The organism is Streptomyces sp. NPDC050610, from assembly GCF_040654875.1.
GTDB lineage: Bacteria > Actinomycetota > Actinomycetes > Streptomycetales > Streptomycetaceae > Streptomyces.
This window is the reverse complement of the sequence record NZ_JBFAIV010000016.1, coordinates 1-112,981: the sequence shown is the minus strand read 5'-3', so window position 1 is coordinate 112,981 and position 112,981 is coordinate 1. Positions and strand designations below refer to the sequence as shown.

The 112,981-nt window shown below is 71.2% G+C and carries 103 protein-coding genes and 4 pseudogenes (1 of these 107 cut by a window edge); 55 read left to right on the top strand and 52 right to left on the bottom strand.

All coding sequences use genetic code 11. From position 1 onward, the window contains the following. The 3 genes and pseudogenes from AB0I22_RS20945 to AB0I22_RS20935 form a co-directional block, all read right to left on the bottom strand. Positions 1–1,439, bottom strand: the 5' portion of a protein-coding gene (locus AB0I22_RS20945; protein WP_363132331.1) for an MFS transporter. The gene continues 10 nt to the left of window position 1, outside the view; only the first 1,439 of its 1,449 coding nucleotides appear in the window; the start codon lies at positions 1,437–1,439; its stop codon lies off the left edge, out of view. Continuing rightward, entirely contained in the window at positions 1,436–2,065 is a 630-nt protein-coding gene (locus AB0I22_RS20940; protein WP_363132330.1) for a helix-turn-helix domain-containing protein, read from the bottom strand. The genes AB0I22_RS20945 and AB0I22_RS20940 overlap by 4 nt, the downstream gene beginning before the upstream one ends. Before the next feature lie 90 nt (positions 2,066–2,155). Continuing rightward, positions 2,156–2,335: pseudogene (locus AB0I22_RS20935) on the bottom strand (helix-turn-helix domain-containing protein); the annotation flags it as partial. A 55-nt stretch (positions 2,336–2,390) separates the two neighbouring features. On the opposite strand from AB0I22_RS20935, the gene AB0I22_RS20930 reads away from it, so the two are divergent. From AB0I22_RS20930 to AB0I22_RS20920, 3 genes are all read left to right on the top strand, one after another. Beyond that, the gene (locus tag AB0I22_RS20930) at positions 2,391–2,591 is read left to right on the top strand and encodes a hypothetical protein (RefSeq protein ID WP_363132329.1); all 201 of its coding nucleotides are present in this window, start codon (positions 2,391–2,393) and stop codon (positions 2,589–2,591) included. A gap of 233 nt (positions 2,592–2,824) precedes the next feature. Further along, a complete protein-coding gene (locus tag AB0I22_RS20925; RefSeq protein WP_363132328.1) occupies positions 2,825–3,250 on the top strand; it encodes a hypothetical protein in 426 nt (141 codons plus the stop codon). Between the two features lie 223 nt (positions 3,251–3,473). Continuing rightward, positions 3,474–4,433, top strand: a complete 960-nt coding sequence (locus tag AB0I22_RS20920) for a chlorophyllase (RefSeq protein ID WP_363132327.1) — start codon at positions 3,474–3,476, stop codon at positions 4,431–4,433. Between the two features lie 39 nt (positions 4,434–4,472). Here AB0I22_RS20920 and AB0I22_RS20915 read toward each other — a convergent pair whose 3' ends face one another. After that, positions 4,473–5,924, bottom strand: coding sequence for an amidase (locus AB0I22_RS20915; RefSeq protein ID WP_363132326.1), 1,452 nt, complete (start codon positions 5,922–5,924; stop codon positions 4,473–4,475). Positions 5,925–6,081: 157 nt separating this feature from the next. On the opposite strand from AB0I22_RS20915, the gene AB0I22_RS20910 reads away from it, so the two are divergent. Further along, complete coding sequence (locus AB0I22_RS20910; RefSeq protein WP_363132325.1) at positions 6,082–6,708, top strand: helix-turn-helix domain-containing protein; 627 nt, start codon at positions 6,082–6,084, stop codon at positions 6,706–6,708. Positions 6,709–6,853: 145 nt separating this feature from the next. Here the strand turns inward: AB0I22_RS20910 and AB0I22_RS20905 are convergent, their stop codons facing one another. Next, the gene (locus tag AB0I22_RS20905) at positions 6,854–7,396 is read right to left on the bottom strand and encodes an HAD domain-containing protein (RefSeq protein ID WP_363132413.1); all 543 of its coding nucleotides are present in this window, start codon (positions 7,394–7,396) and stop codon (positions 6,854–6,856) included. A 128-nt stretch (positions 7,397–7,524) separates the two neighbouring features. Then, on the bottom strand, positions 7,525–8,589 hold the full coding sequence (locus AB0I22_RS20900; protein ID WP_363132324.1) for an aminoglycoside phosphotransferase family protein: 1,065 nt from the start codon (positions 8,587–8,589) through the stop codon (positions 7,525–7,527). 249 nt (positions 8,590–8,838) lie between these two features. Here AB0I22_RS20900 and AB0I22_RS20895 point away from each other — a divergent pair, with 249 nt between their 5' ends. Then, positions 8,839–9,642, top strand: a complete 804-nt coding sequence (locus tag AB0I22_RS20895; RefSeq protein WP_363132323.1) for an acyl carrier protein — start codon at positions 8,839–8,841, stop codon at positions 9,640–9,642. Positions 9,643–9,668: 26 nt separating this feature from the next. Here AB0I22_RS20895 and AB0I22_RS20890 read toward each other — a convergent pair whose 3' ends face one another. Further along, positions 9,669–11,840: a DUF2264 domain-containing protein gene (locus AB0I22_RS20890; RefSeq protein WP_363132322.1), complete on the bottom strand. Its 2,172-nt coding sequence runs from the start codon at positions 11,838–11,840 to the stop codon at positions 9,669–9,671. A gap of 170 nt (positions 11,841–12,010) precedes the next feature. On the opposite strand from AB0I22_RS20890, the gene AB0I22_RS20885 reads away from it, so the two are divergent. The 7 genes from AB0I22_RS20885 (at position 12,011) to AB0I22_RS20855 (ending at position 21,324) form a co-directional block, all read left to right on the top strand. Then, positions 12,011–12,862, top strand: coding sequence for an SDR family oxidoreductase (locus AB0I22_RS20885; protein ID WP_363132321.1), 852 nt, complete (start codon positions 12,011–12,013; stop codon positions 12,860–12,862). Between the two features lie 31 nt (positions 12,863–12,893). After that, positions 12,894–13,976 carry a non-canonical purine NTP pyrophosphatase gene (locus AB0I22_RS20880; RefSeq protein WP_363132320.1) on the top strand — a complete coding sequence of 361 codons (1,083 nt, stop codon included), beginning with the start codon at positions 12,894–12,896 and terminating at the stop codon, positions 13,974–13,976. Positions 13,977–13,986: 10 nt separating this feature from the next. Further along, positions 13,987–16,614, top strand: coding sequence for a hypothetical protein (locus tag AB0I22_RS20875; RefSeq protein WP_363132319.1), 2,628 nt, complete (start codon positions 13,987–13,989; stop codon positions 16,612–16,614). A gap of 8 nt (positions 16,615–16,622) precedes the next feature. Further along, positions 16,623–17,969 (top strand): deoxynucleoside kinase, encoded by a 1,347-nt coding sequence (locus AB0I22_RS20870; RefSeq protein WP_363132318.1) that lies wholly within the window; start codon positions 16,623–16,625, stop codon positions 17,967–17,969. Beyond that, entirely contained in the window at positions 17,941–18,975 is a 1,035-nt protein-coding gene (gene moaA, locus AB0I22_RS20865) for a GTP 3',8-cyclase MoaA (protein WP_363132317.1), read from the top strand. Before AB0I22_RS20870 ends, moaA begins: the two co-directional genes overlap by 29 nt. A 100-nt stretch (positions 18,976–19,075) precedes the next feature. Then, on the top strand, positions 19,076–20,113 hold the full coding sequence (locus AB0I22_RS20860) for a 5'/3'-nucleotidase SurE (protein ID WP_363132316.1): 1,038 nt from the start codon (positions 19,076–19,078) through the stop codon (positions 20,111–20,113). Further along, positions 20,110–21,324 carry a glycosyltransferase gene (locus tag AB0I22_RS20855; RefSeq protein ID WP_363132315.1) on the top strand — a complete coding sequence of 405 codons (1,215 nt, stop codon included), beginning with the start codon at positions 20,110–20,112 and terminating at the stop codon, positions 21,322–21,324. The genes AB0I22_RS20860 and AB0I22_RS20855 overlap by 4 nt, the downstream gene beginning before the upstream one ends. Here the strand turns inward: AB0I22_RS20855 and AB0I22_RS20850 are convergent. The 3 genes from AB0I22_RS20850 to def all read right to left on the bottom strand — a co-directional run bounded on the left by AB0I22_RS20850 (position 21,230) and on the right by def (position 24,459). Further along, a complete protein-coding gene (locus AB0I22_RS20850; RefSeq protein WP_363132314.1) occupies positions 21,230–21,907 on the bottom strand; it encodes a DNA methyltransferase in 678 nt (225 codons plus the stop codon). The genes AB0I22_RS20855 and AB0I22_RS20850 overlap by 95 nt on opposite strands. Positions 21,908–21,990: 83 nt before the next feature. After that, a complete protein-coding gene (locus AB0I22_RS20845) occupies positions 21,991–23,541 on the bottom strand; it encodes an asparagine synthase C-terminal domain-containing protein (RefSeq protein ID WP_363132313.1) in 1,551 nt (516 codons plus the stop codon). Positions 23,542–23,796: 255 nt separating this feature from the next. Next, positions 23,797–24,459 carry a peptide deformylase gene (def, locus tag AB0I22_RS20840; RefSeq protein ID WP_363132312.1) on the bottom strand — a complete coding sequence of 221 codons (663 nt, stop codon included), beginning with the start codon at positions 24,457–24,459 and terminating at the stop codon, positions 23,797–23,799. A 151-nt stretch (positions 24,460–24,610) separates the two neighbouring features. On the opposite strand from def, the gene AB0I22_RS20835 reads away from it, so the two are divergent. The 9 genes from AB0I22_RS20835 (at position 24,611) to AB0I22_RS20795 (ending at position 35,137) form a co-directional block, all read left to right on the top strand. Further along, entirely contained in the window at positions 24,611–25,210 is a 600-nt protein-coding gene (locus AB0I22_RS20835) for an ArsR family transcriptional regulator (protein WP_363132311.1), read from the top strand. Positions 25,211–25,649: 439 nt separating this feature from the next. Continuing rightward, entirely contained in the window at positions 25,650–26,069 is a 420-nt protein-coding gene (locus AB0I22_RS20830; protein WP_363132310.1) for a cysteine/serine endopeptidase inhibitor, read from the top strand. Positions 26,070–26,382: 313 nt separating this feature from the next. After that, a complete protein-coding gene (locus AB0I22_RS20825) occupies positions 26,383–27,393 on the top strand; it encodes a LacI family DNA-binding transcriptional regulator (protein ID WP_363132309.1) in 1,011 nt (336 codons plus the stop codon). Positions 27,394–27,528: 135 nt separating this feature from the next. Continuing rightward, on the top strand, positions 27,529–28,926 hold the full coding sequence (locus tag AB0I22_RS20820; protein WP_363132308.1) for an extracellular solute-binding protein: 1,398 nt from the start codon (positions 27,529–27,531) through the stop codon (positions 28,924–28,926). After that, on the top strand, positions 28,926–29,879 hold the full coding sequence (locus tag AB0I22_RS20815) for a sugar ABC transporter permease (RefSeq protein WP_363132307.1): 954 nt from the start codon (positions 28,926–28,928) through the stop codon (positions 29,877–29,879). The genes AB0I22_RS20820 and AB0I22_RS20815 overlap by 1 nt, the downstream gene beginning before the upstream one ends. Next, positions 29,879–30,760 (top strand): carbohydrate ABC transporter permease, encoded by an 882-nt coding sequence (locus AB0I22_RS20810; RefSeq protein ID WP_363132306.1) that lies wholly within the window; start codon positions 29,879–29,881, stop codon positions 30,758–30,760. Before AB0I22_RS20815 ends, AB0I22_RS20810 begins: the two co-directional genes overlap by 1 nt. 80 nt (positions 30,761–30,840) lie before the next feature. Further along, positions 30,841–32,412: a glycoside hydrolase family 13 protein gene (locus AB0I22_RS20805; protein ID WP_363132305.1), complete on the top strand. Its 1,572-nt coding sequence runs from the start codon at positions 30,841–30,843 to the stop codon at positions 32,410–32,412. 47 nt (positions 32,413–32,459) lie between these two features. Next, positions 32,460–34,967: a glycosyl hydrolase gene (locus AB0I22_RS20800; RefSeq protein WP_363132304.1), complete on the top strand. Its 2,508-nt coding sequence runs from the start codon at positions 32,460–32,462 to the stop codon at positions 34,965–34,967. Further along, on the top strand, positions 34,964–35,137 hold the full coding sequence (locus AB0I22_RS20795) for a hypothetical protein (protein ID WP_363132303.1): 174 nt from the start codon (positions 34,964–34,966) through the stop codon (positions 35,135–35,137). The genes AB0I22_RS20800 and AB0I22_RS20795 overlap by 4 nt, the downstream gene beginning before the upstream one ends. Before the next feature lie 60 nt (positions 35,138–35,197). Here the strand turns inward: AB0I22_RS20795 and ispG are convergent, their stop codons facing one another. Genes ispG through AB0I22_RS20775 form a run of 4 tightly spaced genes read right to left on the bottom strand, consistent with a single transcriptional unit; the run spans position 35,198 to position 40,330 of the window. Further along, positions 35,198–36,316 carry a flavodoxin-dependent (E)-4-hydroxy-3-methylbut-2-enyl-diphosphate synthase gene (gene ispG, locus AB0I22_RS20790; RefSeq protein ID WP_363132302.1) on the bottom strand — a complete coding sequence of 373 codons (1,119 nt, stop codon included), beginning with the start codon at positions 36,314–36,316 and terminating at the stop codon, positions 35,198–35,200. Positions 36,317–36,318: 2 nt separating this feature from the next. Beyond that, complete coding sequence (dxs, locus tag AB0I22_RS20785) at positions 36,319–38,256, bottom strand: 1-deoxy-D-xylulose-5-phosphate synthase (protein WP_363132301.1); 1,938 nt, start codon at positions 38,254–38,256, stop codon at positions 36,319–36,321. Next, positions 38,256–39,266 carry a 4-hydroxy-3-methylbut-2-enyl diphosphate reductase gene (gene ispH, locus AB0I22_RS20780; RefSeq protein ID WP_363132300.1) on the bottom strand — a complete coding sequence of 337 codons (1,011 nt, stop codon included), beginning with the start codon at positions 39,264–39,266 and terminating at the stop codon, positions 38,256–38,258. Before ispH ends, dxs begins: the two co-directional genes overlap by 1 nt. Before the next feature lie 14 nt (positions 39,267–39,280). After that, positions 39,281–40,330: a polyprenyl synthetase family protein gene (locus AB0I22_RS20775; protein WP_363132299.1), complete on the bottom strand. Its 1,050-nt coding sequence runs from the start codon at positions 40,328–40,330 to the stop codon at positions 39,281–39,283. 412 nt (positions 40,331–40,742) lie between these two features. On the opposite strand from AB0I22_RS20775, the gene AB0I22_RS20770 reads away from it, so the two are divergent. Then, positions 40,743–40,910: a hypothetical protein gene (locus AB0I22_RS20770; RefSeq protein ID WP_363132298.1), complete on the top strand. Its 168-nt coding sequence runs from the start codon at positions 40,743–40,745 to the stop codon at positions 40,908–40,910. Positions 40,911–41,026: 116 nt separating this feature from the next. Here the strand turns inward: AB0I22_RS20770 and AB0I22_RS20765 are convergent, their stop codons facing one another. Beyond that, a complete protein-coding gene (locus AB0I22_RS20765; protein WP_363132297.1) occupies positions 41,027–42,394 on the bottom strand; it encodes a hypothetical protein in 1,368 nt (455 codons plus the stop codon). Positions 42,395–42,704: 310 nt separating this feature from the next. Between AB0I22_RS20765 and AB0I22_RS20760 the strand changes: the two genes are divergently transcribed. Further along, positions 42,705–43,478, top strand: coding sequence for an SDR family oxidoreductase (locus AB0I22_RS20760; protein WP_363132296.1), 774 nt, complete (start codon positions 42,705–42,707; stop codon positions 43,476–43,478). Positions 43,479–43,805: 327 nt separating this feature from the next. Beyond that, a complete protein-coding gene (locus tag AB0I22_RS20755; RefSeq protein ID WP_363132295.1) occupies positions 43,806–44,993 on the top strand; it encodes a lactonase family protein in 1,188 nt (395 codons plus the stop codon). An 88-nt stretch (positions 44,994–45,081) separates the two neighbouring features. Here the strand turns inward: AB0I22_RS20755 and AB0I22_RS20750 are convergent, their stop codons facing one another. Both AB0I22_RS20750 and AB0I22_RS20745 read right to left on the bottom strand, forming a co-directional pair. Beyond that, a complete protein-coding gene (locus AB0I22_RS20750) occupies positions 45,082–45,978 on the bottom strand; it encodes an NAD(P)H-binding protein (protein WP_363132294.1) in 897 nt (298 codons plus the stop codon). Positions 45,979–46,146: 168 nt separating this feature from the next. Continuing rightward, positions 46,147–46,758: a TetR/AcrR family transcriptional regulator gene (locus AB0I22_RS20745; protein WP_363132293.1), complete on the bottom strand. Its 612-nt coding sequence runs from the start codon at positions 46,756–46,758 to the stop codon at positions 46,147–46,149. Between the two features lie 235 nt (positions 46,759–46,993). On the opposite strand from AB0I22_RS20745, the gene AB0I22_RS20740 reads away from it, so the two are divergent. The 3 genes from AB0I22_RS20740 to AB0I22_RS20730 are packed head-to-tail and all read left to right on the top strand — an operon-like array spanning position 46,994 to position 50,314. Next, entirely contained in the window at positions 46,994–48,409 is a 1,416-nt protein-coding gene (locus AB0I22_RS20740; protein ID WP_363132292.1) for an MFS transporter, read from the top strand. Next, positions 48,402–49,367 carry a D-2-hydroxyacid dehydrogenase family protein gene (locus AB0I22_RS20735; RefSeq protein ID WP_363132291.1) on the top strand — a complete coding sequence of 322 codons (966 nt, stop codon included), beginning with the start codon at positions 48,402–48,404 and terminating at the stop codon, positions 49,365–49,367. The genes AB0I22_RS20740 and AB0I22_RS20735 overlap by 8 nt, the downstream gene beginning before the upstream one ends. A 59-nt stretch (positions 49,368–49,426) precedes the next feature. Continuing rightward, a complete protein-coding gene (locus AB0I22_RS20730; protein WP_363132290.1) occupies positions 49,427–50,314 on the top strand; it encodes an MBL fold metallo-hydrolase in 888 nt (295 codons plus the stop codon). Between the two features lie 87 nt (positions 50,315–50,401). On the opposite strand, the gene AB0I22_RS20725 is transcribed toward AB0I22_RS20730, so the two are convergent. From AB0I22_RS20725 to AB0I22_RS20710, 4 genes are all read right to left on the bottom strand, one after another. Further along, the gene (locus AB0I22_RS20725; RefSeq protein WP_363132289.1) at positions 50,402–51,133 is read right to left on the bottom strand and encodes an alpha/beta hydrolase; all 732 of its coding nucleotides are present in this window, start codon (positions 51,131–51,133) and stop codon (positions 50,402–50,404) included. Positions 51,134–51,426: 293 nt separating this feature from the next. Next, positions 51,427–52,473, bottom strand: coding sequence for a bile acid:sodium symporter family protein (locus AB0I22_RS20720; protein ID WP_363132288.1), 1,047 nt, complete (start codon positions 52,471–52,473; stop codon positions 51,427–51,429). Then, complete coding sequence (locus AB0I22_RS20715; RefSeq protein WP_363132287.1) at positions 52,464–52,964, bottom strand: hypothetical protein; 501 nt, start codon at positions 52,962–52,964, stop codon at positions 52,464–52,466. Before AB0I22_RS20715 ends, AB0I22_RS20720 begins: the two co-directional genes overlap by 10 nt. Positions 52,965–53,101: 137 nt before the next feature. After that, on the bottom strand, positions 53,102–53,968 hold the full coding sequence (locus AB0I22_RS20710) for an isocitrate lyase/PEP mutase family protein (protein ID WP_363132286.1): 867 nt from the start codon (positions 53,966–53,968) through the stop codon (positions 53,102–53,104). 496 nt (positions 53,969–54,464) lie between these two features. Between AB0I22_RS20710 and AB0I22_RS20705 the strand changes: the two genes are divergently transcribed. Beyond that, on the top strand, positions 54,465–55,001 hold the full coding sequence (locus tag AB0I22_RS20705; RefSeq protein ID WP_363132285.1) for a GNAT family N-acetyltransferase: 537 nt from the start codon (positions 54,465–54,467) through the stop codon (positions 54,999–55,001). Between the two features lie 111 nt (positions 55,002–55,112). On the opposite strand, the gene AB0I22_RS20700 is transcribed toward AB0I22_RS20705, so the two are convergent. Both AB0I22_RS20700 and AB0I22_RS20695 read right to left on the bottom strand, forming a co-directional pair. Continuing rightward, a complete protein-coding gene (locus AB0I22_RS20700) occupies positions 55,113–56,753 on the bottom strand; it encodes a carboxylesterase family protein (protein ID WP_363132284.1) in 1,641 nt (546 codons plus the stop codon). A 221-nt stretch (positions 56,754–56,974) separates the two neighbouring features. Then, positions 56,975–57,700 carry a nucleotidyltransferase domain-containing protein gene (locus AB0I22_RS20695; protein ID WP_363132283.1) on the bottom strand — a complete coding sequence of 242 codons (726 nt, stop codon included), beginning with the start codon at positions 57,698–57,700 and terminating at the stop codon, positions 56,975–56,977. 408 nt (positions 57,701–58,108) lie between these two features. Between AB0I22_RS20695 and AB0I22_RS20690 the strand changes: the two genes are divergently transcribed. After that, a complete protein-coding gene (locus tag AB0I22_RS20690) occupies positions 58,109–59,365 on the top strand; it encodes an MFS transporter (protein ID WP_363132412.1) in 1,257 nt (418 codons plus the stop codon). A gap of 41 nt (positions 59,366–59,406) precedes the next feature. On the opposite strand, the gene AB0I22_RS20685 is transcribed toward AB0I22_RS20690, so the two are convergent. The 3 genes from AB0I22_RS20685 to AB0I22_RS20675 all read right to left on the bottom strand — a co-directional run bounded on the left by AB0I22_RS20685 (position 59,407) and on the right by AB0I22_RS20675 (position 62,266). Continuing rightward, complete coding sequence (locus AB0I22_RS20685) at positions 59,407–60,486, bottom strand: protein kinase family protein (protein WP_363132282.1); 1,080 nt, start codon at positions 60,484–60,486, stop codon at positions 59,407–59,409. Positions 60,487–60,605: 119 nt separating this feature from the next. Continuing rightward, positions 60,606–61,682: an ALF repeat-containing protein gene (locus tag AB0I22_RS20680; protein ID WP_363132281.1), complete on the bottom strand. Its 1,077-nt coding sequence runs from the start codon at positions 61,680–61,682 to the stop codon at positions 60,606–60,608. Between the two features lie 188 nt (positions 61,683–61,870). Continuing rightward, positions 61,871–62,266, bottom strand: coding sequence for a cupin domain-containing protein (locus AB0I22_RS20675; RefSeq protein WP_363132280.1), 396 nt, complete (start codon positions 62,264–62,266; stop codon positions 61,871–61,873). 52 nt (positions 62,267–62,318) lie between these two features. Between AB0I22_RS20675 and AB0I22_RS20670 the strand changes: the two genes are divergently transcribed. Then, positions 62,319–63,314: a helix-turn-helix domain-containing protein gene (locus AB0I22_RS20670; protein ID WP_363132279.1), complete on the top strand. Its 996-nt coding sequence runs from the start codon at positions 62,319–62,321 to the stop codon at positions 63,312–63,314. 105 nt (positions 63,315–63,419) lie between these two features. Here the strand turns inward: AB0I22_RS20670 and AB0I22_RS20665 are convergent, their stop codons facing one another. After that, entirely contained in the window at positions 63,420–64,838 is a 1,419-nt protein-coding gene (locus tag AB0I22_RS20665) for an endonuclease/exonuclease/phosphatase family protein (protein WP_363132278.1), read from the bottom strand. A 201-nt stretch (positions 64,839–65,039) separates the two neighbouring features. Between AB0I22_RS20665 and AB0I22_RS20660 the strand changes: the two genes are divergently transcribed. Continuing rightward, positions 65,040–65,273 carry a hypothetical protein gene (locus AB0I22_RS20660; protein ID WP_363132277.1) on the top strand — a complete coding sequence of 78 codons (234 nt, stop codon included), beginning with the start codon at positions 65,040–65,042 and terminating at the stop codon, positions 65,271–65,273. Between the two features lie 55 nt (positions 65,274–65,328). On the opposite strand, the gene AB0I22_RS20655 is transcribed toward AB0I22_RS20660, so the two are convergent. From AB0I22_RS20655 to AB0I22_RS20645, 3 genes and pseudogenes are all read right to left on the bottom strand, one after another. After that, positions 65,329–65,697, bottom strand: a complete 369-nt coding sequence (locus tag AB0I22_RS20655; protein ID WP_363132276.1) for a VOC family protein — start codon at positions 65,695–65,697, stop codon at positions 65,329–65,331. Between the two features lie 56 nt (positions 65,698–65,753). Continuing rightward, positions 65,754–66,158: pseudogene (locus AB0I22_RS20650) on the bottom strand (SDR family oxidoreductase); the annotation flags it as partial. A gap of 226 nt (positions 66,159–66,384) precedes the next feature. Further along, a complete protein-coding gene (locus AB0I22_RS20645) occupies positions 66,385–66,990 on the bottom strand; it encodes a TetR/AcrR family transcriptional regulator (protein WP_363132275.1) in 606 nt (201 codons plus the stop codon). A gap of 65 nt (positions 66,991–67,055) precedes the next feature. Between AB0I22_RS20645 and AB0I22_RS20640 the strand changes: the two genes are divergently transcribed. From AB0I22_RS20640 to AB0I22_RS20630, 3 genes are all read left to right on the top strand, one after another. Further along, positions 67,056–67,952: an oxidoreductase gene (locus AB0I22_RS20640; RefSeq protein WP_363132274.1), complete on the top strand. Its 897-nt coding sequence runs from the start codon at positions 67,056–67,058 to the stop codon at positions 67,950–67,952. 129 nt (positions 67,953–68,081) lie between these two features. After that, complete coding sequence (locus tag AB0I22_RS20635) at positions 68,082–68,897, top strand: alpha/beta hydrolase (RefSeq protein ID WP_363132273.1); 816 nt, start codon at positions 68,082–68,084, stop codon at positions 68,895–68,897. A 112-nt stretch (positions 68,898–69,009) separates the two neighbouring features. Next, positions 69,010–70,305, top strand: coding sequence for an alpha/beta hydrolase (locus AB0I22_RS20630; RefSeq protein ID WP_363132272.1), 1,296 nt, complete (start codon positions 69,010–69,012; stop codon positions 70,303–70,305). A gap of 107 nt (positions 70,306–70,412) precedes the next feature. On the opposite strand, the gene AB0I22_RS20625 is transcribed toward AB0I22_RS20630, so the two are convergent. Further along, the gene (locus AB0I22_RS20625; protein ID WP_363132271.1) at positions 70,413–72,416 is read right to left on the bottom strand and encodes a PE-PGRS family protein; all 2,004 of its coding nucleotides are present in this window, start codon (positions 72,414–72,416) and stop codon (positions 70,413–70,415) included. Positions 72,417–72,792: 376 nt separating this feature from the next. Here AB0I22_RS20625 and AB0I22_RS20620 point away from each other — a divergent pair, with 376 nt between their 5' ends. Further along, positions 72,793–73,959, top strand: a complete 1,167-nt coding sequence (locus AB0I22_RS20620) for a permease (protein WP_363132270.1) — start codon at positions 72,793–72,795, stop codon at positions 73,957–73,959. A gap of 221 nt (positions 73,960–74,180) precedes the next feature. On the opposite strand, the gene AB0I22_RS20615 is transcribed toward AB0I22_RS20620, so the two are convergent. The 3 genes from AB0I22_RS20615 to AB0I22_RS20605 form a co-directional block, all read right to left on the bottom strand. Continuing rightward, complete coding sequence (locus AB0I22_RS20615; protein ID WP_363132269.1) at positions 74,181–74,741, bottom strand: TetR family transcriptional regulator; 561 nt, start codon at positions 74,739–74,741, stop codon at positions 74,181–74,183. Further along, positions 74,738–76,255, bottom strand: coding sequence for an MFS transporter (locus tag AB0I22_RS20610; RefSeq protein WP_363132268.1), 1,518 nt, complete (start codon positions 76,253–76,255; stop codon positions 74,738–74,740). The genes AB0I22_RS20615 and AB0I22_RS20610 overlap by 4 nt, the downstream gene beginning before the upstream one ends. 271 nt (positions 76,256–76,526) lie before the next feature. Further along, on the bottom strand, positions 76,527–77,474 hold the full coding sequence (locus AB0I22_RS20605) for a DMT family transporter (RefSeq protein WP_363132267.1): 948 nt from the start codon (positions 77,472–77,474) through the stop codon (positions 76,527–76,529). Between the two features lie 105 nt (positions 77,475–77,579). Here AB0I22_RS20605 and AB0I22_RS20600 point away from each other — a divergent pair, with 105 nt between their 5' ends. Further along, on the top strand, positions 77,580–78,410 hold the full coding sequence (locus AB0I22_RS20600) for a LysR family transcriptional regulator (RefSeq protein WP_363132266.1): 831 nt from the start codon (positions 77,580–77,582) through the stop codon (positions 78,408–78,410). 41 nt (positions 78,411–78,451) lie between these two features. Here the strand turns inward: AB0I22_RS20600 and AB0I22_RS20595 are convergent, their stop codons facing one another. The 4 genes from AB0I22_RS20595 to AB0I22_RS20580 all read right to left on the bottom strand — a co-directional run bounded on the left by AB0I22_RS20595 (position 78,452) and on the right by AB0I22_RS20580 (position 81,954). Next, positions 78,452–79,249, bottom strand: coding sequence for an SDR family NAD(P)-dependent oxidoreductase (locus AB0I22_RS20595; protein WP_363132265.1), 798 nt, complete (start codon positions 79,247–79,249; stop codon positions 78,452–78,454). Positions 79,250–79,358: 109 nt separating this feature from the next. Then, a complete protein-coding gene (locus AB0I22_RS20590) occupies positions 79,359–80,822 on the bottom strand; it encodes an MFS transporter (protein WP_363132264.1) in 1,464 nt (487 codons plus the stop codon). A gap of 53 nt (positions 80,823–80,875) precedes the next feature. After that, positions 80,876–81,739: an FAD-dependent oxidoreductase gene (locus AB0I22_RS20585; protein WP_363132263.1), complete on the bottom strand. Its 864-nt coding sequence runs from the start codon at positions 81,737–81,739 to the stop codon at positions 80,876–80,878. Beyond that, entirely contained in the window at positions 81,736–81,954 is a 219-nt protein-coding gene (locus AB0I22_RS20580; protein ID WP_363132262.1) for a hypothetical protein, read from the bottom strand. The genes AB0I22_RS20585 and AB0I22_RS20580 overlap by 4 nt, the downstream gene beginning before the upstream one ends. A 185-nt stretch (positions 81,955–82,139) precedes the next feature. On the opposite strand from AB0I22_RS20580, the gene AB0I22_RS20575 reads away from it, so the two are divergent. Further along, the gene (locus AB0I22_RS20575) at positions 82,140–82,628 is read left to right on the top strand and encodes a MarR family transcriptional regulator (protein ID WP_363132261.1); all 489 of its coding nucleotides are present in this window, start codon (positions 82,140–82,142) and stop codon (positions 82,626–82,628) included. 86 nt (positions 82,629–82,714) lie between these two features. On the opposite strand, the gene AB0I22_RS20570 is transcribed toward AB0I22_RS20575, so the two are convergent. Then, positions 82,715–84,364 carry an alpha/beta fold hydrolase gene (locus AB0I22_RS20570; RefSeq protein ID WP_363132260.1) on the bottom strand — a complete coding sequence of 550 codons (1,650 nt, stop codon included), beginning with the start codon at positions 84,362–84,364 and terminating at the stop codon, positions 82,715–82,717. A 192-nt stretch (positions 84,365–84,556) separates the two neighbouring features. After that, a complete protein-coding gene (locus AB0I22_RS20565; protein ID WP_363132411.1) occupies positions 84,557–85,045 on the bottom strand; it encodes a nitroreductase/quinone reductase family protein in 489 nt (162 codons plus the stop codon). Between the two features lie 238 nt (positions 85,046–85,283). Here AB0I22_RS20565 and AB0I22_RS20560 point away from each other — a divergent pair, with 238 nt between their 5' ends. Beyond that, on the top strand, positions 85,284–85,868 hold the full coding sequence (locus AB0I22_RS20560; protein ID WP_363132259.1) for a TetR/AcrR family transcriptional regulator: 585 nt from the start codon (positions 85,284–85,286) through the stop codon (positions 85,866–85,868). Positions 85,869–86,319: 451 nt separating this feature from the next. Here the strand turns inward: AB0I22_RS20560 and AB0I22_RS20555 are convergent. From AB0I22_RS20555 to AB0I22_RS20545, 3 genes and pseudogenes are all read right to left on the bottom strand, one after another. Continuing rightward, positions 86,320–86,451: pseudogene (locus AB0I22_RS20555) on the bottom strand (CGNR zinc finger domain-containing protein); the annotation flags it as partial. Positions 86,452–86,461: 10 nt separating this feature from the next. Then, complete coding sequence (locus AB0I22_RS20550) at positions 86,462–87,085, bottom strand: DedA family protein (protein WP_363132258.1); 624 nt, start codon at positions 87,083–87,085, stop codon at positions 86,462–86,464. Between the two features lie 444 nt (positions 87,086–87,529). Further along, positions 87,530–88,627 (bottom strand): FAD-dependent monooxygenase, encoded by a 1,098-nt coding sequence (locus AB0I22_RS20545; RefSeq protein ID WP_363132257.1) that lies wholly within the window; start codon positions 88,625–88,627, stop codon positions 87,530–87,532. A gap of 104 nt (positions 88,628–88,731) precedes the next feature. Between AB0I22_RS20545 and AB0I22_RS20540 the strand changes: the two genes are divergently transcribed. Next, positions 88,732–89,673, top strand: a complete 942-nt coding sequence (locus AB0I22_RS20540) for a LysR family transcriptional regulator (protein WP_363132256.1) — start codon at positions 88,732–88,734, stop codon at positions 89,671–89,673. 386 nt (positions 89,674–90,059) lie between these two features. Continuing rightward, entirely contained in the window at positions 90,060–90,680 is a 621-nt protein-coding gene (locus AB0I22_RS20535; protein WP_363132255.1) for a GDSL-type esterase/lipase family protein, read from the top strand. A 289-nt stretch (positions 90,681–90,969) separates the two neighbouring features. Here the strand turns inward: AB0I22_RS20535 and AB0I22_RS20530 are convergent, their stop codons facing one another. After that, a complete protein-coding gene (locus AB0I22_RS20530) occupies positions 90,970–91,851 on the bottom strand; it encodes a helix-turn-helix transcriptional regulator (RefSeq protein ID WP_363132254.1) in 882 nt (293 codons plus the stop codon). A gap of 208 nt (positions 91,852–92,059) precedes the next feature. Here AB0I22_RS20530 and AB0I22_RS20525 point away from each other — a divergent pair, with 208 nt between their 5' ends. The 10 genes from AB0I22_RS20525 (at position 92,060) to AB0I22_RS20480 (ending at position 102,847) form a co-directional block, all read left to right on the top strand. Then, the gene (locus AB0I22_RS20525; protein ID WP_363132253.1) at positions 92,060–93,076 is read left to right on the top strand and encodes a zinc-dependent alcohol dehydrogenase family protein; all 1,017 of its coding nucleotides are present in this window, start codon (positions 92,060–92,062) and stop codon (positions 93,074–93,076) included. A 38-nt stretch (positions 93,077–93,114) separates the two neighbouring features. Continuing rightward, on the top strand, positions 93,115–93,525 hold the full coding sequence (locus tag AB0I22_RS20520; protein ID WP_363132252.1) for a cupin domain-containing protein: 411 nt from the start codon (positions 93,115–93,117) through the stop codon (positions 93,523–93,525). Positions 93,526–93,577: 52 nt separating this feature from the next. Next, positions 93,578–94,345, top strand: coding sequence for an SDR family oxidoreductase (locus AB0I22_RS20515; protein WP_363132251.1), 768 nt, complete (start codon positions 93,578–93,580; stop codon positions 94,343–94,345). A 406-nt stretch (positions 94,346–94,751) separates the two neighbouring features. Next, positions 94,752–95,729 carry an aldo/keto reductase gene (locus tag AB0I22_RS20510; protein WP_363132250.1) on the top strand — a complete coding sequence of 326 codons (978 nt, stop codon included), beginning with the start codon at positions 94,752–94,754 and terminating at the stop codon, positions 95,727–95,729. Between the two features lie 80 nt (positions 95,730–95,809). Beyond that, positions 95,810–96,661 (top strand): alcohol dehydrogenase catalytic domain-containing protein, encoded by an 852-nt coding sequence (locus tag AB0I22_RS20505; protein ID WP_363132410.1) that lies wholly within the window; start codon positions 95,810–95,812, stop codon positions 96,659–96,661. A 45-nt stretch (positions 96,662–96,706) separates the two neighbouring features. Continuing rightward, a complete protein-coding gene (locus AB0I22_RS20500) occupies positions 96,707–97,120 on the top strand; it encodes a hypothetical protein (protein WP_363132249.1) in 414 nt (137 codons plus the stop codon). 252 nt (positions 97,121–97,372) lie between these two features. Then, positions 97,373–97,621, top strand: coding sequence for a hypothetical protein (locus AB0I22_RS20495; RefSeq protein WP_363132247.1), 249 nt, complete (start codon positions 97,373–97,375; stop codon positions 97,619–97,621). A gap of 411 nt (positions 97,622–98,032) precedes the next feature. Continuing rightward, positions 98,033–98,920, top strand: a complete 888-nt coding sequence (locus AB0I22_RS20490) for a M20/M25/M40 family metallo-hydrolase (protein ID WP_363132245.1) — start codon at positions 98,033–98,035, stop codon at positions 98,918–98,920. 560 nt (positions 98,921–99,480) lie between these two features. After that, the gene (locus AB0I22_RS20485; RefSeq protein WP_363132244.1) at positions 99,481–100,593 is read left to right on the top strand and encodes a DUF6801 domain-containing protein; all 1,113 of its coding nucleotides are present in this window, start codon (positions 99,481–99,483) and stop codon (positions 100,591–100,593) included. A gap of 76 nt (positions 100,594–100,669) precedes the next feature. Continuing rightward, positions 100,670–102,847 (top strand): hypothetical protein, encoded by a 2,178-nt coding sequence (locus AB0I22_RS20480; RefSeq protein ID WP_363132243.1) that lies wholly within the window; start codon positions 100,670–100,672, stop codon positions 102,845–102,847. Between the two features lie 109 nt (positions 102,848–102,956). Here the strand turns inward: AB0I22_RS20480 and AB0I22_RS20475 are convergent, their stop codons facing one another. Next, positions 102,957–103,301, bottom strand: coding sequence for a hypothetical protein (locus AB0I22_RS20475; protein ID WP_363132242.1), 345 nt, complete (start codon positions 103,299–103,301; stop codon positions 102,957–102,959). A gap of 516 nt (positions 103,302–103,817) precedes the next feature. On the opposite strand from AB0I22_RS20475, the gene AB0I22_RS20470 reads away from it, so the two are divergent. After that, complete coding sequence (locus tag AB0I22_RS20470; protein WP_363132241.1) at positions 103,818–104,288, top strand: GNAT family N-acetyltransferase; 471 nt, start codon at positions 103,818–103,820, stop codon at positions 104,286–104,288. 82 nt (positions 104,289–104,370) lie between these two features. Here the strand turns inward: AB0I22_RS20470 and AB0I22_RS20465 are convergent, their stop codons facing one another. Continuing rightward, entirely contained in the window at positions 104,371–104,904 is a 534-nt protein-coding gene (locus AB0I22_RS20465) for a winged helix-turn-helix domain-containing protein (protein ID WP_363132240.1), read from the bottom strand. Between the two features lie 57 nt (positions 104,905–104,961). Between AB0I22_RS20465 and AB0I22_RS20460 the strand changes: the two genes are divergently transcribed. Continuing rightward, a complete protein-coding gene (locus AB0I22_RS20460) occupies positions 104,962–105,867 on the top strand; it encodes a S41 family peptidase (RefSeq protein ID WP_363132239.1) in 906 nt (301 codons plus the stop codon). A 183-nt stretch (positions 105,868–106,050) separates the two neighbouring features. On the opposite strand, the gene AB0I22_RS20455 is transcribed toward AB0I22_RS20460, so the two are convergent. The 3 genes from AB0I22_RS20455 to AB0I22_RS20445 all read right to left on the bottom strand — a co-directional run bounded on the left by AB0I22_RS20455 (position 106,051) and on the right by AB0I22_RS20445 (position 109,101). Next, positions 106,051–106,503 carry a hypothetical protein gene (locus AB0I22_RS20455; RefSeq protein WP_363132238.1) on the bottom strand — a complete coding sequence of 151 codons (453 nt, stop codon included), beginning with the start codon at positions 106,501–106,503 and terminating at the stop codon, positions 106,051–106,053. A gap of 387 nt (positions 106,504–106,890) precedes the next feature. After that, positions 106,891–107,418 carry a GNAT family protein gene (locus tag AB0I22_RS20450; protein ID WP_363132237.1) on the bottom strand — a complete coding sequence of 176 codons (528 nt, stop codon included), beginning with the start codon at positions 107,416–107,418 and terminating at the stop codon, positions 106,891–106,893. Between the two features lie 804 nt (positions 107,419–108,222). Next, complete coding sequence (locus AB0I22_RS20445) at positions 108,223–109,101, bottom strand: 2-dehydropantoate 2-reductase N-terminal domain-containing protein (RefSeq protein ID WP_363132236.1); 879 nt, start codon at positions 109,099–109,101, stop codon at positions 108,223–108,225. A gap of 61 nt (positions 109,102–109,162) precedes the next feature. On the opposite strand from AB0I22_RS20445, the gene AB0I22_RS20440 reads away from it, so the two are divergent. Next, the gene (locus tag AB0I22_RS20440) at positions 109,163–109,798 is read left to right on the top strand and encodes a TetR family transcriptional regulator (protein ID WP_363132235.1); all 636 of its coding nucleotides are present in this window, start codon (positions 109,163–109,165) and stop codon (positions 109,796–109,798) included. Between the two features lie 94 nt (positions 109,799–109,892). Beyond that, complete coding sequence (locus AB0I22_RS20435) at positions 109,893–110,165, top strand: hypothetical protein (protein ID WP_363132234.1); 273 nt, start codon at positions 109,893–109,895, stop codon at positions 110,163–110,165. A 200-nt stretch (positions 110,166–110,365) separates the two neighbouring features. On the opposite strand, the gene AB0I22_RS20430 is transcribed toward AB0I22_RS20435, so the two are convergent. The 3 genes from AB0I22_RS20430 to AB0I22_RS20420 form a co-directional block, all read right to left on the bottom strand. After that, on the bottom strand, positions 110,366–110,860 hold the full coding sequence (locus AB0I22_RS20430; protein WP_363132233.1) for a hypothetical protein: 495 nt from the start codon (positions 110,858–110,860) through the stop codon (positions 110,366–110,368). 143 nt (positions 110,861–111,003) lie between these two features. Next, entirely contained in the window at positions 111,004–111,939 is a 936-nt protein-coding gene (locus AB0I22_RS20425; RefSeq protein ID WP_363132232.1) for a hypothetical protein, read from the bottom strand. Further along, positions 111,936–112,388, bottom strand: coding sequence for a BlaI/MecI/CopY family transcriptional regulator (locus AB0I22_RS20420; protein ID WP_363132231.1), 453 nt, complete (start codon positions 112,386–112,388; stop codon positions 111,936–111,938). The genes AB0I22_RS20425 and AB0I22_RS20420 overlap by 4 nt, the downstream gene beginning before the upstream one ends. Before the next feature lie 226 nt (positions 112,389–112,614). On the opposite strand from AB0I22_RS20420, the pseudogene AB0I22_RS20415 reads away from it, so the two are divergent. Beyond that, a pseudogene (locus tag AB0I22_RS20415) lies at positions 112,615–112,981 on the top strand (hypothetical protein); the annotation flags it as partial.

Here is a 112,981-nt window from a genome sequence, read left to right as displayed (position 1 = left end):
GATGACGTCGGTTCGGGCACCGGGCCCTGCGAACCGTTCGATTCTGGCCGCGTCCGACGGCGGGACGTCGGCAGATCCCGGGACCGTCGGATCGGCGAGAAGAGCAGGATCAGCGCGGCCAGCGGGATGCCCGCCGTGGTGATCCACATCGCGGCGCGGAGGCCGAGCGCCGTGCCGAGCGCGCCGCCCAGCAGCGCTCCGAGAGGGATCGTTCCGTAGTTGAGGAACGAGGTGGTCGCCGTGAGCCGGCCCAGCAGCTCGGGCGGACAGTAGCGCTGCTGGAAGCTCGCCTTGACGACGTTGCCGGCCACGACGCCGGCCGAGACGCAGAACCCGCCCGCCACGAAGAACAGCACTCCGACGCCGTCCGTGGTCAGCGGGATGAGCAGGGCGAAGAGAGCGAGCCCCAGCTCGAACAGGAGCGTCGCGCGGGCCGTACCGACCCGCACGGCGACCCGGCGCGCGGCGAAGGCCCCCGCGACGCCCCCGGCGCCGGCCGCCGCGACGAGTGCGCCGACGGCTCCGGAGGACAGCCCGACGGTCTTGACCAGGAAGACGACATTGATCGACTGGTACCCCATGAGGGCGAGGTTGGAAGCCGAGCCGAAGAGCGTCAGCGTACGGAGCCAGGGGTCGCCCGCGACCAGCCGCAGCCCCTCCGCGAGCTCACCGACCAGGGCACCGCGGGACCGCTCCGACGCGGTGGCGGCCCCCGTCGGCTCGGTACCGGATACCGGCTCGGTACCGGATACCGGCTCGGTACCGGATATCGGCTCGGTACCGGGCGTCGACCCGGCGCCGCGTGCCGGCTCGATGCCGCGTAGCGGTCTGGCGGCGGTGCGCGGCTCCGCGTGCCGGATGCCGGACAGGCAGAGGAGGGACACGAGGAACGTCGCGGCGTTGGCGAACATCCCGTTGACCGCTCCCGCGAACTGCGCGATGACACCGCCGGAACTGAGCCCGGCGATCTGCGCGGCGGAAGCGCTGCCGTGCAGCTTGGCGTTGCCTTCGGGCTGGTCAACCGGTTCCAGAAGGGTGGCGAGATAGGCGGTGTAGGCGGTCTGGAAGAACACCGCCGCCGTACCGGTCAGCAGCGCCACGGCCAGCAGCAGACCGAAGCTCAGCAGGCCCGCGCCCACCGCGACCGGGACGGCGGCGAACAGGACGAAGGAGACCGCGGCGGCGGCCAGCATGATCGGCCGGCGCCGCATCCGGTCCACCCACACGCCGACCGGCAGGCCGATGACCAGCCACGGAGCCCAGCCGGCGGCGGTCAGCAGCCCGATCTCGAACGTGCTGGCGTGCAGAACGGACACGGCGATCAGCGGCATCGCCACCTTGGTGACGGACGCCCCGAACTTGCCGGCCGTCTCGCCGCACCACAGCAGCCGGAAGTCGCGGTGCCGCCGCAGAAGGCCGCCGCGTACGGCCGCGTTCACGCGGAGCCGCGCTCATGGCGGGGGAAGGACTGGAGCTGTACGACCACGGGCAGCGCGCCCGGCTCGGGTACGGCGTCCGGGGCGGGGGTGTGGCGGGCGACGACGGCCATCAGCTCCGCGTTGAGCGCCGCCAGTCGGCCGGGCGTCATGCGCAGGTCCGGCCAGTCGGCAATGGTGCCGGCGTTCCGCCAGGCGTCGTCCCACTCCTCGCTGATGTAGTTCGTGACGCGGCTGAAGTACTGCTGCACGAGTTCGTGGAGGTAGACCGACAACGCGCCCCGGGAGTCCGGCTCGTCGCGGAAGTCGGCCGTGTTCAGCTCGTTCGTGGCGTCGGCCCGCCGCCACCAGCGCTCGCGCTTCGTGCCGCGCCCGGTCTCCTCCTCGATGAACCCGTGCTCGGCGAGGTGGCGCAGGTGCCAGCTCACCGTCCCGGTGTTCTGCCCGACGCGTGCGGAGAGCCCGGTGGCGGTGGCGGGGCCGTCCAGGCTCAGCAGTTCGAAGATCTGCATCCGCAGGGGGTGAGCGAGTCCGCGCAGACTGTGGGCGTCGAGGCGCCGGGTGGGCTTGAGGGGGTGCGGCGTGACGTCGTCTCTGGGCTCTTCGGATGCGGGGGTTTCGGAAGGCATGGCGGGACAGTACGTATTGCAGAGACTCCTCTGCAAAGGATTATCTGCAGAGGAGCCTCTGCGAATTCCGTAGGGGAGCGGAGCCCGGGGTCAGTGGCCGCCCGCGCCCGGATGTGCTCCCTGCGGAGCCCCCTGGTCAGCGCCTTGGAAGGCTGTGCGGTAGGCGTGCGGGCTGGTGCCGACGACGCGCTTGAAGCGTTCCCGGAAGGCGGTGGGGGAGCCGAACCCGACCTGGCCCGCGATGCGGTCGACCGGATGGGCGGTCGTCTCCCTGGCCCTCCTGTTGCTCAACCTGGTGACGGTGCACTGGCCGACGGTGTCCTCCGTGACGGGGCCCGTGCACGGCTGCTCCTACCTGTTCGTCATCCTCGCCACCGCCAGGCATGCCCAGGGCACAGGACGGCTGACGGCGCTCGCGCTGATCCCCGGCGTCGGCGGCCTGTTGGTCCTGCGGCGACTCGCCCGCGTCCGGCCTTCCACGGCGGAGAGACCGCTCCGGTCGGTACCGCAAGGACCGGAGCGGTGACTGGTGAATTGTTCTGTCGACTGGCGAAGTCGGCTTTGAGGTAGGAGTGTTCGGCGTTGTCGGATATCTGGATTTCTCCGGCTGTGAGTGCTGAATTGCGGTACGGACGGAATCGGTGAGTACGCCGCCGATCGTTTTCCGCCAGACATTGTGGAGTCATTTATTCCGTCACTGACGGCTGCCTAGGGTCAAGATCTTCAAGTAGCTCGCACGGTTAACCAGAGGAGTGCAACGTGCGTACACGTGGACGCGTCACCGTTATGGCAGCCCTGTTCTCCGCTCTCTCCCTGACGGCCTTCGCGCAATCGGCGGTGGCCGCATCGCCCGCGCCCCAGCCGGCGGACAAGACGTCTCCCTGGCAGGTATCCCAGGGCAGCGCTTCGGCCAGTGGCACCCATACGAACAAGCCCCTCGTCTTCTTTCAGCGGATTACCGTCGAGGGCGAGTTCAAGAACACCGGATCGGGCTGTTCCACGCTGTGGTTCCAGTGGGGTGACGAGAGCGGCGCCAGCTTTGAGAAGTCCGCCAGTTCGTGCGGTCCCGGCACCGTTCCCGTCAAGGCTCAGGCTGATGTTCCGGTGTCGGGGAACAGTTTTGTCTATATCTGCAAGGGCACCGAGGACGTCAAGGACTGCGGCTCGCGCGTCCTGATCAGCTGACGTCGGTGCTCCTCGACCGCCAGTAGGCGGGCGGGGCGGTTGCCGGGGGGCGCCTGTGCGTAGGCGCCCCCTCGTGACCGTTGACGAATCGGAGCGGTGTTCCGTATAGTAATCGGAACGACGATCCGGTTTTGGTGCACCCGAAGCCGGCCACTCTGGCTGCCTCACCCGCCGCCGGCCGAACGAGACCGGCGGCAGAGGCCATTGAATGGACAGGCGAATCATGAGTGAACCGACCCGCCGCACCGACGCCCTCAGCTCGCCCGCACCCGTCCTCTCGGTCAGCCCTGTGGTTCTGCCGGCTCCCGACCGGGCCGTGGATCTGGAGATGCGGGTCTCCGCGCCCGTGACCGGGGACGACCTGCCGGTCGTCCTCCTCTCGCACGGTCAGGGGTATTCGAACCACCTCTCCTCGTTGAACGGCTACGCACCACTCGCCAACTACTGGGCGGCGCACGGCTTCGTGGTGATCCAGCCCACCCACCTCAGTTCCAGGTCGCTGAGCCTGGACCCCGCAACCCCCGGAGCGCCTCTGCACTGGCGGTCGCGGGCCGAGGACATGAAGCGCATCCTCGACCAGCTCGACGCGGTCGAGGCCGCGGTCCCGCAGCTCCGCGGGCGGCTGGACCGGGGGAGGGTCGCCGTGGCCGGGCACTCGATGGGCGGGCACACCGCGAGCCTGCTGCTGGGCGCCCGGCTCACCGATCCGGACGACGGAGCCGAGGTGAACCTGTCCGAGCCCCGCATCAAGGCCGGCGTCCTGCTCGCCGCGCCCGGCAGGGGCGGCGACGCCCTCGACGAGTCCGTGGCCGAGAGCCTCCCCTTCTTGCTGACCACGGACTTCTCCGAGATGGCGACACCCGCCCTCGTGGTCGCCGGGGACAAGGACGACTCGGCCCACCTCACGGGCAACGGCCCGAACTGGCACGCCGACCCGTACTCCCTCGCCCCCGGGCCCAAGACGCTCCTCACCCTGTTCGGCGGGGAGCACGGGCTCGGCGGCGTCGCCGGCTACGACGTCGCCGAGACGACGGACGAGAGCCCCGGGCGAGTCGCCGCGGTCCAGCGGCTCACCTGGGCGTACCTCCGCACCGAGCTCTACCCTGGGGACTCCGCCTGGAAGTCGGCGTGCGACGCGCTGACGTCCGGCCCCGACCCGTTCGGCCGGGTCGAATCCAAGTAGAGCCGGGCCGAACCCGGGCGAGCGGACGGCCGCGGTACCTCAGTCGTCCGTGTGGTTCCCCGCCCACACGGCGGGGATGCGCCCCGACCACGGGCTTGCCTGTTCCAGTTGTCCGGCGAGGCGGAAGAGACGGTCCTCGCGCCCGTAACCGGCAGCGAACTGCATGCCGATCGGGAGCCCCGTAGCGGCGTCCGCCGTCAGCGGCACGGACATGGCGGGCGTGCCGGCCAGATTGAACGCCATGGTGAACGGCGAGCGGTCGTTGAGGCGCTCGATCCAGCCGAGGCCGTCCAGCGCACCGGTGTCCTCGGCGTACGCGCCCAGGCGCATGGGAAGCTCCGGCACGGTCGGGGTGAGCAGTATGTCGTGCACGTCGAAGTGGTGCGCCAGGCTTCGGGCGACCCGGTTCCGGACCGCGAGAGCGGCGACGATGTCGGCGCCGCCGACCCGCTGCCCGTAGCTATAGCCGGCCAGGGTCTCCGCCTCAAGGGTCGAGGAGTCGATCGGCCGGCCGAACGCGGCGGCCAGCTCGTCGACCGAGGCCGTGAGATTCGCCGTCATCAGACGGGCGTTGGCCAGGACGAACTCCTCCCAGCCAACCCCGAGGTCCACCTCAACCTCCTCGACCCGGTGGCCGAGGGATTCGAGCAGTCGCACGGTACGGGCGAGGGCCTCGGCCACCGGCGCGGTGGTGCGGCGCCCGCCCCACGCCTGAGGGAGGACACCGATCCGCAGCGAGCCCGGGGAGCGGGTGACCTCCTGCGCGTAAGGCCGGTGCGGCTCCTGGGCGAAGTAGGGGTCGCCCGCCTCCGGGCCGCGGATCTGGTCGAGCAGCGCGGCGCTGTCGCGAACCGTGCGGCTGACGCCGCCCTGCACGGCCAAACCGCTGAACACCTCGTCGGCGTCAGGGCCCATGGAGATCCGGCCGCGGGTGGGCTTCAGTCCGAAGAGACCGTTGTAGGCGGCGGGGATGCGGATCGAGCCCGCGGCGTCGGTGCCATGGGCGAGCGGTACCACCCCGGCGGCGACCGCCGCCCCCGCGCCCCCGCTGGACCCGCCCGCGCTCCGCTCCAGGTCCCACGGGTTGCGGGTCGGCCCGTACAGCACGGGTTCCGTCGTGATGCTGTAGGCCATCTCCGGCGTCGTGGTGCGCCCGAACGTCACGAGGCCGGCGCGGCGGAAGCGCCGCATCAGGAAGGAGTCTCCGCCGGAGACGTGGCCGGCGGCCAACCGGCTGCCCATCTCCATCCGCCTCCCGGCCATGGCGACCGCGAGATCCTTGATCAGGAAGGGGACCCCGGCCAGCGGCGCGCTGCCGGGGGCGGGCTCGTCGTCGGTCGGCCAGGTCTCCACGATGGCGTTGATCCGCGGATTGACCGCCTGCGCGGCCTCGCGTGCGGCTGCCTCCAGTTCGGCGGGGGTCACCTCGCCGGTCGCCACCAGCTCCGCGAGCCCGATCGCGTCGAAGCGTACGTACTCGGCAACTTTCACTGTCACTCCTCAGGGGAACGGATGATACCGATTGGTCCTCAACGATACCGAACGGTATCGGCTGGGACGGACTGGTACCGTAGCAGCAGCTGAGGGAACCCACAGCCGACCCACCGACCTACTGACCAACCGCCCTACCGGACGTCACGGAGCAGTCATGGCATCGACCGAGAGAAGGCCGAGCAGGGTGGCGAAACTGCCGCCTCGTGAGCGCATCCTCGACGCGGCGGAAGAGCTCTTCCAGAGCGAGGGCATCCGGCGGGTGGGCGTCCAGGCGATCGCCGAGAAGGCCGAGACCACCAAAATGGCGATCTACCGGCACTTCGACACCAAGGACACGCTGGTCGCGGAGTGGCTGCGGATCGTCGCCGCCGACTACCAGGCGGCCTTCGACCGGGTCGAGGCCGAATACTCCGGCCGCCCCGAGGAGCAGATCCTGGGCCTGGCCCGCTTCATCGCCGAGGGCCTGCCGGCGATCTCGCACCGGGGCTGCCCGTTCATCAACTCCCTGGCCGAACTGCCCGACCGCTCCCACCCCGCACGCCAGGTGATCGAGCAGCACAAGGCCCACCAGGCCCGCAGACTGCTCGCCATGTGCACCGAGGCCGGCCTGTCCGACCCCGAGCAGGCCACGGCCGAGATCACCTTCCTACTCGAAGGCGCGCAGGTCAGCACGCAGAACGGGAGCATCGACCAGGCGGGGGACCGGCTGATGAGAATCGTGGAGGCGATCGTCGACCGGCACCGCTCCGCGACGGGCGCGCCTGGTGCGACGGCCGGGTGAACGCTCCGTACGCGTCCGTACGCATCCGTACCCGAGTTCACCGGAGCGTTTCGCGCGACCTCAACGGGCCGTCATGCGAAGGGCGGTGAAGACGCCGCCCGCGCGAACGGAATCGCGAACGGAATACGGTGACCGGGCCCACGGTTCACGGACCAGGCCGGTCGACGGCCGCGGCCGCTCGTAGCCACTTTTCGAGGGCTGAGAAGTCGCCGTCCGCCATGCCTCGGCGAGGGTCCACGGGGTGCAGGAGGGCTTGCCCCGGGCAGCGCTCCTCGACCCAGGCGAGGTCACGATCGGTGATTTCGTCGTCGACCCAGGCGAACGGGCGCCCGGCCGCCCAGTTGAGAAGGGTGCGGGTCTTCCAGTGGAGCCCGTCACGCCCGTCCTCCGCGGAGGGGTCCGGCCATGCCACCACGGGCAACTCCGGCAGGCCGAGCCACGGGGCGAGGCACGTATTGGCGTCGTCCATCCACGTCGTGGCCCATACCAGCTCGCACGGCAACGCCGTCAGCCGTGGCCCATGAGCCGGATCGACCCTGGTGATCAGCGGATTCGCGTCGACTCCGCGCGGCACGTGCCGCCCTGCCTCGTAGGTCGGGTACCCGTTCGGCAACTGTTGCCGCGTCGCCCCGAAGGGAATGAGGGGGCCGTCGACGTCGAGAAAGAGGAGGGGCAGCGCGGAATCGATCACGACAGAACGCTAGTCGCCGTCAGGCTCACACATCGAGGACCGGCGGCCGAGGGGGCAGTCGTCGCGCCCTCGGCGCACCGGGGAGCCGACCGTGATTCCGTCGCGGCCGCGAGGGCGACCGGCCGCTACGGGCGTTCCGCCGGGACCGGTCGGAGGGCGGGCCAGCGGGTGAGCATGCGGTGGCGCATTTCGGCGGTGAGGGTGCTCACGCGGGTGAGAGAGGCGTGGGCGGCGGTCATGTGGCTGACGACGCCGAGTCGGTGGGCCAGCCGTTGCCGGGCTGTCGCGGTGCCCCACTCCCAGTCCTGGTGCGGGAGCCGGGCCAGGTGGTCGGCGCCTTCGCGGTGGGCGCGCTCGACGAGGGCGTCGCCGCGGAGCAGCCAGCCGGTGCACGCGTCGGCGAGGTCGCCCTCGGGCGCGGAGCCCGTCGCGGTGCGCCAGGCCGCGCGGTACGCGCGCTCCGCGCGTTCCAGCAGCGGCACGGACGCCGAAGTGACGCACCAGCAGGTCGGGAAGCCGATGCGCGGATAGGCCAGTTCCATCAGGCCGTTGCCCAGCGACGCCTGCTCGAAGTCGATGAATTTGACGCCCGTAGCGGTGTGCAGGTCGTTTCCGGGACACGGGTCCCCGTGGAGCAGGGCATGGCCGGGCGCCTGGGCGAGACGGGACACGAGGTCCTGGAGTTCATCCGAAACGCCAAGGGGGACAGGGGCCTTGAGGGTTTTCGCCAGTTCAAGGAAGGAGTTGATGTCCGCCTGGCCGGGGCCTCGCCACCGGGGGAGTGCCGCCGCGTCGTCCGGGCGGGCGGTGGCGTGCAGCCGCGCCAACGCGGTCGCGTAGCCGACGAGCCAGTCCGCGGACGGGGTCCGGTGCTCCAGATGTTCCAGTACGAGCATCCGCTCCTCGGGGTCCGTGGCCAGCAGCGTGGGCGCCACGGGGATCTCGGCGCGGGCGGCGATGCGGTGAGCGGCGACCTCACGGGCGTACCGCTCGTCGGCGCCGGGGCCCTCGACGAGCTGCTTGACCACCACCGAAACAGCCGAAGTGTCCGATGCTCCCAATGTGCCGGGCGTTCGCGGGAGTTCGACGTGCCACACGCGTGAACGGGGGCTGCTTTCCAATCCGCGAGAGCGCTTGGGCGTACCCAGCATGGCCCGCAACCCGTCCCCGAACACCAGTCGTGATCCCATGAGGGGGCATCCTTCCACGCGTCCGTCGCCGACGAGGATTGCCGCGCACCTCAATTGGCGCGAGCGGAGGCAGCGCCCTCGGCGGATTGCTCCGTTCACATGACGTCGCGCAACCCGCAGAAGACCAGCAGACAACCAGTCGTTGAACAGCCCATGCACTCCCTGTGGCCCCTACAACCGCAGGCGGCACTCCGCATGTCGAAGCACGTGCCGGAACCACCGGCGACCGACAACACCAGCGGAGCCCATGTGAATACGCGTATACCGCTCGCCCGGCTGGCCACCGCCGCCGTGCTCGCCATGGCCACCACCGCCATCGGCATGCCGGCCGCCCACGCGGCCCGCGCCGCCGAGCCGGAGGACGCCTTCAAGGTCACCCTCTCCAGCAGCGCCGCGACGACCGACTTCACGCACCGCACCGTCGACCTCACCGGAACGGTGACCCGTGCCGACGGCGCCCCCGTCGCCGACGTACCGGTCCAACTGAGCCAGAACGTCACGTTCGAGACCTGGAACCCGTGGGGCGACCCCATCGACCCGACCGAGCGGGAGTCCCGCGGCCTGGGCACCCTCCGCACCGACGCCAAGGGGCGGTTCGCGCTCTCCGGCGTGCCCGCGGACCGCTGGGAGAAGAAGGACAGCAAGTTTCCGATCGCCAGTCACGAAGTGGAATTCCGGGCGGCGTACGACCCCGGTGACCCCGACGACGGGCACTTCTTCTTCGCCGACACCTCGGTGACCGTCCAGCCGGTCGCCAGCACCCTCAGCTACAAGGTCGACAAGACCAAGGTGCACCCCGGCGACACCCTCACCGTCACCGGCAAGGTCGCCTGGCCCGCCGGGCACGGGCCGGTCAAGGGCGCCCGCGTGCTGCTGCGGACGTACTACGAGACCGAGTCCAACGCGCAGACCACCGCCGACGCGAACGGCAATTTCACCGTCCGCGCCAAGATCCGGAAAGACGACCACGACTTCGTCCTCTTCTCCGCGCCCAAGGACTACTACATCGCGGGAGCGACCAAGGAACTCCCGGTCAAGAACGTCCCCCGCTGACGCGCCCTTCGCCTTCCGTTCCTTGCCTATTGCCCGCCGTGTTCCGGCCGCGATCCGTCGCCGTACGCGGTGGCGCAGTCGGTGACTACGGGGTTCGAGGCGCCCGGCCTGACCAGCAACCGCCTCTGCCCGGGCTGTGATTGGAGACGCACCGTGCGCCCGTCCACAGTTACGGAAATCCCTCGCGGGAATACCGCGTCGAGGGCGCCGCCGTCACGGTCGGTATATTCGCCGAGCAGAATGGCCGATACGTAAACGGCTTCGCCCGTAGGCCCCGTGGGGCCGGATACGTACGGCACCGCCGAACAGCGACCGAAGGCATTCGTGCCGGCACTGTGCCGCACTCCCCCCGCCGTCCAGCTATGCAGTCCGACGACGGCGCTCACCAGGCCGTCGGCCCGCCGCACCGCGGCACGCACCCCGGCTGAACGGGCGGCGGACGCTGTACGGCCGGGCGTCCCACGGGCCGGTGTCGTACGGGCAGCCGGCCGTGTCCGGTCCGCGAGGGCATAGCCGCCCTCGCGGACCGTCCACCCCACCGGCGCGACCACCCGATGCACCCGGATTTCCCACCGGCCGCACACGACGGACACGCTGTCGATACGGCAGTCGTCAAAGAACCCACGACAAGCGTCGTCGCCGTCGGACAGCGCGGCCTCGTCGAACCGCGGCCGATGCCAGGACGCGGCATAGCCGTCGGCCACGGCCACGCGGTGAATGCGCTCGCGCCGCGAGATGTCCCCGGTGGGCGAGACCAGGGCGATGTGGTTGTCGAGCCGTTCGTGCGCGGCTTCGCCGACCTCCGGCCCCGTACAGGAGGAGTAGGCGAACTTGGCGTAGTGCGGATCGTCGCGGTGCGTGGCGGGCGGGGCCGTCAGGTAGTGGCTGCCGTGGTTGAGCAGCCGCACCACACCGTCCTTCCGAGTGCCGTGGATGAGGAAGCCGGGCGTCGGAAGCGGCCTGACGCAGTCCCCGTCCTCGATGGGCAGTCGGCTTTCGACCGCGGTCCACACGGGGTGCTCCGGCGGGAGCAGCAGCCCCAGGAAGCCTTTGCTCGCGGCGTACGGCGCCCCCGGCCCGCTGTACGCCTGCGTGCCGGGCGAGAACTCCGCATACCACCCCAGCGGCAGCAGTCCCCGCGGGTCCGGCGCGCCGCGCCGCACGAAGTGGCGCAGTGTCGCGCTCGCCAGCCGCCGGGTGAGCCCGGGCGACAGTGGCGGCTCCGCGTCTTCGACGGGGGCGGCCCACGCACCGAGCCAGACGGGGGCGAGGGCGGCGAACCGGTAGGGGAGCGACCGGCCGTGGTGTACGGGGGCGCCGTCCGCGCCGAAGAGGTGCACGTACTGCGTCAGGAATGAACGCAGCCGCTCGCGGTAGACGGCGGCGCGCTTCTCCCCGCCGGCGCCCGCGATATGCGCCCACAGCAGGGTGTAGAGGTGGAAACCCCACGCGTTGTAGTAGTCGAAGCGTTCCCCGGCGTCGTAACCCGCCCCGGACTGTGAACGGATCTTCCCGTCGGCGGGGTCGCGGTAGTCGGTGCGTCGCCGCGGCCCGTCCTGGTACCAGCCGTCGCCGCGGTACCACTCGTCGACGCGCGCGAGCCCGGCTTCGATGCCGGTGCGGTCGGCGAGCGCCCCGATGGAGCTGAGGAATTCCTCCACCACGACTTGGAAGAGCACATGGTTGTTGTCCCGGGTGCGGCGGCCGGCGACGCCGGTGAGCCAGTGGGCGACGCGCTCCTGTTCGCAGGGGGCGAGCCGGTCCCACAGCCAGGGCTTGGACAGGTGGAGGGAGAGCGCGATCCCCGCGGCTTCCACGATCTGCTGGGACCCGTCGGCGATGCCCGGCCATGCCTCGGGGCCGTCGGGGCCGTTGGGGCGGGCCCCGGCGATCAGGCCCCGTGCCCAGCGTTCGGCCCTGTTGGACGGGTCCGCGCCCCGGGCGCCGGCGAGACGGATGGCGACCAGCAGGAAGCTGCGGGCGAAGCCCTCCAGGCCGTCGACGCGGCGACCGGACCAGCTGGGCGGCCCCGGCGGGTGCACCGCTGCTCCGTACGGGCTCATGTACGGCAGCAGCGCGTCCAGCAGGTGGTCGGCGACGGCCTCCCAGTGGTCCCGCGTCCACCCGGTGCGGGGGGATCGGAGGCGGTCTTCCGGGGGGAGGAGGAGACGGGGCGGGGGCTCCGGAGACCTGCTCAACTCTGCCTTCCTTTCCGGCCGGGGCAGCAGGGGCCGGTGTGGTGCAGCGGGGCGGACGGGGTGAACGAAATCCCCTGCGGTTGCGTTAAGTGATTATCTCGTCACTATTAGTACCTGTAGGCGACTCGCTCACGCCACGAGCGCCGCACCATCGAGTTTTGGGACAGGCCATGACAGCGCCGAGCACCACCTCCGGCAGCACATCGCCGACCGCGCGGCGGCCGATACCGGACTTCGCCGACACCACCTGCGTGATCACCGGCGGAGCCTCCGGCATCGGGCGCGCCACGGCCCACGCCTTCGCCGCGGCGGGAGCGCACGTCGTCCTGGTGGACCGGGACGCCGACACCCTGCACCGCACGGCCAAAGAGCTGGAGGGAACGGCCACCGAGGTGGCCGGCGACATCTCGCGGCAGGCGGACTGCCGCGCGGCCGCGCGGACCGCCGAGGCCGTCGGGCTGCCGGTACGCGCGCTCGTCAACTGCGCGGCCACCTTCCTGGCCCGCGGCGCGCAGGCCCGGCCCGACGAGTGGGACCAGAGCCTGGGCACCAACGTCAAGGGCAGCGCCATGATGACCGCCGAACTCGGCCCCTTGCTTCGCCTGGCCCAGGGCGCCGCCGTCGTCAACGTCGCGTCCATCTCGGGGCACATCGCGCAGCCCGGCCAATGGACGTACAGCGCGGGCAAGGGGGCGCTGCTGGCGCTGACCCGCTGTCAGGCTCTCGACCTCGCCGACGACGGCATCCGCGTCAACAGCGTCTCCCCGGGGCTGGTGTGGACACCCGAAGTCGAGCGGATGACGGGCGGCGACCGGGCGGGCTGGGGTCCCGTACTGGGCGAGCACCACATGCTGCGGCGGGTGGGAGAGCCGGAAGAGATCGCCGCAGCCGTGCTGTTCCTGTGCGGACCGGGCGCGACCTTCATCACCGGCGCCGACCTTCCCGTCGACGGCGGTTACCTCGCCATGGGCCACAGCCGGTCGGAGCCGGCGACGCTGCCGGGACGGTGTGACGCCCGATGACCCCCGCCTTCCGCCGCTGAGGGAGTTCCGCATGCTGCAAGCAGTTCTGGCCACCGCCAATCCGGCCAAGGCCGCGGAGATCCGGGCCCTGCTGGCCGGCTGCCTGGACCTCCTGCCCCGGCCCGCCTGGCTTCCCGACATCGTCGAGAACGGGACGACCGTCGAGGAGAACGCCTACCTCAAAGCCGCCGCGGTCGCCCGCGCCACCGGGTGCCTCGCGGTCGCCGACGACACGGTGATGGAGGTGGACGCACTCGGCGGCGCCCCCGGGCTGCGCTCCGCCCGTTACGCGGGCGAAGGCGCGTACGACGCCGAGAACATGGCGAAGGTGCTGGCGGAGATGGCGGGCGTACCGGCGTCGCAGCGCGGCGCGCGCGTACGGACCGTGGCCCTGCTGTGCCGTACGGACGGCCGGCGGGTCGCCTGCGAGGGCACGGCCCGGGGGCGCATCACCGAACGGCCGCGCGGCGACGCCGGGTTCGGCTACGACGCCGTGTTCGTACCCGACGAGGGGGACGGGCGCACGCTCGGCCAGATGACGGCGGAGGAGAAGGCCGCGCTGTACTGCCGGGGGCGGGCCTTCCGCGCACTGGCCGAGCGGCTGCGGATCAGCGCGCCCTGGCCGGGAGGCGCGGAGGAGCGCTTGTGGGGGAGCGGGTCCGGCGGCGAAGGCCGTCTCGTGCCGAGTGGGCTCGGCGGTGAGAGCCGCGTCGCGCCGTACGGGCTCGGAGGTGTGAGCCGCGTCGCGCCGCACCGGACCGGAGACGAACGTCGTATTCCGCCGTATGGGCTCGGCGGTGAGGTGCGCGTCTCGCCGTATGGGCTCGGTGTTGAGGGGCGCGTCTCGCCGTATGGGATCGGCGCTGAGGGGCGCGTCCCGCCGTACGGGATCGGCGCTGAGAATCGCGTCCCGCCGGATGGGACCGGCGGCGAACGCGGTGTCGCGGTGCACGGGACCGGCGGTGGAGGCCGTATCGCGGCGCACGGGACCGGCGGTGGAGGCCGTATCGCGGCGCACCGGCCCGGCGGTGAGCGTCGTGTCGCGCCGGATGAGACCGGCGACCCCGACCGTTTCGCACCTGGCGAGACCGGCCGAGCGCCGCGGAACCGGTGAGGAGGCCGGCATGTCCGTCACGATCGAGGTCGCGGGGCACGCGACGGTGCTGGTGCGCGCGTGCGGATTCACGCTGCTGTGCGATCCGCACCTGCACGGCGGTTACCGCGGCGGGCTGATGGGGTTCGCCCCGGCCCGGCGCATCCTGCCCCGGGCCCTCCCTCGCCCGGACGCCGTGTGGATCTCCCACTCCCACCGCGACCACTTCGACATCGCCTCCCTCCACCTCCTGGACCGCAGCCTGCCGGTGCTGCACCCCGACGACCCCCGCATCGCCCACGCCCTGCGGCGGCTCGGCTTCACCGATACGACCGTGGTGCGCGACTGGACGACGCTCACCCCGCGCCCGGGGCTGGAGCTGATGTGGACGCCCTCGACGTTCGACGGCCCGGAGCACGGCCTGGCCGTCCGTACGCCGGGCTGCTTCGTGTGGCACATGGTGGACAGCCTGGCCACTCCCGCCTGGGTGGACCGGCTGGTCGGGGCCGGGGCGCCGGATCTGCTGCTGACGCCCTGTCAGCCGATCATGGAGACCCGCAGCGTCGAGGGGGAACCGCCGGGGACGGACGCGGACTGGGCGGAGCCGCTGACGGAGCTGCTGGCCCGGGTCCGCCCAACCCACGTGGTGCCGCTGCCCGAGGGACAGTACGGGCTCGGCGACGCGGCATGGCTCAACGCCCACAAGTTCCCCGTACCGCCCGGCCTCGTCGACCAGGCCCTGCGCGCGGACGACCCGACCCGGCAGATCCTGCGCGCCGAACCGGGAGACCGGATCACCGTGACATCCGCGGCGGGCGTGCGACGGGAGAGGAACGCGCTGGCATGGGTACGCCCCACCGGCGAGCGCCAGGACCGCACGTACCACCCCGGCTCCCGGATCGGACCGCTCGCCGCGCAACACCGGGCGGACGTGCGGACGAGGGACCGTCCCGCCCCGGCCGGCCGCCTGCTGGACCAGCTGACCGGCCTCGCGTCCGATGGCGAAGCAGGCACAGCGGGTACCGCTTCCGTGTCGTCCCCGGCGCCCGCCCTCAAGGAACTCGCCGCCGACGCCCACGGCCGGTTGCGCGAGTCCGTCTACCGCTTCGTCGTCGTGGACTCCCACGCGCTCCCCGCGGCCGCACGGACCCTGCGGCTACGGACGTCGGGCCGCCTCACCGCGGAACCGTCCGCAGCCGTGCCCGACTTCGAGGTGGCGGTCGCCGCCGACGACCTGGAAGACCTCCTGACCGGCCGACTCGGCTACTCCGCCGCGCAGTACGGCGGCCGGCTGCGCGAGATCCGCCCCGGCCCGGCCGCCGACCCCGCTCCCGGCCCGGCGCTCATCACCAGCCGGCACGACCCGCTGCCGGCGCACGGCACGGTGGCCCTCTCCGGCATCGGACTGTTCGCCCTGCTGCTCCGTACCCGCCTCGGGTCCCCGCTGGTGGAGCTGGACAGCGAGATCGAGGCGTGTCTGCGCGGACGTCCGGTCCGGCCGCCCGCCGCGGCCCGCGCCCGTACGCCCCGCCCCTCGCCCGACCTCCCCGAACACCTCCTGCCGCAACTGCGGCACGTACCGGGGCAGCACACCGTATGGGCGCGCATCGGCCGGTGCCTGGCGCGCGGTGAGGACCCGGGCCACGCCTCGGGGACGGTCGTCGACGGGGACCGGTGCCGCTACGCCGGTGTGCTCGGACGGGCCCCATGGCCGGCGCCCCGGGCCCGGCCGGACGACGGCCTGGGGCTGCTGCTGCCGATCGGCCTGGTCGAGGCGCAGCCGCACCTCGGCGGCGGCGTGCGGTTCCCCGCCGACTCCTACCGTCAGTTGCTGACCAACATCGAGAACTCACCGATCCGCCGGTGGCAGCTGCTGCACAACCTCCCCGAAGGGGTGCGGGTACCGCGGTGGCGGGCGGCCTCGCTGTTTCCCGTCCCGGCCGCCCGGCTGCGCGCCGACCTGGCGCGCCGGGGGTGGCGCGGCGAGATCCTCGACCCCCTGGGGACGGCGGCCGAGGGCAGCCCGGCAGAACGGTGCTGGTGGCTGGGCGTCCCGCCGGTACGGGGAACGGGCGCGGGCGGCCGAATCCTGCGGGTGGAGGAGTCATCCGGCTGCCGGGTGCACGGGCTGGTCGAAGCCGGGCCGGAGGCGACCACCGGCCTCCTCGGGGCGGACCCGGCAGCCGCGGGAGACGCGTTGGAGCGGCCCGACTTCCGGGTGTGGGCGGCCTTTCCGCATGCCCCGACTCCGCATGCCCCGACTCCGCATGCTCCGCTTCCGGATGCCCCGACACCGGACACCTTGGAGGCCGTCGAAGCAGCGGTCCTGGACGCGCTGATCCGCGGAGACGTGCGCTTCTCCTGGCTCCTGCCGCCGCGCGAGACACGCGCCCGTGCCGGGCGGGAGGTGGACCCGGTCGTCTTCGCGGAACGGGTGGCCCTGCTGTCCCTGGCGCGACTGGCCCGTACCGGAGTGCCGGACGTGTCGGCAGACCTCCCGCTCGACGCGCCCGTCCGCTTCGCCTCGAACCGGGACCGGGACCGGGACCGGGATCGGGACCGAGATCGGGACTGGCACCGGGATCTCGACCTCGGCCCCGGGCCCGCCTCCGCCCCCGCCTCCGCCCCCAGCCCCCGCCTGTTGCCGACCGAGCCGTGAGGAACGTGATGCTCACCGATCTGCCACCAGGGCACCGCCCTGCCCACCGCCGCGCCGCCTGCCTGATCCTCGACAGCCGGGGCCGGGTCCTGCTCACCGATCCGCACGCGGGTTCCGAGGCCGTCGGCCTCCCGTGGGCCGTGGTCCCCCCGGAAGGCACGGCACGGCAGGCCGCCGCGGCCGTGGCCGGTCGCGCCTGTCGGCAGCGCGTGCCCGCCGCCCAACTGGACTACCTCGCCGAGCTGTACCTCCCCTCAGAACCGCACCGCGGAGACCCGTACGACCTTCGGGTGTTCACCTGGCGGCGCGGTACGGACACGGGCCGCGCCCCCGGCCCCCACCTGCGGTGGCGCGAGCCGGAGAGCATCGCCGCCGACGAGCTGGACCCGGCCGCTGCGCACTGCCTGAGCCGGGAACCGCACCGGCTCTCCCGCCCGGCGGCCGAGGGCGACTCGCCCCTGGCCGACATCGAACGCGCGGCACGGCGCCTGATCGATCCGGTCCCGGCCCTGTGGCGGGAGGCGGCCCCGGCCCCCATCGTGGTCCTGGGCCCGCCCGCCGTGGGCAAGAGCACGCTGCTCAAGCGGCACACCGCACGCGCGCCGCGGATCGAGCACGTACGGGACATCGTCCCGGTCAGCCGCGGCCGGGGGCACGACGGGGTACGGGAGAACTACCTGACCCGCTATCTGCGCGGCGACAACGGCTCGGCGCTCCTCTGCCAGTTGGAGACCCTCCTGCTGCGCGTGTTGCAGAACCTGCGTACGGGCGGCGGCAGCGTGCTGGACCAGGACGTGCACAGTTCGCTGGCGTACGCGAAGGCGATGCGGCTGAGCGGCGCGCTGAGCTCGCAGCAGTACGAGACCTACTACCGCTACCACCACCTGATCACCTCGGCCCTGCCGTCGCCGGCGGCCGTGGTGCACCTGACGGCGCGTACGGACGTGCTGATGCGCCGGATGCGGCGGCGCAACCGCGTTCTGGAGCGGTCCTTCACCAGTTCCTATGTCTCTCTGGTGTCGCAGTGCTTCGAAGACGTGGCCGAGGAGCTGTCGGCGCGCGTACCGGTCCGCCATCTCGACGCGTCCGAGCTGTCCCCCGACCAAGTGCTGGAGCGCTTCCGCGACATGGTCCCGGAAGCGCATCCCGCACCTGCCGGGACGCCAGCCCGGAACTCCGCCGAGGCCCCTGACCGGGACCTCACCGAGACCCTCATCCGGAATTCCACCGAGGTCCTCGCCGAGTCCCTCACCCGGAACCCCACCGAGACCCTCACCCCGAACCCCATCGAAAACGCAGCCCAGAACCAGAAGAGGAGCAGCAGCCATGGCAGCACCCACGTACGACTGGCGTAACCCGGGCCCCGCCCCCACCGAGGGCCCGCTCGCCGACACCTTCGGCCGCGTCGCAGGCGACCTGCGGATCTCGGTCATCGACAAGTGCAATCTGCGCTGCACCTACTGCATGCCGGCCGAGGGGCTGCCCTGGCTGGAGAAGGACGAGATCCTCACCGTCGAGGAGATCGACCGCATGGCCCGCCTCTTCCACTCCCTGGGCGTGCGCGAGTTCAAGATCACGGGCGGGGAGCCGACCGTACGCCGCGAGCTTCCCGAGATCGTCCGGCGGGTGTGCGCACTGGAGGGGGTGGACGTCTCCATCACCACCAACGGGCTGCTGCTGGACAGACTCGCCGGGCCGCTGCGCGAGGCCGGGCTGCGCCGCGTCACGGTCTCCTGCGACTCGCTGCTGAGCCACCGCTACGCCGAGATGACCCGGCGGGACGCCTTCGCCAAGGTGTCCAAGGGGCTGGAGGCCGCCCGGGAAGCGGGGCTCGACCCCATCAAGATCAACTGTGTGGTCATCCGCGGCACCAACGACGACGAAGCGGTCGACTTCGCGCGCCTGGCCCGAGAGGGCGGCTACGACGTGCGCTTCATCGAGTACATGCCGCTCGACGCCGAACAGACCTGGGAGCGCGAGAAGGTGGTGCCGGCCGAGGAGACGCTGGCCGCCGTCTCCCGCGTCTTCGACCTCGTCCCCGTCGCCCACGACTCGCCCCAGCCGGCCACCTCCTTCCGGTTCGCCGACGGCGCTCCCGGCGGCCTGGGCTTCATCCCCTCGGTGACCAACCCCTTCTGCGAGAGCTGCAACCGCATGCGCGTCACCGCCGAAGGGGCCTTCCGCGTCTGCCTGTTCGCCCTGGAGGAGACCGACCTGCGCGCCGCGCTCCGCTCGGGCGCAGACGACCCCGCACTGGAGCGGATGATCCGCGAAGCCCTCTGGCACAAGTGGCCCGGACACAAGATCAACCACCCCGACTTCGTCCGCCCCGACCGCAGCATGTCCATGATCGGCGGCTGACCCCGATGCGCCGCGCGGCCCGACGGCACGGACCCACCCAATGGCACGGGCCGACCCGACGGCACCGATCGACCCGGTGGTACCGGGGGAGGAGCACCGTATGACGGCAGGCGCCAGAGTCCTGGTGACCAACGACGACGGGGTGGCGGGCGAGGGCCTGCACCGGCTGGCCCGCTACCTCCGTGACCAGGGCTTCGACGTGGTCGTAGCGGCGCCCGAAAGGGACGAGAGCGGCTGCGGCACCAGCCGCGCGGTCGCCCCGGACGGGCTGGTGCCCACCCGGTCGTCCCGTGACCCGGCGGGCCCGACCGGAATCCCCGTCCACGCCGTGGCGGCCCCGCCGGGGCTGATCGTCGCGGCAGCCTGCCAGGGCGCCTTCGGGCCGGCGCCCGACCTGGTCCTGTCCGGCGTCAATCCGGGAGCCAACATCGGCCCGGCCGTGGTGCACTCCGGCACGGTCGGCGCCGCGTTCACCGCGGTCCAGTACGGCCGACCGGCCATCGCCGTGTCCCTCGGCCACGGCGCTCCGTACCACTGGGACACGGCGCTCGACGCGCTGGCGACCGTACTGCCCGGCATCCTGGCGGCCGCACGGAGGAGGCGGCGGCAGCCACCGCCGCTGTGGAACCTGAACGTGCCGAACGTGCCCGCGCACCGGCTGGCCGGAGTGGTGCGCGCCGGGCTCGGCGCCCACGCGGACAGCCGCTTCACCATCCAGCGCCTCGGCCCGGAACTCCTGTACGCCTCCCACCAGCCGGCCGCACACGGCGACGGCGGCGAGGCGGCCCTCCTCGCCGCCGGCTACGCGACGGTGACGCCGCTGCGTCCGGTCGGCGAGGACACCGAAGCTCTCCTCCCGTTCCCTGCCGCGGAGCAGGGGCGACCGGCGGACCAGACCTGTCCGGCGGACCAGAACCGTCCAGCGGAAAAGGATCGGCCCGCGGTCCAAGCCCGCCCAGCGGTCCAAGCCCGCCCCGCGGAACAAGATCGGCCCGCGGTCCAAGCCCGCCCCGCGGTCCAAGCCCATCCCACGGACCAGGACCACCCCGCCGCGCGGGGCCGCCCGGCGGCACCGGACGCCGGGCGGAAACCCGCCTCGCGCCAACACCCCGCCGAACTCGCCCGGGAGCCCTCATGACCCGCCGCGTCGTCTCCTTCACCTGGGGCCGGGGCCTCGGGCACGTCTCGCGCCTCATCGCCGTCCACACCGAACTCCAGGCCCAGGGCTGGGACTCGCTCCTGCTCACCGAGCGCCACCAGCGGCTCATCGACGACCACGGCTTCCGTCAGACGGTCATCCCCACCGACGCCGACAGCCTGGTCGGCGAGCCCCTGCACGGTACCGGCCCCGCCGTCGACCACCGCCTCGCCCAGGCGCTGGTGGCCCAGGCGCTGCGTCCGGACGACGCGGTACTGCACGACGTGACGGTGCAACGAGAGCTGTACGAACACGCCACCCGGCTGGGCTGCCCCCAATTCCTCGTCCACCGCTTTCAGCGCAACCGGCCCGACCCCGCGGCCTGGGTCGCCCGCCACACGCCCGCCATCGGCCGCGTCTACCTGCTCGGCGCCCCCGAACGGCAGGCCGTGGAACACGGGGTGAGCCTGGTGGGGGTGGACGACGTCGTACGCCGCCTGCTCGGCACGCGCTCCCCGTGGCCCCCAGACACGTCGGCGATGAAGGTCGCCGTGGTGGCAGGCGGAGGCGGCCACGCGGATGCCGCCGGCTTCCTCGACGCCGCACTCCACGGCGTACGGGCGTATGCCCGGCGCGCGGCCGTCGAGGCCGTAGACGTGCTGGTGCTCACCGGCCCGCACTTCGACGGACACGTCCTCGTGCCGCCCGGTCTGCCCGGCCCCGTACGGGTCGCCCCCTACCTGGGGCCTGAGTACGACGTCTACCGGCACGCCACGGTCGCGATCACCCACGCCGGCTACAACACCGTGCGGGAACTCGTACGTTCCGGGGTGCCGGCCGTGGCCGTGCCCGGCGTTCGCGACTTCGACGACCAGCGGGTGCATCTGCGGGCCGCCGCCGCGCGGTTGAACGCGACAGTGGCCGAGGCGGACGCGCGCTCCGTCGCCGACGGCCTCGCTGCCGTGCTGGGGGCGGGCACCGGCACCGGCACCGACGCCCACGCTGTCGTGCCGTCCGCCTCCGGCTCCGCTTCCGGCTCCGCCTCCGCTTCCGGCTCGCGAGGGGCGCCCGCCGGGGACGGAGCCTCCGCCATCGCCCGCGACCTGCTGGCGGCCGTCACGGCTCGTGGCGGAACACCAGGAGGTGGGTGTGGTGATAGCCGGGAGCCGCGTGGTCGGACCCTGTCTGCACGAAGACGATGTCCTCGCTGAAGTGGAAGAGCTCTCCCAGCAGCATGCCGAACTCCCACACCAGCGGCCGGGTCCAGCGCCATTCGGGACGCCGCAGCTGGGACACCTCGATCGCCACCGTCGCCCCCGGGGCGAGGAAGCGCGTAAGCCCCGCGAAGATGCGTCGCGCGTCGCCGAGATGGGTGTCGCGGCCGTCGCGCCCCACGGAGGTGCGGAAACTGGTGAACGGCGGGCTGGTCAGCAGCAGCGCGAACGGAGGCCAGGGCCCGGCGTCGGCGTGCTCCGCGTCCGCGACGAGAAGGCGCGCCGGGTCGGGCAGCCGCGTCCTGGCGAAGGCGGCGCGCTGCTCGTCGCGTTCGAACCCCACGGCCTCGCGGCCCAGCCGGTCGGCCACGGCGAGCGTGGTGCCGAAGCCGCAGAACGGGTCGAGGACCCAGTCGCCCGGGCGGGAGAAGTTCTCCACCGCGTACGCGGCCAGGGATTCCGGAAACCGCATGTCCGTCGGGCCCGGATAGTCGATGGTCTCCAGCGCCCCGTCGATCATCTGCCAGGAGCGCCGATCGGCTCGCCGCCCGTCGTCGTACATGGTCGAAGCATCGGTCATGGATTCGCTTCTCCTCGGTGGTCCGATACGGAACGCAGCGGCTCTATCCGGAACGCAGCGGCCCTATTCGGAACGCAGCGGCCCTATTCGGAAACGCGGCCGCCGTTATCGGAGACAAGGGCCTCCAGGTGGAACAGCTGGACGGCGAAGGGCGCGAATGTGTCCACGGCCCGCCACGACGGCGGGCGCCCGCCGCCGGTGAGCAGCTTGGGCAGCAGCCCGTCGGCCGATCGCCACCATCCGCGTTCCCGGGTGAGGGCGTGGAAGGACAGGTCGGCGAGGTACAGCAGCCGGTTGGCCGCCACGCGGGGCCCGCGCCGCATCGGGCCCTCGACGAACGGCAGATGCGCGAGACGCGGATAGGCGCGCCGGATCGCCTCGGTATGAAAACCCTCGTCCGCCAGTACGCGCTCCGGGAGCGCCGCCATCAGATCGAACAGGTCGTGGTCGAGATACGGCAGATGCACCCGCAGCCCGCCGTGGCCCATCAGCCGGAGAGGGTGCGGCCCGATGGCCCGCCGGATCCGGTTCCAGAAGAGGAAGGACGCCAGCGGGAAGGCCGCGCCCTGGTGCCGGGCGAACTCGGCGGCGATCCGGGCCTCGGCGCGGTCCCTGCTCCACCGCCTCAGCCGGTTCGACGGGATGAGGCGGGGCAGCAGCGGGTCGAGTCCGTACTGCTCCACCAGCCACCCGGCCGCCCCCGCCGGGCTCCGCGTCCGCTCCCTGTCGCGCGGCGGGCGGCGGTAGTGGAAGGGCGTCTGCCACAGGATGTCGCCGCCGAACCCGTCGTACGTGAGCCCGCTGTGAGCCCGTACGTACCGGCAGAGCGGCAGCATCCACGGGCCTTCCACCGAGCAGTGCTGCTGGAGCCGGCCGGTGACGAGCTCGGCCCGCAACTCCGAGGGGCCACGCGGCACATACGTGTGCGGGACCCCCACCGCGGCGGCGACCAGGGGCGCGAGGCGCACGTCGGCGTCCCGGCTGGTGAACTTCCCCGTCGTCACGGTCAGCCGGGGCGGCGCGCCCTGCCGGACCAGCTCCAGCAGCATGTGCCGGGAGTCCCGGCCGCCGCTCAGCGGCAGCACGTAGTCGTCCGCCGGCAGCCGGGCGGCGATGGCCGACCGGAACAGCTCCACCCCGGCGTCGACGGCTTCGCCGCGCGTGATCTGCCGAGGGTCCGGGTGCAGCTGAGCGGGGCCGTGGCCCTGCTCCCAGCGCAGCCCTTCCCCGGCTCGTACGGGCGTCCACTCCATCCGCGCGCCGGGCGGCAGGGCGCGCACCGCCCGGAACGGGGTGTCCTCGGCGAGGAACGTCCCGAGGCGCAGGAACACCGCCAGCGCGTCGTCGTCCACGGCGGCCGGCGCCCCCATGTCCAGGAGCCGGGACAGCTCGGTGGAGAGCATCACGGCGCTGTCCGTCACCGCGTAGAAGACCTTGGGCAGCCCGTAGCGGTCACAGCGGACGGTGAGCCGCCGCCCGTCCCAGTGCCAGGCGGCGAAGGGGTCTCCGGGGGCGCCGTCCGGGTCGCCGAGACACACGGACGGCGCGCCCTCGGTCTCGACCCGGCCGTTCCGGGCGACGTCGAGCCGCAGGCAGGGCGCGGTGCCGCCGGATGCCGAGCGCTGCTTTCCCATCCGTACCACCAGAGGACTCCACGGCGCCGGCACGCTTCCTGCCGCCGTCGCCACCACTCGGACACCCGCCGCACCGGCCGGGACGATGGCTCGAACGTCCCCCGTCCCGGCGCGTGCCGCCACCGCTGCTCCGCCATCCGGAAGCATCCGAAGGAATCAGAAGGAATACGAAGGAATCAGAAGGCATGCGGAAGCATGCGGAAGCATGCGGAAGCATGCGGAAGGGGCGGGGGAGCGGAGGCAGACTGGACGGACCTACCGACCCAGCTCGGCGGCCTTGGCGGCGCGCCGGGCGAAGACCTCTTCGCGGCGGTTCTCCATCTGCCGCAGCGCGTCCTTGCGGTCGCGCTTGGAGAGCCGGTCGAGATACGTGTGGCCCAGGAGATGGTCGCACTCGTGCTGAAGGCACCGGGCGAAGTAGCCGGTCCCTTCGATGACGACCGGTTCGCCGTCCTTGTCGAACCCCCGCACCACCGCGCGGTCGGTACGGGGCACCGGCATGGTGGCGCCCGGCACGGAGAGGCACCCCTCATGGTCGTCGATGAGGCGGCGACCGCCGGGACCGGGCAGCTCCAGAACCGGGTTGGCGATGTGGCCGACATGCCGGACCCCGGCGTCGTCCGGGCAGTCGTACACGAAGAGCCGCAGGTCGACGCCGACCTGGTTGGCGGCGAGGCCGGCGCCGTCGGCCACGTACATCGTCAGGAACATGTCGTCGATCAGCGCCGAGAGCTCGGCGGAGCCGAACTCGGCGACGTCCCGGCACCGGCGGCTCAGGACCTCTTCGCCGACCTCCGTGACGAGGCGCGCCGAACCGCGCCGCGCCTCCGCCGGCAGGGCCGGGTACGAGTCGACGGGTCGCCCCTGCACGCGGACTCGCGGGTCGGCGGGACGGGACCGGTCGTGATGAACGGACATGGTGCTGGTGTCTCCCCTTTTTCGCATTTTTTCGCACGCCACGGCAGGCGGTGCGTACGCCACAGGCATCGCGTACGCGTCACTGCGGCCTGACGTGCCTGAGCTGAGCGCGGACTTGCCAAGTGCTTTGCAAAGTAGCAGACTTTGCAAAGTGACTGAAGATGACCTCGGCGACTCCCGGCCCGGCCGGACCCGCGACCACGACGGACTGCGCGAGCACGAGGTCCGTACCGCCCTGCTGGCCCTGCTGGCGGAGGTCGGGACCGTCACCGCGACCGAAGCCGCCGCCCGGCTCGGCTACAGCTCCGGCCTCTGCTCCTTCCACCTGCGGCAACTCGCCCGCCACGGCCACGTCGAAGAGGCCCCGCACAGCGGGGGACGGGCCCGGCCCTGGCGCCTGCGGCAGCGCGACCACGCCGCCGATGAGCCCGCGGAGGATTTCAGCGACTTGGCCCGCGGGCTGGAGGACGAGAGCTGGCGCCGATGGCTCGCCCAGCGCGACCAGGCGCCGGCCGAGTGGCGCCAGGACGAAGCCTTCAGCGCCGTCGCCTACCTGACGCCCGACGAGATGAGCCGGGTGGCGGCCGTACTCCGGCGGGCGCTCGCCCCCTACCAGGACCGGGAGCAGCGCCCGTTGGCCCGGCCCGAAGGCGCTCGGCCCGTGGCACTCATCTCCCGGCTGTTCCCCCTGCTGTCCGAGGCGGCGGACGAGGCGCCGGACGGGGCGACGGACGAGGCGGACGGCGACTGAGGTGTAGGGGCACCGGGGCGGGAGGCGCGGGGGCGGACCTCCCATGTATGTCCGGGGAGCGACCGTGTACGTGCCGGGGGCGACACGGCGGGGCCGAGTACGACGCCGGTGCGGGGGACACCGGTAACGGTCCGGTGAGCGGACGGCTCGTCCGGCCGTTCCGGGCCAAACTCCCCGAATATATCCGCTAGTTCAGGACAGCTGTGCCCATCGGGGGTTGTGGGGCGGCCGGAGTCCATGACACTCATGTGCTCGGGAGAGCTCCGAGGACTGCCGCCCCCGAGAACCGCGCGCCCGGGTGTCGTACGCGCGTCGGCGACGGCAACGAGCCGGTGGCCTCCCGCCGTTGCGCACCCCCGGACGTACCGCCGTCCAGTCGACGGCGCTCGCCCGAGCACGGCCCCGGCACCACCCGGATGAACTCGGATGAGGAGAAGCCATGCGCGCATCCATACGCTGGAGATCCACGGTCTGCGGCGTGATCGCCGTCACCGGCATAGCCCTCGGCACCGGAACGGCCCACGCCGATGTCCCCATCGGCAAGGCCATGACCGGCAAGATGACCTACTACAACGACAAGGGCTACGGCGCCTGCGGCACGTATATCGACCCCACCGCGCAGGACTTGGTCGCGGTCTCCGCCGCGTGGTGGACCTCGCCCAACCCGAACAAGGACCCGCTCTGTTCCGGGATAAAGGTGCAGGTCACGTACAAGGGCAAGACGATTACGGTGCCGGTCAGGGACAAGTGCCCCTCCTGCGCCTCGACCCATATCGACCTCGGCCAGGCGGCTTTCCGCAAGCTGGTGCCGGCGGGCACCGACATGGTCGAGAAGGTCAGTTGGAAATTCGTCCGCTGAGACCGGCCCTTGCCGGCCGTTCTGGCGTAGCGGCCCGTACTGCTGGAACGGCCCGCGCTGACGCGACACCGCATTGATGCAGCGGCCGTCCGAATGCGACGGCCGTCCGGATGTGGTGGCCGTATCGGAACGACGCGGGCCCGGTGCACGGCGGCGGCGCACTCACCGCACCCGCCATCGGGCCCGCCGTCAAGCCGTTCCCGAGCGGCAAGGCCCGCGACGCAGGCCTCCCGTAAGCGCGAGGAAGCGCCAGGAATCACGAGGAACGCAAGCAGCGCAAGCAGCGTGCAAGGCTTGCGCTAATGTTGCGTGTATGACGCGACGACTTGCGCTGGTGGCGAAGAAGGTGGGCGTTTCCGAGGCCACCGTCAGCCGGGTGCTGAACGGCAAGCCCGGAGTCTCGCAGGCCACTCGGCAGGCGGTGCTCACGGCGCTGGACGTGCTCGGCTACGAGCGGCCGACCCAGCTGCGCGGCGAGCGCGGCAAGCTCATCGGGCTGGTGCTGCCCGAGCTGTCGAACCCGATCTTCCCCGCCTTCGCCGAGGTCGTCGGCGGCGCGCTCGCCCAGCGCGGGCTCACTCCCGTGCTCTGCACCCAGACGCCGGGCGGCATCCAGGAGACGGACTATGTGGACCTGCTGCTCCAACAGCAGGTCTCCGGCGTGGTGTTCGCGGGCGGGCTGTACGCCCAGGCGGACGCGGCGCACGACCACTACCGGCTGCTGCACGCCAGGAACCTGCCGGTGGTGCTGGTCAACGCGCCCATTCCGGGGCTGGACTTCCCCTGCGTCTCCACCGACGACGCGGTCGCGGTGGAGCAGGCGTGGCGCCACCTCACCTCGCTCGGGCACGAGCGGATCGGTCTGGCGCTCGGCCCGTCCGACCACGTGCCCTCGCGGCGCAAGCTGGCCGCCGGGCGGGCCGTGGCGCGGGCCGCGGGCGCCGAACTGCCGGAAGAGCGCGTGGTGCGCGGGATGTACTCGATGGAGGGCGGCCACGCGGCGGCTTCCCGGCTGCTGGACGCGGGGGTGACCGGCATCGTCTGCGCCAGCGACATCATCGCGCTGGGCGCGGTGCGAGCCGCGCGCCGGCGCGGGCTGCGGGTGCCGCGGGACGTGTCGGTGGTGGGGTACGACGACTCGCCGCTGATGACCGTGACGGAGCCGCCGCTGTCGACCGTCCGGCAGCCGATCGACGCGATGGGCCGCACCGCGGTCCAGCTGCTGACGGCGCAGATCGACGGCCGGGAAGTGGTCCGCGACGAGATCATGTTCGAGCCCGAGCTCGTCGTACGGGGCTCGACCGGCCCGGCCCCGTCGGGCTGAGGGCCCGTCCGTCGAACCGAGTGACCCGCTGTCAGTATTTTGCAAGTTCCGCGTGACATCTTGCCCTCTCTTGACCCCGGTGCTTGAGTGTGCGCCACCGCTCACCGCATCGCTCACGCCCAGAGGGGTCCACCGATGTCCTCCACGTCGCCGTCCACGAGAAGCCGTTCCCTCGCCCTCGCCTCCGCCGCCGTCCTCTCCCTGACCGCGCTCGCCGGGCTCACCGCCTGCGGCACCAGCAGCGACGGCGGCGACGGCGGGGACAGTGCGCCGGGCGGCAAGGTGAAGCTCGCCGTCAACGGCCGGCCGCCCACGACGCAGGCGTTCGAGCGCGAGCTCTTCGACAAGCATGTGCGGCAGTTCGAGCAGGCCAACCCGGACATCGACATCGTTCCCCACGAGGGCTTCATGGACCCGAAGACCTTCAACGCCAAGCTGGCGGGCGGCAAGTTGGAGGATGTCTTCTACGTCTACTTCACCGACACCCGCGGCCTGATCGCGAAGAAGCAGGCGGCCGACATCACCGACTACATCAAGGACATGCCGCACCGCGGCGACGTCCAGGACGGGCTGATGAAGGTGTTCCAGGACGACAGGGCCCGCCAGTACGGCCTCCCGACCGCCAACTACTCGATGGGCCTGCTCTACAACCGCGCGCTGTTCGAGAAGGCCGGGCTCGACCCGGACAAGCCGCCGCGGACCTGGGCGGAGGTCCGCGCCGCGGCGCGGCGGATCGCGCGGCTCGGCGACAACACCGCCGGCTACGCCGACTTCTCCAAGAACAACCAGGGCGGCTGGCACTTCACCGCCGAGCTGTACTCGCGCGGCGGCCGGATGGCCACCGAACACGACGGAAAGTGGAAGGCCGCGTTCAACTCGGCGGCGGGCAAGGCCACCCTCCAGGACCTGCACGACATGCGCTGGAAGGACGGTTCCATGGGCAGCAAGCAGCTGCTCCAGGCCGAGGACGTCCAGCGGATGATGGGCAGCGGCAAGCTCGGGATGTACGTGTCCGCCGCCGACAACATCACCGTCATCGCCAAGCAGTTCGGCGGCGCGTACCGGGATTACGGCCTCGCACCCGTGCCCGACGCCAAGGCGACGCTGATCGGCGGCGAGGGGTACATGGTCAACCCCAAGTCCTCGCCGAAGAAGATCAAGGCCGCGGTCAAGTGGCTCCAGTGGAAGTTCCTCGACCCGGACCTCGTCGAGCGGAACATCAAGGACAACCTGGAGGCCAAGCTCCCCGTCGGGCTGCCCATGCCGCCCACCCCCGACATCTGGAAGGGCTCCGTCCGCGACCGGGTCGAGAAGGCCAAGCGCACGTACGCCAACGTCCCCGTCGGCAACTACCAGTCCTTCATGGACGCGGCGCCCCGCGTCCCCGGCCTGATCGAGCCCCCGGAGGCACAGCAGGTCTACGCCGCGCTCGACAACGCGATGCAGGCCGTCCTCACCGACAAGGACGCCGACATCGACGCGCTTCTCACCGCCGCCGAGAACAAGGTCGACCAGATCTACAGCGCGCTCTGATGGCCGCCGCGCCCGCGCTGAGGACGACGGCGCCCCCGGCCCCGCCGGCCGCCGCCGAGCGGGAGCGCCGCGCCGCACGTCGCCGCCGTACGGTGCGCGAGCACCTGACCGCGTACGGGTTCCTGTGCGCCGCCGTGGTCGTCTTCGCGCTGTTCTCCTGGTGGCCGATCATCCGCAACGTGCTGCTGAGCTTCCAGCACGTCAACTTCGCGACCGGCAGCACCTGGGCCGGCCCGGCCAACTTCGAGAAGCTGTTCCGCGACCCCCTGCTGGCCACGGCGTGGCGCAACACCGCGCTGTTCACCGCCTACGCGCTGGTCCTGGGCTTCCTCGTGCCGTTCATCACCGCGGTGCTGCTCAACGAGTTCCGGCACGCCCGCGCGTACTTCCGCGTTCTCGTCTACCTCCCGGTGATGCTGCCGCCGGTCGTCGTGGCGCTGATGTGGAAGTGGTTCTACGACCCGGGCCCGGGGCTGCTCAACGAGATCCTGCGCACCCTCCACCTGCCGGCCTCCGGCTGGCTGGACTCCTCCTCCACCGCACTGGTCTCCCTGGTGATCGTCTCCACCTGGGCCAACATGGGCACCGCCACCCTGATCTACCTGGCCGCCCTCCAGACCGTCCCCGGCGAGCTGTACGAGGCGGCGGAGCTCGACGGCGCGAACCTCTGGCAGCGGCTGCGCCACGTCACGATCCCGCAGACCCGGTTCGTCCTGCTGGTCCTCCTGCTGCTCCAGATCGTCGCGACGATGCAGGTGTTCACCGAGCCCTACGTGATGACCGGCGGCGGGCCCGACGACTCCACGGTCACCGTGATGTTCCTCGTCTACCGCTACGCCTTCGTCTACAACGACTTCGGCGCCGCGAGCGCGCTGAGCCTGCTGCTGCTCCTCGTCCTCGCCGGGTTCTCCGCCCTCTACCTGCGCGCCACCCGCGGCGCCAAGGAGGACTGATGGCCGCCTCGACGCGTACGCTCGTCCGCCCCGGCGTCCTGCGCACCCGCAAGGGGAAGCTCGTCTACTGGTCGGTGCTGGCCGTGGCACTGGCGCTGTTCACCGTCGCCTTCCTCGTCCCGCTGTACTGGGCCGCCACGGGCGCGATGAAGTCCTCGGCGGAACTGGCCCGGACCCCGCCCACCTACGTCCCCGAGCACTGGCACCCCGAGAACTACGCACGGGCCTGGCGCGAGATGGACCTCACCCGTTACTTCCTCAACACCGTGCTGCTGGCGGGCGGCGCCTGGCTGATCCAGCTCGCCGTGCAGGTCCCCGCCGCGTACGCGCTCTCCAAGCTGCGGCCCCGGTTCGGGAACGTGGTGCTGGGACTGATGCTGGTCACCCTGATGATGCCCGCCACCGCGCTGCTGGTGCCCGCCTACCTCACGGTCGTCGACGTCCCGCTGGTCAACCGGAACCTCATCAACAGCCCGAGCGCGGTCTGGCTGCCCGCCGCCGCCAACGCCTTCAACATCTACATCCTCAAGAACTTCTTCGACCGCGTCCCCGACGAACTGCTGGACGCCGCGCGCATCGACGGCTGCGGCCCGATCGGCACCATGCGGCGGATCGTGCTGCCGCTGTCCCGGCCGATCCTCGCCGTGGTGTCGATCCTCTCCGTCGTCGCCGCGTGGAAGGACTTCCTCTGGCCGCTGCTCGTCCTGCCCGACCCCGCGAAGCAACCGCTGAGCGTCTTCCTCCAGCGCATCGCCCAGGACACCCCGCTCAACAGCCTGGTCGCGGGCCTGGTACTGGCCTCGCTGCCGCTGGTCGCGCTGTTCCTGGTCTTCCAGCGGCAGATCGTCGCCGGCCTCGGCGCGGGCGGCCTCAAGGGCTGACGCCGCCTGCCCGACCGCCCGACCGCGCCCCGGCACACCCCGTACGAACGCGCCCGGCCCCGTACGAAAGGACCCCTCCTTTGCCCCGCACGGACTGGTGGCGCACCGCCGCCATCTACCAGGTGTACGTACGCTCCTTCGCCGACGGGAACGGCGACGGCACCGGCGATCTGGCCGGGGTCCGCGCCCGGCTGCCGTACCTGGCGGAGCTCGGCGTGGACGCGCTGTGGTTCACCCCCTGGTACCTCTCGCCGCTCGCCGACGGCGGCTACGACGTCGCCGACTACCGCACCGTCGATCCGGCCTTCGGCACCCTCGCCGAAGCGGAGAAGCTCCTGGCCGAGGCGCGCGACCTGGGCCTGCGCACCATCGTGGACATCGTGCCCAACCACGTCTCGGACCGGCACCCGTGGTTCGAGGCCGCGCTCGCCGCCGGCCCCGGATCGCCGGAGCAGGAGCTGTTCCACTTCCGGCCGCCCTCCTGCGAGCCGCCGAACGACTGGGTGGGCGAGTTCGGCGGCGTGCCCTGGTCGCGCACCGACAACGGCCAGTGGTACCTGCACCTCTTCAGCCCCGAGCAGCCGGACCTCAACTGGAGCCACCCGAAGGTGCGCGAGGAGCACGAGGACGTGCTGCGCTTCTGGTTCGAGCGCGGCGCGGCGGGCGTACGGATCGACTCCGCGGCGCTCCTCGCCAAGGCCGACGGGCTGCCCGACATGCCCGGCGGCGACGCCGAGGACGGGCACCCCTTCCACGACCGGCCGGAGCTGCACGCCGTCTACCGCTCCTGGCGGCGGCTGGCGGAGGAGTACGGGGCCGTGCTGATCGGCGAGATCTGGCTGCCGGACCCCGAGCGCTTCGCCCGCTACCTGCGCCCCGACGAGCTGCACACCGCCTTCAACTTCGACTTCCTGGCCCGCCCCTGGGACGCCGCCGAGCTGCGCGCGTCCATCGACCTGACCCTGGCCGCGCACGCCCCCGTCGGCGCCCCCGCGACCTGGGTGCTGGCCAACCACGACGTGACCCGTACGGTCACCCGCTACGGGCGGGCCGAGGACACCGGTTTCGCCTTCGAGCGCAAGCGCTTCGGGGTCCCCGCCGACCTCGCCCTGGGCGCCCGCAGAGCACGCGCCGCGGCGCTGCTGACCCTGGCCCTGCCCGGCTCCGTCTACCTCTACCAGGGCGAGGAACTGGGCCTGCCGGAGGCGGAGATCCCGCCCGAGCTGGTGCAGGACCCGATGCACGCCCGCTCCGGCGGCGTGGACCCGGGCCGCGACGGCTGCCGGGTGCCGCTGCCCTGGCACGCCGACGGCGACGGTCCGGGCTGGCTGCCGCGCCCGCCGGGCTGGGAGCGGTACGCGGCTGAACGGCAGGCCGCCGACCCGGACTCGATGCTCGCCCTTTACCGCACCGCCCTGCGGCTGCGCCGCGCCTTCCAGGACGCGGGCCCGCTGCGCTGGCTGCGTACGGACGTACCGCACACGCTGTCCTTCGCGCGGGCCCTGCCGGACGGCGGCAGCGTGCTGTGCGCGGTCAACCTCGGCACGGTGGACGCGGAGCTTCCGCCGCACTCCGAACTTCTGCTGGCCAGCGGCCCCTTGACGCCAGGGGGCGCGCTGCCGCAGGACACGGCGGCCTGGCTGCGGGGCTGACCACCCCGGGCACGGCCGCCGCCCGCCCTCCCACAGAAGGGAATGTCATGGGCACTACACACGGCACGACGGGGCGCACCGCGCACCGCACCAGAGCAGGGCGACCCGTACTGGCCGCCCTGCTCGGCACCGGACTGCTGCTGGCCGGCGGGCCGCCGGCCGCCGCCGGAACCGCGCCGGACAGCAAGACGACCGGCGAATCCCCCCTCCCGGCAAGCCTCAGCGGCGACGCGAACGCCGCCCGCGCGCACGACGGCGACCCCGGCTCGTACGCGAAGGGCAGTACGTCCCACTGGGTACGGGCCGACCTCGGGGCGACCCGCCGCCTGGACCGGGTCGAACTCCGACTGCCCGGCGCGGCCCAGCGCATCCAGCTCCAAGGCTCCGCCAACGGCCGGGACTTCGTCGACCTCTCCGACGCCCGCGCCCGCCAGGGCAAGGTCACGCTGCCCCTCGGCGGCGCCCCCATGCGCTACCTCCGCGTGGCCGGAGCGCAGCGGGTCGGCGAACTCGCCGCGTACGGAGCGGTATCGGGCGACACCACGCCCCCGAAGGCGCCGAGCGGCGTCCGGCTGGACGGCGCGACACTGAGCTGGGAGCGCGTACCCGGAGCGGCCGGGTACGACGTCTACGCCGACGGGCGGCTGCGCGCCGGGCTGCCCGCGACGGCTGCGAGGTGGCAGGACACCACGGCGCCCGGCGGCACGGCGCACCGGACCGCGTACACCGTGCGGGCCAGGGACGCCTCGGGCAACGAGTCCCCGGACAGCAGTACGGCCGCCCGCACCGCCGCCGCGGGCAAGGGCTCCACGCGCGCCGCGTTCACCCCGCCGAGCGGCAAGCCCACGCCGGGCCCGGCGCGCCCCAAGCCGGCCGCGACCGGCGCCGCCATGCCGTACCGCACCGTCGAGGCGGAGTCCGGCGCCACCGGCGGCGGCGCCCAGGTCATCGGTCCCAACCGGAAGATCGGCGACCTGGCGGGCGAGGCGTCGGGCCGCAAGGCCGTGACGCTGAAGGAGACCGGCCAGTACGTGGAGTTCACCACCCCGGTGGAGACCAACACCCTCGTCACCCGCTTCTCCATCCCGGACGCACCGGGCGGCGGCGGAACGAGCGCGACGCTGAACGTCTACGTGGACGGGGCGAAGGCGAAAGCGCTCGACCTCACGTCCAAGTACGCCTGGCTGTACGGGTCCGAGGCGTTCCCCGTGAACGACCCCGGCGCGGGCCCGGCCCGGCACGTCTACGACGAGGCCCACCTCGACCTCGGCCGCACCGTCCCGGCGGGCAGCAAGGTCCGGCTCCAGAAGGACGCCGGGAACTCCTCCTCGTACGCGATCGACTTCGTCGACTTCGAGAGGGTCTCCGCGGCGCCGAACCCGGACCCGGCGGCGTTCGTGCAACCGGCCGGATTCGGCCACCAGGACGTGCAGAACGCGCTGGACAAGGCCCGGATGGACACCACCGGGAAACTTCAAGGCGTCTATCTGCCGCCGGGCGACTACGAAACCTCCAGCAAGTTCCAGGTCTACCTGAAGCCGGTGAAGGTGATCGGCGCCGGACCGTGGTTCACCCGCTTCCACGCCCCCGCCGGGCAGCAGAACACCGACGTCGGCTTCCGCGCGGACAACGGCGCCAACGGCTCGACGTTCTCCGGCTTCGCGTACTTCGGCGACTACACCTCGCGCATCGACGGCCCCGGCAAGGTCTTCGACTTCCAGCACGTCGCCGGCATCACCATCGACGACATCTGGGCCGAGCACATGATCTGCCTCTACTGGGGCGCCGACACCGACCGGATGACGCTCAAGCGCAACCGCATCCGCGACACCTACGCCGACGGCCTGAACATGACCAACGGCTCCACCGACAACCTGGTGACCGACAACGAGGCCCGGTCCACCGGCGACGACTCCTTCGCCCTGTTCTCCGCGCTGGACTCGGGCGGCGGCGAACAGACGAACAACGTCTACGAGAACCTCACCTCCAAGCTCACCTGGCGCGCCGCCGGCCTGGCCGTCTACGGCGGCCAGCTCAACACCTTCCGGAACATCCGGGTCACCGACACCCTGGTCTACGCGGGGGTGACCATCTCCTCGCTGGACTTCGGGTTCCCGATGAACGGCTTCGGGCCCGGCCGGACCACGTTCGAGAACCTCGCCCTGGAGCGCACGGGCGGCCACTTCTGGAACGGCCAGACCTTCCCCGGCATCTGGCTCTTCTCGGCGTCGAAGCCGTTCCGCGCGATCCGGGTGAACGGCGCGACGATCACCGATCCGACCTACCACGGGATCATGTTCCAGACGAACTACGTCGGACAGCGGCCCCAGAACCCCGTCGAGGACACGGAGTTCACGGACGTGACCGTCTCCGGGGCGAAGAAGAGCGGCGACGAGTACGACGCGAAGTCCGGCTTCGGGATCTGGGCCAACGAACTGCCCGAGCCGGGACAGGGCCCGGCGGTGGGCAAGGCGACGTTCCGGCGGCTGACGCTGCGGGACAACGCGGAGAACATCCGCAACACCACCTCCACGTTCACGGTCGGCGTGGAGTGACGGGCACGCTTTCGGCCGGGCCGCCGCCGCAGGATGCTGCGGCGGCGGCCCGGCTGCTCCCCGCGGACGGGCTTCCGGCGAGCCCGTCGGTCAACGGGGAGCGGCTGACGGCGACCGCCCGGCCCGTGCCGGACGCGGCGGACAGGCGGGCGCCGTTCGCGGGTTCGTAGCCGCGATGTGCCGAGGGCGGGCGGCGGCCGGTCGCTGGTGACCAGGGAGCGGTGAGGCGTTCATCGCAGCTCACCCTCCCCGGCGATTCGGGTCGCTTCGTCGAGCAGAGCTTCGACGATCTTCGACTCGGGGACCGTCTTGATGACCTCTCCCTTGAGGAAGATCTGCCCTTTGCCGTTGCCGCAGGAGACGCCGAGGTCGGCCTCGCGGGATTCGCCGGGGCCGTTGACGACGCAGCCCATGACGGCGATGCGCAGGGGGTGGGGGAAACCGTCGAAGGCGGCCTCGACCTGGGAAGCGAGTTTGTGGATGTCGACCTGGAGGCGGCCGCAGCCGGGGCAGGAGACGATTTCGAGCTGGCGGGGGCGCAGGCCCAGGGACTGCAGGATGTGGTTCCCCGCCTTGACCTGCTCGACGGGCGAGGCGGAGAGGGAGACGCGGACGGTGTCCCCGATGCCGTCGGCCAGCAGGACGCCGAAGGCGACGGCGGACTTGATGGCGCCCTGGAAGGCGGGGCCCGCCTCGGTCACGCCGAGGTGGAGGGGGTAGTCGCAGCGTTCGGACAGCGCCCGGTAGGCGGCGATCATCGTGAGCGGATCGTGGTGCTTGACGGCGATCTTGAGGTCGGTGAAGCCGTGCTCCTCGAAGAGCGAGCACTCGTGCAGAGCGGACTCGGCGAGCGCCTCGGGGGTGGCGGAGCCGTACTTGGCCAGCAGCCGCCGGTCGAGGGAGCCGGCGTTGACGCCGATGCGGATCGGGGTCCCCGCCGCCGACGCCGCGGCGGCGATCTCCTTGACCTTGTCGTCGAACCTCTTGATGTTGCCGGGGTTGACGCGGACCGCGGCGCAGCCGGCGTCGATGGCCTGGAAGACGTAGCGGGGCTGGAAGTGGATGTCGGCGATGACGGGGATCTTGGACTTGGCGACGAGGGCCGGGAGCACGTCGGCGTCGTCCTGGGAGGGGACGGCGACCCGGACGATGTCGCAGCCGGCCGCGGTGACTTCGGCGATCTGCTGGAGGGTGGTGTCGATGTCGGCGGTGTTGGTCGTGGTCATGGTCTGCACGGAGACCGGTGCGCCGCCGCCGACGGGGACATCGCCGACCTGGATTCGTCGGGTGGGGCGGCGCACCGGAGTCTTCGGGGGCAGGGCGGGCAGGCCCAGGTCGATGGCGGTCATCGTCAGACCTTCCGTACGTGCTCGGCGGATGCGAGTTCCGCCGCTCGGGCGGGGTGTCCGGCGCGGGCGCGGAGCACGGAGCGGGCGATGCCCTCGGCGTCGAGGCGGGCGGCGGCGAGCAGCTCGCCCCGGGTGCCGTGCTCGATGAAGCGGCCGGGCAGCCCCAGCGCGCGGATCGGCACGGTCACGCCGGCGTCGGCCAGCGCGCGGGCGACGGCGGTGCCGACGCCGCCGTGCCGGGTGTTGTCCTCGACCGTGACGACCAGGCGGTGCCGGGCGGCCAGGCCGGTCAGTTCGGGCGGTACGGGCAGGACCCAGCGCGGGTCGACGACGGTGACCCCCACGCCGTGACCGGTGAGGCGGTCGGCGGCTTCGAGGGCGGCCTCGGCGAGCGGCCCGGCGGTGACGAGCAGCACGTCGGGGTAGCCGCTCCGGTACAGGACGTCGAGGGGCCCGCGCCGTTCGACAGCGGGGATGTCACGGCCGACCGAGGCCTTGGGGAACCGCAGCGCGGTGGGGCCGGTGGCGCACGTGACGGCTTCGGCCAGGAGCAGCCGCAGCTGCGCGGCGTCGCGGGGCGCGGCGACGCGGATGCCGGGGACGGCGCCGAGGAGCGTCAGGTCCCACATGCCGTGGTGGCTCGGCCCGTCGGGACCGGTGATGCCGGCCCGGTCCAGCACGAAGGTGACCGGCAGCCGGTGCAGGGCGACGTCCATCAGCACCTGGTCGAAGGCGCGGCCGAGGAAGGTGGCGTAGACGGCGATGACGGGATGCAGCCCGCCCGCGGCGAGCCCCGCCGCGGAGGTGACGGCGTGCTGCTCGGCTATGCCGACGTCGAAGAACCGGTCCGGGTAGCACCGGCCGAAGCGGGCCAGACCGGTGGGGCCGGGCATCGCGGCGGTGATCGCCACCAGCTCCTCGTGCCGGGCGCCGAGCGCGCACAGCTCGTCGGAGAAGATGTTCGTCCAGGTGGGCGAGGAGCCGCTGGACCGGGGCTCGCCGGTGGCCGGGTCGAGGACGCCGACGGCGTGCATGCGGTCCGCCGGCTCGCTCTCGGCCGGCTCGTAGCCCTTGCCCTTGACCGTGACGGTGTGGACCACGACCGGCACGCGCATGTCGCGGGCGATCTGGAGGGCTTCCTCGACCGAGCGCAGGTGATGGCCGTCGACGGGGCCGAGATAGGCGAAGCCGAGCTGCTCGAAGAGGCTGATCGCCACCGGCAGCGGCCCGGTGGCGCCGGCGCTCCCGTCATCGGAGCCGCCGGTGCGTTCGCCGGCGGACGGCCGGCGGTGGCTCAGCCACCCGGAGTCGTCCTGCGTCTCCGCCCGCAGCCGCTGCAAGTGGTCGGCGAGGCCACCGATGGTGGGGGCGTAGGAGCGTTCGTTGTCGTTGAGGACGACGATCACCGGGCGGCCGGGGGTGCCGCCGATGTTGTTCATGGCCTCCCAGGCCATACCGCCGGTCATCGCCCCGTCGCCGACGACCGCCACCACCGCCCGGTCGCTCTCGCCCGCGAGCCGACGGGCCTTGGCCAGGCCGTCGGCATAGGCCAGGGCCGTGGAGGCGTGGGAGTTCTCGATGACGTCGTGCTCGGACTCGGCGTGGCTGGGGTAGCCGGACAGGCCCCCGGCCCGGCGCAGCCGGTCGAAGTCCTCGGCGCGGCCGGTGAGCAGCTTGTGCACGTAGGCCTGGTGGCCCGTATCGAAGAGCAGCGTGTCGTGCGGGGAGTCGAAGACCCGGTGCAGCGCCAGGGTCAGCTCCACGGTCCCCAGATTGGGGCCCAGATGGCCGCCGGAGGCTGTGACCTTCTCGATGAGGAAGGCGCGGATTTCCTCGGCCAGGTCCTCCAGTTTCCCGTCGGCGAGGCCGCGGAGGTCCTTGGGACAGGTGATCCCGGACAGCAGCGGATAGGCGGTGTGGGCGGGGGCGAGTGCGGTCATCAGGTCCTCACGGCGGCAGGCGGGGCGAAGTGGACGTCTTCGATGGTGGTGCTGCGCTCCTCGACGGTCACCGGGCCCAGCGTGCGCAGGAACGTGATGACGCCCTCGATCAGCGGGGGCGGGGTGGAGGCCCCGGCGGTCAGCCCGATGGTGTCCGCGTCCGCCACCCACTCGGGGCGGATCGCGAGGGCGTCCTCGACGAGATGGGCGGGCGTGCCGAGCCGTCGGCAGACCTCCGCCAGGCGCACGGAGTTGGAGGAGTTCGCCGACCCCACCACGAAGAGCACGTCCGCCTCCGCCGCGACCGCCTCCACCGCGAGCTGCCGGTTGGTGGTCGCGTAGCAGATGTCGTCCGCGCCGGGGCCGTGGGCACGCGGAAACCGGCTCTTGAGCGCGGCGATGACCTCGCGGGTCTCGTCCGCGGCCAGGGTGGTCTGGGTCAGATAGGCGACCTCGGCGTCCTCCGGCAGATCCAGCTCGGCCACGTCCTGGACGCTCTCGACCAGCACCGACGCCTGCGGGGCTTCGCCCAGCGTGCCCTCGACCTCCTCGTGCCCGGCATGGCCGATCAGCACCACGGGTTCGCTCCGGGCCGCGAACCGGCGCGCCTCGGAGTGCACCTTGGTCACCAGCGGACACGTCGCGTCCACCACGCGCAGCCCCCTGCGGCGGGCTTCGTCGCGTACGGCGGGGGAGACGCCGTGCGCGGAGAACACCACCAGCGCTCCGTCGGGCACCGCGTCGAGCTCGTCGACGAAGACCGCCCCGCGCCGCTCCAAGCCCCGCACCACATGGGTGTTGTGGACGATCTGCTTACGGACGTACACCGGCTGTCCGGCGCCGTCGCGCTGGTCCAGCAGGGCCTCGACGACCTCGATCGCGCGCTCCACCCCGGCGCAGAAGGACCGGGGGGAGGCCAGTACGACCGTGCGCGCCCGGCCGGCTCCCGATCCCCGTGAGGTATCGGCCGCCCCGTCGCCGGGGTCGTTCCTGTGCTGGTCGTGCGGCATACGAGTCCACTCCCTCAGTTGTTCCGGCGGGTGAGCACTTGGGCCAGCGCCGTCAGGTCCCGGCGGCCTTCGGGCGCGGGGCCGGCCTCGGCCAGTGCGGCGAAGGCCGCCTCAAGCTCCTGATCGACCGCGCGACGGGCCGCCCGTACCCCGCCGGCATCCGTGACCAGCAGCGCCGCCCACCGCAGGTCGGCGTCCGACAGCGGAGCGCCGCTCGCGTAGAGCCCGGCCAGCGTCCGGCCCTGTGCCCCGTCGGAGGCGAGGGCGGCGAGCACGGGATAGGTCTTCTTGCGGGCGGCGATGTCGCCGCCCACCGGCTTGCCCGTCGTCTTCGGGTCGCCGAAGACCCCGAGGAGGTCGTCCACGATCTGGAACGCCAGCCCCAGGTGCCGGCCGAACTCCGCGAGCGCGCCCGCCCGTTCGGCGTCCGCGCCGCCGGCCAGCGCGCCCAGGCCGCACGCGGCCCCCATCAGCGCCCCGGTCTTGGCCGTGGCCATCGCGGCGTACTCGGCCGTGGTGATCTCCGGGCGCTGCTCGAAGGCCACATCCATCGCCTCCCCCTCGACCAGCTCCTCCACCGCGCGGCCGAGCATCGCGACCGAAGCGGCCGTCCGCGGGCCGGAGGCGGTCGCGAGGACGCGGTGGGCCAGGGCCAGCAGGGCGTCCCCGGTGAGGACCGCCGCGGGAACGCCGAACAGTTTCCATACGGTGGGCCGGTGGCGGCGCAGCGCGTCCTGGTCGATGACGTCGTCGTGGAGGAGCGAGAAGTTGTGCACCAGCTCGACGGTCACCGCCGCGCGTACCGCGTCCCGCGCGGCTCCGCCCACCGCCTCGGCGCAGCTGAGGACGAGTGCCGGGCGCACGGCCTTTCCCCGGTACCCTCGCGGCGGGCGCCCGGCCTCGTCCTGCAACCCCAGGTGATAGCCCGCCCATCCGGCCACAGCCGGCGGCAGCGTCCCGGTCCAGTCCCGTAGCGCGGGACCGGTCAGCTCGCGGGCCCGCTCCAGTGCGGCGACACCGGGATCGGTGCCGTCGGCCGACGCGGTGGACGCGGTCGTGGCCATCACAAGTCCTCCCGTGCAGGGGCGAGGTCGCCGGGGTATGGCCCTCGGCCGCCGCCCGCTTCCGGTCGGAGCGGGATGGGTCCGGCGCCTTTCGGGCTCACGTCCAGCAGGCCACGGCCGCCGGGGCCGGACAAGTGACCTGGTGCGATGGGTGCGTGCACGTGTTGAACGGACATGCGCCGGTGAGTCTCCGGGCGGCTCCTGGGGCGCCGGCGGGGCCCTGATGCTCGGCATGCGGCGGCTCGCGGGCCGGTACGCACCCGCATGGAACGCGCCGGCTCCCGCTCACCGTCCGCGAGCGTCCTGGCGCGTCCGGCATGTGGACGAATGAGGAACGTTTCTTCGGGTGGGCGGCGCCGACAGCGTCGGCGTTGCCCTGGCGCGGGCGGCATGGAGCACGTATGCAGAGGGGATGGACGATCCCTTCAGGTTCTGTGCGCAGCTCCTCATCTGCGATCAACTGCTCTCCCACTCCGTCGAGTTGCTGAGGGAGGGCGGCTCCGGAACGGATACGGGCGACGGGGCCTTCCCCCGGCAGGACGCGGAGCGCGAGGCGAGGCTTCCCGGAGCTGAGGAGTGATCAGGCACAGGGCGAGGTGACGCCGGGCGCCGCCTTTCACATGGAGGCAGGAGCCCACGCGTCTGAAAAGGGTCCCCGGCGTGGGGCGCCGGGGGCACGCGATCGGGCCGGTCGTCTCACGGAGTGAGGCGGGGGCGCGAGAGAGCGAGCGCGCGCTTGCGGACAGCGGTCGCCAGGGGCTGGCGAGGGAAGCGGCGCAGGCCCTCAAGGAGATGGGCGAGGGCCCGGTCGGCCTGCTGCGAGTGCAGGTGGGGGTACTGGTCCAAGAAGACGTGCCAGTGGGCGCAGGACGCTTCCACGTGCCCCATGGACAGAAGCGTCTCGGCGAGCCGGGCCTGAGTGAGCACGTACGCCCTGCGCTGGGTGGGGGCGCGGTGCCGCGCGGAGGCCGACAGGGCGGACAGCGCCTGGGAGGGGTCGTCCAGAGCACGGAGGACCTGGGCCCGCTGGTAGTCCAGGCCGGCCCGCGGGTAGGCCGTGAAGGGACCGGGCGGGCTGGAGGCCTGCTCGTGGTGGCGCTCCGCCGCGGTCAGGTCGGCCAGCGCGCGGCGCGGCTGACGCTGCCTGGCGTAGACATGGGCGCGCTGGGCCAGGAGGAACGACTGGGTGGCCGGCCCGGCGTCGGCGCCGGCGGCGTCCACCGCGGTGTCGGCGAGGTTCAGGGCGTGGTCCGGGTGCCCCAGGTGCAGGGCCTGCGTGCTCATGGCGCGCAGTGTGACCGCGTACAGCCGCCGGTTGCCGGCCTCCTGGGCCAGATGGAGCGCGGTGTGGAAGTACTGCTGCGCCAGGCTGTGGTGGCCGGAGTCGTCGGTCATGCCGGCGAGCAGGTGCGTGAGCTGGACGGTGCCGCTCAGCAGCTCGCGATGCAAGGGGTGGGGAGCGGGCGCTGCGAGCAGCCGGCCGGCGCCCTCGGCGAGGTAGGCGGTCAGCGCGGCCCTGATGTGGGCGCCGCCGTGGCGTTCGGCGAGGGAGGCGAAGCTCTCGGTCATCGCCTGTAACGCCAGGGCGTCGGCGGTGGTCGCCTGGCCCTCCGGCCCGTGCGGCGGAGCCGGGGGACACGGCGGCGGCTTCCAGAGGGGCGGGGTGAGGGCGGTCAGGGTGTAGACGGTGGTACGGGCCAGCACGGCCCGGCGGGCCGGGTCGGCGTCCGCGCGGCACAGGGCCGTCAGGCGGCGCAACGTATCCCCCGCCGAGGGGCGGGAGGGAAGGCGCGGCGGGGACGTCTGCGGGGCCTGGGACAGCCCGGTGTCCCAGGCGGTGACCACGCGCCCGGTGCGGCGGCCGAAGGCCGAGGCCACGAGCTCGGGAACGGGCGGGCGGGGCCGGGAGCCGCTGAGCCAGTGGGCCACCGACGTACGGTCGTAGCGCAAGGTCAGACCCTGCGCCGCTCCCAGGCTGTTGACTGCCCGGGCCAGTCCGCCCGCGGTCCAGTCGGCCTCCATCAGCAGTGCGGACAGCAGTGTATTGGGGGCGTGGCGGGCCATGCGCAGTCTCCGTTCTTCCCCGCACAAGGGGCCACGCGCGTACGGGCAGTTCGGCGCCCGCACGAATCGATCTATTTGCGGTCCGTTCCGGGGGGTGCGGTTGATTGAGGTCTCTTATAGTTCCCTGCCCGCTGTCGGCTACCTCATCCACCGTGCCCGCTGCCCTCGCCTGCGGCCGGGGAGCGCGGTGATGAAAGCCCTTCCGGCCGTGCCGCGCGGGCACTGCCGGCGCGCGAGATCTGGGTGGTGCGCGGTCCCGGAACCCGACGTAGTGTCGTGGCAACTGGCCATGTCCGAGTGGGGAGTTGCTGTGGAAGCGAACCGTTTCGAAGGCAAGGTGGTCATCGTCACCGGCGGCGGGTCCGGCATCGGCGCCGCCGCCGTGCACCGCTTCGGGCGCGAGGGCGCGACGGTGATAGCCGCCGGCCGGACCGAGGCGAAGCTGACGGTGACCGCCGCCGACGCGCCCGCCGGCTCGACGGTCGTGACGCGCGTCGTGGACGTCGCCGACGAGTCCGCGATCACCGCGCTGGTCACGGAGACGGCCGAGACGTACGGCCGGCTGGACGTGCTGGTCAACAACGCGGGCACCGCCACGTCCGGAACCGTGGAGGAGACCGGCACCGCCGCGTGGCGGAGCATCCTGGCGGTCAACCTCGACGGCGTCTTCTTCGCCTCGCGGACCGCGCTGCCCCATCTGCGGCGCGTCGGCGGAAGCATCGTCAACGTCGGCTCGATCTCCGGACTCGGCGGGGACTGGGGGCTGGCCGCGTACAACGCCGCCAAAGGGGGGCTGGTCAACCTGACCAACGCCATGGCACTCGACCACGGCCACGAGGGCGTGCGCGTCAATGCCGTGCACCCGGGCCTCACCCGGACCCCGATGGCCGTTCCCCTCACCGAGAACGAGGACTTGATCGCCGCCTACCGCAAGCGAATCCCTATGCGGCGCCCCGCCGAACCTGCCGAAGTCGCCGACGTCATCGTCTTCCTGGCGAGCTCCGACGCCCGTTTCGTCAACGGCGTCCACATCCCGGTCGACGGCGGGCTCACCGCTTCGAACGGCCAGCCGCGCTTGTTCTGACCGCCCGGCTGCTGCCGCTCCTCGTTGGGGAGGCCGCGGCGCTGTCCGCCCGCGTTCCGGAGCGGATGGCGGATGGCGGATGGCGGATGGCGGATGGGGGATGGGGGATGGGGGGTGGACAGGGGACGGAGGATGGTGGGATGGCGGCAATTGGTCTGGGCCATGGGGCGTCCGGTCGCCATCCTGTTGACGAATGCATGTCATGCCGTGGGTGCGCACCCCGAACGCGCGTTATCTGGACGGCACTTCATCCGGACCGCGCGTTGTCCGAACATGCGCCATCCCCAAGGCATGTCATCCCGTCCCAGGTGTCGAAAGGTCCCCACCATGCCCCCACCCCCCTCGGAGCACCCCGCCCGTAGCTCCGGTCTCGGCCGCCGTTCGTTCATCGGACTGCTGGGCGCCGCCGCAATCGGCGCCCAAGCGCCCGCCGCGCGGGCCCTGGAGCCGTCATCCCGAGAAGGGGGAGAAGCCGCCGCCTCGCGCCAGGCGTTCCTGGGCACGTACGGCAACGGCATCATCTCCTGCGCGTACGACGCCTCGACCGGCGCACTGACCCGGCAAGGCGGCTTCCCGGGGGTGACCAACCCCTCCTTCCTCGCGGCGGCGCCCGGCGGGAAGGCGCTCTACTCGCTGGACAACGGCGGACGGCAGGGCGCGGTACGGGCCTTCACGATCGGTACGGGCGGTGCGCTGACCGCACTGGGCCCGGCGCGGTCCTCCGGCGGCGCCAACGTCACCCACCTGTCGGTCCACCCCGGTGGCCGCTACCTGCTCAGCGCGAACTACGGTGCCGGCAGCGTCGCCGCGCACGTCATCAACGGCGACGGCAGCGTGGGCGCGCGCACGGGACTGGTGCAGCACACCGGCTCCGGACCCGACCCCAGCCGCCAGGAGGGCCCGCACGCGCACCAGATCATCACCGACCCCAAGGGCGCCTACGTCTTCGCCGTCGACCTGGGCACCGACAAGGTGTACACGTACCGGCTCGACGCCGGAAGCGGCGCGCTGCGGCCGGTCTCCGAGGTCCGCTCCGTGCCGGGCGCCGGCCCCCGGCACATGGTCTTCCACCCCACGGCCTCGTACGCCTACGTGGCCAACGAGCTGAACAGCACGGTCACGGTCTACTCCTACAACCCGGCGACCGGCGCCCTGACCCGCGGCGACAGCCGGCCCACCGTCCCCGGCTCCGGCCCGGCGGTCCGCAACTATCCGTCCGAGGTGGCGGTCTCGGCCGACGGCCGCTTCCTCTACCTCTCCAACCGCGGCCACGAGAGCGTCGCCCGCTTCGCCGTCACCGAGGGCGGAGCCGCCCTGCGCCTGATGGACACGGTGCCCAGCGGCGGCTCCTGGCCCCGGCACCTCAGCCTCTCGCCGACGGGCACGCTGCTCTTCACGGCCAACCAGTACGGCAATACGGTCGGGGTCTTCACCGTGAACCGCGACTCCGGCGCCCTCACCGCCTCCGGCCCGCCCTTCGCCACGTCGTCTTTGGGCTGCGTCCTGCCCGTATGACTCCGGGCGGGCCGTCCTGCGCGGCGGTGCCCACGGCCGTGGGCACCGCCGTGAGTCGAGTCGATCGTCGGCGGGCCCGTGACAAGCGTCAGTCGGGGAGGAACTCGTGGGCGTGGTCCCGCGCCCATTGGGCGAAAGTGCGCGCCGGAACTCCGGTGACCGCCTCGGCCGTCGGCATCGGGTCGGCCGCCGTCGTATCGTCCGCCGCCGGGTTGAGTTCCTCCAACGGCCGCGAGTCCGTCTCATCAACCGCCCCGCCCGAGTAGTCCTCGAAACCGAGCAGGAAATCCGCGTTGGCCGCCGCGAACCCCCCTTGCCTGCGGTAGTTCTCCCGTGCCTCGTCCCGGCTCACGACCTCGAAGCGGATCGGCCGTCCGACGGCCTCCGCTATCAGCTCCACCTGCCTGCGGTAGGAGAGCATTTCCGGGCCGTTGAGGGTGTAGGCGCGGCCGTGGTGCCCGTCCTCCAGCAGAGCCAGGGCCGCGACGTCGGCGATGTCCCGTTCATGCACCGGGTACCAGGCCAGATCGGGATTGGGGTCGCGCACCACGCCCTCGGCGCGGATGGACGGGCCCCACAGGGCCAGCTTGTTCATCGCGAATTCGCCGGGGCGCACATGAGTCCAATCCAGGCCCGACTCCTCCACCGCCCGCTCGACCGGCAGATGGAAGACGGTGTCGAAGCCCGTAGTGACAGCGCCGGAGGACAGCACCACGATCCGCCGCACCCCGGCCCGCCGTGCCGAGGCCACCACTTCGCGGGCCGTTTCGGCGACCGGGAAGAGAAACATCCGGTCGACGCCCTCGAACGCGTCGGCCAGCGAGTCCGGCCGCGTGAGGTCCCCCGCGACTGCGCGCACGCCCTCCGGGAGCTCCGCCGTGTGCGGGCTGCGGGTCAGAGCCCGCACCCCCGCGCCGGCCTCGATGAGTCGCCGGACCACGTTCCGGCCGACATTGCCGGTGGCCCCGGTCACCAGGATCTCCATGGTGCCCCTTCCGATCGTCGCTGCTCATGGCGGCGCTCGACCAGGAGAGGGCAGCGCCGCGGCGAGAATGGCAAAGCGAGGGGAGGAATCTCTAGTCTTCCGGCGAGTCTTCCGGCGCACGCGGCACGAGGTACAACGCCCGACCACTGCCCAGCGGCCCTTATGACTTCACTCCGCTGCGGTCCGCCGCCAGCCCGACAGCAGCACGTCGACCGCGGTGTGCAGGGTCGCCGCGGGCACCCCGTCGCGCAGTTGCGTGGAAAGCCCCAGGAGAAAGGTGTGGATCATGGCGGTCACGCCGCCGACGTCGGTGTGGGCGTCGAGTTCGCCCGCGGCGACTCCCCGCTCCACGCACGCCCCGAGGCGTGCCCGGTCGGCTTCCCGGCGCGACGCCACGGCCGCGCGTACTCCGGCCTGATCCTCTCCTGGCGCACGCGTCGTGCCGGACAGGGCGATGAGGCAGCCGAGGGGATGGCCGGGGCCGGCCTGCATGTCGATCGAGCCGTGCAGCAGCCGGGCGATGGCGTCCCGTGGGCTGATCGATTCGTCCGCGACGACGTCGGTGACGCCGCCCGGACCGTTCGCGTAGTGCTCCACGACCTGTTCGAACAGCCCTCCCTTCGAGCCGAAAGCGCTGTAGAGGCTCGCGGAGGACAGGCCGGTGGCCGCTCGCAGCTGCGCCAGCGATGTGGCTTCGTAGCCCTGTTCCCAGAAGAGCCGCATGGCGGCCTCCAGCACGGTCTCCATGTCGAAGGCACGGGGGCGGCCAACGGACGGCACATGGACCTCCTGCGTCGCGACACGAGCACCCCGGCGCGTGGAGTGCTTCCTTGCGCCTCCATATTGGACTACCTGCTCCATATACGGCCACGCCGGTCCCGCCCCGGTCGCCTACGGGCGTCGTGGAGCCCCGCGTACCCCCGTCCGTGCTGCTGGAGCGTGATGCCCCTCACTTTTAGATCAGTCAATCCAAAATGGCTTGACCGGCGCGGCCGACCGGAACGAGACTTCTGGCATGAACGATCCACAACCCGGGTCGGACGCCGCGGGCGCCCGGCCGTCACTGAGCCGCGCGACTGTTCTGCTGCTGGCGGTGGTGTGCGGTGCGGCGGTCGCGAACATCTACTACGCGCAGCCGCTGCTGCCGATCATCTCCCGGGCGCTGGGGGTCTCCGAAGGCGCCGGCGGCCTGGTCGTCACCGCATCCCAGATCGGCTACGCGATCTCGCTGGCACTGCTCGTACCGCTGGGCGACGTGCTGGAACGGCGTCGGCTCGTGAGCGTGCTGCTCGGCCTGAGCGCCGTCGCCCTCCTCGGCGCCGCCGCCTCCCCGTCGCTGAACTCGCTGTACGCCGCGGTGGCCCTGGTCGGCGTGACGTCCGCCGTCGCGCAGATCGTGGTGCCGATGGCCGCCTCGCTGGCCGCCGACCACGAACGTGGCTCGGTGGTGGGCACGGTCATGAGCGGCCTGCTCGTCGGCATCATGCTCGCGCGTATCGCCGCGGGCGTGCTCGCCCAATTCGGCGACTGGCGGCTGGTGTTCGTCTTCGCCGCCTTCGTGATGGCGGTACTGGCGGTCACCATGCGCCTGGTGCTCCGTCCGGTGCCGCCGTCCCAGAACACCCCCTACCCCCAGCTGCTGCGCTCCGTACTCACGCTCGTACGCACCGAGTCGCTGCTGCGCCGTCGGATGGGCCTGGCCGCGGTCGGCATGGGCTGCTTCACCATCCTGTGGACCGCGTCGTCGTTCCTGCTGGCCGGTTCGGCCTACGGCTACGGGCCCGCCGTCATCGGCCTGTTCGGACTGGCCGGGGTCGTCGGAGCCGTCGCCGCCGTGGCGGCCGGCCGGTTCGCGGACCGCGGCCGCGGCCGCCAGGTGGCGACCGGGGGACTGGTCGTGCTGACGGCCAGTTGGGGCGTGCTCGCCTTCGCCGGAACGGGCGGCCCCGGCGGCCTGATCGCGCTGATCGTCGGCATCATGATGCTCAACCTCGCCCAACAGGCCCTGCTGATCAGCCACCAGAGCGTGCTCTACCGCCGAATACCGCACGCCCGCAGCCGGGTGACGACGGCCCTCATGGTCGCGTCCTTCGCCGGCAGCACGGTCGCCTCCGCCCTCGCATCGGCGCTGTACCCGGTCGCCGGATGGGCGGGCGTGTGCGCGCTCGGCGCCGTGGTCGCGGTGATCGGCATCGGGATCTGGTCCCTCGAACTCCTCCGCCCCAGCCCGTCCGAGCCGGTCGCCGACCCCGAGGCGACTGCGGAGACGGGTGCGGCGGACGGTTGCGGGGCAGGCCCCAGCCGCGACGACGAGCACCGGAACGACAGCGTGTGCCGGAACGAAAGCAAGGGCCAGAACGACAGCGTGTGCCTGAGCGACAGCAAGGGCCGGAACGAGAGCAAGGGCCAGAAGGAGACCGCACATGCCTGAGATCCGCCGAGTGGCGATCCTGGACGACTACCAGGGGGGCGCCCACCAGTACGCCGACTGGGCTGCCCTGCCCGGCAGCCCGCAACTCACCGTATTCACCGAGTACTTGGGCGGCCCGGCGGAGGTGGCCGCCGCGCTGGAGCCCTTCGACGTCGTCGTGGCCATGCGCGAGCGCACCCCGTTCCCGGCCGGAGTGCTCGATAGGCTGCCGAGACTGCGCCTGCTGGTGACCACCGGCCCGGCCAACGCCTCCATCGACCTGGCCGCGGCCGAGCGCCGGGGAATCGCCGTGTCGGGCACCCGACCCGCCGGGCTGACACCGACGGCCGAGCTGACGTGGGGCCTCATCCACGCCTTGGCCCGCTCGCTCCCCGCCGAGGACGGCAACCTGCGCGCGGGCACGTGGCAGCGGACCGTAGGGCGCGACCTGTACGGAGCCCGCCTGGGCATCATCGGCCTCGGCGGCGTGGGCAGCCGCGTGGCCCAGGTCGGACGCGCCTTCGGCATGGACGTCGTCGCCTGGAGCGCCCACCTCGACGCCGAGCACGCGAAGGCGCTGGGCGTCACCCCGGTCGGCAAGCGGGAACTGCTGGCGACCTCGGACATAGTGACGCTCCACGTCAAGCTCTCCCCGCGCACCACCGGCCTCATCGGGCACGATGAACTCGCCCAGATGCGGCCGGACGCACTGCTCATCAACACCTCCCGAGGCCCCGTCGTCGACGAGGAGGCCCTGCTCGCCGCGCTGGCCGCCGGGAAACTGGGCGGAGCCGCACTCGACGTCCACACCACCGAGCCGCTGCCCGCCGACTCGCCGTGGCGCACCGCCCCGCGGACCGTGCTCACCCCGCATCTCGGCTACGTCACCGCCGACACCTACAAGGTCTTCTACCGCGACGCGCTCGACGACATCCTCGCCTACGCGGCCGGGGAACCGATCCGCGAACTGAAGCCGTGAACCGACCGGCCCCGCGAACCACACCCCCGAACCGAACACAGAAAGCCACTGACTCCACCATGGACAACACGCCCCAGCACCACACCGACGACTCGGGCACCCGGCTGCCCGGCCTGTGGACGCGCACCATCGGCGAACTCACCCTGACCTACGTCCCCGACGCCGGCGTCGCGATGATTCCGACGCGCGTCTACCCCGCCTCCGTGGAAGAGGACTGGAGCGCACACCGCCACCACATGACGGACGTGGGCCATCTGGCGATGGGGTGCGGCGCGCTGCTCGTCGAGCGCGGCGGCTCCCGCCTCCTCCTCGACGCCGGCCACGGACGCATCTCCGGCGAGGACACGGAACACTTCCAGTACGGCTTCGAGCACGTACGGAACCTGCCCGAATCCCTGGCGAGCCTCGGCGTGGACCCGGCCGAGCTGGAGACCGTGGCCTTCACCCACCTGCACGACGACCACTCCGGCTGGGCCCGACCCGACGCTGTCGACGGACCGCACAGCCTGTTCCCGAACGCCCGATGGATCGTCGGGGAAGGCGAACTGCGAAGCGACGACCACCCCTCGGGCGAACAGCTCGCCGGCCAGAAGGAACGGACCACAAGCGTCACCGACGGGGTCGAGATAGCCGAGGGCGTCCGCGCCTGGTCGCTGCCCGGCCACACCCCCGGCCACACCGCCTGGGTCCTCGACACCGGCGACGGCCGCCGCATCGTGGCCTTCGGCGACGCCATGCACTCACCCGTCCAGGTCCTGCACCCCGACTGGGAGGTCGTCCTCGACTACGACCGCGCCGAGGCCGAACGCTCGCGGCGCCGCCTCGTGGACTTCCTCGCCCAGGACGGCGTCTACGGCTTCGGCGTCCACTTCGCCGACCAGCAGCTGGGAACCGTGGACACCACCGGCCGCTGGCGCCCGTGGAACGACCGCGCAGACGCCCGCTGATCCGCGGACCCGCTGACCCGCGAGACCTGTTGCTCAGAGGTGAACCGCGCGGTCAGCGGCCACCGGCAGGCAGAGCGGCCCCGCCCGTCAGTCGCGCGTCGGCAACTGGCGGGCGAACCGCCGTACGGCGTCGGTGAAGGCGTCCGGGGCGTCGAAGTTCGCGAGATGGCTCGCCCGCGGGATCAGCTCCACCCGAGCGCTCGGATGCGCGCGGGCGAATTCCGCCTCACCGGAACGGAAGACCCTGTCCCGCTCGCCGTTCAGGATGAGCACAGGGGCTTCCACGTGACGCATCGCGCCCGCGTCGAACCGGCCCAGCACCTCGCCCCAGGCGGCCGGCAAGATGTGGAAGGCGTAGCCGGAGCGAATCGTCGCCTCTACCACCTCGGGCGGGTAGAGGCGGCGCAGCAACCGGTCGTTCCACCGGGTCAGTCGGCGCTCCGATACGCGCGGGACGAGCGAGGCGACCCACCGATATGGCTTCGCCCACGGACCGCGTGTCGAGGCGCTGGCGCCCGCGAGTATCAGCCCGCGCAGTCGCTCCGGGCGGCGTCGCGCGAATTCCAGTGAGGCGTAACCGCCGAGGGAATGTCCGACGACGAGAGCGGGGCCGCGGTCGAGCGATTTCACCGCGGCGGCGATGACCTCCGTCGCCGCGTCGAGGCTCCAGGGCTGATCGGAGCGGGCGCCGTGCCCCGGAAGATCGACGGCCGCCACGGGAAAGTCCTCTCGGAGCGCGGCGAGTTGCGGGCTCCACTGCCCCGCGCTGAACCGCGTTCCGTGTACGAAGACGATGGGCGGTGCGTCCGCTGCCGTCATGAGCCCCCCTCATCAGCGCGCTGCTCGCACTGATCCTAATGACGCGATCAGACCGGCCCCAGGCCGGTCGGCGGTCCGATGCCAAGGCCCAGGTCGCGTCTTCGGAGACGCCTACCCCTTCGGCCCGCGGTCCGGGGCTGGCGGCCAAGGCGCGGAGGAGGGGGCCACTCTCCTCCTCCGCACCCGAGATCGAGCCCCTGCGCGTCAGGTCGCGAAATCCCCTGCTCAAGCAGTGCGAGCGATGCCAGGTTCACGGCTCGGCGGGCGTTTCCCGCACCGCTGAGCGCGCCCGGTCAGGCTGTGACGGCCGGGGCGTCCGAAGCGGGGGAGGAGGTCGCCGACCGGCCTTCCGCCACCGGCTGCTCGCTCCAGCGGCGGGCGATGACGGCGCACACCATCAGCTGGAGTGTGTGGTAAAGCATCAAGGGGAGTACGGCGAGTCCCACGTCCTTGCCGGCGAACAGCACACTGGCGATGGGCAGGCCACTGGCCAGGCTCTTGGTCGAGGAGCAGAAGACGATGGTGACCCGGTCCTCGTGGCCCGAGTCCAGCCTGTTCGCCGCCCACGCGCTCAGCGCCAGGACCAGGGCCAGGAGCAGCGCGCACAGCGTCAACAGCACGCCGAGCCGTGCGGGGGAGAGCCGTCCCCAGATGCCGGCGTCGACGCCCTGACCGAATGCGGAATAGACCACCAGCAGAATGGAACCCCGGTCGCACACCATGGTGATGCGGCGGTGCCGGGTGATCCAGTCCGCGATCCATGGCCGTACCGCCTGCCCCAGCCCGAAGGGCAGGAGAAGCTGCACCAGAATGCTCAGCATTTGCCCCGCCGAGAAATGCATACCGCCCCCCAGGTTCCCCTGGAGCAGGACGGCGGCGAGCAGCGGTGTCAGGAATACGCCGAGCAGACTGGAGAACGACGAGGAGCAGACCGTGGCGGCCACATTTCCCCGGGCCAGCGATGTGAAGGCGACGGCCGACTGGACGGTGGACGGCAGTACGCACAGAAAGAGCAGCCCGGTGGCGAGTTCGGCGCCGAGCACGTAGGGCGGCAACGCGGTGAACGCCAGGCCGAGGATGGGAAAGACCACGAAGGTGAAGCAGAGAATGGACAGGTGCAGCCGCCAGTGCCGTAGCCCCGAGAAAGCGGCTTGCGGGGAGAGCCGGGCGCCGTAGACGAAGAACAGCAGCCCGATCGCCGCTTTGGTGGCCACGCCGAGGACGTCCGCGGACGTTCCCCTGGCGGGCAGCAGCGTCGCCAGACCGATGGTGGCGAGCAGCGACACGATGTACCAGTCGACCCGGCGCGGGAACCGGTGCCGGAACGGCATTACGGGCATGCCCGGCCCCCCTCTCCGGGCGCGGGGGTGCGGGGCGTGCACTGGCTCGCAGGCTGCGGTCCGGTGCGGCCGGTGTCCGTGTCCCGGCGGGCGGCGGGCGCCGTGCCCTGGTCGGCGTCGCCCTCGGGGTCGTCGCCGCCGTTCGCCGCGGACTCCTCGTTGGACTCCCGGCCCTCGCTCCGCTCCACCGGGGCGGCCTGGACACGGGCGTCCGAGCGCGTCAGGTGCTGTTCGACGGCGCCCCCGCCGCCGTCGTGGTCGCTGCCGGCTGTTCCTTTGCTCAACGGGCCCAGCACATTGAGCGTTCTGTCGACCTCCAGCCAGGAATCCGCGTTCGAGTTGTCGATCGTGATCAGCGAGTTGCCGTGGTGTGTCTCCATGCCCCCGTCCGGCGCGTCGGCCCGCGCGGTCCCGTCCGCGAACTGTGCCGCGCACAGCAGGCCGACGGCGACTACGAAGGTGTTTCGTGCCTTGGGCACGGTGAATCCCATGATGCTGTTCTCGCTTCTCGAACGTGATTTCGGCGTCGGCCGGCGTCATGAACGCGTTGACCGACCCGTCCATAGGGCCTGAAGTTGGCAGGGGCACCCACGCACGGCGCGTGGGTGCCCCGAAAATCCGATCCGCCTCAGACAGAGGTGAGTTGGACTTCCTGGGGGTGGTGCCGGCTGATGTTCTTCTCCAAGAGTTCGGTCGACGCGCGTACGCCCACCGAGGTGGCGGGCGAGAATTCCGGGAGCCGCCCGTCTGCCTTCTTCAACTCGCCGAGCGCGGTGTCGATGGCGGTGTGCGCGGCGAACAGGCAGGGCGTGCTGTAAATGGCCACCTGGCATTCCAGGGCCGTGAGTTCGGAGAGCGAGAGCCGCGGCGACTTGCCGCCCGCGATCTGGTTGAAGAGCAGCGGCTTGTCGTTGATGACCTTGCGAATCCGGCGGATCCACTCGACGTCCCGCACCCCGTCGACCAGCACCACGTCGGCGTCGGTCTCCGCGAGCGCCTGGGCGCGGCGCAGGATGTCCGTCTCCTCGGTGGCGTCGGTACGGGCCACGACCACGAGGTCCCGCCGGCTCCGCAGGACGAGATCCAGCTTCTGCAGGTACTCCTCCAGCGGCAGCACCGTCTTCCCATCCGCGTGGCCGCACCGGCGCGGGCGCTGCTGGTCCTCAAGAATGATGCCGGACGCCCCGATCCGCTCCAGCCGCTGGACGACGTGGCACGCCACCTCCGGGTCGACGTAACCGTCGTCGATGTCGACCAGCAGATGGTGGGACGGGAAGGCCAGCCGGAGCCGCTCGACGAACGCGACCATGTCCGGCCACGCGATGAACCCGATGTCCGGCAGCCCGTAGTGCGAGGCGGCGAAGCCGAACCCGGACACGAAGAACCCGTCGTAGTGCCGGGCGGCGACCGAGGCCGAGTACATGTCGTAGATCCCGACGAGCGGGGTCGTATCGGGCGTGTGGATCTGTTCGCGCAGCGCGTTTCCGTAGCGCATGTCTCTCTCCTTACGTGCGGCCGCGAACGGCCGAGGGCGGGGTGGGATGCGCACAGCATCGACTCGGCGATGGCGGTCTGTACGCGGGTCGACGGAGGGTGCCGAAAGGCCGGTCCGCCCAGGGCTGACGAGGGCGGCACACGGCGACGGCGTGCACACGCTGAGGAGTTGGTGTTCTCTTTGCGGGTACGAGCATACATATACCGACATTGCCAGCTCTTTACTCGCCGACACGCTGCCCCCCGCCCCAAGCCGTGACGGGCCGCCCGGTGCCGCCCGACACCGGAATCCGCGGGGGAGGGGCGGCTCAACTCGCTTGCACAGCAGGCGATCCGGCCCTTTGTGCCGGGCCGAGGGCGGCCTTGAATCCCGACGCGTGAGCAGGCGACGGCGGCGGACCGCGCTACACGCGACCGACAACGCGCGGCCCTCACAACTCCCATTGTCAGTCGGTTCAGTTCACTCGAAGGTGGGGCCGCCGGGCTATGGTGCGCCGATGCACGCGACTACACCTTGGCCCGCCGCGGCCCCCCTGCTGACGCCGCGCCTCTCTCTGGAACCGCTCCGCGTCGAGCACGCCCGTGAAGCGGCCGCGGTCTTCGACGATGTCCGGCTCCACGCCTGGACCGGCGGCGCGCCCGACTCACCCGCCCAGCTCGAAGCACGGTACGGCCGTCAGTGCGAGGGCCGGTCGCCGGACGGCACACAGGGGTGGCTGAACTGGATGCTGCGCCGGACCTCGGACAGGCGGCTGATCGGCACGGTGCAGGCCACGCTGCGCCGCCGCCCGGGCGACGGGCTCGTTGAGGCGTCGCTCGCGTGGGTGGTCGGCGTCGACTACCAGGGCAGCGGCTACGGACGCGAGGGGGCACTCGCCATGGCGGGGTGGCTGCGCGAACGAGGAGTGGCCGAGCTGGTCGCGTACATCCATCCGGGACACGACGCCTCCATGGGCATCGCACGGGCTCTCGGTCTCAACGCGTTCGATGTCGTGGTGGACGGCGAGGTCCTTTGGAGTGACGCGGGGGAGTAGCGCGGTACGGGCCGGCCGCTGCCCCATGCGCGTACCCGAAGGGGCCGGGCGGGCCGTGCCCCCGGAGCCGGGGCCGGGCGACAACGTGGGTATGTCGCCCGCGACGCCGGATCACCCCTTGGGAACGGTCGTCCAGAACGCGCAGTGATGTTCGTCCCCGGCGTCAACAGGGGTGATCTTTCCCGTGCCAGGGGCGAGGGACAGGGACGTGCCATGGCCGTCGCCCCGCCACGGACGCCAGGCAGGCGCTCCGGCGCCGTTCGGGTCGCCGGTGCGGGCGAAGCGGGTCCAGTAGCCGATCATGGTCTTCTTCAGCGCGCGCTGGGCGGGGGTCAGTTCGGCAGGCTGGCCTCCGGCGTGGTCGAAGAGGTAGTTGAGGTCGGAGGCGTGGGAGGCGCCCGGTGGCACCGCGGGTGAGGCCGGCTCGTACGACGGCGCTTTCGGGTCGGCGAACTCGAAGGCGTAGGTGCGCGCGTGCGCCGCCAGCGCGGCGGTGGCCTTGAGCTGAGTGCAGATGAACACCCGGTCCCCGTCCATGGCCGACCAGGCCAGGGCCGGCGAGGGGTAGTCCTTCGCGGGATAGCGGCCGAGGACCTTGTCGGCGTGGCGGCCGAAGGCGGTACCGGCGAGCTCCCGGTACCGCTCGCCGGTGATCGGGTCGCCCAGCAGATCGGCGACGCCGGCGATGGCCCTTGCCTCGTCGTGGGTGTGTCCGGACACCGTCGGCACGTGCAGGTACCGGCCGGCGCGCAGCGCGTCGCCGGGGTCCTCCGGGAGTACGGGCGTGGCGACAGCGGCCGAGTTGAAGCCGGCCCCCGACCCGTAGACCTTCCGGGTGGGCAGGGCGCGCAGACACTCCGTCACCGCGTCGGGCCTGCCGGTGCAGCCGAGCTTGGCCGCAGCGCCGCTGCTCGCTTGTTCGACTTGCTCGACCGGCTGCCAGAACGATCCGGACGGGGCGCCGAGTCCGAGCCCGCCCGCCGGCCAGTCGAGCATGCACGACCCGCTCTGCATGATCGCCTTGTCGATGAGGCCCTTGGAGGCCGGGGAGGTCAGCAGCCCGCACGTCCCCACACCGCCGCCGGACTCGCCGAACACCGTGACGTTGCGAAGATCACCGCCGAAAGCGGCGGCGTTCGCACGTACCCAGCGCAGCGCGGCCTGCTCGTCGAGAATGCCGAAATCGCCCGCGCCCGCCATGCCGGGCAGACCGAAGTTGCCGAAGACGCCGATCCGGAAGTCGACGGCGACCACGACGACGTCCCCGTCGCGGGCCATGCTCGTCGCGTCGTAGTCGTTCGCGCTGCCCGTGTTGAAACCGCCTCCGTGCAGCCACACCATGACCGGCTTCGCGGCCCTGCCACCGGTCGGGGCGGTGACGTTGAGGTGGAGACAGTCCTCCGAGGTCTTGGCCGCGGGCTTGCCCGTACCGTCGAGCTGCGGGCACGCGGCGCCCGTACGCGTGGCATCGCGTGTCCCGTTCCACGACCGTGCGGCGGTGGGCGGCGCCCACCGCAGTCTCCCGGTCGGCGGCGCGGCGTAGGGAATCCCGAGGAACTTGGCGGTGCCGTCGCCCACAACCCCCTTCAACCGGCCCTGCCGCACCTGGGCCGTACCGCTCGCGACCGCACCGGGAGAGTCCTTCCCCGCTGGTCGCGTACCACCGGAATCGGAACAGGAGGCGGTGAGCCCGATCGCGGCCGCGACGGCTACGGACAAGAACATGCGGCGGAACGCTCTTGAAGACTTCACGGCCTCATCCTCAGCAAACCGCCTGTCATGGCACATCACCCCATCGGATGATGAACCGTCTCCGGCGTACAACGTGCGGACGGTTGTCGCACGAACGGTCGCTGACGACCGCACCGAACCGGACTGGTGGGGCGCGTATCGGAACATTGGATCGATGTGGTGGCCGCTCAGCCGGTAGCGCGACGTGACCCGGCTGCCAGCGGCCGGCCGACGTGGCGAGTTCAAGTGCGCCAGCGCTGTGTGTAGCCCTCCCTCAGCGGCCCGCCGACCGCGTCGAGTACCCGCTCAGCGGCCGACGCCAGCGGGGCGGGGTCCGCGTGCTCGGCCGCTGCCCGGTGGCCGTCGAGCAGGGCCCTGCCCCGTACGGGGTCGGCGTCCAGCAGCCTGCGGGGCAGCCACTTGCCGATGCCCGTCCAACCGCCGTGGTGGGCGATGAGAAGGTGGGCGGCCTCCCGCAGAACGGAGTCGGCGAGGGAGAGCTGTTCGTACCGTTCAGTCGGCGCGGTATCCGCCAGATCGTCCATGAAACACGTCAGGACATAGCGCCCCCGCTGCCACTCGGCCGCAGTGAGCGGTGGCGGACCGGCTGCCAGAACCGCCCGTGCCTGTGCGCGTGTACGGGCCACATGACCGAACGGGTCGGTCAGCGGCAGGCCTTGGTCGTAGATGAAGAGGACGGTCCCGCGACGCAGGACCCTGTCTCTCTCGAAGTGCTCCGGAACGTCCTTCAGGGTGTGCAGGAAGAGCTCGGCCAAGCGGCCGTCGTGGCGTACCACCTCACGGCGGCTGGTCCCCTCGCTCGGCAGGAGAACGGCCACGTCGAGATCGCTGGTCGGCGCAGCACGGCCCTGAGCGGCCGAACCGCCGAGTATGGCGCCCAGGGCGTGCGGGAAACGGTCCTCGATCAGATCCAGAGCCTGGGTGACCGGAGTGTCGTGATCGTTCATGGGCGAACATCGTGCCAGCACCGAGAAAGGCGGCTTGAAGCCGGCCGGACCTCCTCCGCCTCGTCCCTCCGCAACGCCATTCCCCGCCGGGCTCCCGAGGACTAATGTGCAGGCGCGGCGAGTGACCCATGAGGAGCTGAGGTATGCCCGGTCGTACGAGCACGCGTTGACGTCGTAGGCCGTAGTCGGCCCGTCATCGCGTGCTGCTCCAGACATCGTGGCTGTTGCGGCACAGCGAGCTTCCCCGCCTGAACTGTCGGTGCGTCTTCGGCGCGCCGTTGGTGGCGGGTCTCGTGTTCGGCAACCTCAGGGGCCCCTGTGTCATCCGCTTCCTCCACTCCTTCGTCCTGCTCCGCTTCCCCCGCTTCCTCCGCCGTATCCGATTCCGGCCACCACGCTCCGTCAAGCCTGTGGCGGAACCGCGACTTCCGTCGGCTTTGGGTGGGGCAGACAGCCTCCCAACTCGGCGAACACGCGAGCCTGGTGGTTCTGCCGCTCTTCGCCGTCCTGACGCTCGACGCCGGGGCCGGCGAAATGGGCGTTCTCCGGGCGGCGGAACAGGCGCCCTTCGTGTTGATCTCGCTCTTCGCCGGCGCGTGGGTGGACGGGTGGCCGGCGCGGACGGTGATGGTACTGACGGACGCCGGCCGGACCGCGGTCCTGGGCGCCGTCGCCGTGGCCGGGCTCCTCGGGTGGCTCGGGCTGCCCGTGCTGCTCGGGGCCGCCTTCGCCGTCGGGGCGCTGTCCGTGTTCTTCGACGTGGCGTACCAGGCTTCGCTCGTCAGGCTGGTGGAGCGCGACCAGTTGGTACGGGGCAACAGCGCGCTCGAAGGCAGCCGGTCAGCGGCACAGACCGGCGGTCCAGCACTCGGCGGCGCGTTGGTCTCCTCGCTGTCGGCGCCGATCGCCGCTGCCTTCAGCGCGCTGTTCTTCTCGGTGTCGTTTTTGTCGATCCGACGGATTCGCCGCCGCGAAGTGATCGCGGCGCGTTCGGGACATCCGCACGGGATGTGGCGGCGAATTCGAGAGGGAATGCGATTCGTCGTCGGTGACAGATCGCTTCGGACCGTATGCCTGGCCTCGGCCGCATTCCAGTTCTCCCTCGCGGCCATGATGACCGGCTATCTGCTCTTCCTGCCGCGGGAACTGCACCTCTCGGCCACCGCCATCGGATTGACGCTCGCGTCGACGGGGCCGGGTGCACTCCTGGGGTCGGTACTGGCCGCCCGGCTGCCGGGCCGATTCGGCTACGGCGCGGTACTCGTGTCCGCGGCGGCGCTCGGCGACGGAGCGTTTCTCTTGGTTCCCGCACTCGCCGGTTCCTCTGCGGGGACGGTTCTCGTGCTCCTCGCGGTCAACTTCGTGTTCGGTGCGGGCGGCCAGTTGGTGACTGTCACGGTCATGGCCGTCCGGCAAGCTGTCACCCCGGACGAGATGCAGGGCCGCGCGGCCGCGACGATCACATTCGTCGGCATGGGCCTTGCCCCGCTCGGCTCCCTGCTCGGCGGCTTCCTCGCGCAGGAGTGGGGACTGCGCACCAGTCTCCTGGCGACGGCCGCGGGGATGCTGCTGTCCCCGGTGCTCATGGCCGCTTCCCCGCTCGCTCGGCTGGGGAGGGCGCTTCCCGCCCCGTGTTCCGAGGACGTCCAGTCCGGGCGCCTCTGAGCGGTTACGGGCGGGGTGGCGACGCCCGCAACCAGCGATCCCTACCGCACCGAAAGCCCACCCGGCCTGGCCCTCTCCAACTCGGCGGCCGGATACGGGGTCCGTTTGCTGGTGGTGAGCAGGCGGCGGTGGAATCGGTCCAGCACCAGTGAAGCCCGGGCGTGCCGGTCGACGATGGCGGCGATCTCGGGTGGGACACCGGCAGACCTCCTTTTCCCCGCGAGCCAATCACGCAGAAAAGCACTGTGCTCGGCGCCGTCGCGTATGCCTTCGGGCAGATGATGGCGCAGCAGATGGCTGGCGACGTAGCAGGCGTCATAAGAACGATGACTGGAAAGGAACTCGGCTTCCTCCGGGGTGAGTTGAAACCCGGAGCTGAGAGCCAGACCGAAGTCCGCGAAATAGACCGAGCGTCCATCGGTCAGGACGTTGCGGAAATGGGCGTCGAAGTGAACGAGGCCGTGGGAACTCATGAAGGCGGCTCCGCGTGCGAGGGCCTCCTCGACCCACGCGTATGCGGGGCCGTCCGCGTCTTCCGGAGCGTCATCCCTTCGGTCGCCCAGCCACGCGGAGAGGGTCTGCGGCACATGCTCCAGAAAGATGACGAGGCTGGAGGAGGACCGGGCGATGGCCTGCAACCGCTGACGCACGGCTGGCGAGCCCTCCCAGTGCGCCACCGCGCCCTCAATGCCGCCGAATTCGTCGGCGAACCCTTGGGGAGCGGAGTCCGGGAGGACTCGCCAGTGGTACATCAGCGGGAAGCCCCCGTACGCGTTCCCGAGAATCCATTTGGTGGTCATCGTATGCACGGCCAACTCGCGCCAGGCCCCGAAACCGGCTGAGCCCACCCCGTACTGGTAGAACATCGGCAGCCCGAAGATGTTCGCCGTCGACCGCACGTTCTCCGGACGCATCTCGATGTCCGTCAAGGGGACGCGCTTGACGAATACGTGGGCCCCATCGACCTCAAGCTCCGCCGACCTGCCGCCTATTCCGGACCCGATAGGGGGCGCGGCGGCCACGATTTCGCCGAGTCGACGGTCGCTCAGCTGGGACAAGCGCGTGGAAACGGACCTGTACTCAGCCGGACGCGCGGAATACCGCGCGTCCGGCTGATCCATCAACGAATCCCCACCGCTTGCCACCACCCGAACCGCCCACCTCAGAAGTACGCCCGACGACTGTCCGCGACAGTACAGGGGAGTGCGGGAAGGGCCGCCCGATGAGGAACCGCGGGACGTTACCGCTGCGCGCCGGCGCGGCGGCGGCTCAGTGCGATGAGGCCGGCTCCGGCGCCCAGGGCGACGGCGGTGCCACCCGCGGCCCAGGGGAGCGAGCCGTTCGCGCCGGTGGCGGCCAGGTGGCCGTCGGCGGACTCGGGCTGGGCGCCGGTCGTGGCCTGCTCGGCGGAGCCGCCGGCGGGACGCGCGCCGCCACCGGCCGCGACCGGCCGCACGGCGCCGTCCTCGCCGTCCTGCTTCTGGTGCTCGGCGGCCGGCTTGGTGCCCTGGCCCTTCCCCTTATCGCCGCCCTTGGCGTCCTTGCCGCCGTTCTCGCCCTTGGAGTCCTTGGAGTCCTTGGAGTCCTTGGAGCCCTTGCTGTCCTCGGCGTTCTTCTCGTCCTTGGCGCGGGCGGTGAACTGGCCCTCGTCGATGAACTTCTGGACGTCTTCGGGGCTGCCCTTGAGCGCGGCGATACCGGCCGCGCGCACCTCGGGGCCGCCCGCGCCGATGATCTTTCTGACCAGCACCCTGTTGTCGATGATCTTCAGGGCGTGCCGCTCGGTGTCCAGGAACTTCTGCCGGTCGGCGGCCGTACCGTCCATCGCCTGCTGAGCGCCCTTTTGGACACCCGGCCCGGTCTTCTTGTCGCTGATGATCCGCAGGATCTCGAAGCGGTTGTCCTCGTCACGGGCCGTGTACTGGCCCACTTCGAGGAAGTGGGTGATGGATTCGCGAGAGTTCTCCTCCAGGGCGTCCTGGGCGGCCTTCTGCACCGCCTTGCCGCCCACGCTCAGAATCTGCATGACGCGGACCCGGTCGTCCGTCAGCTGGGCCTGGTCCCGGCCCGTCTCCAGGAACGCGCGCATTTCGGCAGGCGTGCCCTTGAGCGCCTGCTCCGCTGCCTTGCGCAGGATCGGGCCGGACTTCTTGTCGGCGAGGACGCGCTCGATCTCGGCCCGGTCCTGCTCGGCCTGCGAGCCGCCGTCCTCGACCGACACGGCCCCGTTGGCCGACTTGGCCCCATCGGCGGCGAAAGCGGGGGAGGAGAGCAGGACTGCCGGGGCTATAGCCGCGGCCACAACAACAGCGGACACACGTGCCAGTTTCACGCAATATTCCTCAACGCAGAGATGGATAGGGCCCGAAGAACCACCCGAGCCGACACAAGCGGCAGCGAAGCAACGGGTAACGGACATAGTAGATCGGTCATTGACCAGGTCTACGTGGGCCCCTTGTCGGAATCCTGGTCGGGACCGCTCGGAGGTTTTACCCAGCCCCTGGATCAGGTGCTGAGGGAGTGCCCGGTCGTCGCGTCCACATGGTCCGGGACCTCATCGTGGCGATCGCCCACGGTCAGCGTCCCTGTGGGCTCGAACATCAGCATCGCCGCACCGGAGGGGGCGCTCGGCTTGTGCTCCGTGCCTCGGGGGACGGTGAAGACCGCCCCTCGCGGGAGCCGGACCGTGCGCTCCCCGCCGGGCTCGCGCAACGAGATGCGCAGCTCTCCGTCGAGTACCAGGAAGAACTCGTCGGTGTTCTCGTGGACGTGCCAGACATGTTCGCCCTCGACCTTGGCGATACGGACGTCGTAGTCGTTCACGCGCGTGACGATACGAGGGCTCCACAGGGCGTCGAACGAGTCCAGAGCCGCGCTGAGCAGGAGGGGTTCGTCGTTCATGACCTCATCCTGTGCCGTGCGGCAGGAGGGGCGTGAGTGCTAGAAATCGCACATGGCGAAAGAATCCTCGCATGCACCGCGTCCGGCGGACGGTGTGCACCGCGTCGTCGTGATCGTCGACGAGAACTCGAACCCCTTCGAACTCAGCTGCGCGATCGAGATCTTCGGGCTGCGCAGACCGGAGATCGGCCGCGACCTCTACGACTTCAGCCTCTGTTCCCCCGAGCCCCGCACCGTGATGCGGGACGGATTCTTCACGCTCACGGGCGTCGCCGACCTGGAAGCGGCCGATACGGCGGACACCTTGATCGTCCCCAACCGCCCCGACATCGAGGTGCCCCGCCGCCCCGCCGTCCTCGACGCCGTCCGACGGGCGCACGCGCGCGGCGCGCGCCTGGTGGGCTTCTGCAGCGGAGCCTTCACACTGGCCGAGGCCGGAGTCCTCGACGGCCGCCGGGCTACCGCGCACTGGCAGTGGGCGGATTCCTTCCGGGCCCGCTTCCCCTCCGTCCACCTCGCACCGGACGTGCTGTTCGTGGACGACGGCGACATCCTCACGGCCGCGGGGAGCGCGGCCGCCCTCGATCTCGGGCTGCATGTGGTCCGCCGCGACTACGGCGCGGAGATCGCCAACTCCGTGAGCCGGCGACTGGTCTTCGCGGCGCACCGCGACGGCGGACAGCGGCAGTTCGTGGAGCGCCCCATGCCCGACACGCCCGACGAGTCCCTGGCGCCTGCTCTGGCCTGGGCCCAGGAACGCCTGGAGTCACCGCTCACGGTCGCCGGCCTCGCGTCACACGCGGCGGTCAGCCCGGCGACCCTGCACCGCCGCTTCCAGGCGCAACTGGGCACGACGCCGCTGGCCTGGCTCACGGCGCAACGTCTCGCCCTGGCATGCAGGCTGATCGAGCGCGGCGAGGCCCGCTTCGAGGTCGTCGCGCGGCGCAGCGGGCTCGGGACCGCCGCCAATCTGCGTACGCTGATGCGCCGGGAGACGGGCATCACCCCGTCGGCGTACAGGCGCCGGTTCGGGCCGGAGGCGAACTGAGGGGGCGAGGGGAAGCTGCCGTGGCGTCGTCGTCGCTGCGACGACGCCACGGCAGCCCAAAGGCGTCAAGGCCCAGAGGCCTCAAGGCCTCAATGCCTCAATGCCTCAGCCGAAGGAAATGGTGGCGTCGAGCATCTTGTGGTCGGACAGCCCCGTCTCGGTCACGCCGCAGCGGTACGTGGCCTGCTTGGGTCCGAAGATGTAGTCGAGCTTCAGCCTGCCGTTGGTGATCGCGCCATCGCGCTTGCCGCCCGTCGCGGGCTGGTCGCACTCCTGGAAACGGTCGTAGAACGGCACCGTCACGTCAGCCGGCCCGTCCCCGTCCTTGGCGTCCGGCGGCGACGTGTTGAAGTCACCGCCGAAGACGGCGCGGTAGCCGGGCTTGTCGACGGCCTTCAGCATGGTCTGCACCTGCGCCCTTCGGTAACTGCCGTCCGGGTCATCCCACTTGGCGCCGCCCGTGCTGAAGTGCGCGGCGCAGAAGTCGACCGCGAGCGAGGGAGCGGTGGCGCAGAGGGCGGTGCGCTGTTCCTTGCCCGGGGGAGAGGGCAGCGGGTAGGCGGCGTACCAGGTGTTCTCGTCCGGTACGGCCAGGGCGACGCCGTACGAGCCCCGGTCCGCGCCGGTGCTGTCGGCGTGGCACTGCTTCTGCGCGGCCACCCCGCCGCCCGTACCGTCGACGAGGAGCTGGATCGGCGCGAACCGCACGGCCCAGCCGCGGCCGGTGACCTCGCCCAACCGCTTTTCGACGGGCTGGGCGTGCTTCTCGCAGAACTCTTCCAGGAGCACGGCGTCCGCGGACGTCTTCTTGGCGCGCTGGGCGACGGCGTCCGCCAGCGGACCGGCCGTCGAACGGTAGAAGTGACAGGCGGCGGCGCCGTTGTTGTTGGCGCAGGCGTTCCACTCCATCACGTGCACCGTGCTCGCGGGGGACGAGTGGGCCGGGGCGTCCGTACCGGAACTGACGCCGCCCTCCTTCTGGAGGCGGAAACGCTCCCAGGAACCGGCCGTGGCGGAACGGGCGCGCAGCAGCCCCGCGTCCCCGCCGTCCCCGTTGACCTCGGCTGATACGTACTTCCCGTTGGCCTGGGACCGCAGCGTGTAGGACCCGTCGGCGGCGCGGTCCAAGGCGAAGCGCTCCCAGGACCCGATGTGCGTACCGCGGGCACGCAGCATGCCGCTGTGGTCCGCCGGATCCTCGACTTCGGTGGACACGTAGTCGCCATTGGCCTCGGCGCGCAGCGATACGGTCTTGCCGCCGTCATCGCTGTGCAGCGTGAACCGCTCCCATGCGCCGGCGCTGTCGGAACGGGCGCGCAGCTTGCCGTAGTCGCCGCCGCCGTCGTGTATTTCGGTGGATATGTATTTGCCGTTCGCCACGGACTGGAGCGTCCATCTCTGTCCTGTCGACGAGGGCGGCGGCCCGGCGGCGTGGGCCTGACCGGCGGGCAGGCCCACGACCATGCCTGCCACGCCGAGCAGCGCGCAGCATATGGCGGCGAATGGGGAGAGGAGACGGCGCATTCAAGCCTCCGTATCGAGGGAAATGGGACCGGCCCATTATGAGGCAGGGTGCTGACGGCCTCGGCCGGCTGCCAAGGTGCGCATGCTCCGCCAGTACACGAGCGGATTCCGCGACTTCGCGCGCCACCTGCCTGGGAGCGGCCTGCCGGGTCACGTCGAGGGATGCGTCGATGTACGTCCAGGAGTTGCCGTGCGTCGGCAGTGATCGACGTAGCCCTCGATCAAGTCGTCGGCCGCGTCACGCAGTTGCCCTGCGAAATGAGCGGCGACTGTCGGCAGAGCGAGCCGGTCGGCCTGTTCCCGGCCGCCGGGGCGGTGCGCGGTGTCGCACCGCCGGCCGGCTTCCGTGATGCGATCGTCCAGGCCCTGGAGAGCGGAGAGCGCATGAGGCGAGTACGCACGGCAGTTCAGGATCCCCAAGGCGTACTCGCCTGATCGGGCGTGCTGTTCCTCGGGGCAGGGGCGGCGCGGTCTTCCGCGCCGTCGTGGGTCAGGCGGGGCGGAGGCAGAAGGGGTGTCCGGCCGGGCTGGCGTACACCCGGGAACCTTGCTGCGCGGGGTCGGCGGCATCGTTGGCCGGCCGCAGCCGTCGGCCGCCGGCGGTCCGGACCCGCTCGTCCGCGGTCCCCATGTCGTCCGTGGCGAGGTCGAAGTGCATCTGCTGGGAGTCGCCGTCGGGCCAATGCGGCGGCGCGTGCTCCGGGGCGTGCTGGATCACGATCACGGGGAGCCCGTCGGTCTGCAGAAAGTGGTGCGTCGCCGTTCTCGTGATCGTTCCGCCGAGCAGCCGGTACCAGAACGAGTTCTCGCTCTCCAGGTCCGCGGCGTCCGCGACCAGTGATGTCAGGGTGACGTTCATGGTGTCCCTCCTCGATTTATGGGTGGGGCGGCCCAGGGCTTCTGGGCGGAGGCGGCTCAGACCGTGGGGATGATGCCGCCGTCGACCCGGAACTGGGCGCCGGTGAGCCATTTGGCGCGGCCGGAGGCGAGGAACGCGATCAGCTCGGCGACGTCCTCGGGTTCGGCGGGGTGTCCCATCGGCACCTTCAGGTGGTCCACGATCTGGCGCTCGACGTCGTCGATGCCGACGCCCTGGCTGTCGGCCATCTGCTGGAGGTGTTCGGCCGCCCCCTCGGTGACGACGAAGCCCGGCAGTACGCACACCACGCGTACGCCGTGCTTTCCCACGGAAGTCGCCAACTCGCGGCTGTAGGCGTTGAGCGCCGCCTTCGACGCGGCGTACGACGCCTCGTCGGGCTGGGGGAGACGGCCGGCTATGGAGGAGACGTGCACCACGACGCCCGAACCGCGCTCGACCATTCACCGGGTGTGGTGGCGCTCCGCTACGCGTCGGGGGGTACCGCACCCGCGGTTGGTCGCGCGCCCGATCGCGCATGGCAGGCGTCGGGTGCGGGGGAGGCGGACTGGCTGCCGTAGGCGGTGTTCAAGCGGGGCGGGAGTGGTTGGGAGAACTCCCACGCGGGTTCGTGCGGATCGAGGAATCCGGCGTACCGCTCGCCGCGGACGCGCCAGCCGAGATGATCCCTCAGGTGCGCGGGCGGGCGCCCCGCAGGAACTGTTCGACCGCGGTCCCCACGAGCTCGTCGAGCCGTGCCGAGTCGATCATGTTGCTGTTGACCATGGTGGCGATGCCCTGCGCGGTCGCGAACAGGACGATCCCGATCCGCTCGGGGTCCCCCGATTCCAACTCGCCGTGCGCCTGCCCGTCTTCGATCAGTTCGATCATCTGCGCGAACGCGGCTTCAGCGGCGTCGGCGATCTGTGTGGCGCCCGCCCGGTGCTTGCTGGAGTTCATGAGTTCGAGCAGCGCGGGGTTCGCGGCGGCGAAGCGGACGAAGGCGGTCACGGTGTTCCGTACGCGGGCGGGGAAGTCGTCCTCGGCTTCCGCCAGCGCCGCGCGCAGTGTGCCGCCCAGTCGGACGAAACCGGCCTCGGCGAGCGCGTCGAGCAGTGCCTGACGATCTGTGAAATGCCGGCGCGGCGCGGCATGGCTGACGCCGATCTCCCTTGCCAGGTCCCGCAGTGAGAGCTGATCGGCCCCGCGCTCGCGCAGGCCGCGTTCGGCGGCGTCGAGCAGCGCGGTGCGGAGGTTTCCGTGGTGGTAGGGCCGTTGTTCGGCGGATTCTGGCACGGGCGTCAGTATACCAAGGCAATGTAGTCATTGACTGCATTGTTTCCAGTGGCTACATTGAGGTCATGTCAGGATTCTCCGCTTCAGACGTTCCTTCCATGACCGATCGCACCGTCGTCGTCACCGGCGCGAACAGCGGCATCGGACGCGTCACCGCCCGCGTCTTCGCCGAACACGGCGCGCGTGTCGTACTGGCCGTACGCAACCGCGAGAAAGGGCAAGCCGCCGCCGCGGCGATGACCGGTGACGTCGAGGTCCGCCTGCTCGATCTCGCCGATCTTTCGTCGGTCCGGGCGTTCGCGCGGGACTTCGCCGAGCCCATCGATCTGCTGATCAACAACGCCGGCCTGTCGCTCCCGCCGCCGTCCCGTACGGCCGACGGTTTCGAGTTGCAGTTCGGGACCAACCACCTCGGCCACTTCGCGCTCACGAACCTGCTCCTGCCCCAGATCCGGGGCAGGGTCGTCACGGTGGCCTCCCTCGCGCACCTGATCGGCTCGATCGACTTCACCGACCTCAACTGGGAACACAGGCGCTATCGGGGGAACCCCGCCTACGGGCAGTCCAAACTCGCCAACCTGCTGTTCACCGCAGAACTTCAGCGCCGCCTCGGCACGGCCGGCTCGTCGGTGATCGCCACCGCCGCGCACCCAGGGATCTCGGCCACGAACCTGATGAGGTCCGAGACCCCGACCCTGCGTTACCGCGCGGGGAAGGCCATGATCGGCATGGTCACGCAGAGCGGCGACGACGGCGCCCTGCCCACGCTCTACGCCGCCACCGCCGACATCCCCGGCGACAGCTACGCCGGCCCCGGCCGCCTGATGGGACTCCGGGGCGCGCCGCGACTGGTCGGGCGCACGGCAAAGGCACGGAACGCCGAGGTGGCGCGGCGGCTGTGGGATATCTCCGAGGAGCTGACCGGCGTCACATTTCCTCTGGACATCCGACAGGCCGCCTGAGGCCTCTCTCGGCCGTTCGGACTCCGGCTGGGACGCGGCTCTGGACCCGAGAGTCCGCTTCAGCGCCGGAGGCCGACCGATTCTCACCGAGGCCGGTCGGCGTGGCGAGGGCGGCGTTAGCATGCGCGTATGCGTGGGTTCTTCACAGTTGGTCAGCAGCGATTCTCGTTTCTGGACTTCGGTGGTCCGGGTCTCCCGCTGCTGGCGTTCCACGGGCATTACAACGAGGCATCGACGTTCGCCCCGCTGGCCCAGGCGCTGACGCCGCGATGGCGAGTGATCGCCCTGGACCAGCGGGGGCATGGTGAGTCCGACCGTGCGCAGAGCTATCAACGGTCCGACTACGTCGCTGACATCGCGGCTTTCCATCGCCATCTGGGAATCGGGCCGGTGGCCGTTCTCGGCCATTCCCTGGGCGGTGTGAACGCCTATCAATTCGCCGCCCGGAATACGGACCAGGTCACCGCCCTGATCGTCGAGGACATCGGCGCCGTGGTGAACGCCGACTGGTCGATGGCGACGAGGCTGCCTCTCAACGCACCGTCCCGGCAGGCGATGATCTCCGCTCTCGGGCCGACGGCGCCTTATCTTGAGTGCTCCTTCCGCCAGTTCGACGACGGCTGGGGATATTCGTTCGACATCGATCACACGGTGCTGTCCCACAAGGCCCTCACCGGCGACCACTGGAGCGACTGGGAATCGGTGACCTGTCCGACTCTGTTGATCCGGGGAGCGGACAGTGAAGTACTGGCGCGGGACCACGCCCGGGAAATGATCGCCCGCGGGGCCGGTCGGGTTCAGCTGGCCGAACTATCAGCCGGTCACGTCGTGCACCGCGACGCTCCGGACCAGTTCGCCGACACGGTGCGTGCCTTTCTGTCCCAACTCCCCGCCGGTCAGCGGGCGTCAAGCGCGTCCCGGACAGAGGCGCGGCGGTACTCGTGACCGACGACATCGTCCGGGCGGGGCAGCACTCGACGGGGTGGCGTCAGGGCCACCCGGGTTCAGGGGGCTACCCGGATGTCGGGGTGATCGGCGCGCTCGTAGTGTCCGAGGCATGAAGGATGAGACGTACAAGGTCGCCGCCCCCCTCCGATCACCACGGAACGACCGCACTTGGCGGAGACGGCGGGGGATCGCCGCCGCCGGTGCCCTGCTGCTGGCCGCGGTCGCCGCGACACCGGCGGTCGCGGCGGTGGGGCCCACCGCATCGACCCGGGCAGCGGAGACCGCCGGCGCCTCCCGAGGAGCGTTGATCGCCGTCACGCCGGTGGCCGCCCGGGACACCGGGCAGGTCAGACGGTTCCTCACCGAGTATGGGGTGGCCGCCGACTCGTTACGGTACGGCGTACGGGCGTACCAGCTGACGTACCGGACCGTCGATGCCTACGGCAAGTCCACCACGGCCACCGGCCTGCTCACGCTCCCTGACGGCGGCGGTCACCGCCTCGACCTCGTCTCCGATACGCACGGCACGATGGTCGACCGTTCCTACGCGCCCTCCGTCGCGGACGACTACGGCCGCATCCCCTCCTACCTGAACGCGAGCGCCGGACGGGCCGTCGCCGCCCCCGACTACCTGGGCCTCGGCGGGGGCCCCGGCCGCCACCCGTATATGGACACGCGCTCCGCGGTGACCGCGTCGGTCGACATGCTGCGCGCGTCCCGCAGCGCGGCGGACCGACTCGGCCGGCCGCTCACCGGTGACGTCTACGCGACCGGCTTCTCCCAGGGCGGCCAGGTCGCGATGGCGCTCGGGCGGGCTCTGCAAGGGGGAGCCGACCGGCACTTCCGGCTGAAGGCGCTGGCTCCGATCAGCGGGCCGTACGACTTGGAGGGGCAGTCGTTCCCGGCGTTGTTCGACGGCCGGGTCAACGACGCCAGCGGCGTCCTCTACGTCTCGTACTGGCTGGTCGCCCAGAACCGCTTGCGCCCCCTGTACAAGGACCCGGCTGAAGCGTTCCGCGCGCCGTACGCGAGCCGCGTCGAGGGGTTGTACGACGGCGAGCACAGCGAGGAGGAGATCTTCCGGGCGCTGCCCGCCACGGTGGAGGAAATGCTCACCCCCGCTTTCCGCGCGAGGATGCAGCACCCCACCGGGGAACTGCTGGAGGCCATACGCGCCGCCGACCACACCTGCGACTGGAAGCCCGCCGCGCCGGTACGGCTGTACGCGGCCGCCGGCGACACGGACGTACCCATGGCGAACGCGACCTCCTGCGCCACGCGGCTCGCCGAACACGGGAAGCGGGCTCCGGTGCTGAACCAGGGGGACGTGAACCACGTCGGGTCGTTCAAGGCGGCGGCGCCGAAGGCGGCGCGGTTCTTCGACGCCGTAGGCGACCGCCGGTGAGCCGGTGACACCGTAGGCGGACGGAGGCGGAAGCCCCGGCGAAGATCCGTACCACCTGTCGGCCTGCCGGCACAAGCCCCGGGCTTCGAGCCCCCCGGTCGCCCGGGTCACGGCCCCGGCGGGGCGGTGGCGGCGGGCTGGATCTGACGGAGCATCCACTCCGTGACGCGGACGGGCAGCCCCGGATGCGCGGCTGCCGCCCGCGCGGTGTCGATGTCCCGCAGCAGCCGGATCAGTACCCGCGCGGGCAGTCCGGGGTGCCGGGCAGCCGCGTGGCGTACGTCGTCGTGCGGGTCGTCGAGCAGCCGCACCGCCGACGCGGGCGACAACCGGGGGTCGGTAGCGGCCCGGTGTCGTACGTCCCGATCGCCGTCCCGGCTGAATCGCTCGACCAGCCCGGCGGTCGACGCCGGGTCGTCCAAGGCCAGTCGGCGCATCCGCGGATCGGGGTCGTCGGCGTAGCGAAGCAGGCCGCGGCGGGGGAAGTTCGGGTGCCCGCGGGGGCGATCGGGGGCGCTGAGGCTGCCGGTCCACCACTGCCACACCCTCAGCAGCATGTCCGCGGGCGCGTCGTCACAGGTCTCCGCGAGGAAGAGCTGGACGACGCGGTCGTCGTCACGGGCGAGGCGTTCGACGACGTCCGGCGGGAGGCGCCGGGCCCGGGCGATGCTCCTGCGTACGAGGGGGTGCGAGGACGCGGCCAGGCGGCGCATGGCGTCCAGGTCCTCGTGCAGCGCCATGACCCAGCCGAGCGGGCGGTAGTGGACGTGCGGGTCGAAGTCGATGGGAATGCGCGCGCGTTGCTCCTCGGTGAGGTCGGAGCGTGTGGACACCGCGAAGCGGACGGCGGCGTCGGGATCCTGGGCGAGGAGACTGACCAGGTCCGGATCCAGGCGCGGGTTGCCGGCGAGGGCGCGGCGCTGGTCGCCGGAACCGTGGTGGGCCAGGTGTTCGGCGAGGCCGCGCTCCAGACGGCAGGTCTCCACCGCGTGGTTGTCGAGTTCCTCGGTGTCGAAGACCGATCGGGGCATCGGATGCTCCTGGTGGTACTGGAGCAGCGCCTCCGCGCGGACCGCGGCGGCGGGGTCGCCCAGCAGCTCGTTCCGAGCCGGACCGGACAGATGAGCCCACGCCTTCCGGCAGGCCGCGGCCCGTACGGACGGGTCGGCGTCGGCGGCGAGGGCGGTGAGTATGCGTACGGGCAGCCCTGGGAAGCGAGTGGCCTCCGCGCGGACCCGCGCGCAGGAGTCCGCGGCGAGCTGCTCGTACGCGGCGGGGGTGAGGTCGGCCCGTCGGTCCGCCGCGAGGAGGGTGAGGATCCAGCGGCGCCGGGCCTCCTGTTCGCCGAGGATCAGGCGGGCCAACTGCTCAGCGGTGATGTTCGGCTGGACTTCGGCCAGCAGCTCCCGCAGCTTCCGGTCCGGGTGGGCCATGGCAGCCTCGACGACCGGCGTCGGCAGGGGGCGCCACAGGAGGTGGTGCGACAGGCCCAGGAGGCGGGCGCGGAGGCCGTCGGGCGTGGCCGGGTTGAGCGCCAGCCCATGCGCCCACATCTCGCGCAGCCTCTTGGACGGTCCCGGTCCAAGACGCAGCGCCTCCCAAGCGGCCTCCCGCTCTTGAGGGGTCTCCTGAGCCGCTGCCCGCGCGATCGCCTCTTGCCGCTCTCCGATGCGGTCCTGCGTGACGAGCCAGACCTCGTACTCCTCCGTCGTCGCCCCGAGCAGCGTGCTTCCGTCGGTCGACAGGGCGACGAACTCCGGCTGCCCGGGCCGCTCGCCGAGGACGCCGGCGAGGTCCCACCGACCAGTGAGCCGCACCCTCGTCCAGCGCCTGGGCGCGCCGCCCGTCCAGTCGCCGGCGACATCGATGAGGAACACGCCGTCGTCACCGATGATCCCGTTGTGGACCGCGAGCCGGTGCCACTGCGCGTTGAGTTCGGCGACCAGGCCGGGCAGGTCCCACCGCACGGCGACGGCCGGCTCGGCGTCGACCGAGGCGACCGGTCGCCAAGCGGCGCGGGGCGGCAGCACCTCCTCGACCCGTCCGTCCCCGACGACTTCCAGTCCCGCGCGCCGCAGCAGCTCTCCGAGCTTGTCTCTCCCACACACCATGGGGACTTATCTTGCCCGAGTCGGCTCCGCGCCTTGCCGATGACCGAGGCCGAACAGCCCGCCCGGAGCCTGCTGGCGCTGCCGCTTCCGGCGGGGTCGCGTTCCCCCGCTCGCTCCTGGATCCGCTGAGCGGCTCGAAGGTCCGGCCGACGCCGGATTCGTCACCTGTCCAGGCCGTAGCCGGGGTGCTGTGCCGAGCGGGGTACGGGACGGCTGCGGGGAGCGCAACGCTCTCGGGGGCGAGGCACCGCGGGACGCGCGGCGGGCGTGAGCGCGGACGGCGGGTTGGGACGTGTTATCGCCGCTGGTCGAGCTACCCCTTAGGGGTACACGATTCGGGCGGTGCGACAGGCTCGTCCGGGGAAGGAGGGCACCCATGCAGGCAATCTGGCACGCCCTGTCGATCACCGGGTCCATGGCGTGGGAGATCGCTTGGGCCCTGATTCTGGGCTTCACGCTGTCCGCCGTGGTCCAGGCCGTGGTCCGCAAGTCCACCGTCGTCTCCCTGCTGGGCGACGACCGCCCCCGCACCCTGGCCACCGCGACCGGCCTGGGCATCGCCTCCTCGTCCTGTTCGTACGCGGCGGTGGCGCTGGCCCGTTCCCTGTTCCGCAAGGGCGCGGACTTCACCGCGGCGATGGCCTTCGAGATCGCCTCCACCAACCTCGTGGTCGAACTCGGCGTGATCCTCGCCCTGCTGATGGGCTGGCAGTTCACCGCCGCCGAGTTCGCCGGCGGCGCGCTGATGATCGCCGCCTTGGCGGTGCTGTTCCGCCTGCTCCTGCGCGACAAGCTGCTGAGCGGAGCGCGTGAGCAGGCGGAGCGCGGCGTGTCCGGCTCCATGGAGGGGCATGCGGCGATGGACATGTCCGTCCGGCGCGGGGGCTCCTTCCTCCGCAGACTGGTCTCCCGCGAGGGCTTCACCTCGGTCTCCCACGTCTTCGTCATGGAGTGGGCGGCGATCCTGCGCGACCTCGTCATCGGCCTGCTGATCGCCGGCGCGATCGCCGCATGGGTGCCGGACTCCTTCTGGCGCGCCTTCTTCTTCGACGGCCACCCGCTGGCGTCCAGGCTGTGGGGGCCGTTGATCGGGCCGCTGGTGGCGATCGCCTCGTTCGTGTGCTCGGTGGGCAACGTGCCGCTGGCCGTCGTGCTGTGGAAAGGCGGCATCAGCTTCGGCGGCGTCGTGTCCTTCCTCTTCGCCGACCTGCTGATCCTTCCGATCCTGAACATCTACCGGAAGTACTACGGCGCCCGCATGGCCCTTTTCCTGCTCGGCACCTTCTACGCGTCCATGGTCCTGGCCGGGTACGTCGTCGAGTTCGTCTTCGGCCCGCTCGGCCTCGTCCCCGACAGCGCCGATGCCACCGTCCCGGACAGCGGGGTGAGCTGGAACTACACGACCTGGCTCAACATCGTCTTCCTCCTGCTGGCAGCAGCCCTGGTCATCCGATTCCTGCGCACGGGAGGAAGGGGCATGCTGGGCATGATGGGCGGCTCGCCGGGCCCCGACCACGCCCAGCATGGCCACGCCCACCACTGAACCTCTCGCGTAACGGCGCCACATGCGCGTACACGCCGCGGCGACCTCCCGCCCAGGCCGCGGGTCCGCACCGCCTCCGGAGGACTCGTGCACGCCCGACCACCGGCCGTCTTCGCGTCGTACGGCGCCCGCTGGTACGGCGTACGGGCTACGGGGTGCGCGGTCCACGGCAAGGTCATCCCGACCGTGTTCCGCGCCGCTCCGTGGTCAGCGGCCGGCGGTCAGTCCTCGCTCAGGAGGGTGTCGCGGAGCACTTCGATCAGATCGCCGGGATCGGCCTGGGCCAGTTCGTCGAAGGCTCCGGAGTGCCGGCCCAGCAGGATCCCGGTCATGGCCGCCGCCACCAGCTCGGCGCGCAACTGCGGCCGGTCGGCCCCTTCGCGGACGAAGCGCTCGTGAAGGGGCTCGACGAGCCGCGCGTGCAGGGTCGTGCGTGCGGCGTCCTGAGCCGCCCGGTCGCCCAGCGGCTGCACCGCGACCTGGAGCAGCGGGACGGGGCCGCGCCGGTCGGTTCTGTCGAAGACCTCGCGCAGCCTCTGCTCGTCGAAGAGGTCGGCCGCGGCCACACCGCCCTGTTCGGCGTGCAGCGCCGCGATGTACAGCAGCGTCTTGCTGCCGAAGTAGCGTGCGATCAGGGCCGGGTCCACGCCGGCCCGCTCGCCGATGTCGCGGATGGTCGTGCGGTCGAAACCCCGCTCGCCGAACAGCTCGCTCGCCGCCGTCAGGAGAAGCTCACGGCTGCGCGCCGCGTCGCGGCGGCGCCCCGGCGCCTCGCCGCTCACCGCTCCGCCCCGGTGCCCGCGACGAGGTTCGCGCCGTCCGTGCCCGCGCTGTCCGGGCCCGGGCCGCTGCTGGCCACGACCGCCCGACGTTCGGCTCCGGCCCTCGCCGAGGCGCCGCGCGCACCCATGCGGATCAGGACGTACGCCACCACGGCGGTGGCGGCCCAGATCGCGCACCCCGTCAGCCCGGCCGTCCGGTATCCGCTCTCGGGCGGCAGCTCCTGCCCGGGGGTGCCGGCCGCTTGGAGGATCACGGCGCTCAGGGCGCTGCCGGCGGAGTATCCGATGTACTTCACGACCTGATTGAAACTCATGGCGCTGCCCGTTTCGTGCGCGGGGACGCCTTCGACGATGAGCCCGGGCGTGACCGCGAAGCTGACGCCGACGCCGAGTCCGGCCAGGGCCATCGTCACGAACACCTCCCACAGGCTGTCGTGGGCGAACACGAAGGTCAGCAGGGCCGCGAGGGAGAACAGGCAGCTCACGGGCAGCATACGCACCGGCGGCCGGTTCCGGACCAGGATGCGCACCACGCGGCCGGCCACCAGGCTGCCCGCCGAGAACGGCACCAGGATCAGTCCGGTGACCACCACGGAGGCCCCGAAGCCGTACCCGGCGCTGGACGGCGTCTGAACGTACCGCGTGACCAAGGAGATCAGCAGGTACATGCCGATGCCGCCCATCATGGTGGTCAGGTGCGCGGCGAAGACCGTACGGTCGCGGACCAGGCGCAGATCCACCAGCGGGTGATCGCAACGCAGTTCCTGCAGAACCCAGCCGGTCAGCAGCAGCACCGAGACGGCTCCCAGGGCCAGCAGCCGGGGCGATCCCCAGCCCCAGTGCTCCCCCTGGGTGAGGGTGAACAGGAGCCCGCTCATGCCGAGGGTGAGCAGCACCGCCCCGGGGGTGTCCATCGGGTGCGCCGGGCGCTGCGGAGCGGCGGGGAGCACGACGGCCGCGGTGACGAGGGCCACAGCGGTGGCGATCACAGCGAACCAGAACCCCGCGTACATCCCGAGGTTCTCGGCGAGCAGTCCGGTGACCGGGTAGCCGATGCCGACGCCGGCCGCTGTCGTGAGCGACAGCGTCGACAACGCCGACCGGGCCCGTTCCGGCGGCACGGAGTCGCGCGCCGTGGCGATCGCCAGTGGAACGAGCCCCATGCCCACGCCCTGGAGCGCCCGCCCCGCGATGAGGCTGGCGAACCCGAGCGGCAGCGCCGCCAGCAGGCTTCCGACGAGCACCACGGCGAGACCGGTCAGGATCACCCTCCTGCGGTGCGGCCCGTCGCCCAGACGCCCCATGGCCGGCGTGGCCACGGCCCCGACCAGCATCGTGACGGTCAGGGACCACTGCGCGTCGGCGGTCGAAACATGATCCACGGCGGCGATGGTCGGGATCAGCGGCGCGCCGAGGCTGCTGATGATCGCGACGAGCATGCCGAGGGATACCAGAACGGGGACCAATGCCCGTTGCCGCCAGGCGGAGGGGGCGGGGCCGGATATCGGGTGCACGGGATGGACTGCTCCTGTCGTCAGGCATTGTCATCAGGTGATGTCTTCACTTGATGACAAACAGTGTCTCACCCGCGCCGACCGAGCCGATCGGGGAGTCCCTGGCCCCCGTCCCGGCGCTCGATCGCCAGTCGGGGCGCCTGGCCATGACGACCACCCCGGCCCACCGTTTTCCCCGGAGCGAGGCGGAGCTGCCGTACGGGCAGGCCCGCGCCCTGCTCGACGGGCGCACGGCGGCGGGCGCGGCTGGAGGGGGTGCGGGTTCGCGGCCTCAGCGCCTGAATCTGTGGTTCTCCGGGGTGATCGGTTGAGGGAGCGTACGGTCCAGCACGGGCTCCGGGGCAGCCGGGACCGGCGCTGCGGGCGCGGTACGCGCTGCCCGGGTCTGAGCGAGGCACGCGAGCGTGCCGCAGACGAGGGCGACAGCGGTGGTGCCGTCGATGGGCGTGCCTTGCAGGCACCAGGCCGCGACCACGGCGACCGCGGGGATCAGGGCGAACAGGACCGACGCCCCTCTGGCCCCCATGCGCCGGACGCAGCCCGCGTAGCAGACCATGGCGAGCGCGCTGATGAACACCAGCACGACGAGCAGGCCGACGGCGGGCACCGGATCGGAAACGCGCTGCGGGGCGGTGAGGGCGAGAACGCCGGCCGGCGGGATCGAACCGGTGACGCCGATGGCGGTGAACACGAAGGGGTCCACTCCGCGCAGTTTCCTGCCCTGGAGGAGGGAGCCGGCGGACAGCCCTCCCAGGGCGATGAGGACGGTTATCAGTCCCGGGCCCACGCCCGGGTCGGACAGCAGCCGCGGCAGGCAGGCCGCGACCACCCCCATCGCACCGCAGGCGAGCGCGAGCAGTCCCCATCGGTTCTCCCGCCGGCCCAGCAGCAGCCGGGCGAGGACGGCGGTGGCGACCGGGTTCATCGCGATCACCAGCGACGCGATGCCGGCGCTGACGCCGTGGGCCATACCCCAGTACAAGCCCAGGAACTGCACCCCCTGCACCAGCACCCCGCCGGCGACGGTCCAGGCGAGCACCCGCCCGCGCGGCAGCGGGATGCGCCGGACGGCCACGACGGCCCACATCAGCACGGCGCTGAGCACGAAGCGCAGCAGGATCAGCAGGAAGGGCGTGATGGAGCCGAGGGTGAGGGCGCCGAGCGGATAACTCACGGCGTAGAGCAGGACGGTGACGGCCGGCAGAAGGCGCTGGTTCATGGCGTCGATCCCAGCACCACCAGCCGGACGCGTGCATGACCGATCACGAATCGCGATCGGTACTCCGCCCGCGGCGGTTCACCGGCCACCGGCCACAATGCGGGGGTGGCAACCCTCGACATCACCTGTCTGCGCAGCCTGGTCACCGTGGCCTCCTTCGGCGGAGTACGCAGGGCCGCCGACGCCCTGCACCTCTCGCAGGCGGCCGTCAGCGGACACCTGCGCCGCCTCGAATCGGAGCTGGGGTTCCCCGTCGTGACGCGCCAGGGCCGCAGCATCGCCTTCACCTCCCGCGGCGAGGACCTGCTGCGCGAGGCGTACCGGCTGCTCGGCGAACACGACGCCGCCCTGAGCCGCCTGCTGGGACCCGACGCCGGGGATCTCGTGGTCGTCTCCACCGATCACGCCACCGAACCACTGCTCCGCGCCGTCGCCCGGGTACTCGCCCGCGATCACCCGGACCGGCCCATCCGCTTCCGCTTCCACCGCAGCGCGCGCGTACGCGAATCCGTCCACGACCGCTCGGCGGACGTCGCGCTCGGCATCGGCGACCTCGGCCACGGCACCCGCCACATCGCCGACATCCCCCTGACCTGGGTCGGCCCCGCCGACCGGGCGCCGGAGACGGGCAAACTCATCGCCTTCACCGCCCCCTGCGCCATTCGGGAACGCATCCTCGCCTCCGAGGCGGCATCAGGCCGACGGCTGGCCCGCGAGTGCGCCGACCTCATCAGTCTGCTCGCCGCCGTCAGGACCACCGGCGGAATCACCGCCCTCCCGCAGACCCGCGACCGGGAAACGGGCCTGCGCCGCCTCGCCGCCCTCCCGCCCCTCCCGGCGGTCCCCCTGAGCCTGGTCACCAGCCGCCGCCTCGCCGCCAGAACGCGGGACGACATCGCCTCCGCGCTCCACGAGACGTGGTGCGCCCACGGGTGAAGCGCCCTGACCGCCGCTCCGCCATCAGGTTCGCCCCACCATCAGTCGGGGAGCATGGCACGGCGGCCGGGTGCGGCGGAGGACTGCATGGTCATGCCGCCGTCGGCGACGAGGAGCTGGCCGGTGACGTACCGGGACTCTTCGGAGGCGAGGAACACCATGACGTGGCCGATGTCCTCGGGAGCGCCCAAGTACGGCAGGGCGTTGCCCTTCTTGAGGCTGTCGACCACCTCCTGGGGGAGGTTGTTCTCCAGGGCGGGGGTCACCACCGCGCCGGGGGCGATGGCGTTGCAGCGGATGTTCTCGGGCCCGTACTGGGTGGCGATGGACTTGGTGATGTTGACGACCGCGGCCTTGACCGCGCCGTAGGCGGTCTGTGTCACGTCGCCGACGAGCGCGGCGACGGAAGCGGTGTTGATGACGGAGCCGCCGCCGGCGCGGATCATGTGGGGGATCGCGTGGCGGGAGCCGAGGAGGGTGCTCCGCATGTTGAGGGCGACGGCGCGGTCGAATTCGTCCATGTCCATGCGGAGCAGGTCGAGATCGGTACGGGGGCTGGTGCCGCCGACGTGGTTGCACAGGATGTGCGGCGCGCCGTACGCGTCGACGGTGGCGGTGATCATGTCGGCGACGGAGTCCTCTTCGAGGACGTTCACCGTGAGGGGAAGCGCCTGGCAGCCTGCCGCCGTGATGACGTCCGCGGTCTCGCGGGCGGCCTCGGTGTCGTAGTCGGCGACGACGACGCGGGCCCCCTCCTTGCTCATGAGTTCCGCGGCGGCGCGGCCGATGCCGCTTCCGGCTCCGGTGATGACGGCTACTTTGTCCTGCAGTCGGTTCATGTTCGTGTTCCTTGTGGTGCGTGCGTACGGCGTGGTGTGCACGGGATCGTGCGTAGGGGCGTGGTGCGTACGGGGTCTCGTGCGTACGGGCGGGTGTGCGCCCGTGGGGTCAGAGCTCGCCGGTGGTGGCCGACGCGGGTGCGGCGTGCCCGGCGGGGCGGTCGCCGCGCTCGGCGGAGGCGGCGCGGGCGCGCGGGATCGCGAGGGTGAGCAGCAGGCCGGCGACCGTGGCGAGCATCGCGACCACGTAGGTCATGCGGAAACCGCTCTCCGTCGGTAGCTGCGCGGAGCCGAGCCGCATGGTCATGTTCGCCAGGATGGCCGTCATGACCGCGCTGGCCGTAGAGGTGCCGATGGAGCGCATGAGCGCGTTGATCCCGTTGGCGGACGCCGTCTCGGTCACGGGGACGGCGTCCATGATGAGCGCGGGCATGGCGGCGTACGCGATGCCGACGCCGGCGCTGATGATCATCGAGGTGACGACGATCTGCCATACCTGCGACATCAGCAGCAGCCCCGCGCCGTACCCCACGCCGATGACGGCGACTCCGGTGAGCAGGGAGGTGCGGGGGCCGTACCGGGCGGTGATGCGGGCGGAGACGGGGGAGAGGGCCATCATGACCAGGCCGCCCGGCGCCAGAGCGAGGCCCGCGGCCAGGACGGACTGCCCCAGCCCGTAGCCGGTGGCCTTGGGCGACTGCAACAGCTGCGGCAGGGTCAGCGACATGGCGTACATGGCGAAACCGACCAGGATGGACGCCAGGTTGGTGAACAGTACGGGACGGCGCACGGTGACCCTGAGGTCCACCAGCGGCTGGGACACGCGCGTCTCGTACCAGCCCCACAGGACCAGGACAGCGGCTCCCGCCGCGAACAGGCCCAGGGTCGTACCGCTGGTCCAGCCCCAGTCGCCGCCCTTGGTGACCGGCAGCAGCAGGAGCACCAGGCCGGCTGCCAGACCGGCCGCGCCCAGGGCGTCGAACCGCCCCGGTGACAGGTTCGGCGATTCGGACAGCAGCAGGGTCACCAGCAGCAGGCAGACGGCGCCGAGCCCGGCCGCGAGCCAGAACAGGACGTGCCAGTTCGCGTTCTGGACGATGGCGGCCGACACCGGCAGACCGATCGCGCCGCCGACGCCGAGTGTGGCGCTGACCAGCGAGACGGCGCCGCCCACCCGGGCGGCCGGCAGCTCGTCGCGCAGGACGCTGATGCCGACCGGTATGAGGCCGGTGGCCAGGCCCTGCAACGCGCGTCCCACGATCACCGGGACCAGGCTGTCGGAGAGGGCGCAGACGACGGAGCCCACGACGAGCACGACCAGGCTGGCGATCAGGACCCGCCGTTTGCCGTACATGTCGCCGAGCCGGCCCGAGATGGGGGTGACCACGGCAGCCGCGAGGAGCGTGGCGGTGATCACCCACGACGCGTCGGAAGCCGAGGCGTGGAGCAGCCGCGGCAACTGCGGGATGATCGGCACGACGAGCGTCTGCATGAGCGATACGACGATGCCGCCGAGGGCGATCACGGCGGTGATCGCGCCCGGCCCTCGCGTGCGAGGGGAACCGGTCGACATGGGAGATCTCCTTGAGGGGTCTGCGTCCTGGGGGCGGGTAATGGGCGGCGCGGCTATCCGGGCTTCGGCGCGCCTGCGAGTGGGGGACTGACGGAAGCCGGCCCAGAGCCGGTGAGCAGCTCGCGGCGCAGGCGGAGGACCTGCTTCGGGGCGTTCCAGCCGAGTACGGCGCAGACGCGCCCGTCCGCCCGATAGACGCCGGCCAAGCGGTCGTGTTCCGTATCGACCTCATGGGCCTCGAACTCCGCCTCGGGCGTGATGAGCCCGTGTACGACGATCTTGTGGGGGCCCTGGTTAGTCCGGAAGAACGGCGCCCGGTCCGGCTCCCGGTGCTCGCCCAGCAGATCCGCGGCGACCACGCGGGCCTGGTCGCCCGCGTGCGTCCGGTGTTCCAGGCGCAGGTGCCGACCGCGCGGCGGGCGGTACGAAGCCGCTACGTCGCCGCAGGCGTGGACGCCCGATGCCGCGCGGTCGGCGGCGTCGCACCGGATGCCGTCGGACAGGTCGAGCCCCGCCGCGGCGCACCAGCCGACGTCCGGCGCCGAGCCGATCGCGGTGAGCACGGTCTCGGCGGGCAGCCGTGTGCCGTCGTCCAGCAGGACTTCGAGGTCCCCGTCCCCGTCTCCGTCCCCGTTCCCGGGCAGTCCGTCGACCTGGCGTACGGTCTCGACGGCGACCCCGGTGCGTACCGCGGCACCGGCCGCGGCGAGCCGTTCCCCGGCGAGGGAACCGACCTGGCGGCCGAGCCCTGGCAGCACGGTGGGCGTCGAGGCCACGAGGGTGACCTCGCACCCCATGGACAGCGCCGTCCACGCCGTCTCGGTGCCCAGGAACCCGCCGCCCACCACGACCAGGCGCCGCCCCGGGCGCAGCCGCCCGGTCAAGGCCCGCGCGTCGTCAAGCGTCTTCAGCGTCACGGCGCCAACGCGCTCCGCCGTATCGGGCTCGACAGGACGGTCTTGGCGTCCTCGTAGCGCGTGATCAACCGCGGTTGGGCGCCCTCCAGGGCCTGGACCCGCGGCAGCCCCGGAACGGCACGGAGCCGGCCGAACCCGGCGGGCGGACTGAAGGGGCGGGCACGCGCTGTCGGATAGGCGATGGCGGGAGGTCCCTCGGACGGGTCTGCGCTCACGCGTCACTCCATTACTCGCGGGGAGGGGGCGGGGGAGAGAACAGTGCACGACCTGATGTGCATCATGCATCTGTTATGCATAGTACACACATATTGCATTATGCATAAAGGGGGGAGTGCTGGGGCGCGTGGCAGCGGGCATGCAGGATGATGGGGCGAGGTGTCGGCGCGGGAAGGGCAGAAACATGGATGAACAAGAGCGTCGGCTCAACGATTTCGAACGGGAGATGACCCTCCTGTCCCGCCACTTCATCGCCTCACGCGGACCCCGCATGGGCCAGACGCTGGAACGCTCCGCCTACGTGCTGCTCACGCGACTGGAGACCGGCGAGCCGCTCACCCTCAAGGAGCTGGCCCACACCTTCCACGTCGGCCTCTCCACCATCAACCGGCAGGTCAGCGCCATGCTCCGGAAGGACCTGGTGGAACGCATCCCCGACCCCGACGGCGGCATGGCGCGCAAGTACCGGCCCACCGCCCTCGGCCTGGAACGGCTCCGAGCGGACCGGGCGATCGGCCTCGAAGGCACCGCCCGCCTCATCGAGACGACAGAGTGGACGGACGAGACGACTCAGCACTTCCTGACCTTGCTGAGCGAGCTCAACCAGAGCATCGAAGGGCTGGTCCTGGCCCGCCCCCGCCAGGCGGGCGCCGCCTCCGACCCGGGTAACTGACACCTCGCGCCGCTGCCTCGGGGCTGCGCTGGCGGAAGTGTGAGGCGAGGGCGGGCTCCAGGACTCCTACGGCGCTCTCGGACCGGTCAGCCGTACTGCCGCAGCAAGCCGTCCACGTACGCCTCCAGCCGTTCCTCCAGCACCTCGGTCGTCAGGTCGTCCCGTCCCAGTTCGCGCCAGGGCCCGGCCAGTTTCGCCGCGTCGGGGCAGTAGTGCAGGGCGTCGAGCAGCCGCCAGTACAGGTGGTCGGGGGCGTCGGCGAGGCGGCGGCCGCCGTGTGCTTCGTACCGCTCGCGGAAGCCCAGCCCGTACGCCGGCCCGTGCAGCAGCGCGAGCGCGGTCGAGCAGTGCGCCACGTCGAGATCGGCAGGCCCCCACGACGTCTCGACCCAGTCCACGACGCCGGTGATCCGCAGTGTGGGTCCGGCTCCCGTGAAGAGCACGTTCCCGGGGTGGAAATCGCGGTGCAGAAAGCAGCCTACGTACGGCGGCGCGGAGCGGCGGATCACGTCCACGGCCCGCTCCCACAAGGGGCTGTCCGAGGTGCGGACGCGTTCTGGGGACGTCCACGCCTGGTACGTACGCGGTCTTTCGGACGGTACGACGCCGTGGACGCGAACGAGCTGGGCCGCGAGCAGATCCACACGACGGTCGAGGTCGTCCTCGTCGTCCTCGTCGTCCTCGTCGTCCTCGTCCACGCGGACGCGGCCCGGCAGCGCGGACATCAACAGGGTCGGGTGGTCGCAGTGCTCGGCCGTGGCGTCCACGGCGACGAGACCGGGCGCCGGGATGCCTTCCTGCCCGGCGAGCAGCGCCAGGACGGACGCCTCGCGGGCCAGCAGCCCGGGCCCGTGATGGCGGAAGAACGGCTTCACAAAGGTCCGCTGCACCAGCTCCGCGCCGTCGTCGAGCGTGAGCCGGCGCATCTGGGAGCTCCAACCACCGGACAGGAAACGCGAGTCGGCGACCGAGCGGCCGTCGTCGAGCTGCTTGGCCACCCACGCACGCGTCGCCGACCAGCCCCGGTCGCCGAGGCCGGTCAGCACCGCCTCCACGAGACCTCGCCGGTCGTCGCCGTGATCGCGGAACCACATGCCGAGCTGGTGCTGTGCGTCCGGAAGGTCGAACCGCGTGTACTGGGCGCGCGCGGCCAGCGCGTCCTGTACGGCCTCGGTCACCGCGGGCGGGATCACCGCGTCCGTGCCCGGCACGGCGAGCACCGCCCGGCCCTCGTACGCCCGCAGCACCTGAAGCGCGGGCGCCTCCCGCCAGCTGTCCGGCCGCCGGATGATCCCGCTGAACCGGCCGTTCCCGTCCCCGAAGGGCACGTCCCACGCCTCGGGCGCGTACACGGCGGGCGCGCACAGCCCCAGCGCCGCCACTCGATCCCCGTAGTGCCGGACGAGATCGGCCACCGTCTGGCCGCTCATGCTGAACCCCACCAGGACCAGCGGCCCGTCCGCGCCCGCGTACGCGTCGATCACCGCGACGGCCTGCTCGAACCGTCGCCGCAGGCTCAACTCGCCGAGTTCCCCGGTGCTTTCGCCGTGCCCGGAGAAGTCGAAGGCGATCCCGCGACAGCCATGGCCCACGAACTCCCGTACCAACGGCAGCAGCCGCTCCTTACTGCCGGCACCGGCACCATGCAACACCACGGCGGTGACCCCGGAAGGATCACCGCCGTACACACCGCTGAGCCGCTCACCGTCGTGGTCGTACGCGAAGTCGAAAAGCATGCCCCCTATTCACTCACGCACCGGCCTCCGTCTCTCGGCAGTGTGACCGCCGGCACCCGGCCCCGGCCTTCATCTGTCCGGGGGCGGGGCGGTTGGAGTCGGTCGATGACGGTACGGGTTCAGACGCCCTCGCCGCGTCGGCGCGACTTTGAGAGCGGGCGCTGCCGTCCCAGGGGGCGCCTACGGGGCTGGTCAGTGCCCGGCCCGGAGCCTGGGGCTGCGGGTAGCGGCAGCGGTCGCCGAAGCGGGGGCGCGGTCGGTGATGGCACCGTGTTCGCGGCGCTGCGGGAGGGGGTTCAGGTCGATGCGCACGGTCATCAGCTCGCTTCCCATGACGCGGACGACGATCGCGTTCAGGGCGCGCAGCGGGTGGAAGCGGCTCAGTCGCCGCTGCCGTGCGTACGGATCGTCGTCGGGGAGCAGGTGGGCCGTGCCCTCGCGCCACACGAAGCGCCAACCTTGGCGCAGCCTGACCCGCACCCGCGGGCAGCGCTGGATGTTGCGCACGTATCCGGCGCGTTGCCCGTGCTCGGCGACGATCCAGAACGTGTCCTTCCGGCGGCCGTTGCCGACCGGCGTGGTGCGGGGCCGGCCGCTGCTGCGTCCCCGCGTCTCCAGCAGGGCGTAGCCGAGGGGCATCAGCCCCATGCGCAGAAGAAGGCGGATCGGCGGATTGATCAGGTATCGCTGCACGGGGGCCACCAGGGCGCGTTTGAGGCGCGCACTGGCCAGCGTGAGGGGGATGTTGGCCGCGAGGACGGCACTGACGACGGCGGGCAGAAGGGCGCCCTGCGGCGCGGTGGGGTCGATGAGCCACCACGCCCAGACCAGGCCCACCGCGACCCCGGTGACGGTGAACAGGCCGAGCGCCACATGTCGACTACTTCCGTAATGTCCCATACATCCGTATTGTACTCTCGTGAGTGAATCTCGACAGGAACAGCTGGCGGACGCGCTACTGCACATCGCGGGCTCCCGCGGCCTCGACCAGGTCAGCGTCCGCGAGGTCGCGTCCGCGGCAGGCGTATCCATCGGGGCGGTGCAGTACTACTTCTCGACCAAGGACGAGATGCTGGCCTTCGCCTTTCGACGGGTCGTGGAGCGCACCCGCGCCCGGATCGCCCGCCTCGACGCGACGGCGGACCCCCGCCAGTCGATGCGAGCCGCCCTGCGTCAACTGCTGCCGCTCGACGCGCGGCGGCTCGCCGAGTGCCGCGTCTACCTCGCCTTCGCGGCCCGGTCCGTCACCTCGCCCGCCCTCGCGGACATCCAGCGCGAAACGCTGACCGCGATCGGCGACGAACTGCGGCTCGCGCTCGGCGCGGCGCTCGCCGCGTCGAGCGGGCAGCCGCGACCCGCCCCGGAGCGTGAGGCCCGGCTGCTCCTCGCGCTGGTCGACGGCCTCATGTTCGACGCGGTCACCGCCCCCGAGGCGCTGCCTCCGGCGGAGACCGCCCGGATGCTGGACGTCTACCTGGAGCGGCTATTGCCGCCCGAACACTGAACGCCGCTTCGAGGAAATCAACGCGCCACGCTGGCACGGCGAACGGCCTCGTTCGCGGCCGTCACCGGCACCGGCACCGGCCGTGCCGACGGGGACAACGAGGCCGACCGCATCCGCTCCTGAAGGCTGTGGGGACGCCGTCGAGCGCAGCGGGCGCGGCATACGGTCGGCGGGCGGATCGTCCGCGTCGACTTCGGCGGTCGGTTGCCCGTGAGAGCCGAGCTCCTGGGCTATGTCGGAGCGGTCCGGCTGCTGGTGGCGGAGAGTAACGAGGGTTGTGGCACCGCCGGGTCAGTGAATGAGGGCCGGGCGTGAGTTGTCGTTGGCTGGGGCGGGCGGCGGCGAACTCGGCGCTGATGTGCTCGACGGCAGTGGGGGAGCGCTTGTCCCCACAGTGGGAGAATCCATGGTGCCATCGCGTTGGTACGGCCCTGGGGTTGCCCGTGAGTGATCAAGCCGGGGCGGAACCGCCATCAACTACGGTGCGCTGACGTCTGTAGTGGCGAGCTGCTCGGGCGCGGTTGCCGCGTGACGGCTTGCACCACTCCTGCCGCCCGTGACTCTTGACGAAGTAGCGCACGCAGGCGGAGGTGTCAGTCGACGGCTGCGCCCGGCGCGGCGGCGCTCTTGCGGCGGCGGATGTGGCGTACGCCTTCGATGACACCGGTCACCACGAACGCGAGCCCGACACCGACGGCGATCGCCAGCAGTGTGTTCTCTTGGAACACGACGCCGCCGAAATAGCCGGTGAGCGCGGTGTAAGCGCTCCAAGTGGCGGTGGCGAAGGTGACGAACAGTACGTACTTGCCCAACGGGTAGCCGACGATCCCGGTGGACAAGGTGGCCAGGTAACGCCCCACCGGGATGAACCGTGTGGTCACCAGGATGAAGCCGCCGCGGGCGTCGAGCTCGCGGGTGAACCAGTCGTGTGCCGCCCGGCGCTTGGTGCCGGGCGGCAGGCGTTTGAGGATGCGTACGCCCAGCAGTCGTCCTACGGAGTAGGGGACGAGGTCGCCGAGCGAGGCGCCGAGCGTCGTGGCCGCTATGACGAGGAAAATATCGGTCTGCCCGGTTGCGGCGTAGACGCCCGCGACGATCACGACGGGTTCGCTCGGGATCAGCGGGAGGAAGGAGTCGAGGAAGGACACCGCGATGAGCACGGCGTACAACCACGGTGAGGCGATGAGCGATTCGGCGAGCTTCAGCCAGTCGACCATAAGTCACCGGCCCTCGCGGGGAGGTGCGGTTGGATTGTCATGAGGCATCCCTTCAGGGATGGTCGGTGGGCGGAGCGCATGAGGTGGGTGCGGGCTGAGCGGGGGCAGGAGGCGGTCGCGTCGTCCAGCCGACATGGCGCGATGGCGTACGCACCGGGTGCTGGGTGACGGGGCGCCAGATCCACGAACGTTGCGCGGGGCCCGCATCAGCCCGGTGGGTTTGAAGGCGACGATCTACGTGCCGAGTTCCGGCGAGCGGCGCCCTGGTGGGGCCCGCAGCTGCCGCCGGCCTGCTGGTGCCACGGGTCTCGCCGCGAGCCGAGGAGAGTCCGGGCGGTCGGCACGTCGGCGACTCCGCCCCGGTCGGTCCGCCGCTCGTATAGGGCCTCGTTCTGCCCCCGGAGGCTGATGCGGTTCGTCGAGGACATCAGCCGCCGTGCCGGCTCAGGTGTCGGGTGCCGTGGTCAGCATCCAGTGGCTGAAGGCGGCATACCGCTGGGCGAACTCGGCGGCGTCAGAGGCTTGTTCAACGGCGGCGGCGTGCTCGCGCACGGCGTCGAACCGGGCGGTGCGGGCGGCTTCGTAGCGGGCAAGAGCCTTGGCCGTATCGTGCTCGCCGGCCAGAGCGGCGCGCAGGACACCGGCGTCCTCGATGCCGAGGGTGCCGCCCGCGGAGATGTGCGGGGACAGTCCGTGTGCAGCGTCTCCGATCAGCGCGACCCGCGCACTGGCCCAGCGCGGCAGCGGGGGGACGAACATGATCTGGTTCTCCAGGATGGCCTCCTCCGGGGTGCCGGCGATCATCTCCAGCAGGTCGTCGTGCCAACCGCCCTCGGCGAGGCTCCGGGCACGCCGCAGGGCGCGCTGCCGCTTGCCGCCGGTGAGCGGGCCGGCCTCGAACTGGTTGACCATCCACATGGTCTGGCTCTCCGAGACTCGCGCGTATCCACCGCGGGTACGGTCCCGCCCGACCGTGAGCACTGTGCCCTCGGGCCGTTCGCCCCCGGCCGGCACCATCGCGCGCCAGGCGTAGTGCCCGGCGTGCACCTCGGCGTCGCTGCCCGGCACGAGTTGGGCTCGCACACGGGAGTGGACCCCGTCCGCGCCGATCAGTAGGTCCGTACGCAGCTCCCTGCCGTCGGCGAAGCTGACGACGGCCTCCGACTTCTTCTCGGTGTAGCCGGTCACGTGCGAGCCGAGGAGGACCCGGTCCCGGCCGACGGCATCGGCGAGCAGATTGTTCAGCCCGGGCCGCGGTACGAGCAGGAATCGGTGGTCGCTCGCCTCGGAGCCGGGGGCGCGGACCGGGCGGCCGGCGGCGTCGAAGAACCAGGTGTCGATCTCTCTGCCCATGCGGCGGACCGCCGCACCTATGCCGATCCGGTCGAACTCGCGCAGCGCGTTGGGCCACAGACCGATCCCCGCACCGGCGGCACGTACATCCGGCGCCTGTTCCAGCACCGTGACCTCATGGCCGATCAGCCGAAGAGACGCCGCGGTGGTGAGCCCGACCAGGCCGCCTCCGGCGATGACAGTACGCATGCTCAGCTCCGCCCGTCACTGGCGCCTACCAGCGCCTGCGATCCAGTGAAGAGGCAACGAGAGATAACCACAAATGCATGCTTCAGATCCATAGCATTACCTGCATGCATCTGGATCTGAACCTGCTCACCGCGCTGGACGCCCTGCTCGACGAGGGAAGCGTCGGCGCCGCCGCCGATCGCCTGCACCTCTCACAGCCGGCCATGAGCCGCACCCTGAGCCGGATCCGGCGGGCGACCGGCGACGAGATCCTGGTCCGCGCCGGGCGAGCGATGCTGCCCACGCCGTACGCCGAAGAGATCCGCGACGAGGTGCACGAGATCGTCACCCGCGCCCACGCGGTCCTCGCACCGACCGCCGAGATTGACCCGGGCACGCTGGTCCGCACCTTCACGCTCCAGTGCAACGACGTAGTGGCTGACGCGCTGCTGCCGCGCCTCGCCGGCCCGTTCGCCGCCACCGCGCCCGGCGTCTGCCTGCGCGTGCTCGGTGAGGCCGTGACCACCGTCGACGAACTGCGCCGGGGGACCGTCGACCTCCAGATCTCCGACGAGTTCCCGCAGCATCCCGACACGCGCACAGCCGCCGTGGCCACCGACAGCCTGACCGTCGTCGCCCGCGACGACCTGCCGTGCAACCCCTCGGCCTGGGAAGGTTTCACCGCCGTGCCGCACGTCGTAGTGTCCCGGCGCGGCCGGACCCACGACCGCCTCGACGGCCTGATCGAGCGTCACAACGTGCGCAGGACAGTCGCGTTCACCGTGCCGACGCTGAGCCTGGCGCTGCGTACGGTAGCCGCCCACGATCTGATCACGGTCGCCCCGGCACTGTTCGGCGCGGTCCTGCTCCCCACCGGCCTACGGAGCTACCCGCTGCCCGAGCCCACCCCGCCCATCCCGGTCGTCCTCGCCTGGCACGCCCGCCACGACCGCGACGCCGCTCACCGCTGGCTGCGCGATCTCATCACCACCACCCTCACCGCCATGACGAACGCCCCACGCCTCAGCGATCAGAGCTCCGCTCCCGCGACGGATGGAGATGTTTGAACACTGGCGTAGTCGCTGGTCAAGGGCGCTGCGCCCGGTAAACCCGGCCCTGCTCGATGCGCGTGCCGTGCTCTGCCCACCATCCCGTATGGCCTGGCTGGGCACGGCAGCGTTGGTCCGGGTACCCGTAACCGCTCCAACAGACGTCTCGGCTGAGACGAACAGGAAGTTCGGCGGGCGGACGTAGCTGTCGATCGCCGGAGTGCCGGTCTGGGCCGCTGCTGCTACGGCAGGGTGAGCGGCGCAAGACTCAGAGCGGCCACCTGGAATTCCCCGAGAGCGGCTACTTTCCAGCGGCAGCTGTCAGCGGCGGGAGCGGATGCCGAGATGCGTACCGGCTCCTCCCGGAGCATGTACGCGTCGGACTCGCTCGTAGGGTTGGCCGAATGAGCAGGAACGTACGAGTGTGTTTTGTCGGTGACTCCTTCGTTCAGGGGATCGGCGATCCGGAGTACCGAGGCTGGGTCGGTCGGGTGCTCCAGGCCACCCGCGGCGATATCACGGCTTTCAACCTCGGCATCAGGCGCAACACCTCCGAGGATGTCCTGGCGCGCTGCTGGCAGGAGATCGGGCCGCGGATGCTGCCCGGCGCCGACAACCGGCTGGTTGTCTCTTTCGGCAGCAACGACATGGTCGAGGAGGACGGCAGGGTCCGCGTCGCCCCGGCCCGCTGCCTGGACAACCTGGCAACCGTCCTGGACGAGAGCCGGCGCCAGGCCGTCGCTCCCCTGGTGGTGGGGCCCCCTCCGGTCATCGACGCTGGCGAACGACATCTGCGACGGGCCTCGGAACTCGCCGACAAGATGGCCGCCCTCTGCCGGACACGAAACGTCCCCTTCATCGCCACGACCAAGGCCCTGGCCGACGACCCCACCTGGACCGAGGAGGCCCTGGCAGGCGACGGCGCTCATCCAGGCAGCGGCGGCTACCAGAAACTGGCTGACATCGTTCTCGACAGCCAATGGCACAAATGGATCGCCCACCCAGGTGGACAGACGTCCACCTGACCCGCAGAGCCAGTCCGATGACGGTGATCGGGAAGGGCCGGTGCGGCGCGTTTCTGCCAACGGTCACCTTTGCAGCCAGCAGGAACGCCGAACTGTCGGTGGTGGGGCACCTGCGGCGCGGCGCCTGCTAGGAAATCGGCGTCGTCGCATCGCAGCCCTCGTTCAGACCGACTCCCGCCTCTGCGCCTGCTCGTCCTCCTCCTTGTGATGTGCGAACCGTTCCCCTTGGCCTGGGCCGCGCCACGGGGGTCCGGCGTCCGCAGACGCTCAAGGACTATTCGTCGCCTGTTCACGGTTGCCCTGCCGGCGCGGCGGCTTCTTGCGTTGCGGCCCAGGTGGCGAGCAGCCGCAGCCCCTCTTCGGAGGGTGATTCGGGTTCGGCGGCGTAGACGGTGAGGGTGAGGCCGGGTTCGGCGGCCATTTCCAGGCCCTCGTAGGCGAGGGTGAGGTCGCCGACGGCGTGGTGGTGGAAGCGTTTGGTGCCGGTTCCGTGGTGGCGGACGTTGTGGGCGCCCCAGCGGGTGCGGAAGTCGTCGCTGCGGGTGGACAGCTCGCCGACGAGGTCGTGGAGGTCCTTGTCGTGGGGATTGCGTCCGGCTTCCGTGCGCAGGATGGCGACGGCGATGTCGGCGGCCTGCTCCCAGTCGGGGTAGAAGCGGCGGGAGGCCGGGTCGAGGAACTGGAAGCGGGCCAGGTTCGCCTGGTTGCCGGCCGCGGCGTAGACGTCGGCGTAAAAGGCGCGGGCGAGCTGGTTGACGGCGAGTAGGTCCATCCGGCCGTTGCGGACGAAGGCCGGTCCGGCGGTGACGGCGTCGAGTACCCATCGCAGGCTGCGGTGCGGAGTCCAGGACCGGGCGGTGCGGCGGCGGGGCCGGGTGAGGGCGTCGGAGCCGTCGGCGGCCTGTGCCAGGTTCAGCAGGTGGGCGCGTTCGGCGTCGTCGAGCTGGAGGGCGCGGGCGACGGATTCGAGTACGGCCGGGGAGACGCCGGCGAGGTTGCCGCGCTCCAGCTTGGCGTAGTACTCCACGCTGACATCGGCCAGGGCGGCGACCTCGCTGCGGCGCAGGCCGGGGACCCGCCGGCGGCTGCCGGAGGGGAGGCCCGCCCGTTCGGGGGTGATCTTCGCGCGCCGCGAGGTGAGGAACTCGCGGACCTCTGCTTGGTTGTCCACGTCTTCGACGGTACGTCCCGCCAGCGGCCGTAGGGGTGTACTGGCGGTACACCCCTTGAGGGTGTCTCGCTCCCCGCGCTGGGAGCGGGTTACGTGGATGACGTGGTGCTTTTCGCCCGGCCTTCACCCGGGCGCGTACCCGCCCTGTACTCGGCGACGGCCCCGGACACCGGGTGCCGCACGCCTCAGCACGTAAAGGATCTTCCTCATGCGCGGCGCAGTGATCCACGCCCCCGGCGACATCCGCTTCGAGACCCTGGACGACCCGAAGCTCCTCCATCCGACCGACGCGATCATCCGCACGGCCGTGACCTGCGTGTGCGGCTCCGACCTGTGGCCCTATCGCGGCGCGGAGCCGATCGGCGATCCGCATCCGATGGGGCACGAGTACGTCGGTTTCGTGGAGGAGACCGGCTCCGAGGTCACCTCGGTCAGGCCGGGCCAGTTCGTCGTCGGGTCCTTCGCGACCTCGGACAACACCTGCGCGAACTGCCGCAACGGCTTCCAGTCCAACTGCCTGCACCGCGAGTTCATGAGCACCTGCCAGGCCGACTACGTGCGCGTCCCCAACGCCCAAGGCACCTTGGTCGCCACCGACGAGGCGCCGGACGAGGAACTGTGGCCCGGTCTGCTGGCCGTCTCCGACGTCATGGGCACCGGTTGGTGGGCCGCGGACGCCGCCGAGGTGAAGCCCGGTTCCACCGTCCTGGTCGTCGGTGACGGCGCGGTCGGTCTGTGCGGCGTGATCGCGGCGAAGGAGATGGGCGCGGAGCGGATCATCGCCATGAGCCGCCACACATCGCGGCAGCAGCTGGCCCGCGAGTTCGGCGCCACCGACATCGTCGCCGAGCGCGGCGACGAGGGCGTGGCCCGGATCAAGGAACTGACCGGCGGGACCGGCGCCGACAGCGTGCTGGAGTGCGTCGGCACCGCCCAGGCCATGCGGCAGGCCCTGCACTCCGCGCGGCCCGGCGGCAACGTCGGCTTTGTCGGCGTTCCCCACGACGTCGCCGTCGACGGACAGGAGCTGTTCTTCTCCCACGTCGGCCTGCGCGGCGGCCCGGCCCCGGTCCGCCGCTACCTGCCCGATCTCATCGACCGCGTCCTCGAAGGGCGGATCGACCCGGGCAAGGTCTTCGACCTCACCCTGCCGCTGGAGCAGGTTGCCGAGGGCTACCGGGCCATGGACGAGCGCCGCGCCGTCAAGGCGCTCCTCAAGCCCTGACCCGCCCATCCACCCCACCACCCGCGCAAGGAGTAACCGTGCAGATCACCCGCAGCTCGATCGACACCGTCAAGGGCCCCGCAGAATGGTTCACCGGCGACGTCTACATCGATGCCGTCGCCGCCGCCCCGGCTCCGTCCCGCGTCATCGCGACTCTGGTGCACTTCATGCCCGGCGCCCGTACCCACTGGCACCGTCATCCGCTGGGCCAGACCGTCTTCGTCACCGAAGGGATCGGGCTGTGCCGGCGCCGCGGCGGCCCGGTGGAAGTCATCCGCCCCGGCGACCGCGTCCTGTTCGAGGCCGATGAGGAGCACTGGCACGGCGCCGCGCCGAACCGGCTGATGGTCCACGTGGCCATCAACGAGGGCGACGCCGACCACGACGTCGTGCACTGGCTGACCCCCGTCACCGACGAGGAGTACGCCGCGGCCGCGGCCACCGACTGAGCCCGGCCCTGATGCCGGCACACCAGCACACCAGGCAGGAAGAAGAACCGACGTGAACGTCACCTACGATTTCCGCGGCAGAACCGCATTCGTCACCGGAGCCGCCTCCGGCCTCGGCCGCGCCACCGCGCTCGCCTTCGCCCGCGCCGGGGCACAGGTCGCCCTCGTCGACCTGTCCGAGGACGGCCTGAAGGAGACCACGCGGCTGATCGCCGACGGCGGCGGCCAAGCTCTCGCGCTCCCGTGCGACGTCACCAGCGAAGACGATGTCCAGGCCGCCGTCGACTACACCGTCGAGCATTTCGGACGCCTTGACGCCGCGTTCAACAACGCCGGCATCGAGCAGCCCGTCCAGCCTGCCGCCGAGACGGCCAAGGACGACTGGGACCGCATCCTCGGGATCAGCCTCACCGGCTCGTTCCTGTGCACCCGCGCCCAGATCCGGCACATGCTCCACCAGGACGGCGGCGGCGCCATCGTCAACGTCTCCTCCGGCGCCGGCGTCAAAGGGTTCAAGGGCCAGGCTGCCTACGCCGCCGCCAAGCACGGGATCATCGGCTTCACCCGCTCCGCGGCCCTCGACCACGCCGCCGCCGGCATCCGCGTCAACGCCATCTGCCCCGGCATCATCGACACCGAGATGATCCGCCGCTTCGGCGAGACCCGCCCCGGTGGACGCGCGGGACTCATCGCCGACGAACCCGTCGGCCGCCTCGGCAAGCCCGAAGAGATCGCCTCCGCCGTGCTCTGGCTGTGCTCCGACGCCGCCGCCTTCACCACCGGCACAGCCCTCGTCGTCGACGGAGGCCAAACCGCCTGACCCCGGGACGAACCGAGCCGCCGAAGCCGTCTGTGGTTGCGGGGCAGGCCGGGGGTGCGGAGGTCGCCGCTGCCGACGGTGAGGCCGACGTGTTCGGGACCGGTTCAGGTGCGGCGGGCGCGCAGATAGCGGCCCAACATAGTGCCCTCGCCTGCGCGCTCTCGGAATCCACGATTCCAGTCCCACCCGCTGGGCACCCGCCCCGCAGACCGGAGGGGGCCCTGTCATACCCCTGAAGAGCCCGCCCTGCCACACCAGAGCAATCGGGGCGAAAGTGAATGAGGAAGAACGCCGGTCCCACCACGTCGCCCAGGCTCCGACCGGTACCGTCTGCCGGGCCGGGCGAGATGGGAGGAGCCGGGCGAGACGGGGGAGTCGGACAACGCCACCAACCGGAGAAGGCGAGATGCGATACATCAAACTGCGTGACCTGGAGGTTTCCCGGATCGGACTCGGCGCCATGGGCATGTCCCACGGCTACACCGGCTCCGGCACCGACGACGCGGAGTCGATCAGAACGGTGCACAGGGCGCTGGAGCTGGGCGTCACGCTCATCGACACCGCCGAGATCTACGGCCCCTACACCAACGAGGAACTGCTGGGCCGGGCGCTGAAGGGCCGCAGGGAGAAGGCGGTGCTGGCCACCAAGTTCGGCCTGGTCTCGCACGGTGGCGACGGCGCGTGGAACCTGGACTCCCGCCCGGTCAACGTACGCACCGCCGTCGAGGGCTCCCTGAAACGGCTGGGCACCGACCACATCGACCTGTACTACCAGCACCGGGTGGACCCGAACACGCCGATCGAGGAGACCGCCGGCGCGGTCGAAGAGCTGATCACCGAGGGCAAGGTACGCGCCTTCGGGCTCTCGGAGGCAGGCCCGGACACGATCCGCCGCGCCCACGCGGTCCAGCCGGTCACCGCGGTGCAGTCGGAGTACTCCCTGTGGACCCGTGGCATCGAGGCGCGCGTCCTGCCCGTCCTGCGGGAGCTGAACATCGGCCTCGTGCCGTTCTCCCCGCTGGGGCGCGGCTTCCTGACCGGCACCGTCCGCTCCACCGACCAGTTCGACGAGGACGACTTCCGGCGCGACAACCCCCGCTTCACCGGCGATAACTTCCAGCGCAACCTCGCGCTCGCCGACGAGGTCAAGGCCGTTGCCACCGAAGCCGGCGCCACGCCCGCACAGGTCGCGCTGGCCTGGCTGCTCGCCCAGGGCGACGACATCGCCCCGATCCCCGGCACCAAGCGCGTCAGCCGGATCGAGGAGAACACCGCCGCCGACCCCGTCACGCTGACCAGCGAGCAATTCCACAGGCTCAGCAGCCTGCCGCCCGCCGCCGGCGACACCCACACCGCGGCCCAGGCACGGATGCTCGAACGCTGACCCCGCCCCGGCACGCCGCGCCTCTCGCGGCGCGGCCCCGCCCCTCGTCTGGAGTGACACCCCTTACGCGCGCAGCCGTGATGTACGGAGCCGGCGACGTCCGCGTCGAGGACCGGCCCGACCCGAAGCTCGTCCAGCCGACCGACGCGGTGGTGCGCACACTGGCCGCATGCGTGTGCGGCAGCGACCTGTGGCCCTACGCGTCCATGCCCGCCACCGACACCGGCCGGCCCATGGGACACGAATTCCTCGGCGTCATCGAGGAGACCGGCGCGGACGTGACCGGCCTGAAACCCGGTGATCTGGTCGTCGCCCCGTTCACCTACAGCGACAACACCTGCGACTACTGCGCCAAGGGCCTGCACATCTCGCGCCGAAACGGCGGCCGGTACGGCTTCGACGGCGTCGACGGCGGCCAGGGCGAAACCGTCCGGGTCCCGTACGCGACCGGCACCTTGGTCAAGCTGCCCGTGGCCGCCGACTCCGTGCTGCTTCCGTCGCTGCTGGCCCTGTCGGAGGTGATGACCACCGGTCACCACGGCGCCGTCACCGCCGACGTCGGCCGCGGGGACGCGGTGCTCGTCGTGGGGGACGGGGCGGTCGGCCTGTGCGCCGTGATCGCCGCCAAGCGGCTCGGCGCCGAACGGGTCGTACTCGCCGGCCGCCACGAAGACCGCACCGGCCTGGGCCGCGAGTTCGGCGCCACCGACGTGGTCGCCGAGCGGGACGAGGAGGGCATCGCTCGCATCCGCGAGCTGACCGGCGGCGCCAGTCCCGCACGCGCCTACATCGAGCAACTGCTGCCGGACGTCCTGGACAGCACCATCGCCCCTGGCCGCGTCTTCGACCGCACCTTCACCCTCGACCGGACACCGGACGCCTACCGGGTCATGGCCGACCGCCACGTCCTCAAAGCCCTCGTCCGCCCCTGACGTCCCTTCCACGTCACAGCGCGCTCCCCGCGGAGGACACCGAGCGTGCACCAGCCGAACCACAGCTCGGCCCGGCGCCGAACGATCCCGCGTCCCGCGCTGCTCACAGACGTCACCGCCATGACCGTGCCCCACCTCATCGGTTGCTCACCCGCGAACGATCAGCAAGCCCGCGGCTGTGACGTGTATCGGATTGAGGCCATCGACCCCTACCCGACGAGCTGCGACGCGACTGTTGAGCGCAACGTCCGCGATGCCGAGCACGCGCATCAGGCGCGTCAGGCGGAGCGGATCGGTGCTTTCGGCTGCTTCGTCGAGGATGCGGTCTTGTCTCAGGTGACCCTGCGTCAGCAAGTGGGGGAGCGCTCCTCCCAGGGTGCCGATACTGACGGCCGGCCCGATCACCACGGCGGTCAGGTGAGAGCTGCTGACGTTACCCAGGGGTTAGCGGCGCGATAGTCCCGCATCAGCGGCCCTGGACAGAGTGGTGACGCACCGAGAGATCACATCGCCGACTGCCCGGGGGGCCCGCAATGAGCGCCGACACCACCGCACAGACCCTGAAGTGACGGTCGGGGTCCGCTCATTGACCAGGACGATGCCACGCCCACCGTCATCTTCGTCAATCCCATCGGCTGGCCAACTCCAGCTCCCACCACACCTCTGAGCCGAACGGGCTCAGAACTCGCAGAACAAGCAGAGGAGACAACCATGAAGACGTGGCGTACGCGTATCGGCGTCGGTCTCGCGGTCAGTGCCGCGGCGGTCGCCATTCCACTGACCGCCGCCACCGCGTCCGCCGCGGCGCCCCCTGGCGACGGCTGGACCCCCGTCGGCGCCGAAAGGTATCCCTCGAAGGCGGAGTGCGAAGCCAAGGAGCTCCCGAACGCCCAGGCGGACGGGTACCACGAGGTGTGGTGTGACGACAGCCAGACCATCATGCCGATCTACTACCGCTGAACCGCCTCGGCCCGGCATCGACGTGGCCCGGCAACACGGGGCCTGAGATCCAGGCGAAGTCCACTGACGAGGGCCTCAGTTCATGAGCCTTGGGCATGATGCGCAAGGCGGGCCGGATCTCCCGGGAGCCCCGGCCCGCCGGGGGAGCACCAAGGTGCCGGACATGTACGCGTTCTGGCAGCAGTGCGTCGTTGAGCGGCGAGCCGGGTCGGGGACTGGCGCGGTGGCTGCTGCTCCGTACACGGTGTAGCCGCGTGCCGAGCGGAAGGGCTGCTCGAAGGAGTGCCAAGGCCATCTGGTTTGAGCGCGCGAGGTGATACGCGGGGCGGGCGGCGCAACCCCCGCTCCGGTCGGACGTCTGGTCGGCGAAGGCACCTTTCGGTGCCGGAGTGCCGATCAAAGGAGCGTCCAATGAAGTTGATGACCAGCCGTCGTACGTACGCAGTCGGGGCCTTGGGGCTCAGCCTGGCGCTGCTCGGCGCCGTTCCGGCCGGGGCCGCGCCGGGCCGTACGGAGGCGGCGCCGCCGGTCCTCTCCGAGAAGGACGTCATGCCGCACCTGGCCGCCCTCCAGAAGATCGCGGACCGCAGCGGGGACAATCGCGCCTTCGGCACGAAGGGGCATGAGCAGTCGCTGGAGTACGTGAAGGGCGTGCTCGACAAGGCCGGCTTCAAGACCCGTATCGACTCCTTCAAGTACAAGGGGGCTATCGGGCACAACCTCATCGCGGACTGGCCTGGTGGGGACGCGAACCACACGCTGTTCGCGGGCGCGCACCTCGACAGCGTCAAGGCGGGGCCGGGAATCAACGACAACGGGTCGGGTTCGGCCGCCATCCTGGCGACCGCCCAGGCCGTGGCCAAGGCGCACCTGAAGCCGAAGCGCCATCTGCGCTTCGCGTGGTGGGACGCCGAGGAGGAGGGCCTGGTGGGCTCCGCTCAGTACCTCAAGAAGCTGCCCGTCGCCGAGCGCAAGAAGATCGACACCTATCTGAACTTCGACATGACCGGCACCAAGAACGTGCAGCAGTGGCTCGTCGTGCACGACGGCAAGGAGGCCACGGACGCGTTCGAGGACTACTTCGCGGCCAAGAAGATCCCCACCTTCGATATCGGTATCGGCGGCTCGGACCACGAGTCGTTCGGCAAGGTCGGCATCCCCGTCTCCGGCTTCAACACGGGCGTCGGCAGCTGCCTGCACGAAGCGTGCGACCGTATCGACAACGTGGACCCGAAGACGGAGACCGTCAGCGCCAACGCCATCACGGGCGTGGTGTGGAGGCTCGCCACCACCCGCTGACCCCGTTCCGCGAAAGACAGGACCGCCCACAGCCATCATGCGCTAGATACGCAGCGCCGCCTGGCTGGGCGCACGCGCATGTGCAGGCTCTGGCGCTGTCCGGCCCGTCGCGCTGCCCGCTTCCGCCGCTACTGGCGGAAGCGGGGTGGGTGACCCGTACGTCCCCGACGACGGCAACTCCGGTTGCAACGTCTCGCGCTACGACGTGCGCGTCGGCTACGACCCGGCGCACACCGCCCCACCGCCACCGCCGCCGCCACGGCTGACGAGGCCCTGGACCGCGATCGACAGCGGACTGCCGGGCAAGACCACTACCGGGACGGACTCGGGAGAGAGCCCATCAGTGGTTCGGTACCAGCGCCGCAGCCGCCGAGGAGCAGTCTCGAAGAGTAGATGCGTACGGATATTTCATTCGCCGGGTAGGGGCCGCACCTCCGGCGGTCGACGGGTCGACGGTTGGGTACCGGTGTCCGTTGGCTCTGCGGTTCGTTGGGCACATTGACACGCGAGTACCCCACAACCTCACCACATCTCACCAACTTGCGTGTCACGGAAGGTCGTTGACAGCTCTGATCGGATCGCTCACCATTCGAGGCACCCGTCAGGCCAGTCTCTGCATGACCACACCACACCACACCGCACTCTGTGCCGCTGGCGAACGCTTTCACGGGGGACGTCACATGAAGATCCTGCCCAGGACCGTGTTACGCGGCTGGACTGCGGCGCTCGCCGGTCTTGTCACCGTGTTCGGAGCCGGGTTCGCGGCGGCGGAACCGACTCCGCGTTCTCTGCACTACACGTGCCCGTTTCAGGTGATCGGCGACGAGCCGATGACGGCATCGGTCGTATGGAACGCCCCGCACACCCACGTGGTCGGCCGGTCCACCCCGCGGTTGCCGATCGACACCGCGGCGACGGTCGGCGCCCGCGTCACCTCGGCACTCCGGTTCGTCGGCTCGGCCACCGTCGAGGGCACGGCGGACGTGCACGCCGTCGTAGCCGCGCCGGAGGGCGAGATCCCCGTCACCGTAACGCTCAAGGTGGCCAAGACGGCCGTCCCGAAGTCCGGTCCGCTGACCGTCCCGGCCGGCGGAACCATCCCCTCGCTAGTGTTCCACCGACCGGGCCCGGCGAGGATCGTCGTCGGCGCGATCAACCTGCACCTGACCCCGCGGAACGCGAACGGCGACCGGACGTGGGCAGGCAAAGTCGACACATCGTGTGCCCTCGACAATGGGCAGGGCGGGATTCTGGCGGCCTTCAAAATCGTGCCTGCCTCGCCGGGCCCGACTGCCTCGGGGACGCCAAGCGCTCCAGGCGAGCCCGGGAAGACGAGAGCACCGGGTGCGCCAGAGGCGTCCGGGAGGCCGGGGAAAGCCGGCCCCAGCGCCTCGGCTTCGGCTTCGGCGTCCGCATCTTCGGCGACGTCCGCATCAGCCAAGATCCGGGGACCCTCGGGCTCACCCAGCGGCACGGCGCCGTCCTCGCGCTCCGGCGCACCCAGCGCCCCCTCCTCCGCCTCTGCCACCGTCTCCCCCGACATCACGACCGGCGGTACGCACTTGTCGGCGCCCCTGCGCGCGGTCGCGACATGCCTGGTTGTGAGCGCGGTCTCGGCCGGGATCGGCTGGTGGGGCTGGCGCCGTGGTCGTGCGGGAGACGGAGATGAGTGACGCGGCACATGCCGATGGCGGGTCTCCTGAGCGAGAGGGCAAGGGCGAAGCGTCTCCCGGGCGCCATGTGAACAAGGTGAGCGACAGCACCTTTTACGGCCCGACGGTCCAGGCCAGAAATATCCACGAGCTGCACTTCCACGCCCCGGAGACCTGGGTACCCGCGCAGGAACAGACACCGGCGAGCGGACCGGCGCCGCAGGACGAACTCGACAAGGCCGCCGGCAAGTTGGCTGATGAGGTCAAGGAACGCTGGTGGAAGGAGACCGGACAGCGACGGCTCGGGCGTCCTGCCACGGAACTGCTGCCTGTGCGCTGGACAACGGCGGACGCGGGCTTGATGGACCACTGGGAGCACATCTGCGGCACCCCGTACGAGACGGCCGAGCCCCTGGCCCTGGACGAGAACGGGGGAGGCATCGCCGAGACTTACAGGAAGGTGCCCTCCGGGCGTCTGGTGGTGCTGGGCGGAGTCGGCTCGGGGAAGACCGTCCTGGGCCTGCGACTCGTACTGGACCTGTTGGAGAGCCCGCTGCCCGGTGAACCCGTTCCGGAGCTCTTCAGCCTGGGGTCGTGGGACCCCGCGTCCCAGACGCTGGAAGCGTGGCTGAGCAGCCGGCTGAACCGTGACACGACCGGTATGGACGCGGACACCGTCGACGGGAAGCCGGTCGCCACCGCGCTGGTCGAGAAGGGGCTGATCCTGCCCGTCCTCGACGGTTTCGACGAGATCGCCGAAGAGCTGCGGCCCCGCGCGCTGCAACAGCTCAACGCATTCGACAAACCGCTGGTCCTGACCAGCCGTACCAATCCGTACGCCGCGGTGACAGCCGGAACCAGATGCCTGAAGCGCGCCGCCGCGATCGAACTGACCGCTCTCACCCCGGACGACACGAAGAGCTTTCTGGTACTCGGCAGCGCCCCGGCGGCCAAGTCCGACTGGGAAGACGTGCTGGCCGTGGTGTGTGACCGTCCCGACACCCGGGTCGGCAAGAGCCTGCGCAAGGTACTGGCCACGCCCCTGATGGTCTCCCTCGCCCGTGACGTCTACGGCGAAAGGGCAAGCACAGGAGAGAGCGGCCGACACGACGGCCCGAGGCGCGGCCCCAAGGATCTGCTCCGGTTCAGATCCCAGAAAGGCATCGAGGAACACCTCCTGAGCAGCTTCGTACCGACCGCCTACCGCCAACACCCCGACGCCCTGGACCCGCCTCCCCGGAACTGGAGCCCACGGCGGGCCCAACGCTGGCTCGGGTACCTCGCGGACCACCTGAACCGGAGCGGTGGCCCCGACCTGGAATGGTGGCGGCTCGGCACGGAGATGAGCCTGCGCGCCCGTACCGCCGTGATCGCGTTGCTGGCGGGGCTGCCCTTCATGCTGGCGACCGGGATCGGGAACATTCCCGTGGACCTGATCGCCACGTCACACGGACTCGGGTACGCGCTCCTGCGCGGCTTGGTCGTGGGACTGCTGCACGGATTCGTCTCCGGGCTGGCGTTCGGCTATGTCTACCGGCGTGCCAACGGCACCGTGCTGTTCACGCCGCGTCCCGTACAGGTCCGCCTGTCCGGCGGCGACAAGGAACTGGACAGGCAGTTCTTCCACCGGCTCTTCCGCAAGGTCCTCCTGGCAGCCCAGATCGGATTCGGGGTCGCGCTCGTCATCGTGCTCGTCGACCGGTTTCTCCTACCGCTGATCGCACTCGACGACGGGCTCGGCGGCGGACTCGTGGCAGCGGCCCAGTTCCCGCTCACCGTCGGGCTCGCGGCCGGAACCGCGCTCGCGCTCATGACCTGGCTGGAGGCCCCCATCGACGTGAAGAGATCCGTTGGCTGCGTCGACCTGTTGCGGCAGAACCGTGAGAACGCGGCCTCCCAGCTTCTCGTCTGGGCCCTCGCACTCGGACTCGTCGCGGGGCTGGGGGCCACCTTCACCGAGACGCCCCTCCGCAGCCTCCAACTCGGGTTCGTCTTCGGCATCGAGGGCGCGTTCGGCGGCGGATTCGGCTACTGCCTGTGCCTGACAGCGTATGGCCAGTGGGTGGCCCTGGCCCGGATCTGGCTTCCCTTGACGGGCCGCGTGCCATGGCGACTGGTGGCGTTCCTCGAAGACGCCTGCAAACGCGACGTACTACGCCGGGCGGGCGCCGTCTACCAATTTCGCCATGCCCGGCTCCAGGATCACCTGGCGACTCACCACCCGAGGGCGCTGTCCTCGGCACCGAAGAGGAAGCCGGACCAAACGACAGGCTGAAGCAGAGAAGCGGAAACGAATCACGGAAAACGGGATATGTGACAGAGCGGGTCGGCACGAATGATCCGCTGTCGGACACCGCGAAGAACCCGGCCTTCAGGGAGAAGGATCAAGCATCCACTTCCGGTCCAATATGGCGAAGGACTGTTTCATGCTTGCCAGCGGCGACGAGCCTGTCGATGGCTTTGACCATCGACAGCACCCCCGCGTCGCGGACGATGAGGCCGTCCCAGCACCACCAGTAGTCGCCTTCCGGTTCGCCTGCCTTCCGTTGACGATCCATGATTCGGTGTACCTCATCGAGAGTGAACACGGTTCCGGACCAGCGATCGCCGTCATCACGGATGACCCACATGTCCACATTGCAGACTTCGGCGAGGTCCTCTCCCGCACCGGGCACGAAGCAGATCTCGTACCCGTCGCGCCTGACCCGGTAAAAGGGGCCGTCCCACATGCTCGCTCCGTAGTGCTCTGCTACACGTCGCCTTAATGAACCAGGCCGGACGGCCAACCAGTACACCATGCTCCGTCCGAAGGCCGTAGCGGGCATGGACCCGGACCCGCGCAAGAATGGTTGGACAAGCTCAGGACGGCGGCCGGGTGACCAAAACCGGCGAAGCGTGTTAACACTCCAGCCATTACAAGAAGGGCACCAATCCCAGACACGTCACCGGATGAGCGGCGTCGCCGTGCGGTCGGAACGGAGGCCGGCCCCCCGCAGCGCGTGGAACTCGCAGGCGAGAAGGCGTACGGCTTCCTCACGGGCTCAGTCGACCGCATCCCGCGACGTACCGGCGCCCGTGGTAATGCTCCGCTGGACGGCGGCTACAGGGTCCTGGACGGTCTGTTGGACCTTTTCCTGACTGCCGCTGAGCAGGCTGCACAGGTCGAAGCCGAAGCCCCAGGCAAAGTCGAGGTTAGGCTGAGCGGACCAACTTGGCAGCGACGTTGCGAAGGATGAAACGGAGCCATGGAGATATCCCTGCGTGAAACTCAGGACCGTGATCTGCCCATCTTCTGGGAGCACCTGACGGACCCGGAAATGCAGCATATGGCCGCTGCTACGCGGAAGTACCATTACGATCGCGGCCACTTCGACCGGTTCTGGGTCAAGGTGCGGTCCGACCCGGCAAGGCTTCTGCGAACCGTTCTCGCGGACGGTGCCGTGGCAGGACATGCGGTGGTATCCGGGTCACCCTCCGAGCGGGAGGTCTCCTACGTCGTCGGGCGGTCTCACTGGGGCCGGGGCATCGCCTCGCGGGCGCTCGCTGAGCTGATCAAGCTGGAAGACATCCGGCCGCTGCACGCCACCGCCGCTGCTGACAATGCCGGTTCCATCCGCGTGCTGGAGAAGTGCGGCTTCATCGTGACGGGGCGCGGTCGCTCCTTCGCACAGGCGCGGGGCCAGGACATCGATATCGTGCACTTGACGCTGAACTGAGCAAAGCAGTAGCTACCCAACAGACTTTGGGTGCGGCTCGTCTCAACTGACCTAGGTGTGCCGTCCCGTGCAGTTGGTGACGCTAGGCAGAACTGGTCGGCTGATCCTGCTGATAGAGCGCTACCAACACGCCGTGCACGGGCTGGTCCTCTGTACTCTCCTCGGCCTCGTCGACCAGTTTGGTGAGGACTTCGCCGAGTTCTCTTGCCTTCGCGGGGCTCAGACGCAGGTGGCGCAACGTCAGGTGGGTCTCGGTGGGGGAGCGGTCCAGCTCCTGGGCGACAGCGGCGAGCATCGCGGCGGTGCCCGCCGCTTGGGGTTCGGCGACGACCATGTGGCGTGCCGTGCGCTGGTAGTACTGCTCGGTGCCGCCGCGCACCTGGCGGGTCTCGGCGATATGGACCAGTCCGGCTTCGCGGAGCACTTTGAGGTGGTGGGCCACGTTGCCCTTCTTCGCGTCGAGCTGCGCGGCGAGCCGGCTGACGGTGGCAGGCCGTTGGCCCAGGGCGAAGAGCAGCCGCTGACGCAACGGATGGGCGAGCGCCGCGAACTGCTCAGGCGCACCGATCTCCAGTACGTCCTCGGGAGGCGGCGGGCAGGAAGGCTGATCTCGCATGCCGAAAGTGTCTAAATTCTTTGGCGCTTTTGCAAGGGCAGTGCTCTACTCCCTGCCATGACGACTCTGACGAAGCTTCGGCCTGCCCCTCTCGTCGACGAGACGGTCCGGCTCCTGACCGAACACTACGTTTTCCCCGAGACAGCCGAGCAGCTCGCCGGTTTGCTGCAACGGCGCCTTACCGAGGGCGCCTACGACGTCGGCGGCGCCGAAGAGCTCGCCCGTCTGGTCACTGCGGACCTGCAGTCCGTCAACGGCGACCGGCACCTGAGGCTGAAGTACCACGCCGACCCGGTGCCCCCGGAGCAGGGGGCGGCCACCCGGGACGCCATGCGCCGGGACTTCGATACCTCATTGGGCGGTGCGCCCCGGGTTGAGCTGCTCGACGGACGGGTCGCCGTGGTGGAGCTGGCGCCGATGCTGTTTCCACTGGAGTGGGCCGCCGAACCGCTGGGCGCCGCGCTCACCCTGGCCTCCCGCGCCCAGGCCCTGATCGTGGACCTTCGCTCCAACCGGGGCGGCGACCCGGACACGGTCGCTTTCGTCTGCAGCTACCTACTGGACCAGCACACCCACCTCAACACCATGCACTGGCGCGGCGGAGAGCGCAGCGAGCAGTCCTGGAGCCTGCCGCACGTTCCCGGTGCGCGCTTCGGCGGCAGCAAGCCGTTGTATGTGCTGTCCAGCGGTAGCACCTTCTCTGCCGCTGAAGAGCTGGCGTACGACCTCCAGCAGCTCGGCCGCGCGGTCGTCGTCGGCGAGCGCACCCGCGGCGGCGCACATCCGTGCAGGGGCTGGACCGTGCACCCGCATCTGGAAGCCACCGTCCCCATCGGCCGCGCGATCAACCCCGTCTCCGGAACGAACTGGGAGGGCACCGGTGTGCAACCGGACGTCCCTTGCGCTGCCGCCGACTCCCTCGACCACGCGCACGCGCTGGCCCTCGCCCGACTCGCGGGCTGACTCAGCCCAGCTCGGGCGCGGAAGCCGATGCACCGGCGGTCCGGCTCGCCCTTGGCCGCGTTGGCGGGGACGGGGGGATGCCGATGCGGCGAGCGCCGTCGCTGACCAAGGTGACGGCGCCGACAGGGGCGCCGGTCCCCTCGGCGAGCTCGCGAACGTGCGTTGACCGGTGGCCGGGGCCGCTCACCGTAGGTCGGCGGCGAGGCTGTAGTCCGGCAGGGTGATGTCCCCGGCCTTGGCGAACTGCGCGGCGAGCAGCTTCCGCATCGGCCAGCGGGTCATCTGGCGCATGGAGAGGTCCCGCAGGCGGATGCCGAGCCGGCCCGAAGGCGCGAACCCCGAGGCGCCGCCCGGCGGGAGCTGCTGGGCCTGGCTCACATACGGGCGCATCACCTCGTCGTAGCGGCGGAAGGCGATGCGGTGGTCGCCCTCGGCGGCAGCGAGTTCACCGGCCAGGACGTAGGCGCCGACGAGAGCGAGGCTGGTCCCCAGGCCGGTCAGCGAGGCTTCGGCGGTCCGCGGAGCAGCGGCATCTTGACGTTGCAGCGTAGGCGGGCAGGGTTCTCGCCATGGACCTGGTGCGGCGCAGCGGTACGTAGAGGAATTGGGTCCAGCTTTCGCCGAACGGTTCGGCACAGACTCGGGGGCTCGTCGCAACGCTGCCTGAGGCCAGGGCTTTCTCGTGGGGTTGAGCGCAGATCTTCGAAGCGCTCAACTTCTGCTCCGCGTCGCCCGTCAGAGGCAGATCAACGTGGTGGTCTGTGCGGGGACGGCAGCCAACTGCGCTGGTCCGCGTCGTCCCTTCGCCGGTTCCCGCACGACGGCGGCCCTCGGGTCCGGCTCGGAGACGAGAATACGGTCTGGAATTACCTGGACCGGATTTGCACCGTCCTGCTGGAGTGATCAGCACCGTGCACATCGATCGCTGATCCCGATGACACGGATGGAAGAACGGTGGGCTCGTCACCCCGCTCAGAGCGAGCGGCACTCCCTCGCCCGCGGACCTCGTAGTGAAACGATCGGTCAGCCGCCCAGGATCCGCTCCCACAGCAGCGCGTCCCGCCAGTTTCCGTCGAGAAGTATCGAGGAGTGCGCAATGCCGTACGGGCTGAACCCGTTGCGGCGCAGCACTCGCTGCGACGGCAGATTCTCCAGGTTGGTGGATGCCTCGGCGCGGTGCAGATTGAGTTCGTCCGTCATCACCTCAAGTGCGAGCCCGACGGCGCGCCCGGCGTGCCCTTGATTCTGGGCGACGCCGGCGATCCAGTATCCGACGGAGCCGCGGCGCAGGTGCGGCTGTGGAAGGACGCCTCCGATGGTGACCTGCCCGATCACTTGGTCGTCGGCGAGCACCACCCCCGGCCAAACCGTGCCGGCCTGGTAACCGTCCAGCAGGCGATCGATCCGTTCCGCTTGGCCCTCCGGGGTGAAGAAGTCAGCCGGCTGAACCGGTTCCCACGGCCGGAAAGCCTCGACGTCCCGCACCCGGTGCGCAGCGATCGGGGCTGCGTCGGCGAGGTCTATCAGCCGGATCTTGGTGCTGCTGTGCATGTGCTGATCCTCGTCGCGATGCGTGGCATGAGCCGGCCAGCCTATGCGAGCTGTGAGAGCTGCCACTTCCGAGGGGTACCGCTGCGCGGTCGCGGTCGACTTGATGCCCCGTGCCACCGAAGCCGAGCATCGGGTGCTGCGGCCGCCGAGCAGCAGAACGAGACACCGTACGAGGCCGACGGCGGCGGAACTCGGTATCCCGGCGTGCATCAGCCGATAGCCGACTGACCCAGGACTGACCCAGGACTGCTCCGGGAGCCGCAGGTGCGAGGGCGCCTCCTGACGAACAGAGAGCGCCCTCGCCGGCGTCGCGGTCCGTGGGTGAGTCGCCGATGAAGTACAGGTATCCCGACGTGCGGATGGCCTGTTTCGCGGCCTCCAGAATGGCGCTGATCTCCGGAGTGCTCTCCTCGCTTCGGAGCCCTTCGAGCTCGTCGACGAACCGACGCAGTTGCACGGAGTTGAACATGGTGTGCCCGTATTGCATGACGCCGCGTCGCAGCGCGTCGGCAGGCGCTTTCTGGCACATCTTCCGGAAGGAGTCCTCCGCGTCGTCGCCGAGGAAGAAGAACTCTTCGCTTAAGGACGCGCCCCAGCCTGTTTACCTGAGGGCGCCATCGTTTACCGACAGCGACAGGGTGCGGCAGTTGCGCTCGAAGCGCTGTGTGCGCTGTGTGCGCGGGGCGTTCGAGGTGCCGTTTCGTCAGTCGCAGACCGGGAGGCGGAGGGGGCCGAAGTTCCGGTGGGAGATTCCGGCTGCGCACTCAGCTGCGTCGCGGCCGAGGAGCCGCAGCCGCCGATGGTCTATCGGACCTTCGCATGGGCACGCATCTGTTCGGCCAGCCGCCCGAGTTCGGCCGCAGTCGCTGGGGAGGTGTCGCTGAGCCCGCTGCGTACGGCCGTCGGGCTGCGCAGGAAGCGCCGCAGCAAGGCCACGAGCAGCCCTTCCGGCAGCCTCTGCAGTGCGGCGAACGCGCGGGGGACCGGCGGCGTCGGCATGGCGGCCAGGTTCTGCCGTATGAGGCGGAGCATGCCGCGGACCGCTTCGGGATCGTCGGCGAGCGAAACCGGGCCGCCCGCCGCGTGCGCCGCCTGGCCGAGTGGCACCTCGAACGCGGCGTGTGTCTTGAGCCAGCCATCCATCCGCGGCTCGGCCTTGGTGTTGATCCCGGCGGTGCGGAACTCTCGGACGACCCGTTCCAGTCGAGGGGTGGTTCGGCCGTCGGGTTCGCCGATCGGCATCGGGACCCGGCTGGTCATGAAGCTGGTCGCGCGGTAGCGGATCACGTCGCCGTCCATCGTGCCGCCGGCCAGGGCAGGGGGGAAGCCGAGCAGTACCCGCTCGTGACCGATCGCCGCGCCCAGCGGCTCGGCGCCGGCCGCCCAGTTGTGCAGGAACAGCACGTCGCCTTCGAGGTCGGAGAGTGACTCCAGCACCGCGTCGACTTGATGGGCGCGGACGAGGACGGCGGTCAGGTCGTATCCGCCGGCCGGATGCTCGACCACCGGTACTGGTACCCGCCTGACGGCAGGGCTGTCTTCCTCGGCGAGCTGCAGGCCGTGCCGGCGCAGGGCGGCCAGGCGCTCGCCCCGGGCGAGGAGCGAGACGTCGAGCCCGGCCTCATGCAAGCGGGCGGAGAGCAGGCTGCCGCAGACCCCGGCGCCGTACACGAGCAGCTTCATGGCGACCTCTCTCGTATTAGTCAAACGATCGTTTCAAACGAACGTTTGTATAGTACGGCACATGGCGCTACCCGATACCCGGACCAAGATCCTCGATGCGGCCGAAGTCCTCTTCGCCGAGCACGGATACCGCGGCACCTCGGTCCGCGCGATCACCGACCTCGCCGGAGCGAACCTGGCCGCCGTCGGCTATCACTTCGGCTCGAAGGCGGAACTCCTGGCCGCGGTCGCCCGCCGCGTGATCGAGCCCATCACCGCCGCCCAGTGCGCCGGGCTCGACGGACTGCTCGCCCGGACTCCGGACCCGCCGGTCGCCGAACTGGTGGAAGCATTCGCAGGGCCGCTCTTCGACGAGATGCCCGCCGGCAATGAGAGCGGAGCCCGGACGTCCCGGCTGATCGTGACGATCCTCAGCGACCCGGCCGAGGAGGCGCGCAGCTGGACCGGCCCGGACGAGGACACGGTCCGCGAGCGCTATCTGGCGGCTTTCGCGCACGCGCTGCCCGGCCTTGCCCCGCGGGAGCTGGAGTTCCGGATGCGGGGAATCCTCGCCGTGACGGCCGTGGACCGCGTCGATGTCTACAACCGGCCTTCCCCTGCCTCCCCGACGGAGATGGCGGGCGAGGAAGCCCGGCGCTGGGCGATCACGTTCCTGACGGCAGCGATGAGCGCGCCACCGACCCGGGCCCGGCGGTAGGCCTGGGGCGGTTCCCGCACCGTACTCGCCGCCGTCCTCAGGCACGTTCGGGTCGCGCGGTGGACGCAGACCCTGGCCGGGCCCGCCGGCCTTGATGTTGAACAGGTGGCTGCCGTCCGGGGGCGAGGAGCTCCCCGGCACGATTGCGGGCGTCCGTGCCGGGCCGGACGTCGAGTGGGCGGGGGAGTTCGACCACGAGATCGAACGTGCCCCGGCCACCGAACTCCCTCTCGCCCTGGTCCGCCGAGCTCTGGCCGGGGCCGTCGCCGAGGAGGAGGACGAGACGCTCTTCGAGCGGCTGGCCCGAGGCGAGGACGTCGAGACCCGCGAGCCGAGCGGCAGCGCGGCGGTACCGATGGTGGCATGAGCCGCCACCGCCCCCTGTCCGCACTACGACCGGTGCACCGGATGGCCAGCTCCTGATGTGGAGGCAGCCCCGATCGGCCCAAGCGGCATCGCCGTCGTTGCCGCCGATGTACGGGTGGCGCTGGAGCGCAAGAGCGCTCACGTCGGGGTCATAGAGCTGGGTGCGGCGTCACCGGTGCTCTGGAGCAGGGGCGCGCTCCCTCATTCGGCGGTCGGGCGCGGGGTGGGTTGCATGTGCTTGGCTCGTTCGACGCTGCAGACCTGCATGCCGAACGTGCGCAGGCGCCACATGGTCTTCGTTTTCGAGGATGCCTTGAGGGTGTCGGCGCTGGGCAGTCCCTTCTCGTCGTGGGCGACGTTGTTGAGGGCGTACTGCTTGCCGTCGGGCGTGGTGAAGATGATCGCGAAGCCGCTGTACCGCGTCTGCACGCAGGAGACCGTCCCCTTCTGCGGTGTGATCGGCCAGGCGTCGCCGAGCTGGTGTGCGCTGATGGACTGCGGGTTGTGGGTGGCCGGCGGCCACTTCGTGACGGCGTCCCGCTCCTGCGAGCAACCGGCGAGCAGTAATGCTGTGGCCAGTGCGGCGGCCGCCGGGGCCACCTTGCGAGGCCCGGAGAGACGGCTGGGGGAGGTCGTAGGGGTCTCGCTCCCGGGTGCGTTCAGGGAGTAGGGGGTCTGGCTGCGGGTTTGGTGCATCGGTACGGATTCCTTTCTGCCGCATGACGTAGCAAGTGAAACTGCTACACGGTGTAGCAGGTGTGGGCGCACGGATGTGTGGTCCGTGCGTCTCCTTGTCAGTCGGTGAGTGGCGCCGCCCGTTGGCGGGCCGGTGGGTCGAATCAGAGAAGGAGAGCCACTGTGGCGGCGATGGCAACCGCGGCCCCGCGCACCGACCACGCCTGCCAGGGCGGGATTACCCGGGGCGGGAGGGACAAGGCCTGCGCCCGGTAGGTGAGTTCGGCCCCCGGGTCGAGGAATCCGGTGCCGCCCCGCATGACCATGGTGCCCTGGTGGGCCGAGCGGGTCATGGCGTCTATCCGCGCGCACAGCGCCTTGGCCACGGCCGCCGTGCCGTCGGCCTCTCGTGCGCTCTGGTCCGCCCAGAGCTCGGCGGTCAGCCGCAACTCGGCGAGCACCGCCTTACGGCCGGGGATCCACCACCACGAGCGCAGCACGCAGGTCGCGATGAAGATCCACAGCGGGTGACGCGCCCTGGCGTGGGCGCGCTCGTGCCCGATGATCGCGGACGCCTCGGCAGATATCGCCACCTGGGGGCCGAGGACGATGCGCGGGCGCATCAGGCCGACCGTGGACGCCACATCCTGTGCGGGCTGACCTGGTGCCGTCGTGATCCAGATGTCGCCGCACTGCTGCGGTGCGAGCATCGCGACGGCGCGTCCGGTACGTACCACCTTGGCGGCCCCGGCGGCGAACGAGACCATCAGGCAGGCCAGTTGTGCCGCGGGGGCAGCGAGCATGAGCTGCGTCGCGAGGGCCGTCAGCGGGTGCCGGCCGTCGATGTCCGTGATGCCGCTGCTGATGCCCCACGCCATCGGCGCCCGCCACGGCAGCGCGTCGCGCAGCGGGCTGTGCGGCACGTAGGGGGCCGCCATCGCCAGGAGCGGTGTGATGGCAGCGGCCATCGCGAGGACGAACCGCTCGCGGGCCGGCAGCCGCACAGACAGCCGTCGCAGCAGGTGCCACAGGCCGACCGCGACCAACGGGCACCACCAAGCGAGCACCACCTGGGGGTAGCCCAGCCAGCTCGCCCTCACGCGTCGGTCTCCGGCGCCGCCCGGGTCGGCCCCCCGGTCTCGGCGCCGTCCTGTGAATCAGCGATACCGGCCAGCAGCGCACGCACCTGGGCGAGCTGATCGGCATCGCCGCTCACGTTCTGGACGAAGTTGGCGACGGCCAGGTCGCCGAAACCGTCCATCACGCGGCGCACCTGCTCGGCCGCCACGTTCTGTTCGACTTCCCGACGGGTCTGCTCGGGCCAGTACACATAGTGGCGGCCCTCCTTCTCCCGCCCCAGCAGCCCCTTGACGACGAGGCGTTCCATCACGGTCTTGACCGTGGTGTACGCCTGGCCGCTGCCGAGGCGCCGGGTGCACGTGGCGACGTCCATCGTGCCCGCCGACCACATGACTTCCAGGATCGCCAGCTCAAGGGGGCCGAAGTGACCCTCCAAGCCGGGACGCTGGGACTTTCGCCGCGATGACATGCTACGCAATGTAGCAGTCGGAATTCAGGCTCATGGGGCGCCCAAGAGGGGCTCACTCTGGGCTACGACGGCTTCCTGCCGGTCAGCCTTGCCTGTTCGTACGGGGTGTGTCGGCGGGACGTGAGTGAGGCGTTTCCGGAACGTCAGCGGCCCCGGGAACAGTGGTGTGCGCAGGGCGGGAACGGCCGAAGAAGAGTCCCGCACGAGACGCAGGGAGAACCCGATCATGCGTACTTCCCGGATCCGCACCACCGCTCTGGCCACCGTCACCGCCGCACTGGCACTGGGCCTGACCGCCTGCGGCAGCGGCGGCGGCGACAACGGTTCGAAGGCGGCGAGCGGCAGCCACGATGCCGCTACCGCGCAGAGCCGCCTCGCATCCACCGGACACGACAGCGGCAGCGGCAGCGGCAGCGGCGGCAAGGAAGGTCTGCGTCCGCAGAGCGCCTCCGGCGGTACGGACGCGGCCGCGGGCAAGGGCTCGACGGCGGGCGGCGGGCAGTGCCGGGGCGACGAGATGCTGGTCAGCGCGGTGCACCGGTTCGCCGGACAGCAGGGCGACCACCTGCTCGTCACCGCGGTCAACAAGGGCG

What these genes read in the sequence shown, in the direction of transcription:
- AB0I22_RS20620 (WP_363132270.1), top strand. Translation starts at nt 72,793, where the DNA reads ATGCAGGCAATCTGGCACGCCCTGTCGATCACCGGGTCCATGGCGTGG.
- AB0I22_RS20830 (WP_363132310.1), top strand. Translation starts at nt 25,650, where the DNA reads ATGCGCGCATCCATACGCTGGAGATCCACGGTCTGCGGCGTGATCGCC.
- AB0I22_RS20595 (WP_363132265.1), bottom strand. Translation starts at nt 79,249, where the DNA reads ATGAACCGACTGCAGGACAAAGTAGCCGTCATCACCGGAGCCGGAAGC.
- ispH (WP_363132300.1), bottom strand. Translation starts at nt 39,266, where the DNA reads ATGCCGCACGACCAGCACAGGAACGACCCCGGCGACGGGGCGGCCGAT.
- AB0I22_RS20435 (WP_363132234.1), top strand. Translation starts at nt 109,893, where the DNA reads ATGTTGAACAGGTGGCTGCCGTCCGGGGGCGAGGAGCTCCCCGGCACG.
- AB0I22_RS20440 (WP_363132235.1), top strand. Translation starts at nt 109,163, where the DNA reads ATGGCGCTACCCGATACCCGGACCAAGATCCTCGATGCGGCCGAAGTC.
- AB0I22_RS20825 (WP_363132309.1), top strand. Translation starts at nt 26,383, where the DNA reads ATGACGCGACGACTTGCGCTGGTGGCGAAGAAGGTGGGCGTTTCCGAG.
- AB0I22_RS20635 (WP_363132273.1), top strand. Translation starts at nt 68,082, where the DNA reads ATGCGTGGGTTCTTCACAGTTGGTCAGCAGCGATTCTCGTTTCTGGAC.
- AB0I22_RS20640 (WP_363132274.1), top strand. Translation starts at nt 67,056, where the DNA reads ATGTCAGGATTCTCCGCTTCAGACGTTCCTTCCATGACCGATCGCACC.
- dxs (WP_363132301.1), bottom strand. Translation starts at nt 38,256, where the DNA reads ATGACCGCACTCGCCCCCGCCCACACCGCCTATCCGCTGCTGTCCGGG.
- AB0I22_RS20755 (WP_363132295.1), top strand. Translation starts at nt 43,806, where the DNA reads ATGCCCCCACCCCCCTCGGAGCACCCCGCCCGTAGCTCCGGTCTCGGC.
- def (WP_363132312.1), bottom strand. Translation starts at nt 24,459, where the DNA reads ATGTCCGTTCATCACGACCGGTCCCGTCCCGCCGACCCGCGAGTCCGC.
- AB0I22_RS20730 (WP_363132290.1), top strand. Translation starts at nt 49,427, where the DNA reads ATGGACAACACGCCCCAGCACCACACCGACGACTCGGGCACCCGGCTG.
- AB0I22_RS20810 (WP_363132306.1), top strand. Translation starts at nt 29,879, where the DNA reads ATGGCCGCCTCGACGCGTACGCTCGTCCGCCCCGGCGTCCTGCGCACC.
- AB0I22_RS20475 (WP_363132242.1), bottom strand. Translation starts at nt 103,301, where the DNA reads ATGTGGGACGGCCCCTTTTACCGGGTCAGGCGCGACGGGTACGAGATC.
- AB0I22_RS20505 (WP_363132410.1), top strand. Translation starts at nt 95,810, where the DNA reads ATGTACGGAGCCGGCGACGTCCGCGTCGAGGACCGGCCCGACCCGAAG.
- AB0I22_RS20875 (WP_363132319.1), top strand. Translation starts at nt 13,987, where the DNA reads ATGTCCGTCACGATCGAGGTCGCGGGGCACGCGACGGTGCTGGTGCGC.
- AB0I22_RS20575 (WP_363132261.1), top strand. Translation starts at nt 82,140, where the DNA reads ATGGATGAACAAGAGCGTCGGCTCAACGATTTCGAACGGGAGATGACC.
- AB0I22_RS20685 (WP_363132282.1), bottom strand. Translation starts at nt 60,486, where the DNA reads ATGGATCAGCCGGACGCGCGGTATTCCGCGCGTCCGGCTGAGTACAGG.
- AB0I22_RS20450 (WP_363132237.1), bottom strand. Translation starts at nt 107,418, where the DNA reads ATGCACAGCAGCACCAAGATCCGGCTGATAGACCTCGCCGACGCAGCC.
- AB0I22_RS20715 (WP_363132287.1), bottom strand. Translation starts at nt 52,964, where the DNA reads ATGGGATTCACCGTGCCCAAGGCACGAAACACCTTCGTAGTCGCCGTC.
- AB0I22_RS20920 (WP_363132327.1), top strand. Translation starts at nt 3,474, where the DNA reads ATGAGTGAACCGACCCGCCGCACCGACGCCCTCAGCTCGCCCGCACCC.
- AB0I22_RS20820 (WP_363132308.1), top strand. Translation starts at nt 27,529, where the DNA reads ATGTCCTCCACGTCGCCGTCCACGAGAAGCCGTTCCCTCGCCCTCGCC.
- AB0I22_RS20570 (WP_363132260.1), bottom strand. Translation starts at nt 84,364, where the DNA reads ATGCTTTTCGACTTCGCGTACGACCACGACGGTGAGCGGCTCAGCGGT.
- AB0I22_RS20735 (WP_363132291.1), top strand. Translation starts at nt 48,402, where the DNA reads ATGCCTGAGATCCGCCGAGTGGCGATCCTGGACGACTACCAGGGGGGC.
- AB0I22_RS20870 (WP_363132318.1), top strand. Translation starts at nt 16,623, where the DNA reads ATGCTCACCGATCTGCCACCAGGGCACCGCCCTGCCCACCGCCGCGCC.
- AB0I22_RS20705 (WP_363132285.1), top strand. Translation starts at nt 54,465, where the DNA reads ATGCACGCGACTACACCTTGGCCCGCCGCGGCCCCCCTGCTGACGCCG.
- AB0I22_RS20605 (WP_363132267.1), bottom strand. Translation starts at nt 77,474, where the DNA reads ATGAACCAGCGCCTTCTGCCGGCCGTCACCGTCCTGCTCTACGCCGTG.
- AB0I22_RS20525 (WP_363132253.1), top strand. Translation starts at nt 92,060, where the DNA reads ATGCGCGGCGCAGTGATCCACGCCCCCGGCGACATCCGCTTCGAGACC.
- AB0I22_RS20535 (WP_363132255.1), top strand. Translation starts at nt 90,060, where the DNA reads ATGAGCAGGAACGTACGAGTGTGTTTTGTCGGTGACTCCTTCGTTCAG.
- AB0I22_RS20420 (WP_363132231.1), bottom strand. Translation starts at nt 112,388, where the DNA reads ATGTCATCGCGGCGAAAGTCCCAGCGTCCCGGCTTGGAGGGTCACTTC.
- AB0I22_RS20710 (WP_363132286.1), bottom strand. Translation starts at nt 53,968, where the DNA reads ATGCGCTACGGAAACGCGCTGCGCGAACAGATCCACACGCCCGATACG.
- AB0I22_RS20720 (WP_363132288.1), bottom strand. Translation starts at nt 52,473, where the DNA reads ATGCCCGTAATGCCGTTCCGGCACCGGTTCCCGCGCCGGGTCGACTGG.
- AB0I22_RS20845 (WP_363132313.1), bottom strand. Translation starts at nt 23,541, where the DNA reads ATGGGAAAGCAGCGCTCGGCATCCGGCGGCACCGCGCCCTGCCTGCGG.
- AB0I22_RS20470 (WP_363132241.1), top strand. Translation starts at nt 103,818, where the DNA reads ATGGAGATATCCCTGCGTGAAACTCAGGACCGTGATCTGCCCATCTTC.
- AB0I22_RS20625 (WP_363132271.1), bottom strand. Translation starts at nt 72,416, where the DNA reads ATGGTGTGTGGGAGAGACAAGCTCGGAGAGCTGCTGCGGCGCGCGGGA.
- AB0I22_RS20460 (WP_363132239.1), top strand. Translation starts at nt 104,962, where the DNA reads ATGACGACTCTGACGAAGCTTCGGCCTGCCCCTCTCGTCGACGAGACG.
- AB0I22_RS20540 (WP_363132256.1), top strand. Translation starts at nt 88,732, where the DNA reads ATGCATCTGGATCTGAACCTGCTCACCGCGCTGGACGCCCTGCTCGAC.
- AB0I22_RS20900 (WP_363132324.1), bottom strand. Translation starts at nt 8,589, where the DNA reads ATGGGATCACGACTGGTGTTCGGGGACGGGTTGCGGGCCATGCTGGGT.
- AB0I22_RS20775 (WP_363132299.1), bottom strand. Translation starts at nt 40,330, where the DNA reads ATGGCCACGACCGCGTCCACCGCGTCGGCCGACGGCACCGATCCCGGT.
- AB0I22_RS20655 (WP_363132276.1), bottom strand. Translation starts at nt 65,697, where the DNA reads ATGAACGTCACCCTGACATCACTGGTCGCGGACGCCGCGGACCTGGAG.
- AB0I22_RS20940 (WP_363132330.1), bottom strand. Translation starts at nt 2,065, where the DNA reads ATGCCTTCCGAAACCCCCGCATCCGAAGAGCCCAGAGACGACGTCACG.
- AB0I22_RS20815 (WP_363132307.1), top strand. Translation starts at nt 28,926, where the DNA reads ATGGCCGCCGCGCCCGCGCTGAGGACGACGGCGCCCCCGGCCCCGCCG.
- AB0I22_RS20880 (WP_363132320.1), top strand. Translation starts at nt 12,894, where the DNA reads ATGCTGCAAGCAGTTCTGGCCACCGCCAATCCGGCCAAGGCCGCGGAG.
- AB0I22_RS20695 (WP_363132283.1), bottom strand. Translation starts at nt 57,700, where the DNA reads ATGAACGATCACGACACTCCGGTCACCCAGGCTCTGGATCTGATCGAG.
- AB0I22_RS20885 (WP_363132321.1), top strand. Translation starts at nt 12,011, where the DNA reads ATGACAGCGCCGAGCACCACCTCCGGCAGCACATCGCCGACCGCGCGG.
- moaA (WP_363132317.1), top strand. Translation starts at nt 17,941, where the DNA reads ATGGCAGCACCCACGTACGACTGGCGTAACCCGGGCCCCGCCCCCACC.
- AB0I22_RS20465 (WP_363132240.1), bottom strand. Translation starts at nt 104,904, where the DNA reads ATGCGAGATCAGCCTTCCTGCCCGCCGCCTCCCGAGGACGTACTGGAG.
- AB0I22_RS20910 (WP_363132325.1), top strand. Translation starts at nt 6,082, where the DNA reads ATGGCATCGACCGAGAGAAGGCCGAGCAGGGTGGCGAAACTGCCGCCT.
- AB0I22_RS20510 (WP_363132250.1), top strand. Translation starts at nt 94,752, where the DNA reads ATGCGATACATCAAACTGCGTGACCTGGAGGTTTCCCGGATCGGACTC.
- AB0I22_RS20490 (WP_363132245.1), top strand. Translation starts at nt 98,033, where the DNA reads ATGAAGTTGATGACCAGCCGTCGTACGTACGCAGTCGGGGCCTTGGGG.
- AB0I22_RS20675 (WP_363132280.1), bottom strand. Translation starts at nt 62,266, where the DNA reads ATGAACGACGAACCCCTCCTGCTCAGCGCGGCTCTGGACTCGTTCGAC.
- AB0I22_RS20770 (WP_363132298.1), top strand. Translation starts at nt 40,743, where the DNA reads ATGGACGATCCCTTCAGGTTCTGTGCGCAGCTCCTCATCTGCGATCAA.
- AB0I22_RS20590 (WP_363132264.1), bottom strand. Translation starts at nt 80,822, where the DNA reads ATGTCGACCGGTTCCCCTCGCACGCGAGGGCCGGGCGCGATCACCGCC.
- AB0I22_RS20495 (WP_363132247.1), top strand. Translation starts at nt 97,373, where the DNA reads ATGAAGACGTGGCGTACGCGTATCGGCGTCGGTCTCGCGGTCAGTGCC.
- AB0I22_RS20725 (WP_363132289.1), bottom strand. Translation starts at nt 51,133, where the DNA reads ATGACGGCAGCGGACGCACCGCCCATCGTCTTCGTACACGGAACGCGG.
- AB0I22_RS20545 (WP_363132257.1), bottom strand. Translation starts at nt 88,627, where the DNA reads ATGCGTACTGTCATCGCCGGAGGCGGCCTGGTCGGGCTCACCACCGCG.
- AB0I22_RS20750 (WP_363132294.1), bottom strand. Translation starts at nt 45,978, where the DNA reads ATGGAGATCCTGGTGACCGGGGCCACCGGCAATGTCGGCCGGAACGTG.
- AB0I22_RS20550 (WP_363132258.1), bottom strand. Translation starts at nt 87,085, where the DNA reads ATGGTCGACTGGCTGAAGCTCGCCGAATCGCTCATCGCCTCACCGTGG.
- AB0I22_RS20855 (WP_363132315.1), top strand. Translation starts at nt 20,110, where the DNA reads ATGACCCGCCGCGTCGTCTCCTTCACCTGGGGCCGGGGCCTCGGGCAC.
- AB0I22_RS20630 (WP_363132272.1), top strand. Translation starts at nt 69,010, where the DNA reads ATGAAGGATGAGACGTACAAGGTCGCCGCCCCCCTCCGATCACCACGG.
- AB0I22_RS20665 (WP_363132278.1), bottom strand. Translation starts at nt 64,838, where the DNA reads ATGCGCCGTCTCCTCTCCCCATTCGCCGCCATATGCTGCGCGCTGCTC.
- AB0I22_RS20765 (WP_363132297.1), bottom strand. Translation starts at nt 42,394, where the DNA reads ATGGCCCGCCACGCCCCCAATACACTGCTGTCCGCACTGCTGATGGAG.
- AB0I22_RS20670 (WP_363132279.1), top strand. Translation starts at nt 62,319, where the DNA reads ATGGCGAAAGAATCCTCGCATGCACCGCGTCCGGCGGACGGTGTGCAC.
- AB0I22_RS20860 (WP_363132316.1), top strand. Translation starts at nt 19,076, where the DNA reads ATGACGGCAGGCGCCAGAGTCCTGGTGACCAACGACGACGGGGTGGCG.
- AB0I22_RS20740 (WP_363132292.1), top strand. Translation starts at nt 46,994, where the DNA reads ATGAACGATCCACAACCCGGGTCGGACGCCGCGGGCGCCCGGCCGTCA.
- AB0I22_RS20430 (WP_363132233.1), bottom strand. Translation starts at nt 110,860, where the DNA reads ATGCACCAAACCCGCAGCCAGACCCCCTACTCCCTGAACGCACCCGGG.
- AB0I22_RS20445 (WP_363132236.1), bottom strand. Translation starts at nt 109,101, where the DNA reads ATGAAGCTGCTCGTGTACGGCGCCGGGGTCTGCGGCAGCCTGCTCTCC.
- AB0I22_RS20850 (WP_363132314.1), bottom strand. Translation starts at nt 21,907, where the DNA reads ATGACCGATGCTTCGACCATGTACGACGACGGGCGGCGAGCCGATCGG.
- ispG (WP_363132302.1), bottom strand. Translation starts at nt 36,316, where the DNA reads ATGACCGCCATCGACCTGGGCCTGCCCGCCCTGCCCCCGAAGACTCCG.
- AB0I22_RS20800 (WP_363132304.1), top strand. Translation starts at nt 32,460, where the DNA reads ATGGGCACTACACACGGCACGACGGGGCGCACCGCGCACCGCACCAGA.